This is a genomic window from Paenibacillus tyrphae (assembly GCF_000722545.1).
Classification (GTDB): Bacteria; Bacillota; Bacilli; order Paenibacillales; family NBRC-103111; genus Paenibacillus_G; species Paenibacillus_G tyrfis.
Genome location: NZ_JNVM01000003.1, coordinates 55426 through 170768, shown reverse-complemented (window position 1 = coordinate 170768; position 115343 = coordinate 55426). Strand labels below are relative to the sequence as shown.

The 115343-nt window shown below is 52.9% G+C and carries 114 protein-coding genes and 1 riboswitch (2 of these 115 only partly in view); of the genes, 111 read left to right on the top strand and 3 right to left on the bottom strand.

Translation table 11 applies throughout. The features are described from left to right. From ET33_RS03345 to ET33_RS02885, 94 genes are all read left to right on the top strand, one after another. A protein-coding gene (locus tag ET33_RS03345) for a flagellar hook-length control protein FliK (protein ID WP_051775082.1) crosses the window boundary here: on the top strand, positions 1-269 show its final stretch. It extends 1207 nt beyond the left edge of the window; the window shows 269 of its 1476 coding nt (coding positions 1208-1476); the start codon falls outside the window, past its left edge; the stop codon is at positions 267-269. 34 nt (positions 270-303) lie between these two features. Further along, a complete protein-coding gene (locus ET33_RS03340; RefSeq protein ID WP_036676443.1) occupies positions 304-753 on the top strand; it encodes a flagellar hook capping FlgD N-terminal domain-containing protein in 450 nt (149 codons plus the stop codon). Next, positions 750-1127: a TIGR02530 family flagellar biosynthesis protein gene (locus ET33_RS03335; RefSeq protein WP_010491298.1), complete on the top strand. Its 378-nt coding sequence runs from the start codon at positions 750-752 to the stop codon at positions 1125-1127. Before ET33_RS03340 ends, ET33_RS03335 begins: the two co-directional genes overlap by 4 nt. 162 nt (positions 1128-1289) lie before the next feature. After that, positions 1290-2114 carry a flagellar basal body rod protein FlgG gene (flgG, locus tag ET33_RS03330; RefSeq protein WP_036676440.1) on the top strand — a complete coding sequence of 275 codons (825 nt, stop codon included), beginning with the start codon at positions 1290-1292 and terminating at the stop codon, positions 2112-2114. Between the two features lie 54 nt (positions 2115-2168). Next, positions 2169-2390: a flagellar FlbD family protein gene (locus ET33_RS03325; RefSeq protein WP_010491294.1), complete on the top strand. Its 222-nt coding sequence runs from the start codon at positions 2169-2171 to the stop codon at positions 2388-2390. Between the two features lie 25 nt (positions 2391-2415). Then, positions 2416-2871, top strand: coding sequence for a flagellar basal body-associated FliL family protein (locus tag ET33_RS03320; protein WP_179223810.1), 456 nt, complete (start codon positions 2416-2418; stop codon positions 2869-2871). A gap of 41 nt (positions 2872-2912) precedes the next feature. After that, positions 2913-3914 carry a flagellar motor switch protein FliM gene (gene fliM / locus ET33_RS03315; protein ID WP_036676434.1) on the top strand — a complete coding sequence of 334 codons (1002 nt, stop codon included), beginning with the start codon at positions 2913-2915 and terminating at the stop codon, positions 3912-3914. Then, positions 3904-5154, top strand: coding sequence for a flagellar motor switch phosphatase FliY (gene fliY / locus ET33_RS03310; RefSeq protein ID WP_036676431.1), 1251 nt, complete (start codon positions 3904-3906; stop codon positions 5152-5154). Before fliM ends, fliY begins: the two co-directional genes overlap by 11 nt. 50 nt (positions 5155-5204) lie before the next feature. Further along, positions 5205-5567: a response regulator gene (locus ET33_RS03305; protein ID WP_010491286.1), complete on the top strand. Its 363-nt coding sequence runs from the start codon at positions 5205-5207 to the stop codon at positions 5565-5567. Between the two features lie 232 nt (positions 5568-5799). Then, a complete protein-coding gene (locus ET33_RS03300) occupies positions 5800-6273 on the top strand; it encodes a flagellar biosynthetic protein FliO (RefSeq protein WP_235206630.1) in 474 nt (157 codons plus the stop codon). After that, positions 6270-7034 (top strand): flagellar type III secretion system pore protein FliP, encoded by a 765-nt coding sequence (gene fliP / locus ET33_RS03295; RefSeq protein WP_036676427.1) that lies wholly within the window; start codon positions 6270-6272, stop codon positions 7032-7034. The genes ET33_RS03300 and fliP overlap by 4 nt, the downstream gene beginning before the upstream one ends. Before the next feature lie 25 nt (positions 7035-7059). Next, complete coding sequence (gene fliQ / locus ET33_RS03290) at positions 7060-7329, top strand: flagellar biosynthesis protein FliQ (protein WP_036676425.1); 270 nt, start codon at positions 7060-7062, stop codon at positions 7327-7329. A 12-nt stretch (positions 7330-7341) separates the two neighbouring features. Beyond that, complete coding sequence (fliR, locus tag ET33_RS03285; protein WP_036676423.1) at positions 7342-8124, top strand: flagellar biosynthetic protein FliR; 783 nt, start codon at positions 7342-7344, stop codon at positions 8122-8124. A gap of 18 nt (positions 8125-8142) precedes the next feature. Continuing rightward, positions 8143-9234: a flagellar biosynthesis protein FlhB gene (gene flhB / locus ET33_RS03280; protein ID WP_036676421.1), complete on the top strand. Its 1092-nt coding sequence runs from the start codon at positions 8143-8145 to the stop codon at positions 9232-9234. A gap of 24 nt (positions 9235-9258) precedes the next feature. Further along, positions 9259-11292 (top strand): flagellar biosynthesis protein FlhA, encoded by a 2034-nt coding sequence (gene flhA / locus ET33_RS03275; RefSeq protein ID WP_036676417.1) that lies wholly within the window; start codon positions 9259-9261, stop codon positions 11290-11292. Continuing rightward, complete coding sequence (gene flhF, locus ET33_RS03270; RefSeq protein WP_036676414.1) at positions 11289-12587, top strand: flagellar biosynthesis protein FlhF; 1299 nt, start codon at positions 11289-11291, stop codon at positions 12585-12587. The genes flhA and flhF overlap by 4 nt, the downstream gene beginning before the upstream one ends. Further along, positions 12580-13449 carry a MinD/ParA family protein gene (locus ET33_RS03265; protein WP_036676411.1) on the top strand — a complete coding sequence of 290 codons (870 nt, stop codon included), beginning with the start codon at positions 12580-12582 and terminating at the stop codon, positions 13447-13449. The genes flhF and ET33_RS03265 overlap by 8 nt, the downstream gene beginning before the upstream one ends. 54 nt (positions 13450-13503) lie before the next feature. Then, the gene (locus ET33_RS03260) at positions 13504-14619 is read left to right on the top strand and encodes a protein-glutamate methylesterase/protein-glutamine glutaminase (protein WP_036676408.1); all 1116 of its coding nucleotides are present in this window, start codon (positions 13504-13506) and stop codon (positions 14617-14619) included. A gap of 48 nt (positions 14620-14667) precedes the next feature. After that, positions 14668-16725, top strand: a complete 2058-nt coding sequence (locus tag ET33_RS03255) for a chemotaxis protein CheA (RefSeq protein WP_036676406.1) — start codon at positions 14668-14670, stop codon at positions 16723-16725. A 51-nt stretch (positions 16726-16776) separates the two neighbouring features. After that, positions 16777-17238, top strand: a complete 462-nt coding sequence (locus ET33_RS03250) for a chemotaxis protein CheW (RefSeq protein ID WP_036676403.1) — start codon at positions 16777-16779, stop codon at positions 17236-17238. Positions 17239-17243: 5 nt separating this feature from the next. Further along, positions 17244-17864, top strand: a complete 621-nt coding sequence (locus ET33_RS03245; protein ID WP_010491272.1) for a chemotaxis protein CheC — start codon at positions 17244-17246, stop codon at positions 17862-17864. After that, on the top strand, positions 17861-18355 hold the full coding sequence (locus ET33_RS03240) for a chemotaxis protein CheD (RefSeq protein WP_036676400.1): 495 nt from the start codon (positions 17861-17863) through the stop codon (positions 18353-18355). The genes ET33_RS03245 and ET33_RS03240 overlap by 4 nt, the downstream gene beginning before the upstream one ends. Before the next feature lie 4 nt (positions 18356-18359). Further along, positions 18360-18776: a hypothetical protein gene (locus tag ET33_RS03235; protein WP_036676397.1), complete on the top strand. Its 417-nt coding sequence runs from the start codon at positions 18360-18362 to the stop codon at positions 18774-18776. A gap of 18 nt (positions 18777-18794) precedes the next feature. Beyond that, the gene (locus ET33_RS03230; protein ID WP_036676395.1) at positions 18795-19577 is read left to right on the top strand and encodes a FliA/WhiG family RNA polymerase sigma factor; all 783 of its coding nucleotides are present in this window, start codon (positions 18795-18797) and stop codon (positions 19575-19577) included. Positions 19578-19600: 23 nt separating this feature from the next. Further along, entirely contained in the window at positions 19601-21010 is a 1410-nt protein-coding gene (locus ET33_RS03225; protein ID WP_036676392.1) for a DUF342 domain-containing protein, read from the top strand. 39 nt (positions 21011-21049) lie between these two features. Further along, the gene (locus ET33_RS03220; protein ID WP_036676388.1) at positions 21050-21382 is read left to right on the top strand and encodes a hypothetical protein; all 333 of its coding nucleotides are present in this window, start codon (positions 21050-21052) and stop codon (positions 21380-21382) included. 30 nt (positions 21383-21412) lie between these two features. Further along, entirely contained in the window at positions 21413-22006 is a 594-nt protein-coding gene (locus ET33_RS03215; RefSeq protein ID WP_051775081.1) for a hypothetical protein, read from the top strand. After that, on the top strand, positions 21999-22508 hold the full coding sequence (locus ET33_RS03210; protein WP_036676386.1) for a hypothetical protein: 510 nt from the start codon (positions 21999-22001) through the stop codon (positions 22506-22508). Before ET33_RS03215 ends, ET33_RS03210 begins: the two co-directional genes overlap by 8 nt. A 251-nt stretch (positions 22509-22759) precedes the next feature. Next, positions 22760-23458, top strand: coding sequence for a 30S ribosomal protein S2 (gene rpsB / locus ET33_RS03205; RefSeq protein ID WP_025850723.1), 699 nt, complete (start codon positions 22760-22762; stop codon positions 23456-23458). Positions 23459-23552: 94 nt separating this feature from the next. Further along, the gene (gene tsf, locus ET33_RS03200; protein WP_010491263.1) at positions 23553-24203 is read left to right on the top strand and encodes a translation elongation factor Ts; all 651 of its coding nucleotides are present in this window, start codon (positions 23553-23555) and stop codon (positions 24201-24203) included. A 97-nt stretch (positions 24204-24300) separates the two neighbouring features. Next, positions 24301-25026 (top strand): UMP kinase, encoded by a 726-nt coding sequence (gene pyrH, locus ET33_RS03195; protein ID WP_010491262.1) that lies wholly within the window; start codon positions 24301-24303, stop codon positions 25024-25026. Positions 25027-25029: 3 nt separating this feature from the next. Next, on the top strand, positions 25030-25584 hold the full coding sequence (gene frr, locus ET33_RS03190; protein WP_036676384.1) for a ribosome recycling factor: 555 nt from the start codon (positions 25030-25032) through the stop codon (positions 25582-25584). A gap of 59 nt (positions 25585-25643) precedes the next feature. Then, the gene (locus ET33_RS03185) at positions 25644-26411 is read left to right on the top strand and encodes an isoprenyl transferase (protein ID WP_036676381.1); all 768 of its coding nucleotides are present in this window, start codon (positions 25644-25646) and stop codon (positions 26409-26411) included. A 71-nt stretch (positions 26412-26482) separates the two neighbouring features. Next, positions 26483-27271: a phosphatidate cytidylyltransferase gene (locus ET33_RS03180; RefSeq protein WP_036676376.1), complete on the top strand. Its 789-nt coding sequence runs from the start codon at positions 26483-26485 to the stop codon at positions 27269-27271. A 23-nt stretch (positions 27272-27294) separates the two neighbouring features. Beyond that, on the top strand, positions 27295-28437 hold the full coding sequence (locus ET33_RS03175; protein ID WP_081890190.1) for a 1-deoxy-D-xylulose-5-phosphate reductoisomerase: 1143 nt from the start codon (positions 27295-27297) through the stop codon (positions 28435-28437). Between the two features lie 200 nt (positions 28438-28637). Beyond that, positions 28638-29897 carry an RIP metalloprotease RseP gene (rseP, locus tag ET33_RS03170; protein WP_036676369.1) on the top strand — a complete coding sequence of 420 codons (1260 nt, stop codon included), beginning with the start codon at positions 28638-28640 and terminating at the stop codon, positions 29895-29897. A 32-nt stretch (positions 29898-29929) separates the two neighbouring features. Beyond that, positions 29930-31387, top strand: a complete 1458-nt coding sequence (gene proS / locus ET33_RS03165) for a proline--tRNA ligase (protein ID WP_036676368.1) — start codon at positions 29930-29932, stop codon at positions 31385-31387. Positions 31388-31708: 321 nt separating this feature from the next. Further along, positions 31709-36022 carry a PolC-type DNA polymerase III gene (locus ET33_RS03160; protein WP_036676365.1) on the top strand — a complete coding sequence of 1438 codons (4314 nt, stop codon included), beginning with the start codon at positions 31709-31711 and terminating at the stop codon, positions 36020-36022. 314 nt (positions 36023-36336) lie between these two features. Beyond that, positions 36337-36795, top strand: coding sequence for a ribosome maturation factor RimP (gene rimP, locus ET33_RS03155; RefSeq protein ID WP_010491251.1), 459 nt, complete (start codon positions 36337-36339; stop codon positions 36793-36795). A gap of 59 nt (positions 36796-36854) precedes the next feature. Continuing rightward, positions 36855-37952, top strand: coding sequence for a transcription termination factor NusA (gene nusA / locus ET33_RS03150; RefSeq protein ID WP_036676363.1), 1098 nt, complete (start codon positions 36855-36857; stop codon positions 37950-37952). Between the two features lie 46 nt (positions 37953-37998). Then, positions 37999-38313 (top strand): RNase P modulator RnpM, encoded by a 315-nt coding sequence (gene rnpM, locus ET33_RS03145; RefSeq protein WP_036676360.1) that lies wholly within the window; start codon positions 37999-38001, stop codon positions 38311-38313. After that, positions 38300-38647, top strand: coding sequence for a YlxQ family RNA-binding protein (locus tag ET33_RS03140; RefSeq protein ID WP_025850713.1), 348 nt, complete (start codon positions 38300-38302; stop codon positions 38645-38647). Before rnpM ends, ET33_RS03140 begins: the two co-directional genes overlap by 14 nt. Next, positions 38625-41399: a translation initiation factor IF-2 gene (infB, locus tag ET33_RS03135; RefSeq protein WP_036676356.1), complete on the top strand. Its 2775-nt coding sequence runs from the start codon at positions 38625-38627 to the stop codon at positions 41397-41399. Before ET33_RS03140 ends, infB begins: the two co-directional genes overlap by 23 nt. 6 nt (positions 41400-41405) lie before the next feature. After that, positions 41406-41762 carry a 30S ribosome-binding factor RbfA gene (rbfA, locus tag ET33_RS03130; RefSeq protein ID WP_036676353.1) on the top strand — a complete coding sequence of 119 codons (357 nt, stop codon included), beginning with the start codon at positions 41406-41408 and terminating at the stop codon, positions 41760-41762. Beyond that, the gene (locus tag ET33_RS03125) at positions 41759-42745 is read left to right on the top strand and encodes a DHH family phosphoesterase (protein WP_036676350.1); all 987 of its coding nucleotides are present in this window, start codon (positions 41759-41761) and stop codon (positions 42743-42745) included. The genes rbfA and ET33_RS03125 overlap by 4 nt, the downstream gene beginning before the upstream one ends. Further along, entirely contained in the window at positions 42742-43683 is a 942-nt protein-coding gene (gene truB, locus ET33_RS03120; protein ID WP_036676347.1) for a tRNA pseudouridine(55) synthase TruB, read from the top strand. The genes ET33_RS03125 and truB overlap by 4 nt, the downstream gene beginning before the upstream one ends. A gap of 48 nt (positions 43684-43731) precedes the next feature. After that, complete coding sequence (locus ET33_RS03115; protein ID WP_036676345.1) at positions 43732-44691, top strand: bifunctional riboflavin kinase/FAD synthetase; 960 nt, start codon at positions 43732-43734, stop codon at positions 44689-44691. A 173-nt stretch (positions 44692-44864) separates the two neighbouring features. Beyond that, positions 44865-45134 (top strand): 30S ribosomal protein S15, encoded by a 270-nt coding sequence (gene rpsO / locus ET33_RS03110; RefSeq protein WP_036676342.1) that lies wholly within the window; start codon positions 44865-44867, stop codon positions 45132-45134. 385 nt (positions 45135-45519) lie between these two features. After that, complete coding sequence (pnp, locus tag ET33_RS03105) at positions 45520-47622, top strand: polyribonucleotide nucleotidyltransferase (protein WP_081890189.1); 2103 nt, start codon at positions 45520-45522, stop codon at positions 47620-47622. Positions 47623-47784: 162 nt separating this feature from the next. Next, positions 47785-48831 carry a polysaccharide deacetylase family protein gene (locus tag ET33_RS03100; RefSeq protein WP_179223809.1) on the top strand — a complete coding sequence of 349 codons (1047 nt, stop codon included), beginning with the start codon at positions 47785-47787 and terminating at the stop codon, positions 48829-48831. A 70-nt stretch (positions 48832-48901) separates the two neighbouring features. Next, positions 48902-50152 carry a M16 family metallopeptidase gene (locus tag ET33_RS03095; protein ID WP_036676331.1) on the top strand — a complete coding sequence of 417 codons (1251 nt, stop codon included), beginning with the start codon at positions 48902-48904 and terminating at the stop codon, positions 50150-50152. Next, on the top strand, positions 50145-50600 hold the full coding sequence (gene dut / locus ET33_RS03090; protein WP_010491233.1) for a dUTP diphosphatase: 456 nt from the start codon (positions 50145-50147) through the stop codon (positions 50598-50600). The genes ET33_RS03095 and dut overlap by 8 nt, the downstream gene beginning before the upstream one ends. 182 nt (positions 50601-50782) lie before the next feature. Further along, positions 50783-51682: a dipicolinate synthase subunit DpsA gene (gene dpsA / locus ET33_RS03085; protein WP_036676329.1), complete on the top strand. Its 900-nt coding sequence runs from the start codon at positions 50783-50785 to the stop codon at positions 51680-51682. After that, positions 51679-52272 carry a dipicolinate synthase subunit B gene (locus tag ET33_RS03080; RefSeq protein WP_036676319.1) on the top strand — a complete coding sequence of 198 codons (594 nt, stop codon included), beginning with the start codon at positions 51679-51681 and terminating at the stop codon, positions 52270-52272. The genes dpsA and ET33_RS03080 overlap by 4 nt, the downstream gene beginning before the upstream one ends. 43 nt (positions 52273-52315) lie before the next feature. Next, complete coding sequence (locus ET33_RS03075; protein WP_036676317.1) at positions 52316-53356, top strand: aspartate-semialdehyde dehydrogenase; 1041 nt, start codon at positions 52316-52318, stop codon at positions 53354-53356. Positions 53357-53440: 84 nt separating this feature from the next. Then, a complete protein-coding gene (dapG, locus tag ET33_RS03070) occupies positions 53441-54658 on the top strand; it encodes an aspartate kinase (RefSeq protein ID WP_036676315.1) in 1218 nt (405 codons plus the stop codon). A 28-nt stretch (positions 54659-54686) separates the two neighbouring features. After that, a complete protein-coding gene (dapA, locus tag ET33_RS03065; protein ID WP_036676313.1) occupies positions 54687-55562 on the top strand; it encodes a 4-hydroxy-tetrahydrodipicolinate synthase in 876 nt (291 codons plus the stop codon). Between the two features lie 208 nt (positions 55563-55770). Then, positions 55771-57447 carry a ribonuclease J gene (locus ET33_RS03060; protein WP_036676311.1) on the top strand — a complete coding sequence of 559 codons (1677 nt, stop codon included), beginning with the start codon at positions 55771-55773 and terminating at the stop codon, positions 57445-57447. Between the two features lie 201 nt (positions 57448-57648). Next, entirely contained in the window at positions 57649-58401 is a 753-nt protein-coding gene (locus ET33_RS03055; protein WP_036676309.1) for a ClpP family protease, read from the top strand. Further along, a complete protein-coding gene (locus ET33_RS03050) occupies positions 58398-58634 on the top strand; it encodes a YlzJ-like family protein (protein WP_036676306.1) in 237 nt (78 codons plus the stop codon). Before ET33_RS03055 ends, ET33_RS03050 begins: the two co-directional genes overlap by 4 nt. A 127-nt stretch (positions 58635-58761) precedes the next feature. Then, positions 58762-61335 (top strand): FtsK/SpoIIIE family DNA translocase, encoded by a 2574-nt coding sequence (locus tag ET33_RS03045; RefSeq protein ID WP_036676300.1) that lies wholly within the window; start codon positions 58762-58764, stop codon positions 61333-61335. Positions 61336-61462: 127 nt separating this feature from the next. After that, positions 61463-62269, top strand: a complete 807-nt coding sequence (gene sleB / locus ET33_RS03040) for a spore cortex-lytic enzyme (RefSeq protein WP_036676296.1) — start codon at positions 61463-61465, stop codon at positions 62267-62269. A 97-nt stretch (positions 62270-62366) separates the two neighbouring features. Beyond that, complete coding sequence (yfmF, locus tag ET33_RS03035) at positions 62367-63671, top strand: EF-P 5-aminopentanol modification-associated protein YfmF (RefSeq protein ID WP_036676552.1); 1305 nt, start codon at positions 62367-62369, stop codon at positions 63669-63671. After that, positions 63672-64964: an EF-P 5-aminopentanol modification-associated protein YfmH gene (gene yfmH / locus ET33_RS03030; RefSeq protein WP_036676293.1), complete on the top strand. Its 1293-nt coding sequence runs from the start codon at positions 63672-63674 to the stop codon at positions 64962-64964. Then, on the top strand, positions 64954-65715 hold the full coding sequence (gene ymfI, locus ET33_RS03025) for an elongation factor P 5-aminopentanone reductase (protein ID WP_036676290.1): 762 nt from the start codon (positions 64954-64956) through the stop codon (positions 65713-65715). The genes yfmH and ymfI overlap by 11 nt, the downstream gene beginning before the upstream one ends. A gap of 76 nt (positions 65716-65791) precedes the next feature. Continuing rightward, positions 65792-66046, top strand: a complete 255-nt coding sequence (locus tag ET33_RS03020) for a DUF3243 domain-containing protein (protein ID WP_036676287.1) — start codon at positions 65792-65794, stop codon at positions 66044-66046. Between the two features lie 140 nt (positions 66047-66186). Continuing rightward, positions 66187-67023, top strand: coding sequence for a hypothetical protein (locus tag ET33_RS03015; protein WP_051775079.1), 837 nt, complete (start codon positions 66187-66189; stop codon positions 67021-67023). A gap of 87 nt (positions 67024-67110) precedes the next feature. Next, positions 67111-67890, top strand: a complete 780-nt coding sequence (locus tag ET33_RS03010) for a DUF3388 domain-containing protein (RefSeq protein ID WP_036676285.1) — start codon at positions 67111-67113, stop codon at positions 67888-67890. Positions 67891-67930: 40 nt separating this feature from the next. Beyond that, positions 67931-68812 (top strand): helix-turn-helix domain-containing protein, encoded by an 882-nt coding sequence (locus ET33_RS03005; RefSeq protein ID WP_036676281.1) that lies wholly within the window; start codon positions 67931-67933, stop codon positions 68810-68812. A gap of 161 nt (positions 68813-68973) precedes the next feature. Then, positions 68974-69465: a YajQ family cyclic di-GMP-binding protein gene (locus tag ET33_RS03000; protein WP_036676279.1), complete on the top strand. Its 492-nt coding sequence runs from the start codon at positions 68974-68976 to the stop codon at positions 69463-69465. Positions 69466-69607: 142 nt separating this feature from the next. Further along, positions 69608-70936 carry a 30S ribosomal protein S12 methylthiotransferase RimO gene (gene rimO / locus ET33_RS02995; RefSeq protein ID WP_036676276.1) on the top strand — a complete coding sequence of 443 codons (1329 nt, stop codon included), beginning with the start codon at positions 69608-69610 and terminating at the stop codon, positions 70934-70936. Continuing rightward, positions 70933-71520 (top strand): CDP-diacylglycerol--glycerol-3-phosphate 3-phosphatidyltransferase, encoded by a 588-nt coding sequence (gene pgsA, locus ET33_RS02990; RefSeq protein WP_010491195.1) that lies wholly within the window; start codon positions 70933-70935, stop codon positions 71518-71520. Before rimO ends, pgsA begins: the two co-directional genes overlap by 4 nt. Positions 71521-71558: 38 nt before the next feature. Then, complete coding sequence (locus ET33_RS02985) at positions 71559-72806, top strand: competence/damage-inducible protein A (protein WP_036676274.1); 1248 nt, start codon at positions 71559-71561, stop codon at positions 72804-72806. Between the two features lie 184 nt (positions 72807-72990). Next, a complete protein-coding gene (recA, locus tag ET33_RS02980; protein WP_036676268.1) occupies positions 72991-74046 on the top strand; it encodes a recombinase RecA in 1056 nt (351 codons plus the stop codon). A gap of 66 nt (positions 74047-74112) precedes the next feature. Next, the gene (locus ET33_RS02975) at positions 74113-74820 is read left to right on the top strand and encodes a RecX family transcriptional regulator (RefSeq protein ID WP_036676265.1); all 708 of its coding nucleotides are present in this window, start codon (positions 74113-74115) and stop codon (positions 74818-74820) included. A gap of 251 nt (positions 74821-75071) precedes the next feature. Further along, positions 75072-76616, top strand: a complete 1545-nt coding sequence (rny, locus tag ET33_RS02970) for a ribonuclease Y (protein ID WP_036676263.1) — start codon at positions 75072-75074, stop codon at positions 76614-76616. Positions 76617-76714: 98 nt separating this feature from the next. After that, positions 76715-77509 carry a TIGR00282 family metallophosphoesterase gene (locus tag ET33_RS02965; protein ID WP_036676260.1) on the top strand — a complete coding sequence of 265 codons (795 nt, stop codon included), beginning with the start codon at positions 76715-76717 and terminating at the stop codon, positions 77507-77509. Positions 77510-77628: 119 nt separating this feature from the next. Beyond that, positions 77629-77889: a stage V sporulation protein S gene (locus ET33_RS02960; RefSeq protein ID WP_006286829.1), complete on the top strand. Its 261-nt coding sequence runs from the start codon at positions 77629-77631 to the stop codon at positions 77887-77889. A 117-nt stretch (positions 77890-78006) separates the two neighbouring features. After that, positions 78007-78951 carry a dipeptidase gene (locus ET33_RS02955; RefSeq protein WP_036676258.1) on the top strand — a complete coding sequence of 315 codons (945 nt, stop codon included), beginning with the start codon at positions 78007-78009 and terminating at the stop codon, positions 78949-78951. A 220-nt stretch (positions 78952-79171) separates the two neighbouring features. Next, positions 79172-80923 carry a 2-oxoacid:acceptor oxidoreductase subunit alpha gene (locus ET33_RS02950; RefSeq protein WP_081890188.1) on the top strand — a complete coding sequence of 584 codons (1752 nt, stop codon included), beginning with the start codon at positions 79172-79174 and terminating at the stop codon, positions 80921-80923. Next, positions 80911-81777, top strand: coding sequence for a 2-oxoacid:ferredoxin oxidoreductase subunit beta (locus tag ET33_RS02945; protein ID WP_010491176.1), 867 nt, complete (start codon positions 80911-80913; stop codon positions 81775-81777). Before ET33_RS02950 ends, ET33_RS02945 begins: the two co-directional genes overlap by 13 nt. A gap of 114 nt (positions 81778-81891) precedes the next feature. Continuing rightward, complete coding sequence (gene pduL / locus ET33_RS02940; protein WP_036676538.1) at positions 81892-82461, top strand: phosphate propanoyltransferase; 570 nt, start codon at positions 81892-81894, stop codon at positions 82459-82461. A gap of 311 nt (positions 82462-82772) precedes the next feature. Next, positions 82773-84248 carry a tRNA (N6-isopentenyl adenosine(37)-C2)-methylthiotransferase MiaB gene (gene miaB / locus ET33_RS02935; protein WP_036676252.1) on the top strand — a complete coding sequence of 492 codons (1476 nt, stop codon included), beginning with the start codon at positions 82773-82775 and terminating at the stop codon, positions 84246-84248. Positions 84249-84276: 28 nt separating this feature from the next. Continuing rightward, positions 84277-84720 carry a RicAFT regulatory complex protein RicA family protein gene (locus tag ET33_RS02930; protein ID WP_036676249.1) on the top strand — a complete coding sequence of 148 codons (444 nt, stop codon included), beginning with the start codon at positions 84277-84279 and terminating at the stop codon, positions 84718-84720. Between the two features lie 149 nt (positions 84721-84869). Beyond that, positions 84870-86219 carry a cytochrome P450 gene (locus tag ET33_RS02925; RefSeq protein WP_036676247.1) on the top strand — a complete coding sequence of 450 codons (1350 nt, stop codon included), beginning with the start codon at positions 84870-84872 and terminating at the stop codon, positions 86217-86219. 119 nt (positions 86220-86338) lie between these two features. Continuing rightward, complete coding sequence (locus ET33_RS39145; RefSeq protein ID WP_167336415.1) at positions 86339-86491, top strand: hypothetical protein; 153 nt, start codon at positions 86339-86341, stop codon at positions 86489-86491. 165 nt (positions 86492-86656) lie between these two features. Next, on the top strand, positions 86657-87121 hold the full coding sequence (gene nikR / locus ET33_RS02920) for a nickel-responsive transcriptional regulator NikR (protein WP_036676244.1): 465 nt from the start codon (positions 86657-86659) through the stop codon (positions 87119-87121). Between the two features lie 184 nt (positions 87122-87305). Then, the gene (locus ET33_RS02915; protein ID WP_036676242.1) at positions 87306-89006 is read left to right on the top strand and encodes a molecular chaperone HscC; all 1701 of its coding nucleotides are present in this window, start codon (positions 87306-87308) and stop codon (positions 89004-89006) included. Next, a complete protein-coding gene (locus tag ET33_RS02910; RefSeq protein WP_036676239.1) occupies positions 89006-90961 on the top strand; it encodes a J domain-containing protein in 1956 nt (651 codons plus the stop codon). The genes ET33_RS02915 and ET33_RS02910 overlap by 1 nt, the downstream gene beginning before the upstream one ends. A gap of 22 nt (positions 90962-90983) precedes the next feature. Next, positions 90984-91622 (top strand): DUF1266 domain-containing protein, encoded by a 639-nt coding sequence (locus ET33_RS36200; protein ID WP_051775078.1) that lies wholly within the window; start codon positions 90984-90986, stop codon positions 91620-91622. A 25-nt stretch (positions 91623-91647) separates the two neighbouring features. Further along, complete coding sequence (locus tag ET33_RS02900; RefSeq protein ID WP_051775077.1) at positions 91648-92973, top strand: J domain-containing protein; 1326 nt, start codon at positions 91648-91650, stop codon at positions 92971-92973. Between the two features lie 12 nt (positions 92974-92985). Then, positions 92986-93666, top strand: coding sequence for a DUF1266 domain-containing protein (locus ET33_RS02895; RefSeq protein WP_081890186.1), 681 nt, complete (start codon positions 92986-92988; stop codon positions 93664-93666). Between the two features lie 179 nt (positions 93667-93845). Next, a complete protein-coding gene (locus ET33_RS02890) occupies positions 93846-96068 on the top strand; it encodes a heavy metal translocating P-type ATPase (protein ID WP_036676235.1) in 2223 nt (740 codons plus the stop codon). 38 nt (positions 96069-96106) lie between these two features. Continuing rightward, a complete protein-coding gene (locus tag ET33_RS02885; RefSeq protein ID WP_036676232.1) occupies positions 96107-96793 on the top strand; it encodes a sulfite exporter TauE/SafE family protein in 687 nt (228 codons plus the stop codon). A 120-nt stretch (positions 96794-96913) separates the two neighbouring features. On the opposite strand, the gene ET33_RS02880 is transcribed toward ET33_RS02885, so the two are convergent. Then, positions 96914-97342: a FixH family protein gene (locus tag ET33_RS02880; protein WP_161783520.1), complete on the bottom strand. Its 429-nt coding sequence runs from the start codon at positions 97340-97342 to the stop codon at positions 96914-96916. A 92-nt stretch (positions 97343-97434) separates the two neighbouring features. Between ET33_RS02880 and ET33_RS02875 the strand changes: the two genes are divergently transcribed. The 7 genes from ET33_RS02875 (at position 97435) to hrpB (ending at position 103124) form a co-directional block, all read left to right on the top strand. Then, on the top strand, positions 97435-97782 hold the full coding sequence (locus ET33_RS02875) for a c-type cytochrome (RefSeq protein ID WP_036676230.1): 348 nt from the start codon (positions 97435-97437) through the stop codon (positions 97780-97782). Positions 97783-97983: 201 nt separating this feature from the next. Next, the gene (locus ET33_RS02870; RefSeq protein ID WP_036676228.1) at positions 97984-98172 is read left to right on the top strand and encodes a hypothetical protein; all 189 of its coding nucleotides are present in this window, start codon (positions 97984-97986) and stop codon (positions 98170-98172) included. Beyond that, on the top strand, positions 98169-98387 hold the full coding sequence (locus tag ET33_RS02865; RefSeq protein WP_036676226.1) for a YwbE family protein: 219 nt from the start codon (positions 98169-98171) through the stop codon (positions 98385-98387). Before ET33_RS02870 ends, ET33_RS02865 begins: the two co-directional genes overlap by 4 nt. Positions 98388-98456: 69 nt before the next feature. Continuing rightward, positions 98457-98855, top strand: coding sequence for a YmaF family protein (locus tag ET33_RS02860; RefSeq protein WP_036676224.1), 399 nt, complete (start codon positions 98457-98459; stop codon positions 98853-98855). Positions 98856-99118: 263 nt separating this feature from the next. After that, positions 99119-99769, top strand: a complete 651-nt coding sequence (locus tag ET33_RS02855; RefSeq protein ID WP_407668071.1) for a chromate transporter — start codon at positions 99119-99121, stop codon at positions 99767-99769. Between the two features lie 15 nt (positions 99770-99784). Next, the gene (locus ET33_RS02850; protein WP_036676219.1) at positions 99785-100321 is read left to right on the top strand and encodes a chromate transporter; all 537 of its coding nucleotides are present in this window, start codon (positions 99785-99787) and stop codon (positions 100319-100321) included. Between the two features lie 319 nt (positions 100322-100640). Continuing rightward, positions 100641-103124, top strand: a complete 2484-nt coding sequence (hrpB, locus tag ET33_RS02845; protein WP_036676217.1) for an ATP-dependent helicase HrpB — start codon at positions 100641-100643, stop codon at positions 103122-103124. Positions 103125-103225: 101 nt separating this feature from the next. Here the strand turns inward: hrpB and ET33_RS02840 are convergent, their stop codons facing one another. Continuing rightward, a complete protein-coding gene (locus tag ET33_RS02840; protein WP_036676215.1) occupies positions 103226-103552 on the bottom strand; it encodes a hypothetical protein in 327 nt (108 codons plus the stop codon). A gap of 263 nt (positions 103553-103815) precedes the next feature. On the opposite strand from ET33_RS02840, the gene ET33_RS02835 reads away from it, so the two are divergent. From ET33_RS02835 to ET33_RS02820, 4 genes are all read left to right on the top strand, one after another. Next, complete coding sequence (locus tag ET33_RS02835) at positions 103816-104967, top strand: nitric oxide synthase oxygenase (protein WP_051775075.1); 1152 nt, start codon at positions 103816-103818, stop codon at positions 104965-104967. An 11-nt stretch (positions 104968-104978) separates the two neighbouring features. Then, positions 104979-105695, top strand: a complete 717-nt coding sequence (locus tag ET33_RS02830) for a hypothetical protein (RefSeq protein WP_051775074.1) — start codon at positions 104979-104981, stop codon at positions 105693-105695. A gap of 95 nt (positions 105696-105790) precedes the next feature. Then, positions 105791-106345, top strand: coding sequence for a cysteine hydrolase family protein (locus ET33_RS02825; protein ID WP_036676208.1), 555 nt, complete (start codon positions 105791-105793; stop codon positions 106343-106345). Positions 106346-106366: 21 nt separating this feature from the next. Beyond that, a complete protein-coding gene (locus ET33_RS02820) occupies positions 106367-107809 on the top strand; it encodes a nicotinate phosphoribosyltransferase (RefSeq protein WP_036676207.1) in 1443 nt (480 codons plus the stop codon). 139 nt (positions 107810-107948) lie between these two features. On the opposite strand, the gene ET33_RS02815 is transcribed toward ET33_RS02820, so the two are convergent. Next, complete coding sequence (locus ET33_RS02815; RefSeq protein WP_036676205.1) at positions 107949-108665, bottom strand: hypothetical protein; 717 nt, start codon at positions 108663-108665, stop codon at positions 107949-107951. A gap of 690 nt (positions 108666-109355) precedes the next feature. Here ET33_RS02815 and ET33_RS02810 point away from each other — a divergent pair. The 6 genes from ET33_RS02810 to ET33_RS02780 form a co-directional block, all read left to right on the top strand. Next, entirely contained in the window at positions 109356-110774 is a 1419-nt protein-coding gene (locus tag ET33_RS02810) for an Ig-like domain-containing protein (protein ID WP_036676202.1), read from the top strand. Between the two features lie 354 nt (positions 110775-111128). After that, positions 111129-112715 carry a PucR family transcriptional regulator gene (locus tag ET33_RS02805; protein ID WP_036676201.1) on the top strand — a complete coding sequence of 529 codons (1587 nt, stop codon included), beginning with the start codon at positions 111129-111131 and terminating at the stop codon, positions 112713-112715. Positions 112716-112930: 215 nt separating this feature from the next. Then, positions 112931-113018: riboswitch (cyclic di-GMP riboswitch) on the top strand. A gap of 203 nt (positions 113019-113221) precedes the next feature. Next, complete coding sequence (locus tag ET33_RS02795) at positions 113222-113488, top strand: HPr family phosphocarrier protein (RefSeq protein ID WP_036676196.1); 267 nt, start codon at positions 113222-113224, stop codon at positions 113486-113488. After that, positions 113485-113952: an MEKHLA domain-containing protein gene (locus tag ET33_RS02790; protein ID WP_036676194.1), complete on the top strand. Its 468-nt coding sequence runs from the start codon at positions 113485-113487 to the stop codon at positions 113950-113952. Before ET33_RS02795 ends, ET33_RS02790 begins: the two co-directional genes overlap by 4 nt. A 133-nt stretch (positions 113953-114085) precedes the next feature. Beyond that, on the top strand, positions 114086-114760 hold the full coding sequence (locus ET33_RS02785; RefSeq protein WP_036676192.1) for a response regulator transcription factor: 675 nt from the start codon (positions 114086-114088) through the stop codon (positions 114758-114760). Between the two features lie 296 nt (positions 114761-115056). Beyond that, positions 115057-115343, top strand: partial view of a class I SAM-dependent methyltransferase gene (locus tag ET33_RS02780; protein ID WP_036676189.1) — the beginning only. It continues 445 nt past the right edge of the window; 287 of the gene's 732 nt are visible here — the first part of the coding sequence; it begins with the start codon at positions 115057-115059; its stop codon lies beyond the right edge, outside the window.

The window sequence follows — 115343 nt, the reverse complement described above, 5'->3', positions numbered from 1 at the left end:
AAATGCTGGAGAGTCAGTTGTCGCAGCTCAGAACAACATTGCAAAGTCAGGGCATCCAAGTAGAGAAGCTCGAAGTAAGCCAAAGCCAGAACTACCAGTCCGGCATGTTCCAGGAAGGACGCCAGCAGCAGCAGTCCGGACAATCCTCCAAGCAGCAGAAAGCCGCCAGCGGCCGAATTGCCGCGATGGAAGACGAGCTGAAGGAAGAAGCGAAGACTTCAAGCACCGCAGGCAGTCTGGGAACCGGATCGATTGACGTTACGGCCTAAGTAAGCTTACACCGATGGAGCAGGGGGTGAAACCGTGCCCGATTCAAATGTCAGCACCAGGAATATATGGCCGTATTACGCCAAAGGAAATATTCAGAACGCCGGCAAAGCCGAGGACAAAGGGAAATTGGGACAAGACGAATTCCTTAAAATTCTCATGACCCAATTGCAAAACCAGGATCCGACGCAGCCGATGCAGGATAAAGAATTCATCGCTCAGATGGCTCAATTTACATCCGTCGAGCAGCTTACCAAGATGAGCTCGGAAATGAAAATGCTTCGGCAGTCGCTAGGATTTGCTTCCAGTTTGATTGGTAAAAAGGTTACCTACACCTATGTTGATAAAAACAACAAATCTATCGTCAAAACCGGAACTGTAGAGTCCATCCTCATGAAGAAGGACGAGCAGTACGCAAAAATTAACGGCGACGAAGTGAAGATGGATCAGATCAGCCAGATTTCCAATCCGGAGGTAACTCCATGACGGATCGAATAACGGTTGGTCGCCTGTTTCCGAATGCCGTGGCGCCGCAGCCCGTACGACGAACGGATCCGGAACCTAGGGTTCAGACAACCTCGTTCGATGCGATGCTGCAAAATCAGCTCGTGCGTTTCAGTCATCACGCGGAAGAACGTTTGCGGCAACGGGGCATACAGCTTGGGCCCGAACAGCTTGTCAAGCTTAACACCGCGATTGACAAAGCCGCGAGCAAAGGGGCAAAGGATTCGTTGATGCTGATCAACGATACCGCTCTGATCGTCAACATCAAGAACCGCACGGTAGTTACAGCCATGGACGGAGCATCGATGAAGGACAACGTATTTACCCAGATCGACTCAGCCATGATTATTTCGTAGCGATAGGCCGGCCCGAATTTCGGAGGCCGAGGTTGTGGACCGACTGAAACAACCGAAGAACGAATGTGTTATAGAACTTGCTGTAGCTAACGTTAATTACATCATCATTGGCAACTGCTTCCATCCATCGATGCGCAGTTGCAATATGGGAGGATAACTACGATGTTAAGATCGCTTTATTCCGGCGTTTCGGGTATGAGAGGCTTTCAAACGAAGCTTGACGTCATCGGCAACAACATCGCAAACGTGAACACGTACGGCTTCAAAGCCGGGCGCGTAGCGTTCAAAGACATCATGAGCCAAAAGATTTCAGGCGTAACGGCCCCGACGGATACTGTGGGCGGCGTTAATGCCAAACAGATCGGACTTGGCGTGACGGTTGGCGCTATCGATACTCTCCACACACCCGGCAGCGCCCAAACGACGAATAAAATAACGGATTTGCGTATTGACGGGGACGGGTTCTTCCTTGTATCTCCGACTCCAGATGTAAACGGGCAGCCGCTCCTTACACGTGCCGGCAATTTTGATCTGGATGCCCAGCGTCGTCTCGTTACGGCGGACGGCATGTTCGTTCTGAATACTGCCGGTCAAGGTGTGCAGTTGGACGAAGCCGTTACCGCATTCTCGATTTCGCAGTCCGGCGAAATTATCGCCATCGGAGCTGACGGGGCTGCAACGCCGACCAATCAATTCATCGCTGTTGCCAAAGTAACGAATCCGGGCGGGTTGGAGAAAATTGGAGGAAACCTGTACCGGACGACGCCAAACTCGAATACGGAAGCAATCGACCCGAACGGGTCCACGGCAAACAACCCGACTACGGGAACAGGTGCTATCGTTTCCGGTCAGCTTGAAATGTCCAACGTAGATTTAACGTCCGAATTTACAGAAATGATCATCGCTCAGCGCGGTTTCCAGTCCAACTCGAGAATTATTACTACATCCGACGAAGTGCTTCAAGAAGTCGTCAGTCTGAAACGATAGTTTGCTTCAAGGGGGAGGAGCTCTCCCCCGACTTTATCCTTTCGGAGGTAACCGATGGTCCGCCTGACACGGCTTAATGGGAAAGCAATCGTTCTGAACGCGCTTTTGATCGAATCAATTGAAGAAACGCCGGACACGATGATCACGCTGGTGACCGGTAAAAAAATCATGGTGCTCGAGCCGGTGACGGAAGTAATGGACACCGTACACCGCTTTTTGCAAACCGTAGGTCTTGTCGGCGGTACGGTTAAGAGCCTGAATTCGGAGGGGTCGTAAGTTGTTTAAAAGCAGAATTTTCATAATGGTTGTTGCTATTCTTATTGCGATTACATTGATATTGACGGCTGCATTCGTCCTGTGGAACTATATGGATAAAGCTAATCAGAACCCTCAAGAGCAGGCGCAAAGTTCTGCCCGCGACGTAAAACAAGCCAAAAAGCTGACCCCGGATGAGGTCAAGCAAAATACAGTCATCATGAAAGACGTGCTTACCAATTTGGCCGGGGGCAATGGCAAATTCATTAAATTGAGCTTTGCCTTTGAACTGGAAAATAAGAAGGCCAAGGATGAGTTTGAGAAGCTGGACAGCCAAATGAAGGCCATTGTCATTCAAACGCTATCCGATATGACACCGGAGCAAGTATCGGGAAGCAAAGGCTTCGACAATCTCACTTCCGCCCTTATGAATAAAATGAACCCGCTTCTCCAATCGGGCAAAATGAATCAAATTTTGATTACGGATTTCGTACTCCAATAACTACATAAGCATGCTGCAGCAGTTCAAAGGAGGTGACGCTAATGGTTGATGTTCTTTCACAGAATGAGATTGACGCCCTGCTAGCGGCGCTTTCTTCAGGGGAAATGGATGCGGAGGAGCTTAAAAAGGAAGAAACGCAGAAAAAAATACGGGTTTACGATTTTAAACGAGCCGTGCGTTTCTCCAAGGATCATATCCGGAGCTTAACCCGAATTCATGAAAACTTTGCCCGGTATTTGACGACATATTTTTCCGCTCAGCTTAGAACCTTTGTCCAGATTAACGTAGTGCAGGTCGAACAGCTGCCTTATGACGAATTCATCCGGTCCATTCCGAAGATGACGATTCTGAACATTTTCGAAGCGGAGCCGCTGGAAGGCCGCATGGTGCTTGAGGTTCACCCGAACGTAGCCTTTGCGATGCTGGATCGGCTGTTAGGCGGATCGGGGACATCGCCAACGAAGATCAATGCATTGACCGAGATCGAGACCATTGTCATCGAACGGATTTTCAGCCGGGCCTTCGACAGTTTGCAGGAGGCTTGGAAGACGGTTATCGATTTATCTCCACGGCTGGAAGCGTTAGAAACGAATCCGCAGTTTATGCAAATCGTATCGCCTAACGAAACGATCGCGCTGATCTCGCTCAGCACCAAGATCGGCGACACGACCGGGATGATCAACCTGTGTATCCCGCATGTCGTCATCGAACCGATTATGCCGAGACTGTCGGTGCACCATTGGTTCGTTTCCCAGAAGAAAACAAGCGCGCCAGAGGAACTGACGGCTCTGCAGTCCAGACTGCATAAAGCGAAACTGCCGATTATCGCGGAACTGGGTTCTTCCCAAATTTCCGTAAGGGAGTTTTTGAACCTCAATGCCGGGGATGTCATTACGCTTGGCAAATCCGTGAATGAGCCGTTGGACATTCGCATAGGGGAAAAGTTGAAGTTTTACGGCAGTCCCGGAACGACGCGAGGCAAGCTGGCTGTCCAAATCAGCGAGATTGTCCAAGAAGAAGGAGTGGAAGAGAATGACGAATAACAAGGATTATTTGTCTCAAGAAGAGATCGATGCGCTATTGAAACAATCGGGCGATGGCGAATCCTCCGCTATTTCCGAGTTTGTTCCTCAAGTAGAAGATTATTTGTCTTCTTTGGAGCAAGATGCGCTTGGCGAAATCGGAAACATTACATTCGGTAGCGCGGCTACTGCACTTTCCACCCTGCTTGGCAAAAAGGTGGATATTACGACTCCGAAAGTATCCATCATCGCTCATTCTGAACTCGCCGACGAGTTTCCGAAGCCGCACGTGGCTGTCCATGTGAACTACGTCGACGGCTTTCACGGGATCAACCTTCTGGTGATCAAAACCCGGGATGCCCAGGTCATCGCCGATTTGATGATGGGCGGAGACGGAACGGGACAAACGGAAGAGCTCAGCGAAATTCATATCAGCGCGGTTCAGGAAGCGATGAACCAAATGATGGGCTCGTCCGCTACATCGATGTCGACGATCTTCAACCGGTTTGTCAATATCTCGCCACCGGGAATCGACATATTAAATTTAGCGTCAGGGGAAGGAACTGCCTCCCTGCCTCCAGAAGATGTATTTATCAAAATCTCTTTCCGACTGACGATCGGCGACCTGATTGATTCGACAATCATGCAGCTGCTGCCGGTCCCTTTCGCCAGAGAGATGGTGTCTACTTTAATGGGAGGTGGAGACGCAACAGAGGAACCTGCACTGGCGCCTGCACAATCCGCGCCCGTTTCCCAACCGACACCGGAGCAGCCAGCCTATGCCGCGCCAAGCGCCTACGGACAAGATCCTTATTCGCAGCCTCCGGCAGGGCATCAAGCACCGCCGCAGCACGGTTATCAGCAGCCGCCGATGGCTCCGCCTGCAGCACAAGCTTATCCACCGCAGCCGGCCAACTACGGTGTTCCGACGGCACGGGGAGTGAACGTCCAGCCGGCTCAATTCGCCAATTTCAGTCACCCGCAGCTGTCTCCTGCAGAAGATACGAACTTGAATCTGCTGCTCGATATCCCGCTTAAAGTGACGGTTGAACTGGGGCGTACGCATAAGGTCATAAAAGACATTCTCGAACTGTCTCAAGGATCGATCATCGAACTGGACAAGCTGGCCGGGGAACCTGTCGATATTTTAGTCAATAACAAATTGATCGCCAAAGGCGAAGTCGTCGTCATTGACGAAAACTTCGGTGTCCGCGTGACGGATATAGTGAATCAATGGGATCGGATTCAAAAATTACAATAAAAAACAACTAACAAGCTTACTTAAGCATCCTATAGGAGGAATGGTTACCCATGGCAAACCGTATTTTGATTGTAGACGACGCAGCATTTATGAGAATGATGATCCGCGATATTTTAACGAAAAACGGCTATGAAGTTGTCGGAGAAGCAAACGACGGCGCACAAGCGATTGAAAAATTTAAAGAGCTTCGCCCGGATCTGGTTACGATGGATATCACGATGCCGGAAATGGACGGTATCCATGCGCTTAAAGAAATTAAGAAGCTTGATGGAAATGCCAAGGTTATTATGTGCTCCGCTATGGGGCAGCAGGCTATGGTTATCGATGCGATCCAGGCAGGTGCCAAAGATTTCATTGTGAAGCCGTTCCAGGCGGACCGTGTTATTGAAGCTATTAAGAAAACCTTGGGATAATTTCAACCAAGGGTTAAACGATGGGTCTTGCGCAAATTGAAAGGAAAGTGAAATGTTGAGAAGACTCATAGCCAAGTTATTGTCCGGTGTAGCCATGGTTTGGATGCAAACAGCAGTATCGCCTGCTGCTGTTTGTTTCGCGGAATCGGAAAACCAGGCCCCTTCCGGGGCGGGAATGCTGGGAACACCGGACCGGCTTGTAACGGAAGGCAGTTCAGGGGGCACGTTCTGGATGATCTTCCAAGTCCTTTTTTTTCTTCTACTTATTATCGGAATTTTTCTGGTCATCGTGAAGATGATTTCGCAGAAAAATAAATTTTTATCCGGGCGGTCAATTCGATCCTTAGGCGGATTGCCGCTCGGACAAAATAAATCGATTCAAGTTGTCGAAATCGGCCGTTCGCTTTATATCGTTGGAGTAGGGGAGAACATTCAGCTGCTCGAAAAGATTGAGGACGAAACTGAGGTCGCTTTGATTACGGAACTGATGTCCTCCGGTCCGGCTTTTGCGGGCCCGGCTTTCGATTCTATCGGAGGCTGGCTCAAAAATCTTCGTAACAAGCCGGCAGTCGAAGAAGACATGGAAGTGACAGCTTCGTTCCAAGAGGTGTTTCACACGAAAATCCAGCATATGTCGGATCAGAAGAAACAAATGGAGCAGCTGCTCAAGCAAGACACTAATTCAGATCGGTTGAATGATAAATGATGAAATTCAATAAGAGGCTCATTTTCCTGCTGATTCTTCTTGTTCTGTGCGGTTCGTTCGCAAGCTCTGCCTATGCGGCCGATCCGATTCCCGGAATCAACATCGATATCGGGACATCCGACAACCCGCAGGGGGCTTCGAGCGCCGTTACTATCGTGCTGCTGATTACCATTCTCAGCATCGCTCCGGCCATTCTGATTCTGATGACCAGCTTTACCCGAATCGTCATCGTGCTTGGTTTTGTCCGGACGTCGCTCGGTACGCAGCAAATGCCGCCGAACCAAATGCTGATTGGTCTTGCGTTATTTCTGACCTTTTTCATCATGGCGCCAACGCTTGGGGACATCAATCAAACGGCTGTGCAGCCATATCTTAAGGGAGAGCTGACACAGACGGCAGCGTTGGAGAAAGCATCCGTTTCGATCAAGAAGTTCATGTTTCAGCATACCCGGGAGAAAGACTTGAAGCTGTTCTTGGACTACACCAAGGCGCCAAGGCCCAGCGGAGTGGAAGATACGCCGCTTACCTCACTTGTTCCCGCTTATGCGATTAGCGAGTTAAAGACGGCGTTTCAGATGGGCTTTATGATCTTTATTCCGTTTTTGGTCATTGATATGGTCATTGCCAGCACGCTGATGGCGATGGGGATGATGATGCTGCCGCCGGTAATGATTTCGTTGCCGTTCAAAATCTTGCTGTTCATTCTTGTGGACGGTTGGTATCTCGTCGTTCGTTCGCTTCTGCTCAGTTACAATACATAGACGGACCAGCCGGGAGGAGAGCGCATTGAGCTCGGAATTTGTAATCAGATTGGCCGGAGAAGCGGTATACACCACGCTTAAAGCCAGCGCCCCGATGATGGTGCTGGCGCTGACGGTCGGCTTGATCATCAGTGTGTTTCAAGCGACGACGCAAATCCAGGAGCAGACTCTTGCCTTTGTTCCGAAAATCGTCGTTGTGCTGCTTGCGATACTTATATTCGGTCCTTGGATACTGACGACGCTCGTTGATTTTACCTATAATCTGTTAAATAACCTGTATAAATACGTGGGATAGGTTGTGGGTGAAATGGAGTGGGTTTTGCAGGTTCTTCCCGGATTTTTGTTGTTTTTTTGTCGGATTTCTTCGTTTTTTGTCATCGCTCCCGTATTTGCGGCCCGTAATGTGCCGATGCAGTTGAAGGTGGGGCTATCGTTTTTCGTTGCTTTCATAACGTTCTTCAGCATCGGGCTGACGACGCCGGTGGCTATGGATTCGCTGTATATTCTTTCCGTTTTCCGGGAAGTGTTTGTGGGACTAAGCCTTGGTTTCATAGCGTATATGTTCTTTCAGGTCGTTCAGATTTCCGGTGCGTTCATCGACCTTCAAATGGGGTTCGGTATAGCGAACGTGATCGATCCACTGACAGGAGCGCAAAGTCCGATTCTGGGTAACCTGAAGTACATGATCGCCATGCTGTTATTTTTAAGCTTCAACGGTCATCATTACTTGCTTGAAGGAATTATGCGAAGCTATGAATGGATTCCTTTGAATAACGAGTTATTTGTTAAAAATTATAACGGTCAGCTTTCGGACTTTATGCTGAAGACGTTCTCTCAAGTATTCGCGATTAGCTTTCAAATGGCGGCGCCGCTTGTCGTCGCGATGTTTCTGACCGATGTCGGTCTTGGGCTTCTCGCTCGGGTAGCCCCGCAGTTCAACATTTTCGTCATCGGGATTCCGGTGAAGATTATCGTTGGTTTTATTCTGCTGCTTCTCTTGTTTCCAGGTTACGAATTGATCTACAAAGAGAAATTCTCGACTATGCTGGAAACGATGGCCAAGTTTTTCGGATTGTTCGCTGGCAGTTAGCGTGTGAGGAGGCAGGCCGTGGCTGCATTACGTTTAAAGCTGGATTTGCAATTGTTCTCGGGAGAGAAAACGGAAGCGGCGACGCCTAAGAAAAAACAAGAGGCCCGCAAAAAAGGGCAAGTGGCCAAAAGCATGGAAGTGCCGGCTGCCTTCATCTTGTTTTTCTCCTTCTTATCGTTTTTCTTGTTCGGAGGCTACATGAAAGAGCGACTCGTCGGTTTGTTTCGCTCGATCTTCATCGACTTTCTCAATATGAACGTCACCATGGATAACAGTATGGTGTTATTCGAAAAGATCGCTACACAGATGTTTTTAATTCTCGGTCCGATTTTTTTAATCTCGATGGTCATCGGCGTTGTCGGAAATTATGTGCAGATCGGCTTTTTGTTTACGGGCGAGCCGCTCATGATGAAGTTTAGCAAAATTAACCCTCTCGAAGGGGCAAAGCGGTTGTTCTCTATGCGGGCCGTCGTCGATTTTCTCAAATCGGTGCTCAAGATGACGGTCATCGGCGTTGTTGTGTATTCGACGCTAATGGCGGAAAAGGACAATATATTGCAGCTCGCGCGGCTTCCGCTGGAAGAAATCATCGCTTTCACGGCCTCCTTGACACTGCAGTTGGGGATAAAAATCGGATTGATTTTGATCGTCATGGCAATTTTGGATTACATATATCAGCGTTACGAGCATGAGAAGAGCTTGCGGATGTCCAAGCAGGATATTAAAGACGAATATAAGAAAACGGAAGGGGATCCGCTGATTAAAGGGAAAATCCGCGAGAAGCAGCGCCGTATGGCACTGCAGCGGATGATGCAGGACGTTCCTAAAGCGGACGTCGTCATCACGAACCCGACGCACTTTGCCGTCGCGCTTCAATACGATGCCTCCAAAATGCAGGCGCCTACTGTTATCGCCAAGGGGACCGATTACATCGCCTTGAAGATAAGGCAGATTGCCAAGGATAACGGCATCATAACGATGGAAAACAAACCGCTCGCCCGCGCTTTATACGCGCAGGTTGAGATCGGAGAATCGATACCGGCCGATATGTTTCAGGCCGTAGCCGAGGTGCTGGCATACGTATACAAAGTTAAAGGAAAAGCGAACTAATTCCGGAAGGGAGGACACCCTGCAATGAAAGCAAAAGACCTGGTCGTGCTGATCGGCGTGATCGGCATCGTTATGATGATGGTCGTCCCGCTGCCGATATGGTTGCTGGATGTCCTGCTGATTATTAACATATCGGCGGCTCTCATGATCATTTTGATCGGCATGAACACGCAGGACGCGCTTCAGTTCTCCATCTTTCCGTCGCTCCTGCTCATCACCACCTTGTTCCGGCTTGCGCTGAACGTATCGACAACCAGAAACATTTTGGCCCATGGGGATGCGGGCAACGTGGTCAGTACCTTCGGATCGTTCGTTGCCCAGGGCAACATTGTCGTCGGCTTTGTGGTCTTTATCATTTTGGTGCTGGTGCAGTTTATCGTCATTACCAAAGGCTCGGAGCGGGTTGCCGAGGTGGCCGCACGGTTTACGCTCGACGCGATGCCGGGGAAACAGATGAGTATCGACGCGGATTTGAACGCAGGGCTGATCAACGAACAGCAGGCCAGAGAACGACGCGAGAAAATTTCGCGTGAGGCCGACTTTTACGGCGCGATGGACGGTGCGAGCAAATTCGTCAAAGGCGATGCGATCGCCGGCATTATCATGCTGCTGATCAATATCATCGGCGGCTTGATTATCGGAATGGCGATGAAAGGGATGTCACTTAAGGACGCGGGATCGCTGTATTCGATCCTGACGATCGGGGACGGTCTTGTCAGCCAAATTCCGGCGCTGCTGATCTCTACCGCAGCGGGGATTATCGTGACAAGGGCGGCATCCGAAGGAAACTTGGCACACGACTTGACATCGCAAATCTTTTCTTATCCGAAGCTGCTTTATATTGTAGCGGGAACGATTACGGCGCTGGGCATTTTCACGCCGATCCATCTGATCACGACATTGCCGATCGCTGCCGTGCTGGCATTCGCGGCTTATAAGATGCAGCAGACAATGAACCGCAAGCAAGCCGCTGAAGTCCAGCTTGAGGAGGAACAGCAAATCGAAGAAGTACGAAGCCCCGAAAGTGTCATCGGCTTGCTGCAGGTCGATCCGATCGAATTCGAATTCGGTTACGGACTCATCCCGCTGGCCGATACGCAGCAGGGCGGCGACTTGCTCGATCGCGTTATTCTCATCCGCAGACAGTGTGCGCTTGAGCTCGGAATCGTCGTACCGGTGATCCGGATTCGAGATAACATTCAACTGCGCCCGAACGAATATGTCATTAAAATTAAAGGTAACACGGTCGCACGCGGCGATTTGCTACTTGGTCACTACTTGGCGATGAGTCCGGGAATCGACGACGATTCGATTACGGGGATCGATACGCTGGAGCCGGCCTTCGGGCTGCCGGCGCTATGGATTGACGAACCGACCAAAGAGCGGGCCGAGCTTTCCGGTTACACAGTGGTCGATCCGCCATCCGTCGTCGCGACACATTTGACGGAAATTATTAAGAAGCATGCTCACGAGCTGCTGGGCCGCCAGGAAACGAAGGCGCTTATCGAGAATGTCAAGGAGCATCACCCGGCGCTGGTCGACGATTTAATCCCGAACGTGCTGTCGATCGGCGACGTGCAAAAAGTGCTGGTCAAGCTGCTTCGTGAAAAAATATCCGTCCGCGATCTCGTCACCATTCTGGAGACGCTGGCCGATTACGGCACGTATACGAAGGACCCGGAAGTGCTGACGGAATATGTCCGGCAGGGGTTATCCAGACAAATTACGCAGCAGTACACGATCGGCGGCGAATCGCTGAAAGTCATTACCGTCGGGCCGACGCTCGAAAAAAAAATTGCGGAATCGGTACAGCAATCGGATCAGGGCAGTTATCTCGCGCTCGATCCGACGTCCAGCCAAGTGATATATCAAAAGGTCACCGATCAAGTAACCAAGCTGCTTCAAGCCGGGCAGCAGCCTATCGTTCTCACCTCGCCCACTATTCGGATGTACTTGAGGCAGCTGCTTGAACGTACGATGCAGGATATTCCGGTTTTATCTTACAGCGAGCTTGAACCGAGCGTTGAAATTCAGAGCATGGGGGTTGTCAATCTATGAGAGTGAAGCGGTATGTCGTAGACTCCATGCCGGATGCCCTGCAAAAAATTCGCACGGACCTCGGGAAAGACGCTGTCATCATCAATACGAAAGAAATTCGTTCCGGCGGATTTCTCGGCATGTTTTCGAAGAAAAAGATCGAAGTGATCGCTGCCACGGATTCCGCAGCCGGAAGCGGACAGCCGGCTTCTGGCAAGTCGGCGACCGCTACGTTAGCGAAGCCGGTCGCCCCGGCGGCGACTTCGCTTGTGAACAGTCCGGCTGCGGCTACCGCTTACGGGATGCAGCGAGACCGGGAGCGGGAAGCACAGCCGGCGTTGTCGTTTCCCGAAGTGCCGGACGTGCTCCCGCCAAGCCCGCCTATTCAGGTTGCACCTGCTGGGGCACAGCCGGCTTCCGTAAGCAGCAGAGCCAAGGAAGATACGCTTCTTGAAGAGATCAAGCAGATGAAAGAAATGATGCAGAAGCTTTCTTCACAGCGTATGCCGGAGGCAGCCCAAGATCCGGTCTTCATGGAACTGGAGCGCCGGCTGCTCGATCAGGAGATCGACTCGCAGATGGTTCAGGAGCTTTTGGCCCGGGTAGCGGAGGAAGCCGAAGCCGAAGGCGTTCCGGCCACGGAAGAATTCGCGGTCCGTTCTCTCCGGACGCAGCTCCAGACGCTGCTTCAGCCGCAGGGCGGCAAAGGGATCGCTTCCGATACCCGAATCGCTCATTTTGTCGGGCCTACGGGCGTCGGCAAAACGACGACGATCGCCAAGCTGGCTGCCGAACAAGTGCTGAAGCACCGCCGCAAGGTCGGGTTCATCACCTCGGATACGTACCGCATCGCCGCGGTGGAGCAGCTTAAGACGTACGCTACCATTTTGAACGTGCCGCTTGAGGTTGTCTTTTCTCCACTGGATTTGAACAAAGCACTCGAGAATTTGAAAGACTGCGATCTTATTTTTATGGATACGGCCGGTCGAAACTTCCGCAACGAGATGTACGTTTCGGAGTTGAATGCGCTGCTTCAATCCGGAGGAAAGAGCGAGACGTTCCTGGTACTCAGCTTAACGACTAAATATAAAGATATGAAGGCCATTACATACAACTTCAGCAAGTTCAAATTAGATAAAGTATTGTTTACGAAAAAGGACGAGACCAATTCGTATGGTGCCGTCGTTAACCTCATCCGCGATTTCGGATTGCAGACTTCTTATATCGCCAACGGGCAGAGCGTTCCCGACGATATCGAGGAGTTGAACGAGAGGCAGCTGATCGATTGGATTCTGGAGGATAACAACCATGAATGATCAGGCACAAGAGCTTCGGAATCTGATCAGGCATCGAGCCAACTCCGCAGAGAAGCCGACACGCATTCTCGCTGTTACAAGCGGTAAGGGCGGGGTCGGCAAATCGAACTTTACACTTAATTTTGCTCTTACGCTTCAAAAAAAAGGGTTTAAGGTACTTGTTTTCGACGCCGATATCGGTCTGGCCAATATCGACGTGCTCATGGGAATTACGCCGAAGTACAATTTGTATCATTTGTTGAAAAAAGAAAAGACGATTTGGGACATCATTCATAAGGGCTATAATGATTTGCAATTTATCGCAGGAGGCTCAGGTTTCAACGACCTGATCCGGCTGTCCGAGGAACAATTGGATTATTTTCAAGAGCAAATCGGCCAGCTGAACGGACATGCGGACTTTATCATTTTCGATACGGGGGCCGGGTTGTCCAAAGAAACGCTCAAGTTTATCGTTGCCGCACAAGAAACGATCGTGGTGACGACGCCGGAGCCGACCTCGATTACCGATGCGTATGCCATTATAAAAATGGTCAATTCGATGGATTACGACATTCGCTTCCGGCTGGTCGTCAATCGGGTGACCGATTGGCGGGAGGGCAGGCAAACTGCCGAGAAGATCAGTATGGTCGCCAAGCAATTTTTGAATCTGGACATTCCAACCATCGGCTACGTGCTTGATGATGCTGCGGTGTCCAAAGCCGTAAAAAAGCAGGTGCCTTTTACCGTAGCTTTTCCGTCGAGCGGCGCATCCAAATCGATCTATGATCTGACCGATGATTTTATTGCGAACCAAAAGCCGGCGGACATGAGCTCGGGGGCGGTCAAAGGCTTCTTGAACCGAATGATTAAGCTGCTTAAATAAAAGAGAACATCCTCCGACCTTCAGAATCAGACACAACGCAGAGGAGTGAAACGTATGCAGCCTTACGATGTGCTCGTGGTGGATGATTCGGTTTTTATGAGAAAAATCATCACCGACCTTATATCGGGGGACCCGGCGCTGCGGGTAGTAGGAACCGCAAAAAACGGCAAGGAAGCCGTCGAGCTGGTCAAAAAGTTGAACCCCCATGCTGTCACTATGGATATTGAGATGCCGGAAATGAACGGATTGGATGCGCTTCGCGCGATCATGAATGAGCACCCTGTTCCGGTCATCATGTTAAGCAGTCTGACCCAAGAAGGCGCGGCGGAGACTATCAAAGCGCTCGAATGGGGGGCTGTCGATTTCGTCGGAAAACCGTCGGGTTCGATTTCACTCGATTTGCATAAAGTCAAGCATCTGCTGCTCGAAAAACTGCACATCGCGGTAAAAACGAACATGCGCAAGCTGTCGCGTTCCGCGTTGAGCAAACCGTCGCCTAAAGCGCCGGAGGTGCCGAAAGATCCTCGGCCGTTCTCGGAACCGGCCTCAAGAATGGAACGGCGCCCCGCTACAGGTGCGGCTGGATTCGAACATATCGTCGCCATCGGCACCTCGACCGGAGGGCCTCGGGCGCTGCATCAGGTGTTGTCCGATTTCCCGGAGTACTTTCCCGCTCCCGTCGTTATCGTCCAGCATATGCCTCCTAACTTTACCAAGTCGCTGGCGCAGCGGCTCGATTCCGTTTCGAGGCTGCGGGTGGTTGAGGCGGAAGCCGGCATGATTCTGGAGAGCGGCACCGCTTATGTGGCCCCTGGCGGCTATCATATGACCGTAGCCCGCAATGGGAACCATTCTTACAAGATCCATCTGACAAAAGAAGATCCGCGCGGTGGACACCGGCCGTCGGTGGACGTGCTTTTCGAATCGCTGCTGCCGATGAGGGAGCTTAAACGCCACATCGTGCTCATGACCGGTATGGGCTCCGACGGAGCCAAAGGGATGCTGGCGCTGAAGCAATCCGGAGCCGTAACGACGATCGCCGAATCGGAGGACACCTGCATCGTTTACGGGATGCCCCGCGCGGCGGTGGAGCTGAATTGCGTAACGCATGTGCTCCCCCAGCAGGAAATTACCGCGAAGCTGGTACAAGCCGTCGCCCGCGAGCCCTGACTTCCGGGTAAGCCTTGATAGAGCAACTACCATGATGGAGGTGTAGATATGGAAATGAATCAATACCTCTCGATGTTTATCGATGAGTCGAGAGATCACTTGCAAGCGATGAACGAACAGATCCTCAGTCTGGAGAGCAGCCCGGAAGACATCACGATCGTGCAAAATATTTTTCGGTCGGCGCATACGTTGAAAGGGATGTCGGCGACGATGGGATTCGAGGATCTGGCGTCACTGACTCACGAGATGGAGAATGTGCTGGACCTCGTCCGCAACCATAAGCTGAAGATGGATTCGTTTATTTTCGACTGCCTGTTCAAAAGTCTGGATTCCTTGGAATCCATGGTGGAGGACATCATTCAAGGCGGTACAGGTCAAGCAGACGTAACCGAAATCGTCGCCGCGCTGAAGTCCATCGTTTCGGGCGATTACACCAAGGGTGGCGCAGCCAGAGGCGCGACGGCCAAAGCGGCGGAGACAACTTTCGCCGGGGGAGAGCTTGACGAATTTCAATATTCGATTCTTCAGCAGTCCATCGAAGCGGGCATTCCTGTGCTCCGCCTCGAAGTAACCGTTCGTCAAGATTGCGTGTTGAAAGCGGCGCGCGCTTATATGGTATTCAACGTGCTTGAGCAGAACGGGGAGGTCATCAAATCCAACCCTTCTGTGGAAGATATCGAGCAGGAGCGATTTGATCAATCGTTTGTCGTTTATTACATATCTCAAATCGATACCGATGAGCTGCAAAAGCAAGTCGCGAGCGTATCCGAAATCGATAAAGTGGACGTTATCGTTTTGGATCAGGCTAAACTGACGGAGCTTATGACTCCGCCTTCCGGGTCCAACGCTGCAACTGCACAGGCACAGGCTCAAGCTGAGACTGCCGCCGCATCGACGCAGGAAGCGCCGAAGCAGGAAGCCAAAAAAGCGCCTGCCGCCGGCGGTGCCCCTGTAGCCGGGCGTACGATCCGCGTCGACATCGAGCGGCTCGATACGCTGATGAACCTGTTCAGCGAGCTGCTGATCGATCGGGTACGGTTGGAGCAGCTTGCGAGTGAAATTCGCCGCAGCGAATTGACGGAAACCGTCGAGCATATGTCCCGGGTCAGCAGCGATTTGCAGAATATCGTACTGAAGCTGCGCATGGTGCCGATCGATACCGTCTTCAACCGTTTCCCTCGCATGATCCGGGATGTCGCGAAGAATCTGGACAAAAAGGTAGATCTGATCATCACCGGCGCCGATACCGAATTGGACCGGACGGTCATCGACGAAATCGGCGATCCGTTGGTGCATTTGCTTCGGAATGCCGTCGACCATGGCGTGGAGCCGGCTGCCGAGCGCGTTTCCCTCGGAAAGCCCGAGACCGGAACGATTCATCTGCGCGCGTATCATAGCGGAAACCATGTGTTTATCGAGATCGAGGAAGACGGACGCGGCATTAACCGGGACAAAGTGCTGAAAAAAGCGCTGGAAAACAACGTTTTGACCAAGGAACAAGCCGCGCGCATTACGGATGACGAGGTCAATCAGTTGATTTTTGCCTCCGGCTTCAGCACGGCGGATAAAATATCGGACATCTCCGGCCGCGGGGTCGGACTTGATGTCGTGAAAACGAAGATTCAAAGTCTCGGCGGACAAGTCCAACTCGATTCGGCGTGGGGGAAAGGCTCTAAATTTTCCGTTCAGCTGCCGCTGACGCTGTCGATTATCTCGGCGATGCTGATCCGGCTCAATAACGAGAAGTACGCTATTCCGCTTTCTTCCATTGTGGAAACGATGGCTGTCCGTCAAGAACAGATTCGCTCGGTTCACGGCAATCGCATGGTCGAGTACCGTACCGGGGTCATCCCGCTCGTATCCTTGGCCGATCTGTTCGATGTGCCGGGAGGAACGAATATTTCCGAGAACGAAACGCAAGTGGTCATCATACGCAAAGGCGACAAAATGGCCGCGCTCGTCGTCGACGAATTTATTGGCCAGCAGGAGATCGTGCTGAAGACGTTAGGCAAATATTTGACCAAGCTGTTTGCGGTTTCCGGCGCAACCATTCTGGGAGACGGACAAGTCGCGTTAATTATCGATACGAATGCCTTGATTAAATAGCGGGACGCAAAGACGGCTACATTCACGCGATAACTTAAGGAGGCTGCGAGTATGGGAGAAGAATTGAAAGTCATCGTGTTTACTTTAGGAAAGGAAGAATACGGGGTAGAGGTCGAGAAGGTTCGCACCATTGAACGGATGCAGCCGATGACCCGTGTTCCGAAAACGCCTGAATTCGTCAAAGGCGTCATCAATTTGCGCGGCGTTGTGACCCCCGTCATCGATTTGCGCGGCCGCTTCGGTTTTCCGGAAACCGAGTATACCGACAACTCGCGGATCATTATCGTTGCGGTCGGCGACATCGAAGTCGGCCTGATCGTCGATTCGGCCAACGACGTCATCGATGTGGATTCGGATCATATCGACGATCCGCCGGAAATCGTAGGCGGTATTAAGGCCAAGTACCTTCACGGGATTGCCAAGGTAGGTGAAAGCCGGCTGCTTGTGCTGCTGAACCTGAAGGAAGTATTGACCAAGAGCGAGATCGTTCAACTGGAGAATGTAGAGGAGTAGGCCTAGTGGAAGCATTTAATTCTTTTGCCGATTTTCAAATGGACGTGCTGAAGGAAGTCGGAAATATCGGTGCCGGACATGCGGCTACTGCACTCTCGCAGCTGCTCGATAAGCCTGTAGATATGCTTGTGCCCAAAGTGCGAATGGTTCCTTTTGAGGAAATCGCGGACAGCGTAGGCGGAGCCGAACAAGCTGTTATCGCTATATTTCTGAGAGTCGAAGGGGAAACGCCGGGAAACTTATTCTTTATCCTGAAGTTCGAGCCGGCTAAGAAGCTTCTTCGCAACTTGGTCGGAATGGACGCGGTGGAGGGCGAAGAGTACTCCGAAATGGAGTTGTCTGCGCTTAACGAGATCGGGAACATTTTGGCAGGCTCGTACTTATCGTCGCTGGCGGATTTCACACAGCTGAACATGCAGCCTACCGTTCCTTCGCTTGCGATTGATATGGCGGGAGCGATTCTGAGCTACGGCCTGCTCCAGTTCGGTCAAATGGGAGATCAGGCGCTCTTGATCGACACGAAGTTTCTCGACGGAAGCGACGAGGTGGAAGGGCATTTCTTCCTCATCCCAGACCCAGAGTCCTTCGAACGTATTTTCGTTGCTTTGGGAGTGCATACTCCATGATCCAAGACAATCTGATTAAAGTAGGAATGGCTGACCTGAACGTCGCTCACTTGACCGGTGTGCTCAAAACGACGGGGCTCGGTTCCTGCGTGGGCGTTACCTTGTTCGATGCCAAGGCCAAAGTAGCCGGAATGGCCCACGTCATGCTGCCGACCTCGGATATTGCCAGAGAAGGAAAGCTGAACATCGCGAAATATGCCGATACGGCGATCCCCGAAATGATTCGCCAGATGGAGGATCTAGGGGCTCAAGTGAAGCACATGGTTGCCAAAATGGCCGGAGGCGCACAAATGTTCTCGTTCGGCTCCCAATCGGACACGATGCGGATCGGACCGCGGAATGTCGAGTCCTGCAAGGAAATGCTCGGACGTTTCAAGATCCCGATTATTGCCGAAGATACCGGCGGCAATTACGGGCGAACCATCGAATTCGACTGCGAATCCGGTATGCTTATGATTCGCAGCGTACAACACGGAGTGAAGGAACTGTAAACCTATGATCGGATCGATACGTTGGAACTTTATTGTAGGAGCCGCAGCATTCGTCATTACCTTTGCATTGTCGATAACCGACAATATTTGGCTGACTACCTTGATTCGCAGCTTCTACAGCTTTGTCCTGATGTTTGTAATCGTATTTTTGTTCCGCTGGTTGCTTGGCACGGTTGCCGGATTCGCGGGCGCTCCGATTCCTGAGCATTTGGAAGAAGAGGATGAGCTTAAAGGGACGGCGGTCGATGTTGTAACGCCCGATCAGGATGCGGAGCTGCATCAGATGTTGAAACCGTCGCCGGGTCCGAAGGAAACTGCTGATACCGATTTTTCCCCGCTGAATCCGCCGAAGCTGTCAACGAAGATACAAGGGATTCCTGACGAATTGGCACAGGCGGTTCGCCGAATGTCTGAAGAATAAGGATGGTGACTATCTGTCATGATCGCGCAAAAATCCCATTTGGCGAATATCGATGTTTGGAAGCAATGGAGAGAAGACAGACAGTTGAAAGCGAAGCAGGCGCTCATCGAAACGTATTTGCCGTTGGTCGATTACGTTTCGGGTCGTCTTTCCATCGGTCTGCCTAAAAACGTTTCGAAAGAAGACTTATCCAGCTGCGGTATTATGGGCTTGATCGATGCCATCGAAAAGTTCGACTACGAGCGGGGACTGCAATTTGAAACGTATGCCTCCTGGCGCATTCGCGGGGCGATGATCGACGGGCTCCGTCAAGGCGACTGGGTTCCTCGTTCCGTGAGGGAGAAGGCCAAGAAGATCGAGGACGCTTATCAAAAGCTCGAACAGCAATATTTGCGTTCCGTAACCGATAGCGAAATGAGCTCTTATCTGGATGTCAGCGAGCAGGAGTTTCAACAGATGGTCCAGGAAATCGCAGTGACGACCGTCTGTTCGATCGATGATCCTATCCGGGAGGAAGATTCGGAGACGCGGCTTTCTTTGTTGATTGACGAAAAGGCGAAAAGTCCAGAATCCAAAGTAAATGAAGTATATTTAAAGGAAACGTTAGCTAAAGCTATCGAACGGTTGACGGAAAAAGAGCGGACTGTCGTATCCCTCTTTTACTACGAAGAATTGTCTTTAAGCGAGATCGCCGAAGTCATGAATCTTTCCCCATCCAGAATATCACAGCTGCACTCAAAAGCGATTCTGCGGTTAAAAGGTTCTTTGAGCCGTCATAAGTCGCAGCTATTTTATGACTAAGGGGTCGGAAAGTGGGGAGAATGATGGCCGATCTGGCGATGCCGCTCAGCTATTATATGGATATTTCGTTGTCCGACGACAAGCTGTTCGCTTACCTCAAGTTTGCGAATTGCGAGGATTCGTTCCGCGTCTCCAAAGGACAGCTTATGGAATTGATTGCCTCGTATCACATCGTATACGGGATAGATGAGGAGAAAATCGCCGCAATCGTAGACGATCCGAAGGCTTTCTTCTTCTCCCAGACAGTAATCGCAAAAGGCGATGCGCCGAAGAACGGTCAGGACGGGCGTGTCCAGTTGATGTACGATTTGGACGACAAATCCAAGCGCCCGGCTGAGCTGGAGGACGGCAAGGTCGATTACAAAGAAGTGACTACGATTCATAACGTGAAAAAGGGGCAATTGATCGCCCAAAAAATTCCGGCTGCCTTAGGCGTCCCGGGACGCGCGGTAACCGGGGAAACGCTTTTTGCGAAGGACGGGAAGGATGCGCGTTTGAAGCTCGGCAAAAATGTTGTGACCGACCCGGAGCAGACGGCCATTTACGCTGCCATTGACGGAATGGTTACCAAGACGGACCGGGATAAAATCAATGTTTTTCCGATCTTCGAAGTGAACGGGGATGTCGACTATAATGTCGGAAATATTGATTTTGTCGGGTCCGTCGTCATCCGCGGCAACGTTCTGCCGGGCTTTCGCATCAAAGCGGCGGGAGATATCCGCATTACGGGCAGCGTGGACGCCGCAGACTTGGAGGCGGAGGGCTCCATCGAGATCAGCGCGGGAATCCTTGGGCATAACAAAGGAACGATCCGTGCCGGAAAACGGGTAAAAAGCTCTTTCATCCAGGATGCCAACATCTATGCGGGTGAGGAAGTGCTGGTCAGCCAGAGCATTATGCACTCTCAGGTGCGCGCCGGTAAACAAGTTGTATGCAAAGGCACCAAGGGACTGATTGTCGGAGGAATGATTCAAGCGGGCGACGTGGTTATTGCCCGAACGATCGGCAACTCCATGTCGACGGCCACGGTCATCGAAGTCGGCGTCATTCCGGAGCTCCGCAATGAGCTTCAGCAGCTTCGCATTCAACAAAGAGCCTTGAGCGAGAACCTGGACAAAACGGATAAAGCGCTCGTGCTTCTCGACCAATTGGCAGCCACGGGACAGCTTGGGCCGGACAAAGTGGCGATGCGGGTTAAGCTGAACCACACCAAGAAACAGGTTACGGAAGAAATTACGAGCTCCAGGGAGCGAATGCTGGAAATTGAAAAATCGCTTGAAGACTCGGAAAAAGCAAAGGTCGAAGTCATTTCCAACGCCTACAGCGGAACGAAAATCGTGATTGGCCGATATACCAAATTCATTAAAGATACTTCTCCCCGCGTTAGGTTTCAATTGATCGACGGAGATATCGCGATGCTTCCTATCGTATAAAGGCTGACGTACGCGTACAGCTCGAAGGAGGGGATGCCGGTGAGCATGAAACCGGTTGAAATGCAGTTTGCGCTTCATAAGAACGACGAAGCCGGTCTGAAGCAGCATCAAATGGTGCAAAAGCGAGTGGAAGACCAGGCCATGCTGAACAGCTCCAACGAGAAGTCGATGATAAAAGACCGTCAGGTCAGTGCCAAGACGGAGGAGACCAGTCAAGCTTCGATCAAAGACGATCAGTCGGGCCGTTCGGGCGAACGGGACCCCCGAGGCGGCGGTGGGGCGAATAAGTCGGCCGAGGAAGCCAAACAGGCGCAGGGCAGCACCGGACCGGAGCATCCGTACAAGGGACATCATATCGACTTGACCTTATAACTATTTTGCTGTGAAACTAGGTGAATGCAATTGGACCAACCTTGGATATACATCGTGCTGGTCGGGCTTCTAATCGTGGTCTATGCAAAGATTATCCCGCGAAAATCCGAAGGGGCGGCCAAGCCTGACGGCGCCATCGTAAAAGAGATGGAGCAGGCGATGGATCACTTGGCTATGGAGCTTGAGGAGCAGAACAAAGCGCTGATCGAGCTGTTCTCCGGGACGAAACAAACGTACGAGGAGCATACGGCTAAACTGACCTCGCGTGTGGAAACGCTGGAAAAGCAATGTCAGGAGTTACGGCACGAACTGGGCCGCCTGACGTTCTCGGAGGAGCAGCGGCGCCTGTCCCTTCAAGCGAACGTGTCGAAGCAGGGGGAGGCGTTGGGAGCTAGCGCTGGGGCTGCGGTATCGCAGGCCGATACGGAGTCCGCCGTACCCGACACGCAGCCGGAAGCAGCGAACAAAGCTGCGATGAATATGAAGGAGCGCTACGCCGAGCTGTTCGGACTGTACGAGTCCGGCAAATCGACGGACTATATCGCCAAGAAGCTGGGCATGAACAAAGGGGAAATCAGTCTGATCCTGCAGCTTGCCAAACAGGAGGAACGGTCGAATGCTTAAGAACAAATCGCTTCTGTACGGGCTCGGCACCGGTTTGATTTTGGGTGCCGTTCTGCTTCAGCTGATGAATGCGGTTGCTCCGTCCAGTAGCGCCGCTTCCAAGCAGCCCGCGGCAGGACAGGCGCCCGAGGAGATGGACCGCGTCCGGCTTAAGGAAGTTGCTTCTACCTATTTTAATGTGTATGACAAAAGTCAAAAGCTGTACGACCAGCCGCAGGTCGATGCCATGATCGCGCAGAAGCTGAAAGAAGAGAGAGACAAGCAAGCCGCACAGCCGCAGTCTGCCGCGTCAGATAAGGAAACATACATTTATGTCTCCAAAGGCATGACTGCGGCCCAGGTTGCCGATTTGCTGCAGCAGAGCGGCGTTATTGCCGACAGGACCGCCTTTGTAGATGCGATGAAACAAAAGCAGATGAACGATAAGATCATCTCCGGCTTGCATATATTCAAGGGGGCTCAAGAGCTGCCGCAAGTTATCGCCAATTTAACGACACCCTAAAACGATCAGACTCGGGCGGGCGGGGTCTGACTTTGTCTTTTTCCGTCGAACTGCCGCGGGTGTTGCATACGGTTGTCAGTTATGGTATAGTAATTCTCGGTGTTAAAAACCACACGTCGGTTAATTCCGGTAATGGTGCTCCCACTGGCTTCAACAGATGCTTTCTTAAGCGTCTTGGTCAAGGAGTTTTACCGGGAGATGCGATCGACGGAGGAAACCACAAAAAACCAATTTAGAGGAGGTGCGTGAGGATGGCAGTTATCTCCATGAAACAGCTGCTCGAAGCTGGGGTACACTTCGGTCACCAAACCCGTCGTTGGAACCCGAAAATGGATCGATACATCTTCACCGAAAGAAACGGAATTTACATCATCGACCTGCAAAAAACGGTCAAAAAAGTTGAGGAAGCTTATAACTTCGTCAAGTCCGTAGCCGCAGAGAACGGCACGATCTTGTTCGTAGGTACGAAAAAGCAAGCTCAAGATTCGGTTAAAGAAGAAGCTGAGCGCTGCGGAATGTACTACATCAACCAACGTTGGCTCGGCGGTACGCTGACTAACTTCCAAACGATCCAAAAGCGGATCAACCGTTTGCACGAGCTGGAAAAATGGGAACAAGACGGCACGTTCGAAGTGCTGCCGAAAAAAGAAGTTATCATTCTTCGCAAAGAAAAAGATCGTCTTGAGAAGTTCTTGGGCGGTATCTCCCATATGAAAGGTCTGCCAAGCGCACTGTTCGTCATCGACCCGCGCAAAGAGCGCATTGCCGTTGCGGAAGCACGCAAGCTTGGTATTCCGATCGTCGGTATCGTAGACACGAACTGCGATCCGGACGAAATCGACTACGTGATCCCGGGTAACGACGACGCAATCCGTGCCGTGAAACTGTTGACGGCTAAAATTGCCGACGCGGTTATCGAAGCTCACCAAGGCGAAGAGACTTCAGCTTAATGCATTGAATACGAGAAAGGGTGGTTTAAAGGTGCAAAATCCTTTCACCGCCCTTTTTTTGGGAATACATATCACATTCCAAGGAGGCCAAATCATGGCAGTAAGTGCAGCAGCAGTAAAAGAATTGCGTGACAAAACAGGAGCAGGCATGCTCGATTGTAAAAAAGCATTGGAAGAAGCGAACGGCGACTTGACAAAAGCTGCCGAAATTTTGCGTGAAAAAGGTCTTTCCGCGGCAGCCAACAAAGCAGGCCGGATCGCAACGGAAGGTATGATCGAGTCCTACATTCACGCCGGTGGCAAAATCGGCGTATTGGTTGAAGTAAACAGCGAAACCGACTTCGTTGCGAAAAACGAGCAGTTCAGAACGTTCGTTCGCGACGTTGCTTTGCACATCGCAGCTTCCAACCCGAAATTCCTTCGCCGTGATGAAGTTCCGCAAGAAGCGCTGGACAAAGAGCGCGAAATCTTGACGAACCAAGCGCTGAACGAAGGCAAGCCGGAAAAAATCGTCGAGAAAATCGTCGAAGGCCGTCTGGCAAAATACTACGAGGAATACTGCTTGCTTGAGCAGCCTTTCGTAAAAGACCCGGACAAAACCGTAGAAGAAGTGCTGAAAGAAAACATCGCAACGATCGGCGAAAACTTGTCGATCCGCCGCTTCGTGCGTTTCGAGCTCGGAGAAGGCCTGGAGAAGAAACAAGAAAACTTCGCTGAAGAAGTTATGTCCCAAGTTAAACTGTAATTCAACATGATAAATGCAAGGTAACGAGGAACACGCTGTGTTCCTTGTTTTTTAAAAGAAAGCTTTAGCGGTCTGATCGAAATGGAGGGGTTGGAGCTTGGAACGTCCGATTTATAAAAGAGTCATTTTGAAATTAAGCGGAGAAGCGTTAGCCGGACAGCAAGGTTACGGCATCGACTCCGAGATGATTTCGTCCATCGCCCAGCAGGTGAAGGAAGTAGTGGATCTTCAGGTGGAGGTCGCCATCGTCGTTGGCGGCGGCAACATCTGGCGCGGCATTGCCGGAAGTGCAAAAGGTATTGACCGGGCAACCGCAGACTACATGGGTATGCTGGCTACGGTGATGAACTCGCTGGCGCTGCAGGATGCGCTGGAAACGATCGGCGTACCGACACGAGTACAAACGTCCATCACGATGCAGCAGGTTGCAGAACCGTACATCCGCAGAAGAGCGATCCGGCACTTGGAAAAGGGCAGGGTTGTCATTTTTGCGGCAGGAACGGGCAATCCGTATTTCTCGACGGATACGACCGCGGCGCTTAGAGCAGCCGAAATCGAAGCGGAAGTGATCTTGATGGCGAAAAACAAAGTGGACGGCGTCTACACGGCCGATCCATTCAAGGACGCTACCGCGCAAAAATTCGAAACGCTGACCTACCTCGAAGTGCTTAACAAAAACCTTGGCGTTATGGACTCGACCGCATCCTCCTTATGCATGGACAACAATATTCCGCTGGTCGTCTTCTCTATTACGGAAAGCGGCAATATCAAGCGCGTCGTAGTTGGGGAGAAGATCGGCACGATCGTAAAAGGGAGTGTGTAATCTATGCCGCAATCCATTAAAAAAAGTGCGGAAGAACGCATGGAGAAAGCGATCGGCGCGCTGAAGAAGGAGCTGGCTTCGCTTCGTGCGGGGCGGGCGACCCCTGCTCTGCTGGATCGCGTTCAAGTCGAATATTACGGCTCTATGACACCGGTAAACCAGCTGGCGAACATCAATACGCCGGATTCCCGTACGCTGATGATTCAGCCGTGGGACAAAAGCTCGGTTGCCGCTATCGAAAAAGCAATTATGAAATCCGATCTCGGATTGACGCCTTCCAACGATGGCAGCGCGATCCGTATCGTCATTCCGGCATTGACGGAAGAACGCCGAGCCGAGCTCGTCAAAATGACGCGCAAGTTCGGTGAAGAAGCGAAAGTGGCGATCCGTAACATCCGCCGCGACGCGAACGACGATATCAAAAAACTGGAGAAAACGGGCATATCGGAAGACGAGTCCCGCCGTCACCAGGACGACATCCAGAAGTTTACGGACAAGCATATCGCGGAAGTCGACAAAGTATTGGCTGCCAAAGAAAAAGAAATCATGGAAGTGTAACCGGTAAAGACCCCCTTATTCGAGGGGGCTTTTAGTCTTTCCTGATGGGGGATTCAGACATGATGTCATTCAGAAAATGGTTTGGAAGCAAACCGGAAGGAGAGCAAGCCGCTCTCAAGCTGGATGCGGACAACATTCCGAACCATGTGGCCGTCATCATGGACGGTAATGGCCGATGGGCACAAAAGCGGGGACTGCCGCGGGTGGCAGGCCACCATTCAGGTATGAAAAACGTAAAAAAAATTACGATGGCCGCAAACAGCATCGGTGTGAAGGTGCTGACGATGTACGCTTTTTCCACGGAAAATTGGAAAAGACCGAAGGAAGAAGTCGACTACTTGATGAAGCTGCCGATGGAATTTTTTCCGAAAGAAATCGGCGAACTGATTGCGAATAACGTCCAGATCCGTATGACGGGCTGGCCGGAAGGACTGCCTGATTACACGCTGAAAGCGGTTCAGGACGCGATCGATCAAACGAAACATAATACCGGCCTTATTTTGAACTTTGCGCTGAATTACGGAAGCCGCAAAGAAATGCTCAAGGGCATTCAGCGGCTCGCACAGGATATGAAAGAAAATAAAGTGGCCGCGGACGAAGTGGACGAGGCGCTTTTCTCCAAATATTTGTTAACCGATCCGCTCCCGGACCCCGATCTTCTGATACGCACCAGCGGAGAGCTTCGGATTAGCAACTTCATGCTTTGGCAGCTAGCCTATTCGGAACTTTATTTTACAGATCTGGCCTGGCCTGAGTTTACAGAGCCGCATTTCTATGACGCTATTGGGGAATACCAGCGCCGCGCCAGAAGATACGGCGGTTTATAGCGGCCGTTGACAACAGGTAGTGGCAGTTCGGCTTATGTCCGTCTGCCAGCATAAACGATGGAGGAATCGATTTGAAGCAGCGAATTGTCACAGGAGTCGTGGCAGGGCTCGCCTTTTTCATCCTGTTGTATTTGGGAGGCTATTGGTTTGCCGGGTTAATTCTGGTCTTGTCGCTGATCGGATACGACGAGTTTTTACGGATGAACGGTCTTAACAAGAACAAAACGATCTCGCTTTTAGGCTCTTTAGGAGTGATTGGCCTTGTCGTGCCGTGGCAGGAGGCAGGGATTTCGATAGAGCGCTTGATTTGGTTGTTTATGTTTGTTTTATTGGCCGTTACCGTTATTTCGAAGAACAAGATTACGATCGATCATGTGACTACGGCATTTTTGGGCATGGTGTACGTCGGTATCGGCTTTCATTACATGGTGGAGACGCGCTGGTTGGCCGAGAACGGGCTTTATTGGACACTGCTCGTATTTCTGTGTATTTGGTCAACGGATTCCGGGGCGTATTTTACTGGATCGATGATTGGAAAAACACCGCTCTGGCCTACCATTAGTCCAAAGAAGTCCGTCGAGGGAGCTATCGGCGGCACGGCGTTGTCCGTTGTCGTTGCACTCGGCTTTGCCTGGTACCGTCCGGACCTGCTTAGCTTTGCGCAAGCGATTTGGATCGGACTCGTCATTGCGATTGTCGGCCAGATGGGCGACTTGATCCAATCCGCTTATAAGCGGGTGAAGGGCATTAAGGATACGGGAACGATCCTGCCGGGACATGGCGGCGTGCTTGATCGGACCGATAGCTGGCTGATCGTGTTTCCGTTCCTTCATTTAGCGGCTTTGCTCCCGCACGTATAACTATTGCCCCGAGGTGAACGTTGGTGAAAAAAGTCAGTATTCTGGGGTCGACCGGTTCCGTTGGAGCCCAGACCTTGGATGTCATATCGCATTACCCGGAACGTTTCGAGGTGGAAGGGCTCGCCGGCGGTTATAATATCCCGCTCCTGCTGGAGCAAATCGAGCGCTTTCGTCCCCGCAAAGTATCCGTTGCGACGAAGGAAGCGGCGGAGCAGCTGCGTTCGGCAGCGAAATCGGACGTTCAGGTGCTATACGGTGAAGAGGGGCTGCACGAAATAGCGGCAGGCACCGATGCCGAGCTAGTCGTCACCGCTATTGTGGGCAGCCAAGGACTTAAGCCGACGCTGGCGGCGATCGACGCGGGCAAGCACATTGGTCTTGCCAACAAGGAGACGTTGGTGAGCGCAGGCCATCTCGTGACGGAATTGGCGCAGCGCCGCGGCGTCGCTTTGCTTCCGGTCGATAGCGAGCATTCCGCGATATTCCAATGCTTAAACGGAGAATCACGGGACCGAATACATAAAATTACGCTAACCGCTTCCGGGGGATCGTTTCGCGACCGCACCCGGGAAGAGCTTACTGACGTAACGGTTGAAGATGCGCTCAAGCATCCGAATTGGTCGATGGGCGCGAAAATCACGATCGACTCGGCGACGATGGCGAACAAAGGGCTGGAAGTAATCGAAGCCCACTGGCTGTTCGGTTTGCCGTACGACCAGATTGAAGTGCTGATTCATCCCGAAAGCATTATTCATTCATTCGTCGAGTACGTCGACTACAGCATCATCGCCCAGTTGGGGATGCCGGATATGCGGGTGCCGATTCAGTACGCTCTGACTTATCCAGACCGGATGGCGACGCCTTCCGAACGTTTGCGTTTATCCGATGTCGGGAAGCTGCAGTTTCGCGAGATGGATTTCGACCGGTATCCGTGTCTGCGGATGGCGTACGAAAGCGGACGGACGGGCGGCTCCATGCCTACCGTGTACAATGCGGCCAACGAAGTTGCCGTCGACCGGTTCTTGAAAGGGAAAATTTCATTCCTGGCTATCGAAGAGGTGATTGCCAAGGTAATGGACAAGCATTCCCCAGTCCCGGCCCCGGATTTGTCCGCCATCCTGGAGATCGATCGGTGGGCCCGGGAAGAGGCGCAAAACTTGGACTAAAATGGGCCGTTTGAAGATGCGATGCCAGGGCATCTTTCGGCGTAGCCGCTCATATGTTCATATCATGAGTCCTGGCTTGTATTCCCTTTGGGATTAATGTTAATCTTAAAGGAAGGCTTCGGACGATTTTACATGCAGCCAATAACATTTGCCCATAACTTGGATATGAACATTTGCGACTTAAGGAGGCCGTACACCCATTGGCTAACATCCAGAACGTATTTCAAATTGTTCTTTTGTTTTTTGTTCTAGTCACGATTCACGAGTGGGGACATTTTTACTTTGCCAAGCGAGCAGGCATTCTCGTTCGCGAATTCGCGATCGGCTTCGGTCCCAAGCTGCTCTCCTTCAAGCGCGGAGAAACCCGGTATACGCTCAGACTTCTTCCGATCGGCGGCTTCGTCCGAATGGCCGGAGAAGATCCGGAAATCGTTCAGATCAACCAGGGCCAACGGATCGCCGTGCAGTTGGAGGACAATCAGGTTACGCATATTTACTTGAACGAGTTCGAAAGCCGTCGGGATGCGATTGAAGGCGTCGTCGAGCAGATCGATCTTGAAAAAGATTTGTTCGTCCGCCTGGATGTCGACGGGGAAGTGGAACGCTATTCGATTCATCCTCAAGCCATGATGGTGTCCAAGGAAAAGGAAACCCAGATTGCCCCGTGGGACCGCCAGTTCGGAAGTAAGACGGTAGGACAGCGGGCGATGGCTATCTTTGCCGGACCGCTGATGAATTTTATTCTTGCGTTGGCGCTTTTTGTAACCTTCATATTCGTCGCAGGAGTGCCCAATCGGGTGAAAATTCAGGAAACCGTTCCGGCATCCGCTGCGGAGAAAGCGGGACTGCAGTCCGGCGATATTATCCTTCAGGTGGATCATGTGCAAATCGGCTCCGACCGCAGCAAGCTGACGAACTTAATTCAACAATCTCCGAATAAACCGATGATCTGGATTGTTGAGCGCAACAAGGAGCAGATCCGTAAAGAAGTGACTCCGCTCATGGACAAGGACGGCGTAATTCGCGTCGGCGTCTCGCTTCTGACCGAAACCCGGCCTGCTACAGTTCTGGAAGGATTTACGGGAGGCTGGAAAAGTCTTGTATCCGCAACGACCATCATCATGGACGGCTTTGGCAAGCTGGCGACGCTTCAGGTGAAAATGGACGATTTGGGCGGTCCGGTGAGGATCGTCGAATTTACAAGCGAGCAGGCTAGCGCAGGGTTTGCCCAATACATCTCGTGGATGGCTATTATGAGTCTTTATTTGGGGCTGTTCAATCTGCTGCCGATCCCGGCGCTGGACGGAAGCCGGTTGGTGTTTTTGCTGCTGGAGGCACTCCGCGGCAAGCCGGTTGATCCGAGCCGGGAAAGCATGGTGCATTTTGTCGGCTTTGCGATGCTGATGCTGCTTATGATAGCTGTCACTTATAACGATATATTACGTTTGATTAAAGGATAACGAATTGCCGTCCGTAGGGGGAAAACAGAACGATGTCGAACCAAAAGCAAGACAAACAGTTTGTGAAAGAGATTACGCCGCAGGGCGAGGATTTCTCCCGCTGGTATATTGATGTCATTAAAAAGGCCGATCTCATGAGCTACTCGCCGGTCCGGGGATGCATCGTATTTAAACCGGACGGGTACGAGCTTTGGGAAAATATTCAGCGGGAGCTGGACCGCCGGTTTAAGGAAACGGGACACCGCAACGCTTATTTCCCGCTGTTCATTCCCGAGAGCTTTTTCCAAAAAGAAAAAGAGCACGTGGAAGGGTTCAACCCGGAGCTGCCGTGGGTAACGGAAGCAGGGGGCGAGAAGCTCGAAGAGCGGCTGGCGATTCGCCCGACGTCCGAGACGATGATCGGCCATATGTACGCGGAGTGGATTAATTCCTACCGCGACCTGCCGCTCTTGATCAACCAGTGGGCCAACGTAGTCCGTTGGGAAAAGCGGACGCTGCCGTTCTTGCGCACGAGCGAATTTTTATGGCAGGAAGGCCATACGGCTCATGAGGACGAAGCCGATGCACGCAAAGAAACGATGCAGATGCTGGAAATTTATCGTTCTTTCGCTGAAGATTTCTTAGCGGTTCCGGTCATTATGGGCCAGAAAACGCCTTCCGAGAAGTTCGCGGGCGCTGTCGATACGTATTCCATCGAAGCGATGATGAAGGACGGCAAAGCGGTGCAAGCGGGGACTTCGCACTATTTGGGCACGAACTTCGCCGTGGCGTTTGATATTAAATATTTGGACCGCGAGAACCAGCATCAATTCTGCCATACGACCTCTTGGGGCGTAAGTACCCGTCTTATCGGAGCTTTGATCATGGTCCATGGCGACGACCGCGGTTTGGCTTTGCCACCGAAGATCGCGCCGACTCAGGTCATCATGATTCCGATCGGTCCTCCGAAGACAAGAGAGCAGGTTGTCGGCCGCGTGGACGAGCTGTATGCCCAGTTGAAGCAAGCTGGCGTACGTGCGAAAGTGGACGATCGTCCGGATCAAAGTCCGGGCTGGAAATTTAACGAATACGAAATGCGCGGCGTACCGGTCCGCGTCGAGCTGGGACCGCGGGACATGGAAAACGGGCAAGTGGTCTTGGTCTCCCGGATTACCGGAGAGAAGCGTGTCGTCCAGCAGGACCAATTTGTGGAAGAAGTGCAAAAATTGTTGACGGAAACGCAGCAGGAAATGTATGATCGAGCCAAGCGGTTCCGCGACGAAAGCATGACTGAAGCGGATACAGTGGACGAGCTGAAATCGTTCCTCGAGCAAAAACGCGGTTTCGCGTTATCAGGTTGGTGTGGCTCCGCAGCCTGCGAAGCGCAGGTCAAAGAAGAGGCCGGCGCAACGAGCCGCAACATTCCGTTCGAGCCTGGCGTATCCAAGCCGAAGTGCCTCGTCTGCGGCGAAGACGCCAAGCACACCGTCGTTTTCGGCAAATCTTACTAACACTATTTTTTACTAACGCCATATAATTAGGAGTTTGTTTTTAGAATTGGTTTAAGTTGCTTATTTCTTCGAAGGGCTTCAGGAAAAGTATTGCCACGGAGAGTGAAACGGCCGCCTTTGAAATCAAGTTGCTTCCTTGTAGGTTTTTATAAAATACGGCAACTTGATTTCAAGAGCGGTGGAGTGGTAATACTTTTCCGCTCGGCCGGTAGAAACAAACTTTTCCACTCAGCTGAACAAACGCCTAACCTTTTACATAAGGGGCAACGGGAAAGCAACACTCCTTTTGCCCCTTTCATCGTTTTACGGGGGAGGAGCACCATGAGCAATGACAGTACGGCGCTGAAACGGGACCGCTTTGAAATGCTGATGCAGCAGGCCAGTGTACCGGCGGACGTGGTTCGGTCTTTTTTTTCGGACGGGTATATCGATAAAGTGGAAACGAGCCGCAAAAACAGGGAATGGACGTTTCATATCGTCAAAACTCAAGTGGTGCCGCAAGATATTTACCGTTCCTTCTGCAAAATGATCCGGGACAAATTCTCGCACATCGCTGCCATTCGTTTCGTGCTCCAATACACGCCGGATGTGAAGCCGGAAGAAGTGGCACACGAATACTGGAGCATGTTTCTCGAGTGGGTGCAGCGGGAAGCGGCATCGATTAACGGCTGGATGACCAAGGCCAAAATTGAAACGAACGGGAACGTGCTTACGCTTTATTTGTTGGATACGATCGGTTTGGAATTGGCTAAGAAAAAAAATATCGGCGGACTGATTCAACGATATTTCAGCGGATTTTTCGGTGTCGATTTTCATGTAAAGTATGCGGTCAGCGATTCCCGGGAAGAAGAGCTGGAGAGGTTCTCGAAGCAGATCGAGCAGGAAGAGAAAGAAGTAACGATCAATATCTTGACGGCTGTTGAGGCGGAGAACGAAGCGGATGCGCAGCAGGATGCGGAGCTGAAGCTGATGGTCGGTTATGACATTAAAGATCCGGCCGTTCCGCTGCAGGACCTCAGGGACGAAGAGAAGAAAGTTACGGTACAAGGTACGGTTTTCGGTTTGGACACGAAAGAGCTTAAGAATGGCAGTACGCTGTTCATGTTCAACGTTACCGACTTTTCCGATTCGATCATGGTCAAGGCTTTTGCCAAAACGAAAGAAGACGTTAAAATTTATAGCCTGATCACGAACGGCAAGTGGCTGAAGCTGCGAGGCCGGGTCGAGTACGACCGGTTTATGCAAATCCCCGAGCTCGTGATGATTCCATCCGACGTCAATGAAATCGTGGCCCCGCCGGACCGGAAGGACGATGCGGAAGAGAAGCGGGTGGAGTTTCACCTTCATACTGCAATGTCTACTATGGACGGGATCACACCGGTCGACCAATACATTAAAACCGCTGCCAAATGGGGCCATAAAGCAATTGCGGTAACCGATCACAGCGGTATCCAATGCTTCCCGGAGGCGTATAAAGCAGCGAAGAAAAACGGGATCAAGGTCATCTACGGTTTGGAAGCCAACGTCGTGGACGACTCTGTACAGGTCGTTATGAATGCGACGGAGATTGACCTCGCCGATGCGGAATATGTTATTTTCGACATCGAGACTACAGGGTTGTCTGTCACCAGCAACAAAATTATCGAGCTTGCCGGCGTCCGTATGAAGGAAGGTAAAGAAATCGATCGTTTTGCCACATTCATCGATCCGCATGAGCGGATTCCCTATAACATTCAGCAGCTCACCAACATTACGGACGACATGGTCAAAGGTGCACCCGAGCTTGAGGAGATGCTGCCTAAGTTTATCGAGTTCGTAGGAGATAGCGTTCTGGTTGCGCACAATGCGCGATTCGATATCGGGTTCATTCAAGCGAACTGCAAGCGGCTCGGTTTGCCCGCAGTGACCAATCCCGCGCTGGATACGCTTGAGCTTGCTCGGCTGCTGTTCCCGACGCTTAAAAACCACCGGCTGAACACGCTCTCCGATAAGTTCAAGGTCAGCTTGGACAACCATCACCGGGCGATCGACGATTCGATTGCGCTCGGACATGTGCTTTTTCACCTGTTGAAAGAAGCAGGGGACCGCGGTTATAAGCAGCTGTCGCGTTTGAACGACGAGGTCGGCAAAAACCTCAAAACGCAGCGGCCGTTCCATTGCTGCATTTACGCCAAAGATATGGTCGGCAAAAAAAATCTGTTCAGCCTTGTATCTCTTTCGCATACGGAGTATTTTCATCGGGTGGCCTGCATTCCGAAGAGCAAGCTGAAGGAAATGCGAGAAGGCCTGATCATCGCTTCGGGCTGCGAAAAGGGCGAGTTTTACGAAACGGTGCTGAACAAATCGGTCGAAGAAGCGGAAATGGTCGCCGAATTTTACGACGTGCTTGAAATTCAGCCGATTGGCGTAAACATGCACTTGGTGGACAAAGGCTTGGTAGGCAGCCCGGCACTGCTGGAGAATGCCAATCGCAAAATTGTCGAAATCGGCCGCAAACTCGGCAAGCCTATTATTGCGACGGGCAACGTGCATTATTTGCATCCGCGGGAAAAAATATACCGTGACATCACCATTCACGGGATTACCGGCTTCAGCCCGCTTAAGGATATCCGTAAACCGGATGTGCACCTTCGCACAACAAAAGAAATGCTTGCAGAGTTTGAATATTTAGGGAAAGAAACGGCTTACGAGGTCGTCGTGAAAAATACGTCGGAGCTTGCCGAGCGGTTCGAGGAATTGGAGTTGTTCCCGACCAAGCTGTTCACGCCGATTATCGAAGGAGCGGACGATGAAATCCGCAATACCTGCTACGATACGGCGAAGCAGATTTACGGAGACCCGCTGCCTGAGGTTATTATAGCGCGGCTAGAGAAGGAGCTTGTGCCGATTATCAAGTACGGTTTCTCGGCCAACTATCTCATCTCCGAGCGGCTCGTAAAGAAATCGAACGCCGACGGCTATCTCGTCGGTTCGCGGGGCTCGGTCGGTTCCTCGGTCGTAGCGACGTTCCTCGGCATTTCCGAGGTTAATCCGCTGCCGCCACATTACATTTGCAAATCGTGCAAGCACAGCGAATGGATTCTCGACGGATCGATCCCCAGCGGCTTCGACCTGCCGGACAAAAACTGCCCGAACTGCGGGGAGAAGCTGAAGGGGGAAGGCCAGGACATTCCGTTCGAAACGTTCCTCGGCTTTAAGGGCGACAAGGTTCCCGATATCGACTTGAACTTTTCCGGCGAATACCAGCCGCACGCGCACAACTACACCAAAGTGCTGTTTGGCGAGAAAAGCGTCTTCCGGGCGGGCACGATCGGCACGGTCGCGGAGAAAACGGCGTTCGGCTTCGTAAAAAAATACGAAGAAACTCAGGGCCAAAAGTGGCGCGGCGCGGAACTGAACCGGCTTGCTTCCGGCTGCACGGGCGTGAAGCGAAGCACAGGCCAGCATCCCGGCGGGATCGTAGTCGTACCGGATTACATCGACGTCGACGATATCACGCCGGTGCAATATCCGGCCGATGATACGAGCGCCGATTGGAAAACGACGCATTTTGATTATCACGCCTTCGACGCCAACCTGCTGAAACTCGATATTCTGGGACACGATGATCCGACGATGATGCGGATGCTGCAGGATTTGACCAGCGTCGACCCGACGACCATTCCAATGAACGATCCGAAAGTTATGAGCATGTTCAACTCCGTGGACTCGCTTGGCGTAACGCCGGAGAAGATCCGGACGCCGGTGGCGACCTACGGGGTGCCGGAGATGGGGACGAAGTTTGTGCGTCAGATGCTTGAGGAAGCGAAGCCGTCCAGCTTTGCGGACTTGCTGCAAATTTCGGGTCTATCCCACGGAACCGGCGTTTGGCTAGGCAATGCGCAGGAGCTAATCCGGAAAGGCATCTGCACGATTAAGACGGTGATTGGGTGCCGCGACGATATCATGCTGTATTTGATCTATAAAGCGGGCATGGACGCGGGACTGGCGTTTAAAATCACCGAGAGCGTGCGGAAGGGGAAAGGGCTCACCGACGAGTGGAAAGAAGATATGAAGAAGCATAACGTTCCCCTCTGGTACATCGATTCGTGCGAAAAGATCGAGTACATGTTCCCGAAGGCGCATGCTTCCGCTTACGTTATTTCCGCGGTGCGCACCGCTTACTTTAAGCTTTATTATCCTATTGCTTACTATGCGACCTATTTTTCCGTCCGCGCTCAGGATTTCGAGATCGAGCTGCTGTGCCAAGGCTACGACGCGATTTTGCGCAAGCTGATCGAAATTGAGGAAAAAGGGTTTCAGGCGACGCCAAAAGAGAAGAGCATGATCTCCATTCTCGAAATGGCGCTGGAGATGACGGCCCGCGGCTTTTCGTTCAAGCCGATCGATTTGTACAAATCGGACGCGACAAAGTTTCTTATTGAGGACGACTCGCTTATTCCGCCGTTTTCCGCCATTGCGGGGATCGGGGAGAACGCGGCGAAGAACATCGCGGCTGCTAAAAACGACGGACCGTTCTTATCGATTGAGGACTTTCAGACCCGAAGCAAGGCGTCGAAGACGATCGTCGAAATTCTTAACGGCATGGGCTGTTTCCGCGGCCTTCCGGAGACGAATCAGCTTTCGCTGTTTTAGAACTTCCGAAGAAGTCTTCCTTGCTTCCTCAGGCGCCTTTTTACGCCTTATTGCATGATCTCTGCACTTATGGTATAATCTTCTTCGGTAGCAACGTAATATCTCGTGACCAAAGAGTGGGGAAACCCACTCTTTACATTTTGTATAAGGCCCCAAAGCGAGTGAAGCGTTGGTTTGGCGCAAATATGCGCTATGCGGTCAGCCGTTACGATTTCCCGGCAGCCCGCACCAAATGAGCTTTAACGTCTAAAGCTTTATAACGTCCAACCAACTACTGTCAATCGCTTTTTACCAGATTAAGGAGGAACGCACGTTTGAGCACAAACATCAAATCCACTGTGGAAGAGCTGGTTCGCCCCTTTTTGGACGAAAACGGATTTGAGCTGGTCGACATCGAATATGTGAAAGAAGGCGGCAACTGGTTTTTGCGGGTGTATGTGGATAAAGAAGGCGGCATCGATATCGATGACTGCGGCCGCATCAGCGAATATCTTAGCGCCAAGCTGGACGAGAAGGACCCCATCGAATCGGCTTACTTCCTGGAAGTGTCGTCGCCTGGGGCGGAGCGCCCGCTCAAGAAGCCTCAGGATTACCGTAAAGCGATTGGCGAGCACGTCTTCGTGACGACGTACGAACCGGTAAACGGTTTGAAGGAATTCGAGGGCACGCTCGTATCGTACGACGAACAAACGGTTGTCGTCGAGATCGGCAAGAAAAAGCACGAAATCCCGGTTGACAAAGTGGCCGGCGCCAGGCTCGCCATCAAATTCTAGGCTCGGTCTGCCAAAGCGTCGGGCGGTTCGCATTTTATGAGAGGGGGAACTCCATTCAAATGAACATGGATTTTATCGAAGCGCTAAACGAAATCGAAAAGGAGAAAGGCATCGCCAAAGACGTGCTGATCGACGCGATTGAGGCAGCGCTGATTTCGAGCTATAAGCGCAATTTCAATACCGCGCAAAACGTGCGCGTCGACATTAACCGCCATACGGGTCTCATTAAAGTATACGCCCGCAAAACGGTTGTCGATGATGTGCTTGATCCGCGGCTGGAAATTTCGCTCTTCGCTGCAAGAGAAATGAACCAAAATTATCAGTTGAACGACATCGTCGAGCTTGAGGTTACTCCTCGCGATTTCGGCCGGATTGCGGCTCAGACGGCGAAGCAGGTCGTCACGCAGCGGATCCGCGAAGCGGAGCGCGGGCTGATCTACAATGCCTACGTCGATAAAGAGGAAGACATCGTTAACGGCATCGTGCAGCGTCAAGACACGCGCAACCTATATATCGATTTGGGCAAAATCGAAGCGGTCATGCCGCTGAACGAGCTGATGCCCACCGACAAATTCAAGCACGGGGACCGCATTAAAGCGTATATCACCAAGGTCGAAAATACGACCAAGGGGCCGCAGATCATTTTGTCCCGTACGCACCCGGGGCTGTTGAAACGATTGTTCGAGCTGGAAGTTCCGGAAATTTTCCAAGGGGTCGTCGAAATTCGTTCCGTCGCCCGCGAAGCCGGTTTCCGTTCCAAGATTGCCGTATACTCCCGCAATTCGGAAGTCGATCCGGTCGGTTCTTGCGTCGGACCGAAGGGCATGCGTGTGCAAACGATAGTCGGCGAGCTGAAGGGCGAGAAAATCGACATCGTCCGTTGGATGGAAAGTGTCGAGGAGTATGTCGCCAACGCGCTCAGCCCGTCCAAGGTGCTGGAGGTGCAAGTGTTCGAAGCCGAGAAAATGGCCCGGGTTATCGTGCCGGACTATCAGCTGTCGCTTGCCATCGGCATTAAAGGGCAAAATGCGCGGCTGGCCGCCAAACTGACCGGCTGGAAGATCGACATTAAGAGCGAGACGCAAGCCGAGCAGGAATACGGCCGACCGAAGACATATGCTGAAGAAATGCACCAGGATTCCGTCAGTATCGATTAATTCGCAGACATCGGTCTGACGGCCATGCGGGAGGGGGATGGATCCAATGAAACAAAGAAAAATACCTCTGCGTAAATGCGTAGCCTGCCAGCAGATGATGCCTAAGAAAGAACTAATCCGCGTGGTGAAAACGCCGAATGATGAACTGCTCATCGATTTGACGGGAAAAAAAGCCGGACGCGGCGCCTATTTGTGCGGTAAACTATCCTGCTTCAAGCTGGCCAAGAAATCTCGTGCGCTGGATCGCGCACTGAAATCGTCGGTCAGTCCGGATATTTACGATGCTCTCGAGCAGGATTTTATTAAAGTGGAAGACGAATTTATTGCCGGAAAAGACGCGGTGGATAATGAACAAGAATAGTGACAAATTTTTCTCGAATCTGGGGCTCGCCATGCGGGCGGGGAAGCTGGTTACCGGTGAAGACATGGTGATCGAATCGGTCCGAAGCGGCGAAACGAAGCTTGTGATCGTGGCCGAGGACGCTTCCGCAGGCACCTTCAAGAAAGTGAACGATAAGTGCATTTATTATCAAGTTCCTATCCATCAGTACGGCCGTCGGGATCAGCTTGGAGCCAGTATCGGTAAAGAAGCGCGAGTCGTCATCGGGGTAAACGATGCGGGATTTGCGCGGATGTTGTTGAAGCAGTTAGATCGTACGGAGGTGGACGGTATTGACCAAACAAGACAACAATAAAGACAAACTCAGAGTGTACGAATATGCCAAATCTTTAAGTATGAGCAGTAAAGAGATCATCACAATTTTAAAAAGACTGGATATTCCGGTCAACAATCATATGAGCGTAATGGAGAATGATGCGGTGTCGAGTGTAGAGAAATTTTTCAGAGATGTTAAAGCCAATGCAGCAGCAAAACGGGGCGAAGGCGGAGCCAAAACAGGGGATAAGCCATCCAATCGTCCGGAGTCCAAACAAGAAACCGTAGCGTCGCAGCCGAAACCGGAACAGCGCCCACAAACGGCGCAAGTACAATCGGCTGCACCTAAACAAAACAGCGATCAGGGACAAAACAGCGATCAGGGACAAAACAGACCGCAAGGTCAGGGTGGCGAAGGCCGTCAAGGCCAAGGCCAGTCCCGCCAAGGACAAGATCGCAATCGCGGCGGCCAAGGAGGCCAAGGTGGCGGCAATCGTGGAGGTCAAGGCGGCTATCGTGGCGGTCAAGGCCAAGGAGGTCAAGGCGGCGGCTATCGCGGCGGTCAAGGCCAGGGTCAAGGAGGCCAAGGCGGCGGCTATCGCGGCGGTCAAGGCCAGGGTCAAGGAGGCCAAGGCGGCGGCTATCGCGGCGGTCAAGGCCAGGGCCAAGGAGGCCAAGGAGGCGGCAATCGCGGTGGTCAAGGCCAGGGCCAAGGAGGCCAGGGCGGCGGCAATCGTGGAGGCCAAGGCGGAGGTCAGCAAGGCCAGCGGCCGGATCAACGCAGAGGCGGCGGCTTCGAGCAGCGCAATAACGATCGCGATCGTGGCGGCAACCGCCAGACGGCCATTCCTCCGAAACCGACGGCAGCCACCATCGGTCTGGATGTAGACGATTCGGCAGCTAACAGAGGCGCGAAGAAATCAAAACCGAATAACAATAAACGCTTTGAAGATAACCGGGGCAAGGGACCGCAAAACCGCGGCAGAGCCCAAGGCCGTGGCGGTAGGAATCAGGAGCCTCCGAAACCGAAGATCGATAATACGCCGAAGAAAATTATCGTGCGTGGAACGATGACTGTAGGCGAGATGGCCAAAGCGCTGCATAAGGACGCTTCCGAAGTCATTAAGAAGCTACTGTTCCTCGGCGTCATGGCAACCATCAATCAGGAGCTTGATTTGGATGCGATCCAACTGCTTGCATCCGATTACGGTGTGGAAGTCGAATTGAAAATTCCGGTCGAGGAAGACAAATTCGAACAATTCGAAGAGCAGGACGAAGAAGCAGATCTGATGGAGCGTCCTCCGGTGGTGACCATCATGGGTCACGTTGACCACGGAAAAACGACGCTGTTGGATGCGATTCGTAAAACGAGCGTAACCGAAGGCGAAGCGGGCGGTATCACGCAGCATATCGGCGCTTACCAGGTAGAAACCCACAACAAAAAGATTACGTTCCTCGATACGCCGGGTCACGAAGCGTTTACGTCCATGCGTGCCCGCGGCGCACAGGTGACGGATATTACCATTATCGTGGTTGCTGCCGATGACGGTGTCATGCCGCAAACGGTAGAGGCGATCAGTCACGCCAAAGCGGCGAAAGTGCCGATTATCGTTGCGGTAAACAAAATCGATAAGCCGGATGCGAACCCGGACCGGGTTAAGCAAGAGTTGACCGAATACGAGCTTGTTCCTGAAGAGTGGGGTGGCGATACGATTTTCTGCAACATTTCCGCGAAGCAAGGGATCGGGCTGGAAAATCTGCTCGATATGATTTTGCTTGTAGCCGAAGTGCAGGAGCTTAAAGCTAATCCGAACAAGCGTGCCAGAGGAACGGTCATCGAAGCTGAGCTGGACAAAGGCAAAGGGCCGGTGGCGCGCGTCTTGATCCAACACGGTACGCTTAAAGTGGGCGACAGCTTCGTAGCAGGCGTCTGCTTCGGACGTGTACGGGCCATGATGAACGACAAAGGACGCAAGCTGAAAGAAGCTGGGCCTTCGACGCCGGTGGAAATTACCGGGTTGACCGAAGTGCCTCAAGCCGGCGATCCGTTCCTTGCCTTCGAGGACGAGCGCAAAGCGAGAGCCATTGCTGAGAAGCGTGCCATCACGCTGCGTCAATCCGAGATGGGAGCAAACGCCCGCGTTACGCTGGACGATCTGTACAAACAGATTAAAGAAGGCGAAGTTAAGGATCTTAACGTCATCATTAAAGCGGACGTTCAAGGTTCTGCCGAGGCGCTCAAAGGCTCCTTGGAGAAAATCGACGTTGAAGGCGCGCGCGTTAAAATTTTGCATAGCGGCGTAGGAGCTATCACCGAGTCCGACGTTATTCTGGCATCGGCTTCCAATGCGATCGTCATCGGCTTTAACGTCCGTCCGGAGCCGCAAGCGAAAAATACCGCCGAGCAGGAAAAAGTCGATATTCGTCTGCACAGCATCATTTACAAAGTCATGGAAGAAATCGAGCAAGCGATGAAGGGGCTTCTCGATCCGGAATATAAAGAAGTCGTTATCGGGCATGCTGAAGTCCGCAACATCTTTAAAGTATCCAAGGTCGGCACGATTGCGGGCTGCATGGTGACGGACGGCAAAATTGTCCGCTCCGCCGAAGTACGGATTGTCCGCAGCGGAATCGTCGTATTCGAAGGCAAGATCGACTCGCTGAAACGATACAAGGATGATGCAAAAGAAGTGGCGCAAGGCTACGAATGCGGTATATCTTTGGAGCGTTTTAATGATCTTAAAGAGGGAGACACGATTGAAGCCTTCGTTATGGAAACTGTAGAGAGGTGATCCGCTATGGCAAAAATTCGAGTGGGCAGAGTCGGGGAACAAATCAAGAAGGAACTCAGCCAGATCATTCAATCTGAACTGAAGGACCCGCGCATCGGTTTCATTACCGTGACCGGCGTCGACGTGACGAATGATTTTTCCCAGGCCAAAGTATACTTGAGCGTGCTTGGCAGCGACGAACAGAAGGAAGAAACGCTGAAGGCACTCGCCCGCGGTACCGGCTTTATCCGCTCCGAGCTCGGCAAACGAATTCGGATGCGTAAAATTCCGGAACTGCTGTTTAAGTTCGATGCCTCGATCGATTACGGCAGTAAGATCGAAACGCTCATTCACCAAATTAACGACGGGAATGCGGAAGCATGACTGCAGCGGAATATGCCGTTCAGCTTCAAGCGGCGGCCGGGTTTATCCGCGAACAGGATGATTTTCTGGTTGTAGCCCACGTGCAGCCCGACGGCGATGCCGCCGGGTCCACGTTTGCGGTCGCTTGGATGTTGCAGTCGTTAAACAAACGGTTCACATTGATCAACGAAGGCCGGATTCCGGATAAGTTCATGTATATGGCAGGCCCTCATACGGTCATCGAATACGTGAAAGATCCGCCCGAACGCAAGTTCGCGGCGGTGATCTCGGTCGATTGCGCGGATTTCGGACGAATCGGCTTGGTAAGCGAATGCTTCGAACCGGAGAGGAAGCTCCTTAACATCGATCATCATGCCACCAATGACGGTTTCGGAACCGTGAATCTTGTGCGTTCCGATGCCGCGGCTACCGTGGAAGTTCTGTACGATCTGGCGTTGGAGCTGAACCTGGAGTTCACGCCCGAGCTGAACGATTGTATTTACACCGGTTTGCTGACCGATACGGGTGGCTTCCGTTATTCCAATACGACGCCCAAAGTGATGCAGATTGCGGCAGATATGCTGGCGCGGGGTGTGAAAGGGTACGAGCTTGCCGAAAGGCTGCTCGAAACGATGACGCTCGGCCAGGTATCCTTGCTGAAGCGAAGCCTCAATACATTGTCCTTTGCCCATAACAACAAGGTTGCCTGGCTGTCCGTCACTTTGGACGATTTGTCCGCTACCGATGCATCCAGCGAAGATATGGACGGACTCGTCAACTATGCCCGCAATGTCGAAGGCGTCGAAGTCGGCATGCTGTTTAAGGAAAAAGAGCCCGGCATCGTTAAAGTCAGCTTCCGTTCCGGAGGCTTGGCCGATGTCGCGGCACTTGCCCAAAAATTCGGCGGCGGCGGACATGTCAAAGCGGCCGGTTGTACGATTCGCGGTTCGATGTCCGAAGCGGTTGAACGAGTCGTTCGGGAAGTAGGGATGGCGCTCGCATGACAACGGAATTGGAAGGCATTTTGCCCGTGTGGAAGCCGAAAGGCTTTACTTCCCATGATGTGGTGGCTAAAGTGCGCCGCATTGTTAGAATAAAGCGGATCGGCCATACGGGAACGCTCGATCCCCAAGTAACAGGCGTCCTGCCGCTTTGCATCGGCAGGGCGACCCGGCTTGTCGAGTACATCCAAGAGCTGCCGAAAGCATACGAAGCGACTCTGCTTTTGGGACTTGCTACCGATACGGAAGATTTGTCAGGGGAAGTGCTGGAGCGGGTAGAGCGTCTTGGCGAACGGTTGACGCCTGAGCAAGTGACTGCGGCGGTTTTACGCTTTATCGGCGACATCGAACAGGTGCCGCCGATGTATTCTGCTGTCAAGGTGGACGGCAAACGATTGTATGAGCTGGCGCGGCAGGGCGTTCAAGTGGAGCGGAAGTCCCGGAAGGTCACCATTTACGGCATCGATGTGCTGGAGACGGACTGGTCTGGAGATTATCCGCAAGTCAAATTTCGCGTCAATTGCTCTAAGGGAACGTATATTCGCACGCTGTGTGCGGATATCGGACAAGCTCTGGGCGTTCCTGCCGTTATGGCGGAGCTGGTGCGAATCTCAACCGGACATATCGGGCCGGAACGATGCTTGACGCTTGAGCAGATCGAAGCTCTTCACAAAAACGGAGAGCTTGCCGGGCGGTTGATTCCGATGGAGCAGGCAGTTGCCCATTTGCCGTCCGTCCGGCTTTCTTCCGTTCAAGCACAGAAGGCGCTGCAGGGGCAGAAGATTCGTGTCAGCGAAGGGCAGAAGGCTGCATTAAACGCCTTTTCGTCCACCGGCGAGCGGGCGGTTGCCTGCTTCACGGAAGAAACGGATGCGTTAATCGGGCTTTTTGAATGGGATTCGGAGCTGGGAATGCTGCTGCCGGTCAAAATATTTTCTTGAGCTTGAACGGTCAAACGCACCAAAGAAATGTAGGTGAAGGACACATCCATGGAAACGGTACAGCTATCGTATCCGCTGCCGCAGGCCGTTCGTCCGGACGATTCCGCCAAGGTGCTGGCGATCGGAGATTTCGACGGCGTTCACCTCGGTCACCGGGAAGTGATTCGGAAGGCGGTCGAACGCGGGGCCGAGCTTCAACTGCCGGCTGCCATCATGACGTTTCATCCGCATCCCAGACAAGTGCTCGGGATGGACAAATACACCAAGCTGCTTACGCCGCTCGCGGCCAAGCAGGAATTGCTGCGGCAGCTTCAGGTCGACACGACCTATGTCGTGGATTTCAGTGAATCGTTTATGCGCGTAACGCCCGAACAGTTTGTCGAGCATATGCTTGTGCCGATGAAGGTCAGTACGGTTTTCGTCGGATTTGACTTCACCTTCGGCTACAAGGGTGCAGGAACGCCGGATACGCTTTGCGATTTGGCCAAAGGGAGATTTGCGGTCGAGGTGGTTCGTCCGTTTCACAGGAACGGCGAGAAAGTCAGCAGCACGTTGATTCGCGAATGCTTGCTGCGCGGCGATATTGCCGAAGCGAATGCACTGCTTGCCCGGCCTTACCGGCTGGAAGGGACGGTCGTGCACGGAGACGGGCGGGGCCGTACTATCGGTTTCCCGACCGCGAATCTTGAGGTGAGCCAGCCTTACGTTATTCCGGCCAATGGCGTCTATGCCGTACAGGTCACTGTCGGGGGCCGCAAAGTAGGCGGGGTTATGAATGTCGGAGTGAAGCCTACCTTCGTCACCGGTCTGACGCAGCCCGCGCTGGAGGCGCATTTGTTCGATTTCCACGAAACGATCTACGGAGAGGACGTACAGGTGGAACTGCTCGCGTTTATTCGCGAAGAACGGAGATTCGCATCGGTTCAAGAGCTGATTTCCCAGATTGGTCAAGATGCGGATCAAGCGCGTTCGATCCTTGCGGCTCGAAAAACGATTCAAAACTCGTAATTTTATTTTACTTTTATAAACAAACTATGGTATACTATGAAACGTTGTCGATTCAACATGCTATCGCATGAGGAATTCAGGACATCGCATGAACCTTGGCATGGAGAATCGAGTACTCCATCGGTCTCTGGGCCACAGGGGATATACTTATTATTTTCGGAGGTGACTCAATCATGGCTATGACACAAGAACGCAAGCAGGAACTGATCCAAACGCATAAGACGCATGAAAGCGACACAGGATCTCCTGAAGTGCAAGTTGCAATTCTTACGGAAAACATCGTGAACCTGACCAGCCACTTGAAGACGCACAAGAAAGATCATCATTCTCGTCGCGGTCTGCTCAAAATGGTCGGCCAACGCCGTAAGCTTCTGACGTACTTGAAAAACAAGGACGTCAAACGCTACAGCGCTCTGATCGAAAAACTCGGTCTGCGCCGTTAATTCAGCCTTACAACTAAAGCAACCACGTTTGTCCTTTGTGCACGCCGGAACGCCTGGCGTACGGATGCACGGGCTGCGGGGTTGCTTTTTTAAAATATCCGGGATAGCCCTTAGCTCGGCAATGTGTTCGGAAGAACTGTCGTTGCCGATCATCCACAAGCTGCACTTTTAAGTTACTATTTTCATAAAAAGCAGGAAATACTGACTAATATGCAGAATGGTTAAGGAAGACCGGCGTTTTGGCGATCCGGAGGCAAGTTTGCCCTGATCGGTAGCCAGGCAATGGCGGTAGTACGGGGACCCCGGCTTCGAGCGACTAATTGTACATAACGAAATCCGGGTATGAAATTTCAAAAGCTTTGAATGAAAATTGAGGAGGTTGAATATGGAGAAGCAAGTGCAGATGGATCTCGGCGGGCGTCCGTTGATTCTGGAAACCGGACGTCTGGCGAAGCAGGCGAACGGCGCTGTCGTTGCGCGTTATGGCGAAACCGTCGTGCTTTGTACGGTAACGGCTTCCGCTGAGCCGAAAGATTTGGATTTTTTTCCTCTAACCGTGAACTACGAGGAGCGTCTTTATTCGGTAGGTAAAATTCCCGGAGGCTTTATTAAAAGGGAAGGACGTCCCAGTGAGAAAGCGATTTTGTCCAGCCGTTTGACAGACCGTCCGATTCGTCCGTTGTTTCCGGAAGGATTCCGCAATGACGTGCAGATCGTTGCGATCGTCATGAGTGTGGATCAGGAATGCGCGCCGGAAATTGCGGCCATGATCGGAACCTCCGCAGCGCTCAGCATCTCGGATGTACCGTTTAACGGTCCGGTGGGCGGAGTCATTGTCGGACGGGTGGACGGACAGTTCGTCATTAACCCGACCCTCGAGCAATCGGAAAAAAGCGATATTCACCTCGTCGTGGCAGGTACGAAGGATGCCATCATGATGGTTGAAGCCGGTGCGGAAGAAGTGCCGGAGGAAGTGATGCTGGAAGCGATCATGTTCGGTCATGACGAAATCCGCAAAATCGTTGCCGTTCAGGAACAATTCGTGCAGGAAGTCGGCAAGCCAAAAATGGAAGTCAAGCTTCACAGTGTCGATAGCGATGTGAACCAAACGGTTCGCGAGTTCGCTCAAGCCCGTCTGGTGGAAGCGGTCAAAATTCCGGAGAAGCATGCAAGACAAGATGCGATCGATGCGATCAACAACGAAGCGAAGGAGCATTTTGCCGCGGTTTACGCCGAAACGCCGGAGAACATGGCCGACGTCAAAGAAACGCTGTACGATATCGTAAAAGAAGAAGTGCGCCGCTTGATTACGCACGATAAAGTTCGTCCGGACGGACGCGGACTTGATGAAATCAGACCGATCGAATGCGATATTAACCTGCTGCCGCGTACGCACGGTTCCGGTTTGTTTACCCGCGGCCAAACGCAGGCACTCAGCGTATGTACGCTCGGAGCGCTTGGCGACGTGCAAATTCTCGACGGTCTCGACCTGGAAGAATCGAAGCGGTTTATGCATCATTACAATTTCCCGCCGTTCAGCGTAGGCGAAGCCCGACCGCTGCGTGCGCCGGGACGGCGCGAAATCGGACACGGGGCGCTCGGCGAACGTGCGCTGGAGCCGGTTATTCCTTCCGAAGTCGACTTCCCGTATACGATCCGCCTGGTTTCCGAGGTATTGGAATCCAACGGCTCGACTTCGCAGGCGAGCATTTGCGCGAGCACGCTGGCGATGATGGATGCAGGCGTTCCGATCAAAGCTCCGGTAGCGGGCGTAGCTATGGGTCTGATCAAAGACGGAGAGCATTACTCGATCTTGACGGACATCCAAGGGATGGAAGACCATCTCGGCGATATGGACTTTAAAGTAGCCGGTACCGCCAAAGGAGTTACCGCGCTGCAGATGGATATCAAAATCGACGGCATCGACCGGGCCATTTTGACGGATGCGTTGGAACAGGCGAAAAAAGGCCGCATGCACATTTTGAACAAAATGCTGGATCGCATTTCGCAGCCGAAATCGGACCTGTCGCCTTATGCACCGAAAATCGTCACAATGCAGATCAACCCGGACAAAATCCGCGATGTTATCGGAGCAGGTGGCAAAATCATCAACAAGATCATCGAAGAAACCGGCGTGAAAATCGACATCGAGCAGGATGGCCGCGTCTTCATCGCTTCGTCCAACAGCGAGATGAACGAAAAAGCGCGTCAAATCATCGAAGGTATCGTCCGCGAAGTCATCGTCGGGGAAACGTATCTCGGCACCGTGAAGCGGATCGAAAAGTTCGGCGCCTTCGTCGAAATTTTACCGGGCAAAGAAGGCTTGGTGCACATTTCCCAGTTGTCGACCGAGCGGGTAGGCAAGGTGGAAGATGTCGTCAAGATTGGCGATACGATTACCGTGAAAGTAACGGAGATCGACAACCAAGGCCGTGTCAATTTGTCGCGTAAAGCGGTATTGACGGCGCAAGTTCCAGCCCAAACCTAATTTAACGCTTGAGTTTTCAAGCGAGCATGCAGAAAGAGCCAGAGTAGTCTGTCTCTTTTTTGTTTGCCCGAAAATCCGGATTTCAGCCGCGGCACTCTCTATATGTTGGTCTAAACCTGTCCCGCATGGCATAAGATGGGGACAAACAGGTTGGACAGGAGAATGGGCATGAAACGCAAACGATGGTTAGCTGCGTCATTATGCTTTGGAGCGCTGCTGCTCGTTCTGCAGTTCTCTCCGGCGATCGACCGATTCGTACAGCATGCCAGAGAGAAGAACGGTACCGAATGGGCTGCAAACGATGCACGGACGCTATCTTCTCTGCTGTCGCTTAGGGCATGGGGTGACGAAGGGGGGGAGCGGAGGGGCAAAATGCTTGAGAGAATCAAGGCCGAGGCAGCGAAGCGCAATATCCCGCCGGTGGACGCCAAGATCGACCGCGTCTGGAAAGCCATACCGGGATACAACGGGCTGGAGGTCGATGTCGAGAAGTCGTTGGAGCTGGCGGAGCGGCAGTCGTTTCCGGAAACGCCGCAGCTCGTATTCCGCGAAGTACCGCCTCAAGTCGATCTGGATCAACTCGGACCGAATCCGATCTACAAGGGCAACCCGGCGAAGCCGATGGCAGCGCTCATGATCAACGTGGCATGGGGCGACGAGTATTTGCCGGGAATGCTGGACGTTCTCCGTAAAGAGCAGGTGCGTGCGACCTTTTTTTTCGACGGGACGTGGCTGAAAAAAAATATTCCGACCGCCCGCAAAATTATGGAGGAAGGCCACGAGGTTTCCAATCATGCCTACTCTCACCGGGACATGAGCAAGCTCAGCCGGACGCAAACCGCTGCTGAAATCAGCAAGACCGAGACGATGCTGAAGCAGGAGTTGGGCGTGCAGAACCGTCTGTTTGCCCCGCCCTCGGGCGATTACAATCAAATGACCGTAGACGTCGCACACGAGATGAACCTGCGCACCATTTTGTGGACGATCGATACGGTAGATTGGAAAAAGCCGGAGCCGTCTTCCATCGTGCATAAAATAGCTACACGGATCGAGCCCGGCTCGCTCATCCTGATGCATCCTACGTCTTCGAGCAGTGCCGCGCTGCAGGGTATGATTCGCGCAATCCGGGCCAAGCGGCTGTCTTTGGGCACCGTCAGCGAGGTCATTTCGCCCGCGCGGGTTCCGAAGGTTGAGTCCGCCGGACAATAATGGTAATATCAGAATGTTATACCTATGCAGGGGAATCAAGACTTCGCCGTACCGAGGAGGCTTAAAGCGTTTGGACAAATACACACTTACCAACGGACTGCGGCTCGTCATCGAGAAAATTCCGACGTGCCGCTCCGTTGCTTTCGGCATCTGGGTTAAAACCGGATCGCGCAGCGAAAACGAGACGAACAACGGCATTTCGCATTTTATCGAGCATATGCTCTTCAAGGGCACGGAAAAATACTCCGCCAAAGATATCGCCGAAATTTTCGACGGCATCGGAGGCAACGTGAACGCCTTCACTTCCAAGGAGTACACATGCTATTATTGCAAGGTGCTGGACGAGCATCTGCCGCTTGCGGTGGAAGTGCTCTCCGATATGTTTTTCGGTTCGGTATTCGATGGGACGGAATTGGAAAAAGAAAAAAATGTCATTTATGAAGAAATAGCGATGTATGAAGATACCCCGGACGATATGGTGCATGATCTGATTGCCCGGGCCGCTTTCGGCGGGCATTCGCTCGGACGTACCATCATCGGCACGCAAAGCAATCTAGCGGCGATGACGTCCGATACGCTCAAGGAGTACATGAAGTCGCACTATACGATTGCCAATACGGTTATCAGCATCGCCGGCAACATTAACGACGATGTCGTCGGGTTGATCGAGAAGCATTTCGGCAGCTTCGCGAATGTAGGCTCGCAGGCACCGCTTGAGCCTTTGACGTTCCGGAGCGATTCCGAGTACCACCAGAAGAAAACCGAGCAAAACCATATCTGTTTATCGCTGCCTGGGCTGGCTGCGAAGGACGACCGGCTGTATGCGATGATCCTGCTGAACAATGCGATCGGCGGCGGTATGAGCTCCCGGTTATTCCAGGAAATCCGCGAGAAACGCGGGCTGGCCTACTCGGTATATTCCTATCATTCTTCCTATCAGGACGGGGGGCTTTTTACCGTCTATACCGGTACGGCTCCTAAGCAGACCGAAGAAGTGCTTAAGGTGACGCTTGAGCTGCTGGCCGACATTAAGGAGAAGGGATTGACCCCGACCGAGCTGAAGAAGGGCAAGGAACAGATGAAAGGCAGCTTAATTTTGAGCCTGGAGAGCACCAGCAGCCGGATGAACCGGATCGGGAAGAATGAGTTGATGCTGGGCCGACATTACAATCTGGATGAAATGATACAGCGTATTGAAAGCGTGGAGATGGAGCATGTTCAAGCACTGACGGCGGAGCTGCTGTCCGTGCCGTTCGCATTGGCTATGGTCGGGCAGACGAATGAGGCCATCGCTGGATTTAGGAGGGATCAGCTTGTCTGAACGAATCGAAGTATTCATTAAACGGCTGCCGGGGAACGAAGATATCGCGCTGCCGCAAAAAATGTCCGAGCTGGCCAGCGGCTTCGACCTGTATGCGGCCGTAAGCGAGCCGGTCGATCTCGGGCCGGGCGAACGGGCGCTCATTCCGACCGGATTTGCGCTTGCTATGCCGGCAGGGCTGGAAGCCCAAATTCGTCCGCGAAGCGGGCTTGCTTTCAAACACGGGATCACATCCTTGAACACGCCGGGTACGATCGATGCCGATTACCGCGGCGAAGTCAAGGTGCTGCTGATCAATCACGGCAAAGAAACGTTCACCATCAACCGTAACGAGCGTATCGCGCAAATGGTGTTCCAAACGGTGCCTCTCATTACGCTGACCGAGGTAAGCGAGCTGGACGAGACGGAACGCGGAGCGGGTGGCTTCGGACACACGGGAACAAAATAAGGAAGACGGACGATCTAAGCGCTTTTCCGCAGACCGGCAATTCAGCCCGGCGGAAGAGCGCTTTTTTGTTGGTTGCCTAACGATACTGCCGCCGTCGTTTGGGGCTTGATCTGCTGGAACCCATCTCTGGGCTGTCGCATAAGATGATTTATCGAGAGCGACATGGAAAGAGGTGAGAATGAATGCTGACCGGGATTCAAGTAGCGTTGATCGGCGGCGATGCCAGGCAGCTCGAGGTGATTCAAAAATGCTCCGAACTTGACGCATCCGTCGTTTTGTTCGGCTTTGATAATTTGCAGAACGGTTCAAGCGGGATTACCAGGGCAGAATTGACGCCCGACGCGCTTGTGGCTTTGGATGCCGTCATTTTGCCTGCTGTTGGGACGGACGATCAAGGAAATGTGGACAGTCTGTTTTCATCCAAAGAATTGCGACTCAACCATGAACATATAGCTGCTCTGCCGAAACATGCCATCGTCTTTACGGGCATGGCCAAACCTTACTTACGCGAATTGTGCTCGAACGAAGGCATCGCACTGATCGAATTGTTCGACCGCGACGATGTGGCGATTTACAATTCCATTCCGACAGCCGAAGGCGCGGTGATGATGGCGATTCAGAACACGGATATCACCATTCACGGCTCGGAGTCGATGGTGCTTGGGTTCGGCAGAACGGGAGCAACGCTTGCCCGTACGCTGCAAGGCATGGGTGCAAAGGTCAAGGTGGGAGTCAACAAGCCGGAATATTACGCCCGGGCGATCGAGATGGGAATGAACCCTTTTTATACGCAAGAGCTGATTTCCCACGTTTCCCAAGTAGATTTGCTGTTCAATACCATTCCGGCCATGGTGGTCACCGCCCAAGTCATCGCCAATATCCCGCATCGCGCCATTATTATCGATCTTGCATCCAAGCCGGGCGGAACCGATTTCCGCTATGCCGAAAAACGTGGCGTGAAGGCGATGCTCGCGCCGGGGCTGCCCGGGATCGTTGCCCCGAAGACGGCCGGACGCATCATAGCCGACACGCTGACCCGCATCATCATGGAGGACGCAAGACGAAGGAGGAACGGGGAATGAATTGGGATCAATTGACGGTGGGCTTCGCTTTGACCGGCTCTCACTGCACGTTTGAAGAAACGATGCCGCAAATCCGGCGTTTTGTCCACGCTGGAGCCAACGTCGTGCCCATCGTATCCAATACAATTATGACCACGGATACGCGTTTCGGCACATCGGCAAATTGGCAAAAAGAGTTGAAAGAGATCACAGGAAATGATATTATTTCTTCAATTGTAGATGCAGAACCGCTCGGTCCTTCGAAACTCCTCGACATAATGGTAATTGCTCCCTGTACCGGGAATACGACCAGCAAGCTTGCAAACGCCATGACGGAAAGTCCCGTGCTGATGGCGGCCAAAGCGCAGATGCGCAACGGGAGACCGCTCGTGCTGGCGATTTCGACAAATGACGGATTGGGACTAAATGCCACGAATATCGGTAAGCTTCTGATTACCAAAAACATTTATTTCGTCCCGTTCGGCCAGGATGCGCCGACGGTCAAGCCGAATTCGCTCGTGGCCCGCATGGATTTGATCATGGAAGCTTGCGAGGCGGCCCTTCAGGGTAAGCAGCTGCAGCCGATGCTGATTGAACGGTTTAATTACTGATCCTGCATTTTTCATCATTCATCTTTAGGGGAGAGGACAATACATGTCGAATCAAAAGTTGTTTAACGTCGCAGTAGTAGGCGCGACAGGTGCCGTAGGAGAACAAATCCTCCGTTTGCTGGCTGAACGGAATTTCCCCATTCAAGAGCTGAAGCTCCTGTCCTCGGCCCGGTCCGCAGGCAAGAAGCTCCAGTTCAAAGGTCGTGAACTAACGATCGAGGAAGCAACACCGGACAGCTTCAAAGGCGTGGACATTGCTCTGTTCAGCGCAGGAGGCGACGTCAGCCGGGCACTGGTTCCGGAAGCGATCAAGCATGGAACCATATGTATCGACAATACCAGCGCGTTCCGGATGGATCCGGAAACGCCGCTTGTTGTGCCTGAAGTAAATATCGACAAAGTCAGCGACCACAAAGGCGTCATTGCCAACCCGAACTGCTCCACGATTCAAATGGTGCAGACATTGAAGCCGCTTTACGACCGTTACGGCATTTCCCGCATTATCGTTTCCACTTACCAAGCGGTATCCGGCGCAGGCGCCAGTGCGATTAACGAAATGCTTCGCCAGTCTCGCGAAGTGCTGGAAGGAAACGTCGTGGAGCCGCAAATTTTGCCGGTAGGCTCTTTGCCGGTCAAGCATCAAATCGCATTCAACGCTATTCCGCAAATCGACAAATTTGTGGACAATGGCTTTACTTACGAAGAAATGAAAATGATTAACGAAACGAAAAAAATCATGGGTGACGAAACGCTGGAAGTCACCACGACTTGCGTGCGCATTCCGGTCGTTTACGGCCATTCCGAATCGGTATATGTCGAGCTTAAGCAAGATTTCGATATCGAAGAGGTGAAACGTCTGCTGGCTGATGCACCGGGGATTGTGGTGCAGGATAACGCTGCCGAGCAGCTGTATCCGCTGGCTACGGAAGCGACAGGTAAGCTGGAAACGTTCGTCGGCCGTATTCGCCGCGATCTTAGCAACCCGAGAGCCCTCAATCTGTGGATCGTATCCGACAACCTGCTTAAGGGAGCGGCTTGGAACGCCGTTCAAATTGCCGAATACATCGCGATCGAGCAGCAATAAATAAACCGAAACTGGCTTTCTGAGACACTCAGGAAGCCAGAGTTTTGCTATTAACTATGGCACATGGATAAGGGGAGAGATCACATGAGGATCTTGGTGCAAAAATTTGGAGGCACGTCTCTTTCCACAGCCGAGGCTAGAACACACGTTATTGAACACATCCAAGACGCATTAAACCAAGAATACAAAACGGTTGTTGTTGTTTCGGCTATGGGTCGCAGAGGAGAGCCTTACGCAACGGACACGCTACTGGATTGGGTTGGTCAAAATGGAAACAATTTGCCTGCGCGCGAAAGGGATATGCTGCTATGCTGCGGCGAATTCATCTCGGCCGCTACGCTGTGCAGTTTACTAAATGCTGAAGGGATTCCTGCCGTTGCTTTAACCGGCGCGCAAGCGGGAATTTTAACGAATGATGAATTTGGCAATGCCCAAATCGTCTCAATTCGGCCGGGGCGGATGCTGGAGCTGCTGGAGCAGGGCAACGTCGTCATCGTCGCCGGGTTTCAAGGCGAGACGGCCACGGGCGATTTCACGACACTCGGCCGGGGCGGCAGCGACACGTCGGCTACCGCGCTTGGAGCGGCCTTAAATGCGGAGCTCGTTGAAATCTTTACGGATGTGAGCGGTATTTTGACGGCAGATCCGAGGATCGTGGAAGACGCAAAACCGCTTTCGGTCGTCTCTTATATGGAAATCTGCAACATGGCGCATTTAGGTGCCAAGGTCATTCATCCCAGAGCGGTGGAAGTCGCTATGAATGCCGGAATTCCGGTAAGGGTGCGCTCCACGTTTTCCAAAGATAAAGGAACGCTTGTTACGCATGCCGACGCGCTTCGGAGCGAATCCGGCGACGTACAGGACCGGTTTGTGACGGGCATCGCCCACGTGGCGCATATCTCGCAAATTCGGGTAGCGCCTCAGGAAGGCAGCTACGATCTTCAGCTTAACGTGTTTAAAGCGATGGCACGGCAGCGAATCAGTGTCGATTTTATTAACGTCAACCCGTCCGGCGTTGTGTACACGGTCTTTGATCATGAAGCGGAGCGGGCAGCCGAAACGCTTCAGGGACTCGGCTATACGCCGCACATCACGCCGAACTGCGCGAAAGTATCGATCATCGGGGCCGGAATGAACGGAGTACCCGGCATCATGGCCCACATTGTCGAAGCGCTTACGGAAGAGGACATCCAAATTCTGCAATCTGCCGACTCAAATACGACCATCTGGGTGTTGGTGCAAGGCGACGACATGGTCAAAGCCGTCCGTGCGCTGCACCGCAAATTCGAGCTCCATAGATAACGCATAATGTTTTAGGAGGAGACAACACGTGGATTTTGGCACAATGATAACCGCTATGGTTACGCCGTTCGATGACAAGCTTAACATCGACTGGGCGCAATTTGAGAACGTGATGGACTACTTGATCGAGGAGCAGCAAAGCGACAGTCTCGTTATCTGCGGCACAACCGGCGAATCTCCTACGCTAACTGAAGAAGAGAAGCTCGAAAGTTTTCAAAGGGCCGTAAAGTACGCACGCGGCCGCTGCAAAATTATTGCAGGGACCGGCAGCTACGATACCGCTCATTCCATTCATTTGTCGCAAGCGGCCGAAAAGCTAGGTGTCGATGCGCTGCTTCTGGTGGCGCCGTACTACAATCGGCCTTCGCAAGAAGGATTGTATCAGCATTACAAAGCCATTGCCGAGTCGGTTAACATACCGATCATCCTTTATAACGTGCCCGGGCGGACCGGGGTCAATATCGAGCCGGAAACGACGATTCGTTTGTCGCACATTCCGAACATCGTAGCGACGAAGGATTGCACGGATACGGACCAGTTGACGCAGATCATCACCGGAGCCGCCCCGGGCTTTCTTGTCTACAGCGGCGACGATAGCGCCACGCTCCCTGCTTTGGCGGTCGGAGCGCGGGGAATCGTCAGCGTTGCGAGCCATGTGATCGGCAAAGAAATGAGAACGATGATCGACTGCTATTTGCAGGGCGAAGTAAAAGAGGCGGCAAGGCTTCATGGTCAACTGCTTCCGGTATTCCGCGGGCTGTTCTTATGCCCTCATCGCGTACCGAGCCCGGCTCCGGTCAAGCATGCGCTTAACCTGAGAGGACTGCATGTGGGTGGGGTACGCCTGCCGCTTGTGAACGTCACGGAACAAGAAAAACAATTTATCGCTTCGCTTTTTGCATAGCTTTACGACAACCGGTGCCCTGTGGCATCGGTTTTCTTGTTTTGGGAATAATACGCTTTACGCAAGGTGGATAGCCGAGTTGACCGGCTCACTTGTAAAGAGTCATTTTTTTCATGTATAATGATGTCAAGTGACTGGTGCGGTTAAAATTTGGTTTTGAATAATCATATGGAAATCGTCGTCAATTACATTGAGGAGGTTTAGTTACTTGTCCAAGAAAAATATAGACAAATTAACGATTTTTGCCCTGGGCGGCGTGGGTGAAATCGGGAAGAACATGTATGTCGTTCAATATGCGAACGATATTGTAGTCGTAGACTGCGGATTGAAATTTCCGGAGGAAGATATGCTCGGGATCGATATCGTCATTCCCGATATTTCTTACTTGACGGAAAATCGCGATAAAGTGCGCGGAATCGTCATTACACACGGCCATGAGGATCATATCGGCGGCTTGCCTTACGTTCTTAAGCACCTGAACGTTCCGGTGTATGGAACAAGGCTGACCATGGGTCTGATCGAAATGAAGCTGAAGGAAGCGAATCTGCTCGGTGAAACGAAACGGATCGTCATTACGGCCGATTCGGAATTGACGCTCGGCTGCATGACCGCGACGTTCTTTAAGACGAACCATAGTATTCCTGACTCGGTAGGGGTATGCTTAGAGACGCCGGAAGGCAACGTGGTTCATACCGGCGACTTCAAGTTCGATCAGACGCCGGTCAACGAGCAGTACGCAGATCTTCACCAGATGGCAGCGATTGGCCGCAGAGGCGTTATTGCACTGTTATCGGATAGCACGAATGCGGAGCGTCCGGGATATACCGGTTCGGAGCGCAGCGTAGGCGCGGAAATCGAAGACGTATTCCGCAAAGCGAAGCAGCGTGTCGTTATCGCGACCTTCGCCTCCAACATTCACCGGATTCAGCAGGTCATTGACGCGTGCGAATCGACCCGCCGCAAGCTGACCGTAATCGGGCGGAGCATGGTGAATGTAGTAGGTATCGCCAGCGAATTGGGCTACTTGCGTGTTCCGGATGGAATGCTGATCGAACCGGAGGAAGTGAACAAACTCGCGGCCGATCGCGTAGCCATTCTATCTACAGGGTCCCAGGGCGAGCCGATGTCGGCACTGACCCGGATGGCCCGCTCTACGCATCGCAAGATGGACATTTTGCCCGGCGACACCGTCATCATCGCCGCTACGCCGATTCCCGGAAATGAGCGGTACGTAGGGCGGACGGTGGACGAACTGATGCGCATTGGCGCGCATGTCATTTACGGGCCAGGCTCGATCACCGGGGTACACGTATCCGGACACGGCAGCCAAGAAGAATTAAAGCTGATGCTGAATATTATGCGTCCGAAATATTTTATCCCGATTCACGGGGAGTACCGGATGCTTCGCCAGCACGGGATGCTTGCCGAATCGGTCGGCATCGCGCGCGAAGATATTTTTATCGTGGATAACGGCGATACGGTGGAAATTCAGGACGGCGTTGCCCGCAAAGGGTCCAAAGTGCCGGCAGGCAACGTTCTCATCGACGGCCTCGGGGTCGGCGATGTCGGCAACATCGTGCTGCGCGACCGCAAGCTGTTGTCCCAAGACGGCATTCTGGTCGTCGTCGTAACGCTCAGCAAGCAGGATGGGACGATCCTGTCCGGTCCGGACATCATCTCCCGCGGCTTCGTATACGTACGGGAGTCGGAAGGATTGCTGGAAGAAGCGAACCGGATCGTGACGAGCACGCTCCATCGCTTAATGAACGAAAATGTCAATGAATGGGCTTCGCTCAAAACCCATGTCAAAGACGCTCTCGGCCGATTTTTATATGAGCAAACCCGAAGAAGACCGATGATTCTGCCAATCATCATGGAAGTGTAAAACTTCCCACCAGTCATACGAACTCACTTTAGGGTAAAGTGTATAAAAGCAGCTTTCGTGCAAAGACCACGTAAACCGTGGGGAAAATTCCCTTGGTTTACGCGGTCTTTTTTTCGTGCATCCATACCCGGTACCCCGCATAGTTTTGCTCGACTGCACCATACTAACAAGGACATTTCAGCTAACGGAGGGATGTTCTTCATGCAATCCAACGATAAACAAGAGCAGCAGCCGGTGCAGCCGCCGCAAGCGCCGACAACGGAAGAAGGACGCAAAAACGCAACGGTCGACGCGATTCAACAGCTGGGGCAGACAGGCGCGCCTACTACCGAATCCAACATTTTTTGCATGACCATTATCGGGCAGGTGGAGGGTCATATCGTTCTGCCGCCGCAAAACAAAACGACCAAATACGAGCATTTGATTCCGCAGCTTGTGGCCGCGGAGCAGAACGCGAAAATTGAAGGCGTGCTTATTATTTTGAATACGGTAGGCGGAGACGTGGAAGCCGGGCTGGCGATCGCCGAAATGATCGCGACGTTGTCCAAGCCGACGGTAACGCTTGTACTCGGCGGCGGACACAGCATCGGTGTTCCGATTGCCGTCTCGGCCAACCATTCGATCATCGCCGAAACCGCTACGATGACGATTCATCCGATCCGTCTGAACGGTCTGGTGATCGGCGTTCCCCAAACCTTCGAATATTTGGACAAAATGCAGGAAAGGGTCATCCGGTTCGTCACCCGGCATTCCCGGGTAGACGAGAGCAAATTTAAAGAACTAATGTTCAAAACGGGCGAGCTCACACGCGACATCGGAACGACAGTCATCGGGACGGATGCCGTCCGCTACGGACTTATCGACTCGCTGGGCGGCATTGGAGAAGCCATTCGGAAGCTCAACGCTCTGATTGACGAGCGGCGCGCCAGTAATGCAGGAGGTATGATCCAATGATTCATTATTCGATACTGCCGTTGGAAACCGTCTACGAAGGAATCGAAGAGATGAAATCGTCCACCGTCGATATTGTGATGAACGGAGTCAGGATGCAGGTTGAGCCGATCAACGCGCAGCAAGCGAAGATCGTCCGGCTGATTAGCTGCAACCCGCAGGATTTTTTGAATCCCCAATACGCTCCAGGGCGAATGATCGAATTTCAGCCGATGTTTCGGGAATCCGGCGAATAAAGGAGAACTGCGCAGTTGATCGGTGCTTCTCCCCGTTCTTCATATCCTGGAGGGGAATATATTTTCGCATTCTTCGTTTAGCTTCGCCCCAGCTTATGGTATAATGAAGGCTCGGGGGTGAGCGGCCTTGGCCAGGAAAAGGAAAAAGGGCAAGGGAATCAAAACAAATCTCAAATTTGAACTGTACGGCATCGTTACTTTGATTTTTTCGATCATCGCTTTATCCCGTGAAGGATCGGTAGCCCGTTCGTTGACCTATCTGTTTCGATTTGTGATCGGAACTTGGGATTTTCTCATTCCGCTCGTGTTTATATACGCCGGATTGTACGCGATGATGAAAAGGGAATGGCCGGTTTGGCGGACGCACCGCAAGCTCGGGGTGCTTCTGATCATCCTGTCGCTGCTGCTGATGAGCCATATCAGCCTGTTCTCGCAGCTTTACCCGAAAGGGAATTTCACGGAAGGCCAAGTGCTGTCCCAGACTTGGGCGAGCATGGTAGACGGATTGGATCCGACGGAAAAAGGAATGGCGATCCTGACCGACGGCGTCGGCGGGGGAATGATCGGGGCGGTGCTCTACTCGGTGCTGCACTTTTTGTTCAGCAACTTGGGCGCCCGACTGATTCAATACACGCTGTTCGCCGTAGGATTCATTCTTATTACGGGATTGTCGATCGGCGATATCATGAACAAAATCAGCGGGCGCAAGCCGTTTGCCGAGACACTGCTTGGCCAATACATAAAGCGTAAGCTGCTGGAGAGAAGCCGTGCGAAGACGGCGGCAGCGAGCGCGCAGCGTAAGAAGAAGCCGTCGGTCGCAGCGGTCTATGTGCCGCCGCCGGAGGATGAGTTCGACGAAGAGACATTGAAGCCGGAGCGCAAGGAACGGAAGCCGGGAAAGATGCGTACCCTGTTCTTCGAGCTGCTTAATCCGTCTGAAGCGCCGGAGAAGAACAAGACGGAAGGCCAAGCGAAAAAAGGGCAGGTGCAACCAGAAGAGGAAGATGAAAAGGTCACGGTTTATTCCGCGGCCCAGGATTCGTACGACAACGATTCCGGCTTCCCGGAGCAGAATATCCCTTACAAAGAAGAACACGAACCGGCAATCCCGGTAATCCGCGATTTTCAAGAGCAGGTTCATCAGGAAGCGGCACGAACTTCCGATAGTCCCGCTTCTGCTGAGAATGCCGCAGACCGCAAACCCGATCCGGTGGCAAATGAGCAAGAAGGTGCGGCAGGTGCGGACGATTTTGACATCAAAAATAAACCGCTCGCGGTCCCGTATGAGCTGCCTTCCTTGCAGCTGCTGGCCAAGCCCGCTTCGGGTAAAGGAAGCGACTCGCTGGATTACAAGGCGGTTGCCCGCAAGCTGGAAGCGACACTCGAAAGCTTCGGCGTACGCGCTAAGGTGCTGGAGGTCGTCCGCGGCCCTGCGGTTACCCGGTACGAAATTCAGCCGGATGTCGGGGTGAAGGTAAGTCGCATCGTCAGCTTGACGGATGATATTGCCCTCGCTCTGGCTGCGAAGGATATCCGTATGGAAGCGCCGATTCCGGGCAAGTCCGCCATCGGGATCGAGGTGCCGAATACCGAGGTATCCGTCGTTACGATGCGCGAAGTGATGGAAAGCCCTGCCTTTCAGGACGCGGCGTCCAAACTGTCGATTACGCTGGGACGCGATATTTCCGGGCAGCCGATCGTCGGCAATCTCGCACGAATGCCGCACATGCTCGTCGCAGGGGCGACCGGCTCGGGGAAATCCGTTTGTATTAACGGGATCATCACAAGCGTTCTTTATAAAGCCAAGCCCGACGAAGTCAAATTTCTGATGATCGACCCGAAGATGGTCGAGCTGAACGTTTACAACGGAATTCCGCACCTGCTGGCACCGGTTGTTACCGATCCGAAACGGGCGTCGCTTGCGCTCAAAAAAGTCGTCGTAGAAATGGAGAAGCGGTACGAGCTTTTCTCCAAAAGCGGCACGCGCAATATCGAAGGCTACAACTCGATGCTGGTAGAAACGCAAACGGGAGCACCACTGCCTTACATCGTCGTCATCGTGGACGAGTTGGCTGACCTGATGATGGTTGCGGCCAACGACGTGGAGGATGCGATCTGCCGCCTCGCCCAAATGGCGCGCGCGGCAGGCATTCACCTCATCATCGCTACGCAGCGGCCGTCGGTCGATGTCATTACCGGCGTCATCAAAGCGAACATTCCTTCGAGGATCGCTTTCGGCGTCTCCTCGCAGGTAGACTCGCGCACCATCCTTGATTCTGCAGGCGCGGAGAAGCTGCTTGGCCGCGGAGATATGCTTTACTTGCCGATGGGCGCTTCGAAGCCTGTCCGGGTCCAGGGAGCCTTCCTATCCGATCATGAGGTGGAAGCGGTCGTCGGCTTCGTCCGGACGCAGGGGCAGGCGGAATACGTGGAAGACATGGTTCCACATGTCGAAGATAAGCAAGAAGAGACGGAAACGTTTGAGGACGAATTGTACGATCAGGCGGTCCAAATTATTCTTGAAGCGAAGCAAGCGTCCGTATCCCTGCTTCAGCGCCGTATGCGCGTCGGTTATACGCGTGCCGCCCGTTTGATCGATACGATGGAAGCGCGCGGCATCGTAGGTCCGTACGAGGGCAGCAAGCCGCGTGAGGTATTGATGTCGCTTGAGCAGTATCAAATGAACCGAATGAGCTCCTGAGCGGCTTTCGGATGCGTTATCCGGGCCCAGCGATTCCCAGTTTAGGCTGAATAGAAGCTGACTCCCTTTCTCATAATAACCTTAAAAAGGTTGCCGCAACGAAGGCGGGAAAGGTGAGGTTACCAGAATGAATAAACGATTGATCATGATCACGCTTTGCCTGGTGTTTATTCTGTTCGCGGGATTTCAGCTCAAGCAGCATCTGAAGGTACAGCAGACGTTCAGCAAGAACGAAATCCGCTATGGAGCGTCCGGCACGGCCGACGTATACGAGCTCCAAGGTCGTTTGAAGCATCTCGGGTTTTATTACGGCAAGGTGGATGGCGATTTCGGCTATCAAACCTTAAAGTCGCTTAAATGGTTCCAATCCGAATTCGGATTGAATGTAGACGGCATCGCCGGGGACAAAACGAAGCTAAAGCTGTGGGAAGCAACGAAAGCATGGAAGGCTAAAGCCGAAGAGCTGCCTCCTTGGGTAACCGGCGCCGGACAAGGGCAAGCCGCCCCAGGCGGACCCGCGCCCGAGAGCACTGCGCCGCCGGCGAACGCAGGCATCCCGCGTTCCAACCGGCTCGGTCTTTCCGAGCAGGACCTGACCCTAATGGCCAATGCAGTACACGGCGAAGCACGCGGGGAGCCGTATATCGGCCAAGTCGCCGTTGCTGCGGTTATTCTCAATCGCGTCAAATCGCCAAGCTTTCCGAATACGGTCTCGGGCGTCATTTTCCAGCCTGGAGCGTTTACGGCCGTAGCGGACGGACAAATATGGCTGACACCGAACGAAACGTCCCGCAAGGCGGTTCAAGAGGCGCTGGCCGGGTCGGACCCTTCCGGCGGCTGCATTTATTATTTCAATCCGGTGACGGCCACGTCCAAGTGGATCTGGTCCCGTCCGCAAGTCAAGCAAATTGGCAAACATATTTTCTGCAAATAATGCATGTAGTAGAAGTAACCATCTTCACGGTTGCTTCTTCTGTTTATAGAGGAATATAATGGAATATACCCGGGAAGACGGAAGTGAAGCCATGATGATGAGAGGAGTTGTTTCGTCTTTGAAGCAAATACAATTCGAGCGGGGAACGGTGCAGGGCGTGCGTGTGCATGTGCTGCCGACGGAGCAGTTCAAAACTTATGCATTATCGGTCTATGTGGGCAGTCCGCTTCAAGAGGATACGGTTACGCCTAACGCGCTTATTCCTTTTGTGCTGCGGCGCGGCAGCAAGGCCTACCCGGAAACGAAGCAGTTCCGCGAGAAGCTGGACGATTTGTACGGGGCCGGATTCGGGTTCGACGTGTACAAGCGCGGGGATTACCAGATGCTTCAATTCCGTATGGATGTCATTCAGGACGATTTCGTTTCCAGTCCTCAGCCGCTGCTTGATCAAGCCATTCGATTTTTAGGCGAGGCGATTACGCAGCCAGCGATGGAAGGCGGAACCTTGATCCGCAAATATATCGACTCCGAGAAAACGACGCTGCAGAAACGGTTGGAATCCATCGTTAACGACAAAATCCGCTACGCTGCGGAACGGTGCATCGCCGAAATGTGCAGCAGCGAACCTTACCGGCTCCATCCGCTCGGTTCCATTGACCGCATCCCTTCGATCGAAGCGGAGGCTTTGACCGAACGGTACGAAGCCTTGCTGCGGCAGTCGCCGATTGATATTTATGTGGTAGGCAATACGAATCTGGAGCAGGTGCAGCCGTTGATCGAGCGCTATTTTGCTGCCAGGGGCGAGCGTACTCCGGATTATTCGCTCAGAGCTGAGCATCGCAGCGTCGGTCAAGTGAAGGAAGTCGTCGAGCGTCTGGATGTTAATCAAGGTAAGCTCAATATGGGGCTTCGCGTGCGTACCTCGTATGCGGACGATTCGTACCCGTCGGCGCTGCTATATAACGGAATCTTGGGCGGATATCCGCATTCCAAGTTGTTCACCAACGTCCGCGAAAAGGCGAGCTTGGCCTATTACGCCTCTTCCCGCTTGGACGGGCACAAAGGCATTCTGACGATCCAATCAGGTATTGAAATCGCAAATTACGAGAAAGCCGTCTCGATTATTAAGGAACAGCTGAAAGCGATGGAAGAAGGGCAGATCAACGACACGGAGCTGCAGCAGACGAAAGCGATGATTACGGGACATTTGCGCGAGTTGCAGGACTCGGCCTTCGAATTGATCGCTTTCGATTTCAACAACCGTCTGTCTGGCGCCGACCGTACGGTTCCGGCGCTAATTGAAGCGGTGGAGCAAACGGATAAAGAGGAGATCCGCCGTATGGCCCGCCAGGTGCATCTGGATACGATTTATTTTTTACGCGACAACAAAGGGGGGCAATAAATGCGTACGATCCCTTATCCGCATGTGAAGGAAACGCTGTACGCCGAAGAGCTTCCGAACGGTCTGAGTGTCTTTATCTTGCCGAAGGAAGGCTTCCAGAAAACGTATGCCACCTTTACGACAAAATACGGTTCGATCGATAACGATTTTCAGGTCGAAGGCGAAGCGCGGCGCAAAGTGCCCGACGGCATCGCGCATTTTTTAGAGCACAAAATGTTCGAGGAGCCGACAGGGGACATCTTTTCCGTGTTCGCTGCCCAAGGGGCTTCCGCCAATGCGTTCACAAGCTTCGACCGTACAGCTTATTTATTTTCCGCGACCGAACACATCGAGGACAACTTATCGACGCTGCTTAACTTTGTGCAAAATCCGTATTTTACGGATGCAAACGTCGAGAAGGAGAAGGGCATCATCGGCCAGGAGATCAACATGTACCGGGACAATGCGGACTGGCGGGCGTATTTCGGACTGATCGAAACGATGTACCATAAGCATCCGGTTCATATCGATATCGCCGGAACGATCGAATCCATCGGTGAAATTACGAAAGAAATGCTGTACGAGTGCTACCATACGTTTTATCATCCGAGCAATATGAGCTTGTTTGTCGTAGGCGGGGTCAATCCGCAGAAAATTATGGAACTCGTCAAACGGAACCAAGCGGGGAAAACGTTCAAGCCGCAGGGAACGATCAACCGTTATTTTGAAGCCGAGCCGCACCAGGTGAGGGATGCGCGCAAAGTGACCGTGCTGCCGGTCTCGCTGCCCAAGTGCTTGTTCGGCTGCAAGGAGCCGGGCCAGCCTTTGCGGGGGCGCGAGCTGCTGAAGCGGGAGCTGACCATGAAGGTGCTGCTTGACGTGCTGGTAAGCCCCAGCTCGGCCATTTACCAAAAGCTGTACGACGAGCAGCTGATTTCTGACAGCTTCGGCTCCGAGTACAATATTGCCGAAAATTATGCGTTCACCGTGATCGGCGGAGATACGAAGGACCCCGAGCGTTTGATCGGCCGCGTGCAGGAAGAAATCGACCGGGTTAAAGCGGCCGGCATTGCCTCAGCCGATTTCGAGCGCAGCAAGAAGAAAAAAATCGGCGCTTTCCTGCGCCAGCTCAATTCGCCTGAAGCGATCGCCAATGAGTTTACGAAGTACCGGTTTAAGGGCATCGATTTATTCGATATTCTGCCGGTGTATGAAGAGCTGACTCTGGAGGATGTCAACGAGCGGCTGCGCGCGCATTTCGATTGGAGCCGTCTGGCGGCCTCCATTGTGACAAGTGAAGCGAATGGAACCTAGTCATTGCAAGCCGTTTCCGGAGCAAACGGTGCTCGTTACGGGGGCGAGCCGCGGGATTGGCGCCGCGATCGCCTGCCGTTTCGCTTCGGTGGGCATGAATGTGATCATTCATTATTTGAATTCGCACGAAGGGGCGAATGAAACGGCCCGCAGCTGCATGAAGCTGGGGAGCCGCGTGTTAACGGTAACGGCAGACCTGCGGTCGAGGGAGCAGATCGAGCGAATGCAGGAGAAGCTGACGCAGCACGACCTTGTTCCGGATATTTTGGTCAACAATGCGGGCATTTCGCATTACGGCCTGTTCTCCGATCTGGAGGAGACCCAGTGGGACGAAATCATGGATATTAACTTGAAGGGCGCGTTTCTGATGACGCGTCAATTTATGCCAGCGATGATCCGTCAGAAGTACGGCAGAATCATCAATGTGTCCTCGATTTGGGGCATCTCCGGCGCTTCCTGCGAGGTCGCCTATTCGACCGCCAAGGGCGGGATCAATGCTTTTACGAAGGCGTTGGCGAAGGAGCTTGCACCGTCCGGGGTCACCGTGAATGCTGTCGCTCCCGGCGCGGTCGATACGTTGATGATGGCAGGCTTTGACGAGCGGGAGAAAGAGATGATCGAGAACGATATTCCCGTCGGCCGCTTCGGTAAACCTGATGAGATCGCGTCGCTCGTTTATTTCCTTGCACTTCCTGAATCCGGCTACATCACAGGTCAAATCATCAGTCCCAACGGGGGCTGGCTGACCTGACGGCCCGTATAAATCCTTACCGAAATGCAAACATTAACGTCGTAACGACATTCATTTCGATAAGGAGGATGCATACATGGCTACGATGCTTAAAGTGTTCGATCGTTGGAAAGAATTTCTGGGAGAGCGTGTGGAGCAAGCGGAACGGGCAGGAATGACGGAAGAGACCATCTCGCAGCTCGCTTTTCAGATCGGTGAATTTTTGTCTGATAAAATCGATCCGGAAAATAAAGAAGAACGCGTACTGAAGGACCTGTGGGACGTATGCGACGAAGAGGAGCGCAAGGTCATGGCACGGGCCATGGTTAAATTGGCTAAAGCACATCATTAATTATCCGGCATTGTACACGAGCCTCCTGTTCAGGGAGGCTTTTCTCTTGTTTCCGGCAGCGACCATTTGCCGAATTGGCTTCGCAGCCGGTTTTCTTATATACTGGTATAGACGAACGGGAGAAAGAGGTTGAACTGCAAGTGAAGAAGCTGAAACGTTTGTTTGTAGGAATAGGCATTCTAGGTTTGCTTAGCGGCTGCGGCAAAAACATCCCGGCAATCGATCCTGTCTTGCTTCAAGGAAAATCGTCGATTCTCGTCGTAACGGGACAGGAAATGCCGGACAATGTAAAAGCCGCCCTGCAAACGACACTCGTCAATTGGCGCGATAAAAAGCAGACGGCCTTCGAGTGGATGGACAACACGACCGCGCTGACGGAAGAACAACTGAGCAAAATTAAAACCAGATCTTATGACTATATCCTTGTAGCCGGACATAATTTAGTACAAAACACACTTCCTGCCGCAGCGAACATCCCGGAACGCAAATGGGTGATGCTGGACGACCAATTGGCGCGGCAATCCCCTGTTGTAAGCGGCAGCAACATTATGGTGAAGCTGGTCCCGGAGGACTGGTTTCGGCAGGAGTGGAACGAATGGGTAGGACAGCAGCTTGATAACGGCCGGGCGATCGAATGGGTAACGACTTCGGCTTACCCGATTCCGTCCGAATGGGCGCCTTCCGAAGAAGCGGATTATATCAATCTGGCCGACGCCGACGGCTGGTATACGCAGTTTCAATTCCAGGTACGCAGTCACGGGCCGGCGTGGATCGCCGTATTCGCTCCGCTGGAAGCGGCGCAATTGCAAAGACTGAAGAACATGCAGGTTCCGGTGATCAACATGGCTTCCACCGGCATTGAGCTTCAGTGGGGAGGCATACTTGCATCCATCGAAGACATGATGGCTAAGAAAGCATGGACGCCGGGGATTCAGACATATTCCAACACCGAAGCGAAGATCAATAAAAATTTGTGACTTTATGCCCTGAAACGGGGAGGATTTTATCGAATATTGTAGAATTCTTTTGTAAACCATCACAAATCTAGGATCGGAGAACGAAGGATGATAGCGGAAACAACCGAAATCAAGCAATGGTACATGGAATACCGAATCCATAAAAACCGTCCGGGGCTTCTCGGGGACATCGCCTCCCTGATGGGGATGCTCGATATCAATATCGTCACCATCAACGGGGTGGATAATCGTACCCGCGGCATGCTTTTGCAGACGAACGATGAAGAAAAAGTTGAATTAATGGGTAAAATGTTGAAAAAAGTAGATAATATAACTATAACGGCATTGCGTCCGCCCAAGCTGGTCGATATTCTTGCCGTTCGCCACGGCCGCTATATCGAGCGGGACTCCGACGACCGGAAAACGTTCCGCTTCACTAGGGACGAACTGGGACTTTTGGTCGATTTTCTGGGCGAGCTGTTCAAACGTGACGGCAATCATGTCGTCGGGTTGCGCGGGATGCCGCGCGTCGGCAAGACGGAGTCGATTATCGCCGGAAGCGTCTGCTCCAACAAGCGGTGGACGTTCGTCTCCTCGACTTTGCTTCGGCAGACCGTGCGCAGCCAGCTTTCCGAGGATGAAATGAATCCGAACAACGTATTTATTATCGACGGGATCGTCTCGACGCTCCGTTCCAACGAGAAGCATCATATGCTGCTGCAGGAAATTATGACGATGCCTTCCACCAAGGTGATTGAGCATCCGGATATTTTCATCCGGGAATCGCAGTATTCCTACGATCAATTTGACTGCATCGTGGAGCTTAGAAATACACCGGACGAAGAAATTACATACGAGACGTTCACGGCCGGATTTGACGAATATTAATGCCCTGTCCAGGTTCTGAGCGTCGGAAAGGGGTGACCACGTGTCCGATCTGGGTCAATTGCTAAGAAAAGCCAGAGTCGAAAAGAAAATATCTCTCGATGATCTGCAGGAAACAACCAAAATTCGCAAACGGTATCTGGAAGCGATTGAGGACGGCAACTATAAAGTGCTGCCCGGGAACTTTTACGTCCGAGCTTTTATAAAGAGCTATGCCGAAGCGGTCGGGCTGGACCCGAACGAAGTGCTGAACATGTATCAAAATGTCATCCCGCAACCGGAGCCGGAGCAAATCGAACCGATCCGCACCAAGCGGACGACCCGCAATACGGAACGGCTTGGAAAGTGGGCGTCCAATGTGATGGTCATTTCCTTCGTCGTGCTTATTCTTGGGGTCATCTACTACTATATGAGCCAAAACTATACCGGCAACACAGATGATGCGACCAAAGATTTGCCGAAGAAAATTACCGAAAAGGTCGAGCCCGCCACGCAGACGCCTAATCCCGGAAATGCCGGAGCGAATGGAGCTAACGGAACGAATGGAGCGCTTGCGGATAACAAGCCGGTACAGGTGCCTACGCCGCCCCCGACACCGCCTCCGGCAACGGAGGTCAAGCTGGTCAAAAGCGAGCGGGGAACCGATTATTACGCGGTTAAGGGTACGGATAAACTGAAAATCGAAATGAAAGTGACAGGGGATTCCTGCTGGATCGAAGTCGATTCGCCGCCTGGCGGAAACAAAAAGGTAATCGACTCTATGACATTCAATAACGGGGAAACGAAAACGTGGGAATTGACCGATACGGCTTTCTTGATTTTCGGAAAAGCCAATGCGGTCGAGTTGAGCGTTAACGGCTCGCCGGTTGTCGTAGGCGATCAGCCGAACGTGAAAAAAATTCAAGTTGACATTCAAAAGTCATAGATTAAAACGCCGGCAAAACGGAAATACTTGGCATCGTATGCATCAGTTTCAGGCGCATTTGAACAATACGGCTTCAAGACACGCGAAAGCTTTGTGCTGAGGGTGTCTTTTTTGTTACAATAGAGGGCGTGGAATTTAGAAATGAAAGGGGAGCGGATTTTGTGAGCAGTGAAAACTCGTTTGATATCGTATCGAAGCTGGATCTCCAAGAGATGAACAATGCCATTAATCAGGCGGAAAAGGAGATCGCGACACGCTTTGATTTCAAAGGAAGCAAGAGCAGCATCTCGTTGGAGAAAGAAGAGCTGGTAGTCGTCTCCGACGACGATTTCAAGCTTCAAAACGTGTTGGACATTTTGCAGTCCAAGATGGCGAAGCGCGGCATATCGCTTAAAAATTTGGAATACGGCAAAGTCGAGCCTGCTGCGGGCAGTACGGTGCGTCAGCGGATTAAAGTCAAGCAGGGGATCGATCAAGACAACGCCAAAAAAATCAATGTGCTGATCCGCGATTCCAAGCTGAAGGTGAAGAGCCAGATTCAAGGGGATCAAATTCGCGTAACCGGAAAAAGCAAAGACGACCTGCAGCAGGTTATGGCGCTGCTTCGGAAGGCGGATATTTCGCTCGATCTTCAGTTTATCAATTTCAGGTAAGGCCAAAGAATGGTCGGCCGCCTTACGGAAACGGGTCCGTAAGGTATTTTTGCTGCTTTTGACACCTTTTCATGCGGTATATTATACTTGAACCAAACCGTTCAGTAATAAAAGGTACTAACCATGGTGGAGGATTTTAGACATGACAGAGAAAGTGAAAGTGGTTACCTTAGGATGTGAGAAAAACCTGGTCGACTCGGAGATCATGTCCGGGCTTGTGCATGAGCGCGGGTATTCCCTGGTTAACGATAAAGAAGAAGCGACCATCGTTATTGTGAATACATGCGGATTTATCGATGCGGCCAAAGAGGAATCGATCAATACGATTCTCGATTTGGCAGAGCTGAAGCAGACGGCCAATCTCAAGGCGCTGATCGTATCGGGCTGCCTGACCCAACGCTATAAGGAAGAATTGATGAAGGAGATGCCGGAGATCGACGGAATCGTCGGCACCGGGGATTTCCATAATATCAACGACATTATCGACCAGGCGCTGGTCGGCCGTAAGCCTGTGATGGTCGGCAACCCGGTGTTCAACTACGAGCAGAAGCTGCCGAGACGAATGGCGACTCCGCGCTATACGGCTTATGTGAAAATTGCGGAGGGCTGCGACAATGCCTGTACGTTCTGCAGTATTCCGATCATGCGGGGCAAGTTCCGCAGCCGTTCCGTCGAATCGATTCTGGACGAAGTGGCCCAACTGGCATCACAGGGAGTCCGGGAGATCAGCCTGATCGCGCAGGATTCGACCAACTACGGGACGGATCTGTACGATACGTTCATGCTGCCGGAGCTGATGAACCGGGTAAGCGCCGTGCCGGGCATCGAATGGGTGCGGCTGCATTATGCGTATCCCGGCTTCTTTACGGATGAACTGATCGACGTGATCGCGAACAACCCTAAAGTGTGCAAATACGTTGATATGCCATTGCAGCATAGCGAAGATAGCATTTTGAAGCGGATGCGGCGTCCGGGACGTCAGCAGGACGCACGGGAACTGATCCGCAAAATCCGCGATCGGATTCCGGGCGTATCGCTTCGCACGTCGATTATTGTCGGTTTCCCGGGGGAAACGGAAGAAGATTTCGAGAATCTAAAATCGTTTATCGGCGAAGTGAAATTCGACCGTCTAGGCGTGTTTACTTATTCCAAGGAGGAAGATACGCCGGCTTCCCGTCTGCCAGACCAAGTGCCGGACGAAGTCAAAGAATACCGCTCGAACGTACTCATGGAGCTGCAGCGCGAGATTGCAAATGAGCGCAACGGCGAGCGGATCGGTCAAGTGATCGATGTTTTGATCGAAAAATACGACGGGCGCAATGACGTATATGTCGGCCGTTCGCAGTACGATGCTCCTGAGATCGACGGGGAAGTGTTTGTCGGCGGCGGGCAGCTCAAAATCGGCGAAATTGCCAAGGTTCGCATCACCCACTCCTTCGAGTTTGACTTATCCGGGGAGGTCGTGGCATGAATCTGGCCAACCGGATCACTCTGGCGAGAATATTTCTGGTTCCGATCATCATGTTATTTCTGCTCGTCAACGTTAAGTTTCCGCACATTCGCATCGAGCAGTTCAGCATTACGTACAACCAGATTATCGCGGCGCTGATCTTTATCATAGCCGCCAGCACCGACAGTTTGGACGGATATATCGCCAGAAAACGGAAGCTTGTCACCAATCTTGGCAAGCTTCTCGATCCGCTGGCCGACAAGCTTTTGGTGTCTGCCGTATTGATCTCGCTCGTTGAAATGAACAAGGTTGACGCTTGGATCGTGATTGTGATCATCAGCCGCGAGTTCGCCGTCACCGGTTTGCGGCAAATCGCTTTGCTCGAAGGGTCCGTCATAGCGGCCAGCAAATGGGGGAAATGGAAGACGGCGGCGCAGATTACGGCAATTATCGCACTGCTTATCAACAATTTTCCGTTTGCATTCATCAACTTCCGCTTCGACATCGTGGCCAGTTGGATTGCCGCTATCATCACGATTTATTCGGGCTTCGACTATTTTATCAAAAACAAGCATGTCATTAATTTTAGCGATCAAAAACAGTAGGGACAGCCTATTGTTTTTGTGCTGTTTGGAGGCGTACCGTGAGAGCTGAGATCATAGCCGTCGGCACCGAGCTGCTGATGGGACAAATCGTAAATACGAATGCGCAGTACTTAGCCAAAGGCCTTGCGGATATCGGCGTGGGCGTTTATTTCCAGACGGTCGTCGGCGACAACGTCTCGCGGATCAAAGAGTCGCTGCATATCGCCAAAGGCCGTGCGGATCTCATTATTTGCACGGGCGGACTCGGACCGACGCAGGACGATTTGACGAAGGACGTGCTGGGCGAGGTGCTCGGGCAAAAGCTTGTCATTCATGAGCCTTCGATGAATAAAATGGTCGAGATGTTCCAGCGGCGGGGCATCCCGATGGTGGAAAGCAATGCGCGGCAGGCGCTGATGCTGGAGCAAAGCGATCCGCTGCCGAACGATACGGGGCTTGCGGTAGGCGTAGCGGTGACGCATGAGGGTACGCATTACATTTTGCTTCCCGGCCCGCCCAAAGAAATGAAGCCGATGTTCGACCGGTATGCCAAGCCTTGGATTGAATCCAAGTTGGACCATGTGCAGCCGCTATACTCGATCATGCTGAAGTTCGCGGGGATCGGAGAGTCGGCGCTGGAGCATGCCTTGATCGATTTGATCGAAGCCCAGACGGACCCGACCATCGCCCCTTATGCCAAGGAGGGCGAGGTGGCGATCCGGCTTACGACACGTGCCTCCTCGGCCGACGAGGCGATGACCAGACTGCGTCCGCTGGAAGCGGAAATCCGGGGCCGATTGGAGGAGCATATTTACGCGGCAGAGGACATCACCCTGGAGCAGCAGGTGCTGCGTATGCTTGCAGAGAGCGGGCAGAAGCTTGCCGTAGCCGAGAGCTGCACGGGGGGGCTGCTCAGCGATCTGCTGACAGCCGTTCCAGGAAGCTCACAATCGTTTCTGGGCGGTGTCATTTGTTACTCCACGGCGTTAAAGCATAAGCTGCTCGGCGTGCCGATGGAGCTGCTAGAAGGACCGGACGCGCCCGGCGCCGTCAGCGAGGAGACCGCGGTGGAGCTTGCGCGCAATACGCTTCGTCTGCTGGAAGCGGACGTTGCCGTATCAATTACCGGCGTCGCAGGGCCCGGTGAGACGGAGGGCAAGCCGGTAGGTTTGGTCTACGCAGGTCTCGCGCACCGGAACGGTCAAGCCTTCGCCGTCAAGCTCCAGCTGTCCGGCAACCGCGAAACGATCAAGCTGCGGGCAGCAAAAAGCGCACTCTATCATTTGTGGAAAACGATAAAATCGTAGTTGCCAGAATACCCAAAATAAAGTATAATAGATGTTAGCGGAAGAACCGTAACATTTTGAACCAAACGTGTTACGGTTTTTCTTTTGCCAAGCAAGCGAATGTATGTTCGGAAAAATGCTTGTCAGCCGATTCAAAACACGGTAATATGGTATCAGCAGATAAATCAAAAAGGACGTGATTCTTTTGTCAGATCGGCGCGCAGCCTTGGAAAATGCCCTTCGTCAAATTGAAAAGCAATTCGGGAAAGGTTCGATCATGAAATTGGGCGAATCGACCCATATGCAGGTAGAGACGATCCCAAGCGGATCGCTGGCCTTGGATATTGCCCTAGGCATCGGCGGATTTCCGCGAGGTAGAATTATAGAGGTATACGGACCGGAATCGTCCGGTAAAACGACAGTAGCACTTCACGCCATCGCCGAGGTTCAGAAAGCCGGCGGTACCGCGGCGTTCATCGATGCGGAGCACGCGCTGGATCCGTTGTATGCGAGCAAGCTCGGCATCAACATCGACGAGCTGCTGCTCTCCCAGCCCGATACGGGTGAGCAGGCGCTTGAAATTGCGGAAGCGCTGGTACGCAGCGGCGCGGTCGACATCATCGTCATCGACTCGGTTGCGGCTCTCGTACCGAAAGCCGAGATCGAGGGCGAGATGGGGGACTCCCACGTCGGCTTGCAAGCCCGCCTTATGTCGCAGGCGCTGCGGAAGCTGTCCGGGGCGATCAACAAGTCGAAAACGATCGCTATCTTTATCAACCAATTGCGCGAGAAGGTCGGCGTCATGTTCGGCAACCCGGAAACGACTCCAGGGGGCCGCGCGCTCAAGTTTTATTCGTCCGTTCGGCTTGACGTACGCCGCGTAGAGACGATCAAGCAAGGCAATGATATGGTCGGTAACCGGACCCGGATCAAAGTCGTCAAGAACAAAGTAGCGCCTCCGTTCAAGCAAGCGGATATCGATATTATGTACGGCGAAGGTATTTCCAGGGAAGGCAGTATCGTCGATATCGCCACCGAGATGGATGTCATCCAAAAGAGCGGCGCATGGTATTCTTACAATAACGATCGCCTCGGCCAAGGACGTGAAAATGCGAAGCAGTTCCTGAAGGAAAACCCGCATATCGCCGACGTCATCGAGAAGAAAATTCGCGAGAACAGCAACCTGATTCCGGTAGTAGGGCCGAATACGGACGACGAAGAAGAAGACGAAGAATTGGCGCTGTTTGAAGAGAAAGAATAAACGTTCCGGCACCTTTAATCCAGATTAAAGGTGCCTTTGCCATTTTCAAGGGAGGTACTTGGATTCATGACCGAGCAGGAAAGGCCGCAGCTTCAATCGGGGCTGATTACAAAGGTGGAACGGCAGCGCAGGGGACCACACCGTTATAACATTTATATCGACGAGACCTTTGCGTTCTCGGTCCATGAGGACTTGATGATCAAGCACAGGCTACTCAAAGGCGAAGCCGTCGAAGCGGCGCAGCTTGAGCAGATTTTGGCCGAGGACGAAGCGCATAAAGCTTATTTGGATGCGATCCGCCTGTTGTCCAGTCGGCTCCGGTCCGAACACGAGATGAAGGCCCGGCTGAAGCAAAAAGGGTACACGCCGGAAATCACGGCATCGACGGTCGAGCGTCTGGCGAAGGAAGGCTACTTGAACGACGAGCAATTTGCCGAGCAGCTGGCCAAACAACGTCTCGAATCGCAAAAAAAAGGACGGCATTGGATCAAGCAGGAACTGCAGCAAAAGGGGATTCGCAAAGATCATATTCAAGCGGCGATGGAGCAGGTGGACGAAGAAACGGAATTTGCTATGGCGTACAGTCTTGCCTCGAAACGGTATCGTTCGGAGCTGGAGAAAGATCCGGTGAAGGCAAGGCGGAAAATTGCCGGCTTCCTGCAGCGCCGGGGTTATCCGGGGACGGTCGTTAGCAAGGTGCTGGCACGTTTGCCTCGAAAAGGACCGGGAGGGGATTGGGATGAAGAGATGTTCCCGGAGGACGAACAATTCTAGAATATGGAAAACGCAATCGTGCGGCATACGGAATATCGATTCATTCGGACCCAACACCTTGACAAGCTTCTTTGTCAAAAGATAAAATAATCATGTAAACGCGATACACAGAATCTTCCTGAACAGCCTGGGGGAGATTCGAACAAAGTAAAATCGCCAATTTTTACTTTTTACTTGCGCTTGTAGAATGGATTAAACAACCTGATTATCCCAAGCTTACCCCTTGGAGAAACAACGAGGAGGTGAACTGGATGCCTACGACAGTCATCTGGATCATAGTCGTTCTCGTTGTTGGTGCTCTATGCTTCGGGATCGGTTATTTTATCCGCAAGTCCCTTGCAGAGGCGAAGATTTCCAGTGCTGAACATGCTGCCGAGCAGATCAAGGAAAATGCCCGTAAAGAGGCAGAAGCACTGAAGAAAGAAGCGGTTCTGGAGGCGAAAGACGAGATTCACAAGCTCAGAACCGAAGCTGAAAAAGACATTCGTGACCGTCGAAATGAAACTCAACGACAAGAGAGACGATTGTTGCAAAAAGAGGAATCGCTGGATAAAAAATTAGAATCTCTTGAGAAAAAAGAGGAGCAGGTCGCCAACAAGGAGAAACGAATCGAAGAAACCCAAACGCAAATTGATCAGATTTATAAAGATCAAGTTGCCGAGCTGGAGCGAATTTCTGCGTTGACGATGGACGATGCCAAACAAATTATTTTGACCAACGTAGAGCAGGAAGTTCGCCATGAAACCGCTCAATTGATCAAGGAAATCGAACACCAAGCCAAAGAAGAAGGCGACAAAAAGGCCAGAGAAATCATCACTCTTGCTATTCAACGCTGTGCGGCTGACCATGTGGCCGAAACGACCGTATCGGTCGTAGCGCTTCCGAATGAAGAGATGAAAGGCCGGATTATCGGCCGCGAAGGCCGCAATATCCGGGCGCTGGAGACGCTCACCGGCATCGATTTGATCATCGACGATACGCCGGAAGCCGTCATTTTGTCCGGGTTTGATCCGATTCGTCGGGAAATCGCTCGAACTTCCCTTGAGAAGCTTGTAGCGGACGGACGAATCCATCCGGCCCGCATTGAAGAAATGGTCGAGAAGTCCCGCAAGGAAGTCGACGAGCGGATCCGCGAATACGGAGAGCAAGCAACGTTCGAAACCGGCGTACACGGCCTTCACCCTGACTTGATCAAAATTTTGGGCCGACTCAAATTCCGTACAAGCTACGGTCAAAACGTGCTCAAGCATTCCATGGAAGTGGCTTACCTCGCTGGACTGATGGCAGGAGAACTCGGAGAAGACGTGACATTGGCGAAACGTGCCGGTCTCCTTCATGACATCGGGAAAGCATTGGATCACGAAGTGGAAGGCTCTCACGTCGAGATCGGCGTTGAGATCGCCAAGAAGTACAAGGAGCATCCGGTGGTCATTAACAGTATCGCTTCGCATCACGGCGACTGTGAAGCCACTTCGGTCATCGCTATGCTGGTCGGCGCGGCTGATGCGCTGTCTGCAGCAAGACCGGGCGCGCGCCGGGAAACGCTCGAAACGTACATCAAAAGGCTCGAGAAGCTCGAAGAGATCTCCGAATCGTTCGAAGGCGTCGAGAAATCGTATGCGATCCAAGCCGGACGCGAAGTGCGCGTAATGGTTCAACCTGAAAAGGTGGACGATACCGAGGCATTCCGACTGGCAAGAGACATTACGAAAAAAATCGAAAGCGAGCTCGATTATCCGGGCCATATCAAGGTCACGGTCATTCGGGAAACGCGTGCTGTAGAATACGCCAAATAATTGCATACACTACAGGGGGAAGTGGCGATTTTGCCACTTCCCTCTCTAATTCAGCGGAAAGTTGCAGTAAATTTAAAGAGAGGTAGGGGGAGAGTCCGATGAAAATACTGTTCATTGGCGATATTGTCGGTTCGGTGGGCCGCAAAGCGTTGAAAACGTGCTTACCGACCCTCAAAAATAAATATAACCCGCATTGGATCATTGCGAACGGAGAGAACGCGGCGGCAGGGCGGGGCATCACGGCCGCTATAGCCAAAGACTTCTTCGAGCTTGGCGTGCATGGGATCACGATGGGCAATCATACGTGGGACCAGAAAGAAATTTTCGATTTCATCGACAAGGAAGACCGGATGGTCCGGCCGGCCAATTTCCCGCAGGGAACGCCCGGAAAAGGGATGACGTTTATCAAAGTAAAAGACATCGAGCTAGCCCTCATCAATTTGCAGGGACGCACTTTTCTGCCTCCGCTCGACTGTCCGTTTGAGAAAGCGAATGAGTTAGTGGAGCAGGCTAAAAAGAGAACGAAGTACGTCTTCGTGGATTTTCACGCCGAGGCGACTTCAGAAAAGCTGGCGATGGGCTGGCATCTGGACGGTAAAGTATCCGCCGTTGTCGGGACGCATACGCACGTGCAGACGAACGACGAACGGCTGCTGCCTCAAGGTACGGCTTATGTGACGGATGTAGGCATGGTCGGCCCGCGGGACGGTATTCTCGGAATGGAGCGGAACGCCGTGCTGCAAAAATTTAAAACTCAGCTTCCCGTCCGCTTTGTCGTGGACGAAGGCAAATGGCATTTTCATGCCGTCAGCATTGAGCTGGACCCGGCGACAGGGCTTGGAAAAAAGATTCAATTGATTCGCATGGATGAAGACACGATTTTGTTCGAATAAATTGACGAACAATTCAAATATTTTAGAAAATACCATCTTCGGGTAGAAGGAATTAACCGCAAATTCCTAGAATATGATTAGTACTGGAAGCAATCATCATTCCCGAGGAGGTACTTTTCATGGAAGTATTAAAAGTGTCAGCAAAATCCAACCCAAATTCCGTCGCAGGCGCGTTGGCTGGAGTATTGCGTGAACGCGGGGCTGCTGAGCTCCAGGCCATCGGGGCAGGGGCCCTCAACCAAGCGATCAAAGCCGTAGCCATCGCGCGAGGATTTGTGGCTCCCAGCGGGGTTGATTTGATCTGCATACCAGCATTTACCGATATTGTCATCGACGGCGAAGACCGGACAGCCATTAAGCTGATTGTAGAACCAAGATAATGGCTTTGCAGCTTATAACCGAACGACCAAAACGCCTGTTTACTTCTGTAGACAGGTTTTTTTTGGTTTTATTTCATTTTGCCCCAGTCAAGCCTGCTCCCGAGGAGGGGATAGCCGATGTATGTGATCGACGGGCACTGTGATGCTTTGCTCAAAATGGTTGAGAACCCGGCCATTGATTTTTTCGATCCTCATGCGAGCGCATTGGACGTATCTTATGCGAAAATGGCGCAAGGGGGCGTAAAACTGCAATTTTTTGCGATTTACTTGCCTGAACGTATAACTCAGCCGCAATTTGACCATTACTTGGAATATATAAATATTTTTTATCAGAAAGTGATGTGTGATCCGCGTATGCGGCAGGTTAAAAACCGCGCCGACTTGGAAGCGGTCCTGACGGGCAATCAGACCGGAGCGATGCTCACGCTTGAAGGCGCGGATGCGCTGCAAGGGAACCCTTTATACCTTCGGACGTTATACCATCTGGGCGTCCGAATGATCGGAACGACATGGAATTACGGCAATTGGGCGGCCGATGGGGTGCTTGAACCAAGGCAGGGCGGATTTACGCGGCGCGGCAAAACGTTTATTAAAGACTGCAACGATTTGGGTATGCTATTGGATGCGTCCCATTTGTCCGAAGCGGCGTTCTGGGATTTGGCGGCGGCCTCGGCCAAGCCTTTCGTGGCGACACATTCCAATGCAAGAGCCGTGTGCGGACATCCGAGAAACTTGAACAACGGGCAAATCCGCGAAATTGTCCGGCAGGACGGACGCATCGGTGTAACGTTCGTTCCCTGGTTCGTGCAGCAAGGCTGTCAAGCGTCCATCGACGGCGTCCTGCAGCATGTCGAGCACATTTGCTCGCTCGGGGGCGGCGGCCAGCTTGTGTTCGGATCGGATTTTGACGGGATCGATCAATGGATCCCTGGACTGGAGCATGCGGGGAAGATCCCGTGCCTGACGGAAGCTTTGCTTAGACGGTTTCCGGAGGAGCTGGTGAAAGGGTTCATGTACCGCAACTGGTTTACATTCCTGCATCGTCACTTGCCGATTCATTAAAAATTAACATCTGATTTGTAGATATAAGACAACTAAATTATTCTCTAATCGATATGGATTTGATCTAAAAAAGCTATCTATGCATTTTGTCGAAAACCCTTGCTTTTTACGTGTATTAGTCATAGAATTTGATGAGACAACTGAAAGATTTTTTTTATATGAAATCTTTACAGTTCATGGTTTAGCTGCATGTCAGCGAATTTAAAAGGAGTGGACAACGTTGATTAGCCAATTATCTTGGAAGGTCGGAGGACAACAGGGGGAAGGCGTGGAAAGTACCGACAAAATCTTTTCCACGGCATTGACCAGACTGGGGTACTACTTGTACGGGTACCGTCATTTTTCCTCGCGGATCAAAGGCGGCCACACAAACAATAAGATCAGAATCAGCACGAAGCCGATTCGTTCCATTTCCGACGATTTGGACATTCTCGTGGCCTTTGACCAAGAAACGATTGATGTGAATGCGCACGAGCTGCGCGAGAACGGCGTGATCATCGCCGACGCAAAGGTTAATCCGGTCGTTCCGGAAGGCGTGAAAGCAAGACTGTTCGCAGTGCCGATTACGGCGATTGCGGAAGAGCTTGGCACTTCCTTGTTTAAGAATATGGCTGCTTCCGGCGCATCTTGGGCTTTGCTTGGTTTGCCGCTTGAAGTGTTTAATAAAGCAGTAGAAGAAGAGTTCGGCCGCAAAGGCGCTGCCGTGGTGGAGAAAAACGTGGAAGCGGTTCGCAAAGCTGCCGAGTTCGTTCTCGAATTGACAGGCGGTCCGCTGCCGGAATTCCAGTTGGAACCTGCCGACGGCAAGCAAAAGCTGTTCATGATCGGTAACGACGCTATCGCTCTTGGCGCAGTTGCCGCAGGCTGCCGCTTCATGCCTGCCTACCCGATCACGCCGGCTTCCGAAGTTATGGAATACCTGATCAAGACGCTGCCGAAATTCGGCGGAACGGTTATCCAAACCGAAGACGAGATCGCAGCATGTACGATGGCCATTGGGGCCAACTACGGCGGCGTTCGCGCCCTGACGGCTTCCGCAGGCCCTGGTCTTTCCTTGATGATGGAAGCGATCGGCTTGGCCGGTATGACGGAAACGCCTGTCGTTATCGTCGATACGCAGCGCGGTGGTCCAAGTACGGGACTTCCGACGAAGCAGGAGCAATCCGACGTGCTTGCCATGATTCACGGGACGCACGGTGAAATTCCGAAAATCGTTCTGTCGCCTTCGACCATCGAAGAGTGCTTCTACGATTCGATCGAAGCGTTCAACTTGGCGGAAGAATATCAAGTTCCGGTTATTTTGCTGACGGACCTGCAGCTTTCCTTGGGTAAACAAACAAGCGAATTGCTCGATTACAATAAAATCCAGATCAAACGCGGCGAGCTGCAAACCGGCGAACTGCCTGCTCTGGCCGAGCACCAAATGTTTAAACGCTACGAATTCACCGAGAACGGCGTTTCCAAGCGTTCGGTGCCGGGTCAAAAATACGGCATCCACCATGTAACCGGGGTTGAACACGCCGAAGACGGACGTCCGTCGGAAAGCCCGATCAACCGTAAGAAAATGATGGACAAACGTTTGGGCAAAATGAAGCACATGAAAGTAACCAATCCGATTCTGGTCGACGCTCCTCATGAAGAGCCGGATCTGCTCATCATCGGTATGGGCTCCACGGGCGGCACGATTGATGAAGCAAGACGCCGTCTGGCTGACAAAGGTATGAAAACGAACCACATTACCGTTCGTTTGCTGCATCCGTTCCCAGTGGAAGAGATCAAGCCGTACCTGGAAAAAGCGAAAACGGTTGTTGTTCTTGAAAACAATGCTACCGGTCAGCTTGCTTCCTTGATTAAGCTGAACGTTGGCTACGCTGATAAAATTAAGAGCATGTTGAAATATGACGGTAATCCGTTCTTGCCTGCTGAAATCACTAAATACTGTCAGGAGTTGAACCTTGTATGGCAACGTTAAAAGATTTCCGTAACAATATCAAACCGAACTGGTGCCCAGGTTGCGGCGATTTCTCCGTGCAAGCAGCTATCCAAAGAGCGGCTGCCAATGTCGGTCTGGAACCGGAGCAGCTTGCGGTTGTCTCGGGGATCGGCTGTTCCGGCCGGATTTCCGGTTACATCAACGCTTACGGATTCCACGGTGTTCACGGACGTTCGTTGCCAATCGCGCAAGGTCTCAAAATGGCTAACCGCGAGCTGACCGTCATTGCCGCAGGCGGCGACGGCGACGGCTTCGCGATCGGGATGGGCCATACGGTTCATGCGATCCGCCGGAACATCAACATCACCTATATTGTTATGGATAACCAAATCTACGGCTTGACCAAAGGCCAAACGTCGCCCCGCAGCGCTGAGGGCTTCAAGACGAAATCGACACCGTCCGGCTCCATCGAGTCCGCATTGTCGCCGCTTGAAGTAGCGCTGGCTGCAGGAGCTACGTTTATCGGTCAATCGTTCTCCAGCAACTTGAAACAGCTGACTTCCTTGATCGAAGAAGGCATGAAGCATGAAGGCTTCTCCTTCATCAACGTATTCAGCCCGTGCGTCACGTTCAACAAAGTGAACACGTACGAGTGGTTTAAAGAGCATATCGTTGATCTGGAAGAAACGCCGGACTACGATGCTTCCAACCGTGTGGCAGCCATGACGAAAATCATGGAAACCAACAGCCTCGTGACGGGACTTATCTATCAAGACAAGAGCAGAAAAAGCTACGAGGATATGGTTGCAGGCTTCAAGCCGGAAGGTCTTGCGAAGCAAAATATTCAAATCACCGAGCAAGAATTTGAAAAATTGGTGGCGGAATTTAAATAATTTTCCGAAATTTCATAAGCATGCGGCCTAAGGCCGTATGCTTTTTTTATGCCGTGCGGGTATAATAGACTTGAGCTTCATGGAATCTTTTGCATAAGAGAGGGGCACATGGACATGAAACAAGTACCGATCGGCGTTTCCGCCAGACATATTCATTTGTCGAAAGAACATATTGCTTTGCTTTTTGGCGCAGGGTATGAATTAAAGGAGATGAAGCCGTTGTCGCAGCCGGGGCAGTACGCCGCTGAGGAAACGGTTGCGGTCGTCGGACCGAAAGGCCGCTTCGATAAGGTTCGCATTTTGGGACCGGCCCGCAGCAAATCCCAGCTTGAAGTATCCCGTACCGATGCGTTCGCTCTCGGGGTGAATCCGCCCGTACGCGAGTCCGGCCATACCGAGGGAACGCCTGGCATTAAAGTGATTGGACCGGCCGGAGAAGTGGAGCTAGTAGAGGGCGTGATCGTAGCGGCGCGTCATATTCATTTTCATACGGACGATGCGGTCAAGTGGGGCATTGCGGATAAGCAGGAGCTTACCGTGCGCTTCGAAGGAGAACGCGGCGTAACGTTTGAGCATGTGATTGCCCGGGTATCCGATCAATTCGCGTTGGACATGCATATAGATACGGATGAAGCGAATGCGGCCGGAATTAAAACCGGTGATATCGGCGTTATACTAATTTAGGAGTCTGTTCGATGGATTTTTCATAAATTGTTAAAGGTATAACCAAAGGAAGGGATTGCAGCGGAAAGTTTACGGCCGCCTTTGAAATGAAGTTGTAACCGCAAGGTACAAATAATGACAACTTCAATTTCAAGAGCGGTGGAGCGGCAATCCATTCCTGACGGATACAACGTTTTAATTAAGATTTTCCTTTCATCGGAGAGACTTCTAATACCCACCCATGAATTTCTTTGAAATGCAGGCTGCAAGCATGATATAATGAAAGGTATGATCTTTGCAGCATACTGCAAGCTTCAGGAGGAATTCATTTCATGACGACAAAAAATAAATCCGAGAAAGATTACTCGATATATTTCCAGCCGCCGTCTCTCAGCGATGCGAAGAAGCGGGGGAAAGAAGACATTCAAGTGCATTACGATTTCGACATTCCGGAAGAGATGCGCGAGATCGGCAAGGACAAGTATTACTTGATTCAAACATACGGCTGTCAAATGAACGAGCACGACACCGAAACGATCAAAGGGCTGCTGGAGCAGATGGGCTACCAGTCCACCGATGACCGCAAGCAAGCGGACATCATTCTGCTCAACACCTGTGCGGTACGGGAAAATGCCGAAGATAAAGTATTCGGCGAGCTTGGCCATCTCAAGCATCTGAAGATCGAGAAGCCGTCGCTCATTCTAGGCGTGTGCGGCTGTATGTCGCAGGAAGAATCGGTCGTGAACCGGATTTTGAAGAAGCATCCGTTCGTCGATCTGATCTTCGGCACACATAACATCCATCGTCTTCCGTTCCTGTTGAAGGAAGCGATGTTCAGCAAGGAAATGGTGATCGAGGTATGGTCCAAGGAAGGCGATATCATCGAAAACCTGCCGAAGAAGCGCGAAGGCATCAAAGCGTGGGTCAACATTATGTACGGCTGCGACAAGTTCTGCACGTACTGTATCGTGCCGTATACGCGGGGCAAGGAGCGCAGCCGCCTTCCGCAGGACGTGATTGCCGAAGTACGCGACTTGGCGCGTCAAGGCTTCAAAGAAATTATGCTGCTCGGCCAGAACGTAAACGCCTACGGCAAAGATTTCGACGATATGAAATACGGGCTCGGCGATTTGATGGAGGAAGTGCGCAAGATCGACATTCCGCGTGTTCGCTTCACGACGTCGCACCCGCGTGATTTTGACGATCGCTTGATCGAGGTGCTGGCCGAAAAAGGCAACCTGGTGGAGCATATCCATCTGCCGGTGCAGTCGGGCAGCAACGAGATTTTGAAGCGGATGAGCCGCAAATATACGCGAGAGCATTACTTGGAGCTGGTTGCCAAAATCAAAAAGGCGATTCCGGATGTCGTGCTGACGACGGATATCATCGTAGGTTTTCCGGGTGAGACCGACGAGCAGTTCGAGGAAACGATCTCGCTCGTGCAGGAAGTCGGCTACGACAGCGCCTATACGTTCATCTATTCCCCGCGGGAAGGTACGCCGGCAGCGGGCATGGAGGATAACGTGCCTTATGAGGTGAAGCGGGACCGCCTCATTCGTTTGAACGACGTGCTTAATGTCTATGCCAAGCAGAGCAATGAACGGTTAAAAGGACAGACGCTGGAAGTGCTGGTCGAGGGCGAAAGCAAGAACAATGCCGCTGTATTGGCCGGTCGGACTCGCACGAACAAGCTCGTCCATTTCGAAGGGCCGAAGGAATTGGTAGGCCGGTTTGTCCAAGTGAAAATAACGGAAACCCCGACATTCTACATCAAAGGCGAATTGGTCGGAGAAGCCGTGGCTCAATAAATCGAATGCAGGGGCGTGACGAATTCTAATGGCAGAGCAAAAATTTACGAATTGCGGCATGGAGCTGTATACGAATACGGAAATGATCGTGCGCGAGGACATTTTGGATAAAGCCAAGGAGCTGGCGGGGCTGCTGGCTACCTCGAACGAGGTGCAGTTTTTCCAGCAGGCGGAGCACCAAATTGCCGGAAACGATCACATTCAGACGCTAATTAGCGCGATCAAAAAGAAGCAGAAGGAAATCGTCGCTTTCGAGTCGTTCGAGAATAAGAAGATGGTCGAAAAAATCGAGACGGAAATCGACGAGCTGCAGGATCAGCTCGATTCGATCCCGATCGTCAGCCAGTTCAAACAGTCGCAGGAAGATATCAATTACTTGCTTCAGCTTGTCATGAGCGTCATTCGAGACACCATCTCCGATACGATTACGGTAGAGCAAGGAACCGTAGCCCGTTCGGGTTGCAGCGAGTAAGCAACATTATACAGATATGGAGTTAGCTTGAAGACCGGTGTGCAGCCCCAGATGGGGAGGCAGGCCGGTTTTTTTGTCGGTTTCGGCTGGTATAATGTGGGGGGAATCACCGGATAATAAGTCGAAAAACTCCAAGGAGGCACAGCACGATGTCATCGACAGCTCACATTCCCGGCCCGAAAGGCCTGCCCCTTTCCGGTAACTTGCTTGCATTCCGCAAAGATCCGTTAAGGTTTCTCATGAAGGCGCGACAGCAGTACGGAGACGTGGCGCATATTCGCTTCGGCCCGTCCCGGCACGTCTACTTGATCAGCGATCCGGAGCAAATTAAAGAGGTGCTGCTAACGAAGCAAAGCGCTTTCCGCAAGGCAAAAGGTTTGCAGACGGCCAAAGCGGTCGTAGGCGAAGGCATCCTGACAAGCGAGGGCGAGAAGCATATGCGGCAGCGCCGCTTGATGCAGCCATCGTTCCGCAAGGATAGGATCGGCAGCTACGCCGAGGCGATGATCGATTACGGTGAAAAAATGCTGGCGTCTTGGAAATCCGGAGAAGCCCGGGTCATTTCGGACGATATGATGCAGCTGACGCTGGATATTATTACGCATACGATGTTTGGGACAAGCATTACGAATGGCGTGGACGATATCAGCCATGCGATTGACGTGGGGATGAAATACGTCACGCATAAAGCGACTTCCATGATCGACATTCCGGAAAGCTTTCCGACGAAGAGCAATCTCGAATTCAAGCAGTCGGCCGCGACGCTGGACAAGGTGATCTTCGGGATTATTGAAGAACGCCGGAAAAATCCGGACGCGAGCCGCGGCGATCTCCTATCCATGCTTCTTGCGGCCCGGGATGAGGAAGATGGCTCGGGGATGAGCGACCAGCAAGTACGAGATGAAGTGATGACGATTTTTCTCGCGGGTCATGAAACGACGGCCAACACGCTCTCTTGGACGTGGTATTTGCTGTCTCAAAACCCGGAGGCGGAGAAGGCGTTTCATGAGGAGCTGGACCGGGTCTTAGACGGCCGTAGACCGACCTACAGCGACTTGGAGAAGCTTCCCTATACGCAGCATGTCGTCTCGGAATCGATGCGGCTGTACCCGGCGGCATGGGCGATCAACCGGGAGGTTCAGCAGGAGGTCGAGATCGGCGGAAATACATACATGCCGGGAGATATGCTCATGATGAGCCAATATGTCATGCACCGCAGACCAGACTATTACGAGGAGCCTGAACGATTCAAGCCCGAACGTTTTGCGGGCGATCTGCTCAAAAAAATTCCGGCATTTGCCTATTTCCCGTTCGGCGGCGGTCCGCGGGTATGCATCGGTAACAACTTCGCACTGATGGAGGCAGCCCTGCTGCTCGCGAAAATCGGTAGCCGTTATACGCTTAGGCTGACGCCTGATCATCCTCCGGTAGAGCCTGAACCGCTCGTTACGCTGCGGCCGAAGGGCGGCTTGCAGATGGTCGTGACGGCAAGAAGGTAGAAATGGGCTATGACCGGCAGCCGTCGGCTCCCGACATTGGCTCTGGGGCGGGATAGACTGCGCCGGTTCCGGGGAAGCTTTTGGATATCGGTAACGTTGGCGAAAAGGAGGAGCGGAGTATGGATATCGTGAAATTTACTTTTGATCCGTGCAATGAGGAAGAGCGTGAAGCGCTATTGAAGGAGATTCACGAACACGGCGCTTTGTCGGAAGCGGAGAAGCAGCAACTGACGGAAGAACTGAAAGAGCTGGAGCCCGAAGCTGCGCCCTGAGGCGATTTGACGATCTTATGCATACGAAACAGCAAACGATGACTGCCAAGAAGCCTCTTTCGCCGATTGCCGGTGGAGGGGCTATTTCATTTGCGGCTGAATTCAGTTTGGGCGGCGGGTATGCTACAATAATCGGAAGAGTGTGCGGATTGAGGTGAACCATAGTTGGAGAAAGACGTATTGACCCGGTTTGGCGTGTCCATGCCGGAGGAACTGGTCAAGCAGTTTGATCAATATATTGCGGAGCAGGGCTACACGAACCGCTCGGAAGCGATCCGGGATCTTGTACGTAAAGTGCTATTGGAGCCGGGCGGCTTGAAGGCCGATCAGCTCGTAGCGGGGACGATCGTCATGGTGTACGATCACCATGCGGCCGATCTTCCTCTGCAGCTTATCGAGCTGCAGCATCATTACCATCACGACATTATTTCGACGATGCATGTGCATCTGAATCATGATCAATGTCTCGAAATCATTGTCGTTCGCGGCTTGCTGTCCAGGCTTCGGGAGCTGCAGCACAAGATTCAGGTACAGAAGGGCGTGCTTTACGCCGAGCTTTCCGTCACGTATTTGGACGAGCAGGGGGCCGGACAGGATCACGCCGATGCCGCGGAGCATCATCATAATTAGCCATTTTCAAGCGGTGGCCTATCTTTGTTCGCAAAGAAGTGGCCGCCGTTTTTATTGGCGCGACTTCGTTTGAAAATCTTCAATATCGATTTAAAAAAAGAGAACGAGCGACCGATAAACTAATGGTATGGAAAAGAAAGGTGTTTTTCTAAGCCATTAACACATGGAAAAGAGGTAACCGGGAATGACGATGATTGGCATTGATCTGGGGACGACGAACAGTCTGGTTGCTTATTGGACGGAAGACGGTCCTGCGATCATTCCGAATGTGCTCGGGGAGCGTTTGACCCCTTCGATAGTAAGTGTGGACGAAAACGGCGAGATACTGGTCGGTCAAATCGCAAAAGAACGATTAATTACTCATCCGGATCTTACGGCAGCTACCTTCAAGCGCTATATGGGAACGGAGAAGACATATCGTCTGGGACCCTATACTTTTTCTCCGGAAGAGCTGTCTTCGTTTGTCATCAAATCGCTTAAGGCGGATGCGGAGGCCTTTTTCGGCCATCCTGTGACGGAGGCCGTGATCAGCGTTCCGGCTTATTTCAATGATACTCAGCGTAAGGCGACGAAGCGTGCGGCTGAATTCGCCGGCTTGAAGGTGGAGCGGCTGATCAGCGAACCAACGGCCGCGGCGATCTCCTACGGTCTTCATCAGCAGCAGGACAATACCAAGTTTCTCGTCTTCGATTTGGGCGGCGGCACGTTCGACGTTTCCATCCTGGAGTTTTTCGAGAGCGTGATGGAAGTGCAGTCGATAGCCGGTGACAATTACTTGGGCGGAGAGGATTTTACCCAACTGCTTGTATCTTACTTTATCGAAACCCATGGGATTGATTTCCAAGAGCTGGATTATAAAGCTCGTTCCGCGCTGTTCAAGCAGGCTGAAATATGCAAAAGGCTTTTAGGCTCGGACAACGAAGGGAAAATGAGCTTCACGCTGGAAGATCGTACGTACGAGACGACTTTGAACCGCAACGATTTTGAGAAAATCGCCGGGCAGCTTATGCTGCGGCTGCGTCATCCGATCGAGCGCGCGCTGCGGGACGCTTCCTTGTCCCCGGACGATCTGGATGCGGTTATTTTGATCGGAGGGGCGACCCGGATGCCGATCATCAAATCGGTGGTTAGCAAAATGTTCGGCCGGCTGCCATTTACTCAAATCAATCCCGATGAGGCCGTTGCCTTGGGAGCCGCCATTCAAGTTGCTTTGAAGGAAAGAAACGAAGCGTTGAAAGAGGTTGTTCTGACGGACGTATGTCCTTATACGCTTGGTATTGAAACCACGAAGCGGATGGGGAACGATAAATTTGACGACGGTCATTTCTGCCCGATTATCGAGCGGAACTCCCCGATTCCTGTCAGTAAAGTAGAGTCGTTTCAGACGCTTCACGATAATCAGTCAAGCATACGCGTGATCGTTTATCAAGGGGAAAGCCGGCGGGTGGAAAATAACTTGAAGCTGGGCGAGCTGCTTGTCGAGGTGCCTCCCGACAAAGCCGGTGAGCAATCCATCGACGTCCGGTTTACGTATGATATTAACGGCATTCTGGAGGTCGAAGTCACTACGGTCAGTACGGGCGTGAAAAAGAAGACGATTATTCAGAAAAATCCGGGCAAGCTGTCGGAGCTGGAAATTGAGGAAAGATTGAACCAACTGAAAGACATCAAAATCCATCCCCGCGAAAGAACGGAGAACCGGCTGCTGCTTGCCAAGGGCGAACGATTGTACGAGGAAGCGCTCGGGGAGAAGCGGTCGGAGATTGCGTTTTTGCTGGAGCAGTTCGAACGGGTTCTCGCCTCTCAAAATGAGTACGAAATCAAAAAAGCTTCCGCGGTTCTCCGGAAGCAGCTGGAGCATTTGGAGAGGTGGCGTGACTATTAATGCGGATGTGGGAAATACTGGGGATCGACCCGACGCATGAGGTATCGGCGATTAAGAAAGCTTATGCCGCTAAGCTGAAAATCCATCATCCTGAGGACGATCCGGCCGGTTATCAGCAGTTAAGGGAAGCGTATGATCAGGCGATCAAGCTGGCGAAGCGGCAGCAGAAACAGACGAGTCGATCGAATGAAGAGCCGGAAGTATTCGAGACATTAGACGTTAGGCAGGAAGACGGGAGCGAAGCGGAAGACATCGCAGAGCATGAGGAAGACGAGTTGTATGATGAAGACGACGGGCCGCTGCGCATTCCCCGTATGGTCGTTTGGCAGGAACAGGACAAGGAAAGAGACGACCCCGAAAGCCGAGCGGAGCATTTTATGGAGAGGGTAGAGGATCTTTACGGCAAATTTCCGTCGCGAATCGATCCGAACCAATGGGCCGAGCTGTTGAATTCCGACGTCGTATGGAACATCAACCTGCAAAGCGGCATTTCCAGCAGGCTGCTTGATTTTTTGGAAGAACATTATTTTTTGCCTAAAGAGGTTTGGAAGCTTCTGGACAGCGCGTTTCATTGGAATGGGCTGGTTGCGGAAGACAAGGAAAGCTTCTTGGAACAATACCCGAAAGTACATCGTTACGCTTTTGCGGAGTCGTACGAAGCGGCAAACATGGGGTATTCCCTTCTGCTGGGTGCGGGGGAGATCGACCATGAAGCCTATCTTCATTATCGCGAGGATGCCTGGTTGGCTGTGATGAATAACGACATGCCGGCCGCAAATTATTGGCTGCAGAAAGCGGGTGAGCTTTTCGATGCAGATCCGGACGTGATCCGTTTGGAGGCGGAATACGGCTGGCGCAGTGGAGAGTCGGAGAGGACGCTTGCCATGAGCAATCGTCTGATTCAGTTGTGTCCCGACCAGGTAGACGGCTATTTATACCGTTCGCGCATAATGATGCAGTACGGAAAGCTGCCTGAGGCGGTTCAAGACCTGCAGCGCATCCTTGCACAATTTCCGGATCACATGCTCGCGCTATCGCTGGCCGGGACCTGTTATAAAAGACTGGATGACCTGGAAAAGGCCACAGAGATGTTTCAACGAATCCTTGCTTTGGATGCGAACGATATCGAAGCGGTTTTGGCCTTGGCGGAAATCAATGCGCTGACCATAAAAGACTTGAGAGCACGGCGTGTAAAAGGCAGTGGAAGGGCCATCAGGCAGCTTAACCGGGAATTAGGAAAAACACCTTTTCTTGGGCAATTGAAGAAAGCGGCTTATTTTTTGGTTTCCTATAAATGGTTCAGCTTGATTTGCATTGTGGCGCTGCATTTTTGGATATCGAGTTCGTTTGTGAAGCATACGGGGGAAACGCCATCGGCCTATTGGAGCGAACTCGTGAGGCCGTTGAAGATCATGAACGTATCTTCCGCGTCCGAATGGGAGCTTCTTCCTCCGGAAGCGACCGCAGTGCGGGTCAAGCTTGCCGATGCGTCTTATATGGCTATTCAAGAAGTAAAGGCTAAAGACGACAGCGGTCAGGAAACGACGAAGTACCTTTCCTTGGACGAGGCCAAGAAGCAGGGGCTCCAATCGAACATTACAGGTCATATTTGTATGGGCTATCTCGATGGAAAAGTGATCCTTGTAGTCGGCAATTACAAGCAGGCCAAAGAAATATACGATTCTCGAAGGATAGAACTCGAAGGTACCGTTCGCCCCATGCCTGACGAGCTTAAGACGGAAATTGAAAATTGGAAAAACCGAAGCTCGAAGAGCGGGATTTCGAAGCCGCTTCCCATGTCCGACAAATATATTTATGCTGTAACGAAGCCGAGCAAGAAGGCTCTACCAAGCCTGCCATTGCGGAGTTATTTTTATTTGTTCATCTTAGGGTTGTTTTATATTTCGGTGCTGCGGGAGCTGCGGAGAGTTAGCAGGTTCTTCGGCTATAACTGATAAGCGGGGAGAGAACATGCCTATGACCGACACGGCGGCGCAGAAGGCCTTGAATGATTATGTTGAGGCGATGACTTCGTTATGTATCGTCGGGAAATTCGGTGACTATTTTTTGCACAATCCCGAGATGATCTTCGAGCGGCGAAGCGTTATACGCGGTCTGTTCAATTTTTGGAGCATCACGGATACGCAGGGGCTTAAACAAAATCTGGAGTGGACGATAGCGGAAGGAGCCAGAAAGGAATTTGCGGAGCTGTACAGTAGGCTAACATCCGTTTCGGAGGCCGAACGAGCTTCGATCGGACACAATACCGACGATCCTACACACAAACATAGGCTGTCCGTTGTCAGGCAATATTTGTGGCGTATGCCAACCGTCGGCATAGCGGCGCACGATTATTCCATGGCGGTATACAGAGCCTGTGCCGGACGGAAGTTGGGTTATTTAACGGAACAGGAGAAGTGGGCGTATATCGAAGAGGTTATCCCGATGGTCAAGAAGGATTTTTCCAGTTGGAAGGACTACCTATATAGCTTTCACGTGGGCGCCGTCTTTACATCACATCTTTTGAATGCGGATTATATCAACGAAAACAGCGTATTGCTGACAAAGCTGTTATTCTCGCGAAACGATTCCTTTCGGAGGGCCAGCTTGAGCTAGTGCCTTCAAGGGAGCGTGCTATCCTATGCGAATGTGGGAAATATTGGATATTAAACTGACGAATGATTTATCCATCATCAAAAAGGCTTATGCAAGGAAATTAAAGCAGCATCATCCCGAAGACGATCCGGAAGGTTACCAGCGGCTCCGGGAAGCCTACGATCAAGCGGTTCGCGCGGCAAAACGAAATCTTAAGCTCGATTCAAGTCATGATTTGACGGAGGAGGACACCGTCGAGAGAATAGAGAGCGGGCAGAGCGATACCGGGCAAGATGAACAAGAGGGGGATGACAATCCGGTTGTCGTCCCTTCCCGAAAGCTGTTCGCGGATCCGGCTCCTATGATACGCACCGCCGAACAGCGGATAAGCGAGTTCATGGAAAAAGTAACCGTCGTATATCGCGACATCGCGCAAAGGATCGTCATCGACTCGTGGCTGAAGCTGCTCAATGACGATATGATGTGGGATGTCAAGCTTCAACGAGAGGTCTACAAACGAATGACCGTGTTTTTGGATCGGCACCCCTATTTGCCGAGGGACGTCTGGCAATTGCTCGAAAGCAGCTTCTGCTGGAAGGAAAGGGCGCAGGATGATCGCGAATCGTTTTCCCGGCAGTTTCCCAACGTGTTTCTTCACGTGTTTGCCGAACCTTATTACGCCACGAGCTTGCGCTTTTCTTTCCTTACCAAGGCGGGTGACATCGATTGCGAGGCTTTTTTGGCGTATCGGCTAGGTGCGCTGCTGGCCTTGAAACATCATCACATGGAGCGAGCGGAAGAGATGCTAACCCGGGCATATGAGCTGTTTCCCGACGATCCGGACCTACTGCGGCTGCAAGCAGAATATTTTCTCCGGCTTGGCAGCTTGAGTCGTGCGGTGACTGCCATCGACCGTTGTATCGCATTGACTCCCGACGATCCGGAGCTGTATTGGTATCGTACCCGAATTTATGTTAAAAGCAACCGGCTGACCGAGGCGATTCATGATGTGACATACTTTCTTTCGCACAATCCGGGTCATCTCGGCGCGTTGTCTCTTGCGGCAAAATGCTATACAAAGCTGGGAGATCCGGCATCCGCACGCGACATGTACCTTCGTCTGCTGGAGCAGCAGCCTAACGATATTGAAGCGCTTGTATGTCTCGCCGAAGGCAGCCATCCGGAGACCGGAACGACGAGCCCGCCAGCGTCTCCGGCGGCATCAGTCGATCATTTGCCGGCTCAAGATACGGAGCGTGCCGCTTCACGCCTCTCGGAACAGCGCAGAGGGGCAAAGTTCCGGTCTTTATTTATAAAAATCCTGCTTGTCCTATGGGTATTGGGCTGGTTCATCTATTCCGTGATTCGCTAGGACGTTCCCAGTATGAGAAAAGAAAGGAGGCCCGTTCGCTTCGTCATGGATTATTACGATCCCGAAGTTCGCGCTCAATTGGCGCTGTATGGTCACGCCATGTCTTCCTTATGCATGAAAGGGCAAATGGCTTTCTCGCTGGCCAAAAATATGCAGACAGTGTTCGAAAACAAGCGGCGTCTTCAAAGCGCGTTAGAGCTGTGGGATGTTGAAGATTCCGCCGCATTGAAAACCGAGCTTCAGTGGCTGTTCGAAACCGGGGTGCGGAAAGAGTTCGAAGATTGCCGAATGCTGTTAGCGGGGCTTGCCGACACGGAACAAAGCGGCTATTTGAAGTCGCTCCCTTCAGGTGAAGCCCATACGGGCAAGCTGCACGTCGCGGCCTATTATTTAACGCGTTTGCCCGCAAAGGGGATTGCGGCATTCGACTATTCTTGGTGCGTCTATTTGTGCTGTGCCGGTCATCGTCGCGGCTATTTGTCCGAAGAGGACCAATGGAGAATCGTCGCTATGTGCGTCAGACATGCCCGTATCGCTTATGCAAGCTGGAAGGACTATATCATTGGTTTTGCGGCAGGCGCCGACTTTCATCAAGCTTCCTCTTCCTTAGACCATGTGAAAAGATACAAGGATTTTTTCGTGAAGCTGCTTTCGGCACCGGAAAGTCCTTTGAGTCAGGTCAACTTGAGGTAGGTGCTCGACCTAAGGATAAAGATCGATTTATAAGGTTCAAAAACGATTCAGCGCGGCTGCTCTCCGTTTCTTTTCATTGGGGAGCAGCCGCGTTTCTTTGTCATGAAAATCGCCGCTCGTCCATATAGTTTAACGATGACCGGCTGCTGGAGCCCCGATCGGAATGGAGTGAGACGCGAATGAGTGGACAAGCGGATTTGAGCCGGATTACGCTGCATGTTACCGGTATGACGTGTGCAGCTTGCGCCGCGCGCATCGAGAAGGCGGTCGGCAAAATGGAAGGCGTGGCGGAGGTCAGCGTCAATGTTGCTTTGGAGCGTGCGGTCGTCTTGCTGGATGCGAAGCGGGTGCGGACAGAGCAGATCGAAGCCCGGATCGCGCAGCTTGGATATGGCGTCCGTCCGCTGAATTCGGACGATGGGAAATCAACCGCCAATAGCGGTGAGGAAATTCGTCGCAGCCGGGCAATGTTCCTGCTTTCGCTTGCTTTTACGCTGCCTTTCTTCTGGGCGATGATCCCGCATCATGCGGCCTCTTCCTCGCCCTGGGTGCCTGAGCTGCTGGCGAACCCATGGTTTCAGCTTGCGCTTGCCGTTCCGGTGCAGTTCGGTTTCGGTCTCCCTTTTTACATTCGGGCCTACGAAGCTTTGAAAAACGGAAGCGCGAATATGGATGTGCTGATTGTTCTGGGCACGTCAACCGCCTTTTTTTATAGTCATTATATGTTGTTTCATCCTGGGCAGGTCATGATGGGGAACGGGCACCATAGCCCGTTCTATTTTGATACGAGCACCATGATTATTACGATCGTATGGCTTGGCCGATGGATCGAAGCGTCCGCCCGGAAGCGCACGGCGGATAGTCTCTCGCAGCTTTATGCGATGCAGACGGACACGGCCTGTAGGCTGACCCCGGATGGCGAACGCCGGGTCCCGGTGGACACGCTGAAGGAGGGCGACCTGCTCCGCGTCCGTCCCGGCGAGCGGGTGCCTCTCGACGGCATCGTCGCGCAAGGGATATCCGCGGTGGACGAATCGCTAATCACCGGGGAAAGCATGCCGGTTAAGAAGCGAAAAGGAGACCGCGTCATCGGCGGAACCTTGAACAGCTCCGGCGTGCTGGAAATCCGTGTCCTGCGCACGACCGGTCAAAGCACGATAGCCCGGATGATTCGGATGGTGGAGGAAGCGCAGAATGCGAAAGCGCCGATTCAGCGCGTCGCCGACAAAATTGCTGCGGTGTTTGTTCCGGTCATTGCCGCTACGGCTGTGTGTACCTTTTTGTACTGGTACGGATTAGGCGAGCCGGGTGTTGCAGGCGGGGCTTTGGAGAAGGCGATTGCCGTGCTGCTGATTGCTTGTCCATGCGCCTTGGGACTGGCGACGCCGGTATCCATTCTGGTCGCATCGGGCCGTGCGGCTCAGAAGGGCATCGTTTACATGGAAGGAGCCGCACTGGAGCGGCTTCATCAAACGGACATTCTTCTGTTCGATAAAACGGGGACGGTGACGTTCGGGACACCCAAGGTGACCGATGTGATTGCCGCTGAAGGCGAAACGCAGGCCACGCTGCTAAGCAAGCTTGCGGGCGCGGAACAGCTCTCCGAGCATCCGCTCTCACGCGCGGTTGTCGATGAGGCCGAGAGGCGGGGATTGCGGGTGCCCGACTGCGGCAGCTTCTTGGCCGTTCCCGGTTGCGGGGTTCGGGCGGAGGTGCACGGACGCGGGATCGTCGCAGGGACTCGGCGTTGGCTGGAGGAGCAGGGCGTCCCTTTTTCGGAAACGGAAAAGGCTGCCGGCCCGCTGCGCAGCCAGGGGAAGCAGTTGATCTATGTGGCGGTGGACGGCCTTCCGGCCGGGGTCGTCGCTCTCGCCGATACGGTTCGGCCGACGGCGGCACCGGCGCTGCGGCAGCTCAAAAAGCAGGGAATGGACATCCGGCTGGTGACCGGAGATCATGATGCAGCGGCTAAAGCGGTTGCGGAACGGCTTGGGAATGTTCGGTATTATGCGGATATGCTTCCGGACCAGAAGCTCGGGCTCGTCCGACGGCTGCAGAGCCAAGGGAAGCGGGTAACCATGGTCGGCGACGGCGTAAACGATGCGCCGGCGCTCGCAGCCGCAGATATCGGCGTAGCCGTCGGTAACGGAACGGATGTGGCCAAGGCAGCCGCCGATGTGCACTTGTTAAAAAGCGACTTGAAAGCTATGGCCGACGCCGTGAGGATCAGTCGAAAGACGATGGCAAATATTTACCAAAATATGGCGTTATCTTTTTGCTATAATGCTTTGGCGATCCCTGCTGCCTTAAGCGGCCACTTGGCGCCGTGGATGGCCTGTACGGCTATGGCTTTAAGCTCTTTGACGGTCATTATTAACGCACTTCGGCTGAAACGGGTGTAATTCCCTTCATTCCAAGCGAAGAAGGCGGGGAAGAGAAGATGGCGATCGGCGTTCATGATCTCACGCTGGCTTGGCTTGCCGGATTGCTTGGCGCGCCGCACTGCATTGGGATGTGCGGCGCGACCGTCTCCGGCTTTGCGCTGCAAGCGAAGGCGAGTCCGCTGCGCTCGGTTCTGGCTTACAATGCCGGCCGGGTTGTTACTTACGCCGCGCTCGGGGCGTTTATGGGCGCGATCGGCTCGTTCGTTGATGGCGCGGGGAAGCTGGCGAATGTGCAGGGGACAGCGAGCTTATTGGGCGGCTGTCTTATTTTGCTGTGGGCTTTGCGGCGTACCGCCCTCCCGCTGCATAGGCTGGACCCGCATCGGCTGCCGCTTGTCCGGCGGCTCACGGCGCGGTACCGGACGGCTGAGGAGGCCGGAGCCGCGGTCGTAAGCGGTCTGCTGCTCGGATTCCTTCCCTGTGGATTGACCTATGCGATGGAAATGAATGCGGCGGCGAGCGCAAGTCCGCTGCATGGCTTGCTGCTTATGCTGCTGTTCGGTCTGGGCACTGTGCCTGCGCTGGTTTCCGTCGGGCTGTTTGCGGGCAAATTGAACAAACGGCTGCGGAGCAAGGCCGCCATGGCCGGCCAATTCGTAGCCGTCTGGATCGGAGTGCTGTCCGTACTGCGGGGCTTGGCTGCGGCCGGATGGATTCCCAGTGTTCATCCCTGGCTTTGGTGATAAATTGTAAGGGATTGTCCTCAAAACCGTCATAAATGAAGTGAAAAATAGCCCGGGGGAGTCATAGGCAGGCGCCGGACGATCCGATACAGTGAAAGCAGGCAAGGGAAAAACCGGAAATTAGCGGACGGCGGCAAAAGGAAACCGGACCCGGAGCGATTTGTCTCCGGCTGTCATTGACACGTCGGCAACGGACGAGCCCGCCATGAGCGGAATGCCTTCGCCAACGTACCGGCCTGCCTCCGTTTCCGTCAGGGTAAAGGGGCTCGCGCCGCATAGCATTTGCGGCATCGAGATGGTGGCGGCCCCGGTCGCGCCGCTCACCGGCCGGCCCGCCGCGTCGCGAAGCGTGACGGTAAACGTGGCGGGCTTCAGCGCTGTGGCCGGGCTTGGGTGAAGCGACACTTGAATGCGGTAGCCTTCTACCATAAAATCCGAGACCGGCGGGAACTGCGGGGAGGTGGCGGCGAATTGCCGGAAGCCGAACCAAGTCCCCAGGACGATCATGGCGCCGAGGCCGAAGAGGCGAAGCCAAGCGGTGTTGGGCATAGCGGCCGTATCCCTGCCTTTCCGGGTCATATCGTTTCATATGTATCCCGGGTCAAGCTCCAATATTCCTCAAAACAAAGGTGGTAATGGTCATGAAGCGAGCCTGGATCCCATTGGCGGTCGGATTGCTGTTGTTAGCCGGACTTACAACGGCTTGCGGCGGGGGCAAAAGCGGTGCGCCGGCGAACGCCCCCTCCAAATCGGCAGCCGGCGAAGCGTCTAACGCGGAGGCGATTTACAAGGCGAACTGTGTCTCCTGTCACGGGGCCGACCTCTCGGGCAAAGTCGGGCCCAATCTTCAAAAGACGGGGGTCAAGCTGAGCCAAGAACAAATTACGGCCAAGATTCAGAACGGAGGCGGAGGAATGCCTTCCTACAAAAGCACGTTGAAGGAGCCTGAGATTCAGGCATTGACAGAATGGTTGTCCGCCAAAAAATAAACGAAGAGAGGCGTCCCGCCGAGCGGGCGTCTCTCTTTTTCTGGCTAGCCTGGAGGAGAGTAGGCGGTATAGCAGCGGCCGTTTCATGAAATTGTCAAGGTTATCGCAGCAGCGGAGTGTTTTTCCGTTGGAAATTGTGGTATTTTGGTAAGCAAACGGTTAAACTATACTGTTGGTTCGAAAGGGGTTTGAACAGAAGCTATGGCAACTATCATTTTGATCGTTTGCTTGCTTGTAATGGGCACGTTTTTCAGCTTGGCTTTCGTGTGGCTGTTTCAGAAAAAAAAGGGACTTGCCATCAGCTTTACGATTCTGGGCCTCGTAAGCGCATTCGTCTTCTATTACGCTATTTTTCAGGGCTGGCTTGAGCTGCCGGAGCAGTACGGATGAGCGACGGACGCAAGCGAGCGAACGTTCTTCCGGGTGCCGAGGTGCTCATCGTCCTGAAGCAGGATCAGCGGACGGGAAAGCTGACGCGCGGCATCGTGAAGGATCTGCTGACGAATTCGGCGACGCATCCGCACGGCATCAAGGTGCGTTTGACGGACGGACAAGTCGGCCGGGTCAAGGAAATCGTCACTCCGGCAACCGCAAAGCCGGAATAGAAATAATCGTGCCTCTCCCTGCGTATCCTGTAGCGTCTGCGATAAAAAAGCGAAGGGGAGAGCGCTTTTATGTCTGTTTGTCCGCTTCCGCCGGTACCGTACGTTCCACAGCCGCCGGCGCATGCCCACGCGTTCATTGGCTGGACCTCCGTGGCGCTGGGGCATTTCCATGGAGTCGAGATGTTCGTCTATGCCGTGAACGGAGACGGAACGGACGGGCACGTGCACAGATATCAGGGGCATACGAAACTGGCTATGGGCCACTTTCACCGTCTCATCGGGATGACAGGACCGCCGATTACGCTGCCGGACGGCTCCCATTATCATGAGATCGACGGGCTGACGAACGACGAGCCGTTCGAGTTTAAGCAAAACTATTACAAGACCGTGCTATCGATCAAAAGGCACACGCACAAGTTTGCCGGACGAACGGGAACGGGGATCGGTTACGAGCCTCCGGGCTGGTGAGTTATTTTTCTGACGCGGATCGGGACGATCCGGGTCTTTTTTTGTTGGTCTTGTTTGCTCAGAAATTCAATGTATTCGGATCGACATTATAAACATAATTCCATTGTGATTGAAACTGAGGGATTTTCGGTAAAGTCCGGCCCATTCAATAGGTCTCTTTCATTTACTTTGTGGATTGATGAGGAATATGGATGAAAACATTATTTCAAAATGAATTAAAGTGAGGTATACTTAAAAGGACAACGGGGAACGGGGGGAGCAAGATGAAATCATGGCTGAGGAAATTGAGGCCGTTGGGGTCGATCTTTTGGACTTTCTGCAAAATCAGTCCGGTCACGTTCGGCGGCGGCTACGCGATGATCCCCGTAATGGAACGGGAAGTCGTCGGCAAACGGCGCTGGATCGAACCTGACGAGATGAGCGGCGTCTTGTCGATAGCCGGATCGGCTCCGGGCGGTGTAGGCGTCAATGCGGCGGCGTTCATCGGTTACCGGCTGGCTGGGGTGCCGGGAGCCGCGGTGGCGGTCGGCGGAATGACGCTGCCGGCTTTTTTGATCGTATTTTTGCTAAGTCTTGTGTTTCGAGAGATCTATGACCTGCCGAAAGTGGCTGCGGCCTTTCAAGGCATTCAAGCGGCGATCGCCGCCTTGATCATCATTTCGGCGTATAACATGGGGAAAAGCTCCGTTGTGGACCGTACGACGCTGGCTACGGCGGCTTTTACGGTCGTGCTCCTGCTTGTTTTTCATGTGCATCCAATGCTTGTTATTTTGATCGGACTCGTGATCGGGCATTTGCTCGTCCGCATGAAGCGAAAACTCGGCTATCGCGCGTTCGAACCTAAGGACGAGGAAGCTCCGGCGGCCGGAAATGGCTATAAATATGCGGATTACTTTATTGCAGACGGGATTTAGAACGGGGTGACGGTGATGCTATGGAGCTTGTTTGCGGTATTTCTTAAAATCGGTCTTGTCTCGTTCGGCGGAGGATATGCGATGATTCCGCTGATTCGGCATGAAGTGCTGCTCCACGGCTGGATGGAGGAGCGGCGGTTTACGGATACCGTCGCGTTGGCGGGGATGGCTCCGGGACCGATTGCGACGAACAGCGCCACCTTGATCGGCTACGAAGCCGCCGGCGTTCCCGGAGCGATCCTGTCGACGCTTGGCATGGTACTGCCGTCGCTGGCGATTATTGTGCTCATCGCCGCATTCTTTTTCCGGATGCAGCAGCGGCCGTGGGTCAAAGCGACGTTCTACGGGCTGAAGCCGGTGGTGACCGGGATGATCGTCTATGCGGCGATTCACTTCAGCTTGCCGGGAAGCGGAGCCGATTGGATGAGCTGGCATACGGTCGGGATGATGATTATTTTGGCGGTATGTCTCGGCGCACTGATCAAATACCGCCTGCATCCGCTTGCGGTGATCGTCCTCTCGGGCGTTCTGGGGATTGCTTTCTTTCAATAAATCCAGAATCGTACAGGCTCAGCCCCGTTATGGGGCTCAGAGTGTTGATTGACCGGAATAGAGAAACATACGGAGGTGGGGTATCTACTGGAGGAGCGATAGCGTTCGCCTTTGTCTGCGGGAAATATCCGCTTCTAAGCAGATTCCAATGAAAATTTCCTGCAGACAAGAGTGACCGGAAGTAGATACCCCACTTCCTCGTAACCTCTATTACCTCAATCGACTACTTTCTCAACACTCTCAGCCCCGTTATGGGGCTTTCTTTGTGCGGTTGTGGTACAATAAAAACCGAATTTGCCGTAAGTTGGAGTGAACGAACATGGGAGAACTGCCGATAGATCGCGTTTTAACGCAGTTGAAGGAGAAGTTGGACAAGCATACGAATGCCGTGCTGGTAGCGCCGCCCGGCGCGGGCAAGACGACCCGCGTACCGCTTGCGCTGCTGGAAGAGCCGTGGGTGGCCGGACGCAAAATTATTATGCTGGAGCCGCGCCGACTGGCTGCGAGAGCCGCTGCCCGGTACATGGCGTCCCGGCTCGGAGAACAGGTCGGCGAAACGGTGGGTTACCGGGTCCGGTTGGATACGAAGGTCGGACCGAAAACGCGCATCGAAGTCATCACGGAAGGCGTGCTTACACGCCTGCTGCAGGCCGATCCTGCGCTTGAGGACGTGGCCGTTGTTATTTTTGACGAATTCCATGAACGAAGCTTGCACGCGGATCTGGGCTTGGCGTTTGCGCTGGAGTCGCAAACGGTGCTGCGGGACGACCTGCGTATCCTGGTCATGTCGGCTACACTGGACGCGGCTCCGGTCGCCGCGCTGATGAGCGATGCACCGGTTGTGGTCAGCGAGGGCCGCAGCTATCCCGTGGAGACGCGGTATCTAAGCAAGCCTGTGGAAGGGAAGCTGGAACCGGCGGTGGCTGCGTGCATCCGTCAGGCGCTGGCAGCCGAAGAAGGGGATCTGTTGGCTTTTTTGCCCGGGGCAGGAGAAATTCGGCGCGTGGAACGGCTGCTGCTTGAAGCAGGACTCGGTCCGCAGGTGCGGATCGCTCCGCTGTACGGGCAGCTTGCTCAAGGGGAGCAGGACGCGGCCATTGCACCGAGCTTGCCGGGGCAGCGCAAGGTGGTGCTCGCCACCTCTATCGCCGAATCGAGCTTAACCGTAGAAGGGGTGCGCATCGTCGTCGACGGCGGCCGGATGCGCGTGCCGCGGTTCTCGCCCCGGACAGGCATGACGCGGCTGGAGACGGTTATCGTCTCGCGGGATTCGGCGGACCAGCGCCGCGGGCGTGCCGGACGTACGGCTCCCGGTGTGTGCTACCGGCTCTGGACGGCGCAGGAGGACCGCCGGCTGGCGCCTCACCGGGTGCCCGAGATCATGGAAGCGGATCTGGCCGCTCTGGCGCTTGAGCTTGCCGCTTGGGGCGTCGCCGATCCAGCGCGGCTCGCTTGGCTGACGCCGCCGCCTGCAGCCGCCTATGGTCAGGCGGTCGTGCTTCTGAAGCAGCTCGGCGCACTGGGAGACGACGGAGCGATTACCCCGCACGGCCGGCGCATGGCCGAGCTCGGCGTATCGCCCCGGCTCGCGCACATGATGCTGCGGGCGGTGCCGCTCGGGCTTGGCGGGCTGGCCTGCGAGCTGGCTGCGCTGCTAAGTGACCGGGACCTGCTGCGTTCCCGGCCGGACTCGCCCAATGCGGACCTGCGGCTGCGCGTGGAGGCGCTTCGTGGAGCGGGCGCCGCGCAGGCGGCAGATCCTGCGGCCCGCCGCCGAATCGGGGCGGAGGCCGAGCAGGGGAAGCGCACGCTGGGTGTGCCGCTTGAGCAAAGAGACGAAGTGAACGCCTGCGGAATGCTGCTTGCTTTCGCCTATCCCGACCGGATCGCGCAAAATAAAGGAAGCGGGCGCTTCCTGCTGAGCGGAGGCAGAGGAGGTTCGTTTTCGGGTCCTCAGCCGCTCTACGGCGAGAAATATTTGGTCGTAGCGGAGTTGGATGATCAAGGGGCGGACGGCCGTATCGATCTGGCGGCTCCGATCTCAGAGGAGCAGCTGTACCAGGTGTTTGCGGACGACATCGAAACGGAAACCGCAGTCGCGTGGGACCGGGCGGCTCAAGCGGTTCGTACCCGCAAGCGGGAGAAGCTCGGCGCGCTTACCTTGCGGGAGGCGCCGGTGGGAGCCCCGGACCCGGAGCAGGTGCTAAACGCGCTGCTTGAGGGCATCGCAGCCGAAGGCTTGTCCATTCTGCCGTGGACCAAGGCGGCAAAGCAGCTGCGCGAGCGCATCGGCTTTATGCACCGGGTGGACCCGGCTTGGCCCGATGTTTCCGACGAGGCGCTGCTCGCGGGGCTGGAGGATTGGCTCGGCCCGCATCTGTACGGACTCAAAAGCCGGGATGACCTGCAGCGGCTCTCGATGGCCGCGATTCTGGACGGCATGCTTCCGTGGCCGCAGCGCCAGCAGCTCGACGACTTCGTGCCGACGCACATTACGGTGCCGAGCGGCTCGCGCATCCCGGTCGATTACAGCGATCCGGCGTCGCCGGTGCTGGCCGTGAGGCTCCAGGAGCTGTTCGGCCTGCGGGAAACGCCACGCATCGGGGGCGGCAAGGTGCCGCTGCTGCTGCATTTGCTTTCCCCGGCACATCGGCCGGTACAGGTCACGCGCGATTTGGCGAGCTTTTGGCAGGATGCCTATTTTGAAGTGAAGAAGGATTTGAAGGGTCGCTATCCGAAGCACGTATGGCCGGACGATCCGCTCACGGCTTTGCCGACGAACCGTGCCAAGCCGCGAGTATAATTCGCTTTAGAAGGACAAAACAAAAGAGGCAGTACCATGTCCGCCCCATCCGGCTATCCTGCCGGGCGGGAAGGGAGACATGGGCCGCCTCTTTCGCCGTTTTATTTCCAATTCCGATATCCTTGGGACTGGCCGATTCTCACAAGAATCCAGCCGAAATAGATGATGGCTCCGGCCAAGATTAGGCTGATGAACTTCGGCAGCCAGAAGATAATAAGTGCCGCGCCCGCGAGCATGACCAAGCCGCTGCACACGCGCTTGAGCGTCGTGTCCGCCGTTCTCCACAGCCAGTAGCCGAAGGCGATCATCGCTAGAGCAAAAATATATCCGAATAATCCGCTGATGCCGCCCCAACCGATCAATCCGATAATGCCGATCCCCATCAGGACGAAGCCGCCTATCGTCTGTATGTTCCATTTCAAGTTCATCGTCGTCACCCGTCTTTCGTTCGTTTAGATCTTGTCTCTATTGTATACGAATTGGATGTCCGGTAAAACAGACCGAAGGCGGTACGGAAGCTGGACTTTAGTCGGGGAGACCGGGCGGATGGGAGCAATCCGGCTTTTGCCACAGATTCGACACGGAATGACACGCAAAACCGGAAAAATGGCGGCTTGGGCAGGCGGGCGGCGAGCTTTTTTCAAAGGGCTGGGTTATAATGAGGGAAAAAATGCAGCGGAAGAGGATAGACATGGTGACGAATCAAGCGATACTAGAAGAAGCGGTGGCGTTTGTAACGGCGTGCTATGAAGAGTTGGGCAAAAACGGCGAGGAAACGCATCGGCGGCTTGCGGAGGTTCGGGAAGAGCTTTCCCGGCGCGGAACTTACGAGCTTACCTATGAGGAGCTTGCGCATGGCGCGAGAATGGCTTGGCGAAACAGCAACCGCTGCATCGGCAGGTTATTTTGGCCGTCGCTAAACGTGTTTGACGAGAGAGGGCTGGAGCGGGAAGACGACATCGCGCAAGCGATATTCCGCCATATCGCCTATGGGACCAACAGCGGCATGATCAGGCCGTCGATCACGGTGTTTGCCGCAGAAACGGACGAGCGGCGTATCCGCATCTGGAACCATCAGTTGATCCGCTATGCCGGGTATGAAACCGGGAGCGGGATCGTCGGCGATCCGGCCTCCGTCCGGTTCACGAAGGCTTGCATGAGCTTGGGCTGGAGGGGAGCGGGCACACCGTTTGACGTGCTGCCGCTGGTTATCCAAGTGAACGGGCGGCAGCCCCGGTGGTATCCGATTCCTGAACATTTGGTGCTTGAGGTACCCATTCAACACCCGGAATACGATTCGTTCGCCGGGCTGGGGCTCAAATGGTATGCCGTTCCGTTTATTTCCGACATGATGTTGGATATTGGCGGCATCCGGTATACGGCGGCGCCGTTCAATGGCTGGTACATGGGAACGGAAATTGGCGCGCGCAATTTGGCCGATCCGGACCGTTATCATATGCTGCCGAAGGTGGCCGAGCTGCTGAAGCTGGATACGTCGACCAACGTGTCCCTGTGGAAGGACAGAGCGCTGGTCGAGCTGAATACGGCGGTTCTTCATTCCTTTAAGGCGGCAGGGGTCAGCATCATAGATCATCATACGGCGGCGGAGCAGTTCCGGCGGTTCGAGCAGCAGGAAGAACGAAGCGGCCGCCCGTTAACCGGAGATTGGACTTGGCTGATTCCTCCGGTGTCGCCGGCGGCGACGCATATTTTCCACCGGTCCTACGACGATCGCATCGTCAAGCCGAATTATTTCCGTCAAGCTTGCCCGTACGACATCATAGACGCCGATGAAGCCGGGGCACAGGCAGACCCATCGGCCGACTTGCTGGCCAGAGGCTGAGGAGCGGTTTTATGTCCATTACTTACAGACCGCGGCTTTTCTTATTGTCCGGAATGGCGACGGCGCCGAATTTTATGGACACGTTCGGAGAGCAGCTGTGCCGGAGGCTGGAGGCAAAGGGATTCCGGCCGGAATACCGGCTGCTGTTCCCTTACGGCGACTGGAGCCGGAGAACTGCGGCCCAGATGCTGGAAATCTACCGGGATCTGCGGCTAAGACCGCAGGCGGCCGCGCGCTCGATCGGAGGCCGCAGAGCGGCGGAAGCGATCCGCGGCGTCTGCGGAGACGGCTTGCCCGTCCTAATCGGGCACAGCGGAGGCGGAGTGGCGGGCGTGCAGGCGGCCGAGCTGCTGCGCCCGGCGCTTTCTCTGCCGGGTATCCTGACGGTGCAGATCGGCTCGCCGAAATGCCCGGTAAGCTCCGCAGGCCGGGAACGAGCACTTTACATACGCGGCATCGGCGTGAAGGGGGGCGATCCGATTGCACGGCTCGGTTCGTGGGCCGGCTGGGTAACGGGAGGCTCCGGGCTTCGTGACCGGTTACGGTACGACCGCTTCAAGCATGCGCCAGCGTATCGGATCAACCTGGCACTGATGGGCGGGCATCCGGATTATTTTCGCGGCCATGAGCCGTTCGTGAATCCGGACGGACGAACCAATCTGCAGATCGTCGCCGATTATACGACGGCTTGGCTGCTGGAGCGATGGGGCTCGGAAAATGGGGCTTGACATTTATTTTAAATATGTCATAATGACATTATCAAAAAGATAGAGTTGCCAGTCTACATTAATACAGACGACGTATGGAAAGGGAAGGTGCCCTTATGAAAGCTCTCGTTGTGATCGATTATACGGTCGATTTCGTTACCGGCAAGCTGCCGTGCGGGCAGCCGGCGATCGATTTGGAGCAAAGAATCGCCGAATTGACGGAACGGTTTGTCGAAGGGGGCGATCTGGTCGTCATGGCCGTCGACCTTCATGAGGAAAATGACGCGTATCATCCGGAACATAAGCTGTTTCCGCCGCATAACATTCGCGGTACGGAAGGCCGCAAGCTGTACGGCCGGCTTCACGACGTCTATTCGGCGCGTCAGGACCGCATTTATTGGATGGACAAAACGAGATACAGCGCCTTCTGCGGGACGGATCTGGAGCTGCGGCTGCGGGCCCGCGGCATCGACGAGGTGCACCTGATCGGCGTCTGTACGGACATTTGCGTGCTGCATACCGCCGTGGATGCCTATAATAAGGGGTATAAAATCGTTGTTCATGAGGACGCGGTCGCGAGCTTCAATCCGGCCGGACACGAATGGGCACTGACTCATTTTCAGAATGTACTGGGCGCCGAAGTCGTCCGTGCTGTAGATAAAAACGTCTAACGAAGCGAGAGGGGAACTACGATGAGCTGCGACAATTTGACACTTCATACGGATAAATATCAAATTAACATGATGTACGCCCACTGGTTCAACGGCTCGATGGACCGCAAGGCGGTGTTCGAGGCTTACTTCCGCAAGCTGCCGTTCGGCAACGGATATGCCGTGTTTGCCGGCCTGCAGCGCATCGTCGAGTATATTCAGCACTTACAATTCGACGAAGCGTCGATCCGCTACTTGGCGGAGCAGGAGGAGAATTACGACCCGGCCTTTCTGGAAAAACTGCGCCAGTTCCGGTTTACCGGTTCGTTATGGTCGGTGGAGGAAGGATCGCTGGTATTTCCGAATGAGCCGCTGATCCGGGTCGAAGCGAGCGTCTTTGAAGCGCAACTGCTGGAAACGGCGATCTTGAACTTCATGAACTACCAGACGCTGATCGCGACCAAAGCGTCGCGCATCCGGCAGGTCGCCCCGGACGATGTGCTGATGGAATTCGGCACGCGGCGGGCACAAGAGGCGGATGCGGCGGTATGGGGCGCGCGGGCGACTTATATCGCCGGCTTCGACGCCACGTCGAATATGAGAGCGGGCATGATGTTCGGCATTCCGACGAAGGGCACGCACGCGCACGCTTGGGTGCAGGACCATGATTCGGAAGAAGAGGCGTTTCAGAAATTCTCGGCCGCGCTACCCGACCAGGTTACGCTGCTGGTTGACACATACGATACGATCAAAAGCGGCGTGCCGCATGCGATCGAAACGGCCAAATGGCTGCAAAGCCAGGGCAAACGGATGAACGCGATCCGGCTCGACAGCGGGGACTTGGCTTATCTGTCAAAAAAGGCGCGCGCGATGCTGGACGAAGCGGGGCTGCAGGATGTCAAGATCGTCGCTTCGAACGATTTGGACGAGAACATTATTTTCAACCTGAAAGCCCAAGGGGCGAGAATCGACAGCTGGGGAGTCGGCACGAAGCTGATTACGGCAGCTGACCAGCCCGCGCTGGGCGGCGTGTACAAGCTGGTGGCCCGCGAGCGAGAGGACGGTTTCGTACCGGTCATCAAAATTTCGGGCAATCCGGAAAAAGTGACGACGCCGGGCATTAAGGACGTCTACCGTATCGTCAATCGCGAGACCAACAAGGCGATGGCGGACTATATCGCGCTGACGGACGAAGACGATGTGCAGCTGGGCCAGCCGCTGAAGCTGTTCGACCCGGTGCACCCGTATATTTCGAAAACGGTGGAGCAATACGAAGCGCAGTCGATGCTTCGTCCGATTTTTGCGGACGGCGAGCAGGTGTACGAGCTGCCCACGCTGGACATCATCCGCGAGCATCACCGGAATCAGCTGACCTTGTTCTGGCCGGAATATTTGCGCAAGCTGAATCCGGAAGTGTATCCCGTTGACCTGAGCCCTAAAGCTTGGGACCAGAAGATGGAGCTGATCCGCCAACATAAAGGATAGGACGGCGAGCACGCAGTCGTTTTTTCATCGGAGCCTGAAAATATCAGGCTTCTTTTTTTATGCCTGATTCATCCCGAAAGAGCAGAGGGAGCGAGACATAAGTAAAGAGCGCTAAAAAGTTAGCGCTCGTTGTTTCTTACTAACGGTTTACATCAACAGAGTAGGTTACGATTTTTGGCAATTGAATGGTTAAATAATGAGTCAGATTAGCGTCGTCGTGAAACTCATTGTGTTCAATTTTTTTGTCTACCCATACACCGAGAATCGGGACAAAATATTGAAGCGACATGAACCAAAAATAGGTTAGCGTTATATCCAATTTATATTCATCATAACCGACCGCAGTGTAGTATTCCCTTGGGTTGTAAGGTGATGAAGGATCAGGACCATCGTATTCTTTGGAAGTATCGTAAGTTTCACTAATCGTATCGGAATTTTTCCCGGTTAGGATGGAGTAGATGGACGCAAGCTCAAAAGCCGAAGTCACGTTTGGTTCAATCGAGGTTATTTTTTTGGACTGCGTAAAAGGTTGGGCTAGCTTCTGTTTTTGACCTTTCGCTACGCTAATTAACTTATGTTGATCGGTTAGAGGAAGGGAATCGTATTTTTCAATTTTTTTGTTGAGGGTTTTCCAAACCCAGGGGCCCACGCATGATTTGATTCGGTCTCCACTCGAAAGAGGCTCATACCTGCAAACTTCTTGACTGGGATCGCTAGACATCGTCGCTTGATTCTTCGTAATAGCGGCGGGGCTTACATTTGGATCCATTGGAATGCTTGATGGTTCCGCATATGCTGAGGGGACAAGTAAGGACATCAACAACAAAGAGACGGATACGAGCTTCAGTTTTCTCACACAATTGGCCTCCTAATGACGAAAATTTGTCCGATGATTACGAGAACCCGACAGAATAAGAAATAGTAGAGGTTTAAGCCGAGTCGAGTCATTAATGATTTTATTAAGAACTAAACAACTCCTTTTATTGTAATTATTTACCTGTACATGTATTTTAGTATAAATTACTTAATTTGTAAAATGATTTTTTGCTAGTTTTAAAGCTAGGTTGATAATTTCGAATGGAATTGACGTAGAGATGAAGCGGTGGCTGACAGGTGCATGTTGGGGAGCTGACGTGGTATCGACGCCTTCCACATACTAACGAACAAAAATGTGGAACAAAACTAGGATTGAACAAATCGGCAGCCAAGCCGGAGGCAGATCGGGATTTGGCCGAAGATTGCAGAATGGAAATCATTCGCTCAGGGCCGGTGAGCGGTTAACGCTTACGGCGGAAACGATAGGGAAAGGGATCAGTGATGAGGGTTCATTTCATCGTTCAGCCGGCGCCGTAAATCACCGGTCTGTGCAGAGAGAAGTGGCTGGAGGGAGTTCATTATGGAGTTGAGAAATTGGAGCCTGAAACATGTCAGGCTCCTTTTTGCATTCCGTAAAAAAACGATGGTTCGTTTCGTAATATTATAGTATTATTATCCATATAAGTTTTATTATGTATGATTCGCGCTAAAATTCGGGAGGTAGCGAACGATGCTGTTGAGAGCACAACATCGGCAAATTATCGTCATGATTATATTAGGCTTGCTAATCAGCACGAATTTTCCCTTCTCGGCCTCGGCCGGTGTCGAAAAAACAAAAACACCGACCATAGACGGCGATCTCTATGATAATAGCCCCTATTTAAGAGGCTGGTCCGAACCGGATGCTACAGTAACGTTCGAACGGTCGGACGGGACCTACAAGTGGGATACCGCCAAATGGGACGGCGAGTACATGATCTATCACGCCACCTATAGGGGGGCATGGAAACTCAAAGCCGGGGAGCAATTGGCCCTTTCGGCACAGGCTCCGGGAAAAACGGTTAGCGATACCGTGTATATCCCCGTACTGCCGTCGGTGCAGACGTCTAAGCCGACCGTCATGGGGAATGTCTACGCTAACGGCGGGTGGCTTAGCGGCACAACGGAACCCGGTAAGCTCGTATATATTACACTGAGAAATAATTCCAGATCCGTGGTAGGGAGCGCTTCAACGGAAACCGGCTTTTATACGATGCAAGTCAAGCCGTCCTATCCCATAACCGCCGGGGAAAAGCTGCAATTGGTAGCGGAAGCAGTGGGCCCTGGGATAAGGGAAAGCGACCCGGTCACGGTTACGGTCTTGCCGCTAAAAGGAAAAACGGCGGCTCCTACCGTAGCGGGAGGCGTCTATGAGCGCTCGTTAAAGGGTCGCTCCGAGCCCGGGTCCGTCGTAACGATCCAACGAGCCAGCGGCTTGGAGTCTCAAGTGACGTCATCTCGGGAAGACGGAGCGTTTTCCGTAGACCTGAACATCGATTCTTACACATTGGGAGAAAAGCTGAAATTAACGGCGGTAACCTATGGTAAAACGGTTAGTGATCCGGTTTACGCCATTGTTCAACCCTCTCCCAAAAGCTCGGTACCGACCGTGTCGGGAAATGTTTATTCGAATGGCCCGTGGATTAACGGCAGTACGGAACCGAATACGCGCGTTTTCGTACAATTGAAAAAAGCAGACGGAACTCTTATCGTGGGGGATTGGACAACTAACGGTTCGTATTCTATTAAAAGTCTGCGGACCGTCCCTATGGAAAAGCTGCATGTAACGGCCATGGCCGATGGGAAAAAGGAGAGTGACCCGATTCCGGTAACCGTCATCCCGACCGTGGGGAAAACGGAGGCGCCTGTGGTAATCGGTCGTGTAGACGCAGTAAACGGGATTCTCAACGGGAAAGCCGAACCCGGATCGGAAATAACAATAAAACGACCGGACGATACGCTTCATAGCCAGATCTCCGATACGGACGGTTACTTTTCCATAGATCTACATTGGTATCAGCTCGTCGTCGGCGAGCAGTTAACGGTTACAGCGGAAACGGTTGGGAAAGGGATCAGCGATGAGGTTCCTATTATCGTTCAGGCACCGTAGATCACCGGATCGGTTTAGGTAGACGAGCGTTTAAATGGAATGCCTGTCCCCTCATGCGGCGAACGAGTTTTAAATGATGGACTTGCGAGATTGGAGCCTGAAAAAAGATCAGGCTCCTTTTTTAATGCTTGTCCCTCAAGTTCCAGCATCCGTAGGCGAGGTGGATGTAAACCTCCGTACGTCCATTGACTTTGCTCCTGGCCACTTTGCCCTGATGCTGTGATTCATATAATAGCTACACTTAAAAAACACATTTATCATGTAACATAATCTTGATACAGCTTGTTGCATTGGATTACGTCCGATTCGAGTCAGATTCGCCCAAAAGACTATTCCAGGAGGTGAAGAAACGAAATGAACATCACCGTCGAACAAGTGCTGTCCATTTATCCGTTGTCCGAAGGAAAGCTTGTTGCCGGACAAAGCGGTGCGTCACGCCTCGTGAAGTCGGTTAAAGTCATGGATACGCCGGATATTGCCGATTGGATCAAGGAAGGCGAGATGGTATTCACGACCGCTTATTTGATGAAAGACGCTCCGGATGATGCTATTCCTCTGCTTCGCAAGTTGAACCAGCGCCGCTCGGCCGGACTCGGTATTAAGATTGGCCGTTTTTGGGACGAAGTGCCCGAGCTGATCCTTGAAGAAGCCAACCGTCTCGATTTCCCTCTGATCAGATTACCTTATGAATGTTCTTTTTCCGACAATTTGAACGGACTGTTTCATGTCGAAATGCAATATCATACGCAAATTCTTCACACCGTGCTCGACAAACAAAAGAGACTGATGCAATTCGCACTTAGGCCGGATCGAATAAACCATTTTTTTCAGAAGCTTTTGAGTATCTTAGGGTATCCGATCGCCGTTATCGGTTCCCGGGGACAACTCGTATTCAATGCGACGTCTTTCGGAGCTTCGCAGCTGCTGCATGGCTGGCCGTGGGAGAAAGAAGCGCAATGGTCGTTTGTGGAAGAGAGCCGATGTTTTCGTGTACCGCTTACGGAGCACGAGGAGTGTATCGGCTATATGATCATTTTCCCGGAGAATCCCCTGCCGGTAAAGGTGGAGGAAGAGTTGTTTCTGCAAACGGCGGAGATCATATCGTATCATATGGGAGTGATCTTCAATGAATATCGAAACCACGCGGCGCAAAACGATCTAGGGGTGCTGCTGAGCCGGTATTTGCGGGGGAGCGGTACGATTGAAGCGCTGACGGAAGAAGCGGCCCGGCGGGGGATTCCGCTGTTTCAAGGCGCGTATCGCGGACTGCTTGCCCTCGTGTCGCCGGAAGCCGGCTGCGGGGAGAAGGAGAGGCTGCTGCGGAATATCCGCGAGGAACTGCAGTATCACCCGGAGCTCAAGGAGATGGCGGTTATTCATTTTAACATCCAAGAGGGCTTGTTCTCCATCTTTCTGGTTGATGCCCCGGGGGCCGACGGGAAGCTGACCGACTTGCTGCGTACGTGTCTGCGCGGAGTGCTGCAAGAGGACTGCGGCGCTCCGCTTCGGATCTGTGTCAGCAATAAGAAGGGCAGGCCGGGCCAACTGCGGGATGCGTATAAAGAATGCTTGGAAACGTCCCGGCTTGCTGACCGGCTCGACATACGGGACGCCGTGGTGCAGTTCGGGTCGGTCGAGCTCGCGTACTTGTTTCAGCATGTCCCTAGGGAGCATATGCAGACCTATGTCAACGAGGTGCTGGAGATGCTCTTGAAGAAGGACCCGGAATATTCGCAGGAAATGCTGCGTACGCTGGAAACGTTCATCGAGAACGACGGGCAAGTCAACGAGACGGCCAAGCAGCTGCTGATTCACCGCAACACAGCGGCTTACCGGCTGGAAAAGATCGGCGAACTGCTGGAAGTCGACTACAAAAAAATTAACGATCTGCTTCGCTTGAAGCTGGCGTTTACTTTTAAGCAAATGCTGAAGCCAATGTAAACCTTCTCGCCATTTCGTTGATAGAAAGCGATAGGAAAGCTGCCCGACCGGCTCAATCAAACGCCCGGCTGGATCCGATTCCGGCTGGGCCGCTGCTGCAAATGTTAGAAACGGAATTCTAGAGCGGTGTGAAGGAATTGCTTGACATATTTTAGTGAGAAGGCTTACAATTTTATCAAGCGCCGCTTGCAGGGCAAGGACGCAGAAGACATCTTCACTGATAAAGGCAAACCTGTTGAAAAGCGGGGACGCAAAGCTCCGGGTCTAAGGCATAAGTTATGCGATGACGGCCGAGCCGCCAAAGAGGGATGCAGCTTAAACGTACGCTCCGTTCCGTTTAAGATTGCGGGGCTATTTGTCATGCACCGCAAGAACAAACGAGAAACACGCGTATTTTCCCGATTAAGGAAAAAATAGGCATGCAAACGTTTTCCCCTCCTTGGAATTGCAGTATAATACAGTCAACTTTATATACTCTTTCCATTATAAAGTACCGGAGGCGTATCATGCGAGTTCACGAAATTGTTATTGCCGATGATCTGCGGCCCGAATATTTGCAGCAAATCGTTCAGTATGCCAACCAATACCGTTCCGACATCAAAATCCGTTTCGAAGCGGAGTGTATGCAGCTCGATGCCAAGAGCATCCTCGGGATGATGCTCATTCCGATCCGGCGCGGGACAAGATTGACGATCCAGACGAAAGGCGCCGACGAAGAGGAAGCGATCGAGATGATGAGCTCTATGCTGGAGAAAAAGGAGCATCAAGTATGATCTTGCCGAATGGAGGCGTCGGGGTCGGCCCCGACCATGCGGAGCGGCTTATCCACAGCTACCGCCGGTTGACGGGAAACGAGCTGCTTCCGGGACCGGAAAGCTCCGGAAGCTTGACCGAGCGGTTGTTCCTGTCGCCGATAGTCGTGCTGTCCCATGGGACCGAGGACGACCCGGTGTTGAACTACGGCAACCAAGCGGCGCTGAATTTGTGGGAAATGGATTGGGAGACGTTCACCCGTACCCCGTCAAGGTATACGGCGGAAGAGATGGAGCGCACGCAGCGCGTGCAGTTGTTGAAGAAGGTGCAGGAGCAAGGATATGCCGACGATTATACCGGAATCCGCATCTCCCGCAGCGGACGAAGATTTTATATTAAGAAGGCTACGGTTTGGAATATCACGGATGAGGATGGCCGCTATGCTGGGCAAGCCGCCTGCTTCTCCGAATTCGAATATTGTTGATGCATCCCCGTCCTTCCGGCGGGGATTTCTTATGTATGGAACCCGTTGTCGTTCATATCCAGTTTATATTTCTGTTGTATTGTAAGTCCTAGTTGAAGGAAGTTGAACATCAGAAGGGCGGTAGACGAAGCAGATGAGCAGAATCATGGTTGTCGACGACGATCCGCATATCCGCGAGCTGGTTAAAGTATGCTTGCGTCAGGAAGGCTTTACGGTACATGAAGCCGCCCACGGGCAGGAGGCGCTCGACAGGCTGGAATCGTTCAAGGCGGATTTGGTCATTCTCGATATAATGATGCCGCATATGGACGGCTGGGAGCTGTGCCGTCAGCTTCGGCAGCTTTACGATTTGCCGCTGCTCATGCTGACGGCCATCGGCGAGACGAAGCAGAAAGTCAAGGGCTTCGAGCTCGGCACCGACGATTATCTCGTGAAACCGTTCGAGCCGGAAGAGTTGATCGTCCGCGTGAAGGCGTTGTTGAAACGGTACCGGATCGCTTCGTCGCAGACGCTGCAGGTCGGCGAACTAACGATGAACCGTCTTACATATGAGCTTTCTGTAGGGCAGGGGAATATCACGCTTCCTCTCAAGGAATTCGAGCTGTTGTTTAAGCTGGCCAGCTATCCCGGCAAAACGTTCTCGCGCGATCAGCTGATTGAAGACATCTGGGGCTACGACTATGACGGAGGCGAGCGGACCGTCGACGTTCATGTGAACCGCCTTCGCGAACGGTTTCCTGAGGACCGGCATTCGTTCAAGATCAGCACGATCCGGGGGCTCGGCTACAGGCTGGAGTTGCGGGCATAGAGGAGAGGGCCGAGGTAAAAAAGTCAGAGAGCAGAATGGCGGAGCGTAGCTCCGAAATTCTGCTCTTTGCTTTTTATGAAGGCTAGTTCACGCCGCACCGGGAAAACAGCTGTCAAATTAGCTCGCGGCGGCTTTTGACGCCGGTTCTATTCTTGAAATGACAAGCTAACAATCCCATATTTGTGGGATGGCGCTTTCGCTCCGCGTCCTTATAATTGAGAATGATTCTTACTTATTAGTTTACAGGACACGGAAGGGATTGAAAAGAACTTCCCCTGTAAGAAGGAGCGATGAGGATGAAAGACAACGACGTCCCGATGAGCTGGGAGCACCCGGCGGTGTACCGGTATGAAGAGACCATTGCCTTGAAAATTCCGAGCTATGCTCATATGTACGAGATGACGGACCGCCTGATCGCGGCACACTTGAAACCAACGCAGTCGAACGAGGCGGGCCGCGCTACGGAGCTTCTTATTGTTGGCGCAGGAGGCGGTCAAGAGCTTGTAACGTTCGGAAGCCGGCACCAGGATTGGTTGTTTACGGGGATCGATCCTTCCGCCCGCATGTTGGAAATCGCGAAGGC

What these genes read in the sequence shown, in the direction of transcription:
- ET33_RS03335 (WP_010491298.1), top strand. Translation starts at nt 750, where the DNA reads ATGACGGATCGAATAACGGTTGGTCGCCTGTTTCCGAATGCCGTGGCG.
- flgG (WP_036676440.1), top strand. Translation starts at nt 1,290, where the DNA reads ATGTTAAGATCGCTTTATTCCGGCGTTTCGGGTATGAGAGGCTTTCAA.
- ET33_RS03325 (WP_010491294.1), top strand. Translation starts at nt 2,169, where the DNA reads ATGGTCCGCCTGACACGGCTTAATGGGAAAGCAATCGTTCTGAACGCG.
- ET33_RS03320 (WP_179223810.1), top strand. Translation starts at nt 2,416, where the DNA reads ATGGTTGTTGCTATTCTTATTGCGATTACATTGATATTGACGGCTGCA.
- fliM (WP_036676434.1), top strand. Translation starts at nt 2,913, where the DNA reads ATGGTTGATGTTCTTTCACAGAATGAGATTGACGCCCTGCTAGCGGCG.
- fliY (WP_036676431.1), top strand. Translation starts at nt 3,904, where the DNA reads ATGACGAATAACAAGGATTATTTGTCTCAAGAAGAGATCGATGCGCTA.
- ET33_RS03305 (WP_010491286.1), top strand. Translation starts at nt 5,205, where the DNA reads ATGGCAAACCGTATTTTGATTGTAGACGACGCAGCATTTATGAGAATG.
- ET33_RS03300 (WP_235206630.1), top strand. Translation starts at nt 5,800, where the DNA reads ATGATCTTCCAAGTCCTTTTTTTTCTTCTACTTATTATCGGAATTTTT.
- fliP (WP_036676427.1), top strand. Translation starts at nt 6,270, where the DNA reads ATGATGAAATTCAATAAGAGGCTCATTTTCCTGCTGATTCTTCTTGTT.
- fliR (WP_036676423.1), top strand. Translation starts at nt 7,342, where the DNA reads ATGGAGTGGGTTTTGCAGGTTCTTCCCGGATTTTTGTTGTTTTTTTGT.
- flhA (WP_036676417.1), top strand. Translation starts at nt 9,259, where the DNA reads ATGAAAGCAAAAGACCTGGTCGTGCTGATCGGCGTGATCGGCATCGTT.
- flhF (WP_036676414.1), top strand. Translation starts at nt 11,289, where the DNA reads ATGAGAGTGAAGCGGTATGTCGTAGACTCCATGCCGGATGCCCTGCAA.
- ET33_RS03265 (WP_036676411.1), top strand. Translation starts at nt 12,580, where the DNA reads ATGAATGATCAGGCACAAGAGCTTCGGAATCTGATCAGGCATCGAGCC.
- ET33_RS03260 (WP_036676408.1), top strand. Translation starts at nt 13,504, where the DNA reads ATGCAGCCTTACGATGTGCTCGTGGTGGATGATTCGGTTTTTATGAGA.
- ET33_RS03255 (WP_036676406.1), top strand. Translation starts at nt 14,668, where the DNA reads ATGGAAATGAATCAATACCTCTCGATGTTTATCGATGAGTCGAGAGAT.
- ET33_RS03250 (WP_036676403.1), top strand. Translation starts at nt 16,777, where the DNA reads ATGGGAGAAGAATTGAAAGTCATCGTGTTTACTTTAGGAAAGGAAGAA.
- ET33_RS03240 (WP_036676400.1), top strand. Translation starts at nt 17,861, where the DNA reads ATGATCCAAGACAATCTGATTAAAGTAGGAATGGCTGACCTGAACGTC.
- ET33_RS03235 (WP_036676397.1), top strand. Translation starts at nt 18,360, where the DNA reads ATGATCGGATCGATACGTTGGAACTTTATTGTAGGAGCCGCAGCATTC.
- ET33_RS03230 (WP_036676395.1), top strand. Translation starts at nt 18,795, where the DNA reads ATGATCGCGCAAAAATCCCATTTGGCGAATATCGATGTTTGGAAGCAA.
- ET33_RS03225 (WP_036676392.1), top strand. Translation starts at nt 19,601, where the DNA reads ATGGCCGATCTGGCGATGCCGCTCAGCTATTATATGGATATTTCGTTG.
- ET33_RS03210 (WP_036676386.1), top strand. Translation starts at nt 21,999, where the DNA reads ATGCTTAAGAACAAATCGCTTCTGTACGGGCTCGGCACCGGTTTGATT.
- rpsB (WP_025850723.1), top strand. Translation starts at nt 22,760, where the DNA reads ATGGCAGTTATCTCCATGAAACAGCTGCTCGAAGCTGGGGTACACTTC.
- tsf (WP_010491263.1), top strand. Translation starts at nt 23,553, where the DNA reads ATGGCAGTAAGTGCAGCAGCAGTAAAAGAATTGCGTGACAAAACAGGA.
- frr (WP_036676384.1), top strand. Translation starts at nt 25,030, where the DNA reads ATGCCGCAATCCATTAAAAAAAGTGCGGAAGAACGCATGGAGAAAGCG.
- ET33_RS03185 (WP_036676381.1), top strand. Translation starts at nt 25,644, where the DNA reads ATGATGTCATTCAGAAAATGGTTTGGAAGCAAACCGGAAGGAGAGCAA.
- proS (WP_036676368.1), top strand. Translation starts at nt 29,930, where the DNA reads ATGTCGAACCAAAAGCAAGACAAACAGTTTGTGAAAGAGATTACGCCG.
- ET33_RS03160 (WP_036676365.1), top strand. Translation starts at nt 31,709, where the DNA reads ATGAGCAATGACAGTACGGCGCTGAAACGGGACCGCTTTGAAATGCTG.
- nusA (WP_036676363.1), top strand. Translation starts at nt 36,855, where the DNA reads ATGAACATGGATTTTATCGAAGCGCTAAACGAAATCGAAAAGGAGAAA.
- rnpM (WP_036676360.1), top strand. Translation starts at nt 37,999, where the DNA reads ATGAAACAAAGAAAAATACCTCTGCGTAAATGCGTAGCCTGCCAGCAG.
- ET33_RS03140 (WP_025850713.1), top strand. Translation starts at nt 38,300, where the DNA reads ATGAACAAGAATAGTGACAAATTTTTCTCGAATCTGGGGCTCGCCATG.
- rbfA (WP_036676353.1), top strand. Translation starts at nt 41,406, where the DNA reads ATGGCAAAAATTCGAGTGGGCAGAGTCGGGGAACAAATCAAGAAGGAA.
- ET33_RS03125 (WP_036676350.1), top strand. Translation starts at nt 41,759, where the DNA reads ATGACTGCAGCGGAATATGCCGTTCAGCTTCAAGCGGCGGCCGGGTTT.
- truB (WP_036676347.1), top strand. Translation starts at nt 42,742, where the DNA reads ATGACAACGGAATTGGAAGGCATTTTGCCCGTGTGGAAGCCGAAAGGC.
- ET33_RS03115 (WP_036676345.1), top strand. Translation starts at nt 43,732, where the DNA reads ATGGAAACGGTACAGCTATCGTATCCGCTGCCGCAGGCCGTTCGTCCG.
- rpsO (WP_036676342.1), top strand. Translation starts at nt 44,865, where the DNA reads ATGGCTATGACACAAGAACGCAAGCAGGAACTGATCCAAACGCATAAG.
- pnp (WP_081890189.1), top strand. Translation starts at nt 45,520, where the DNA reads ATGGAGAAGCAAGTGCAGATGGATCTCGGCGGGCGTCCGTTGATTCTG.
- ET33_RS03100 (WP_179223809.1), top strand. Translation starts at nt 47,785, where the DNA reads ATGGGCATGAAACGCAAACGATGGTTAGCTGCGTCATTATGCTTTGGA.
- dpsA (WP_036676329.1), top strand. Translation starts at nt 50,783, where the DNA reads ATGCTGACCGGGATTCAAGTAGCGTTGATCGGCGGCGATGCCAGGCAG.
- ET33_RS03080 (WP_036676319.1), top strand. Translation starts at nt 51,679, where the DNA reads ATGAATTGGGATCAATTGACGGTGGGCTTCGCTTTGACCGGCTCTCAC.
- ET33_RS03075 (WP_036676317.1), top strand. Translation starts at nt 52,316, where the DNA reads ATGTCGAATCAAAAGTTGTTTAACGTCGCAGTAGTAGGCGCGACAGGT.
- dapG (WP_036676315.1), top strand. Translation starts at nt 53,441, where the DNA reads ATGAGGATCTTGGTGCAAAAATTTGGAGGCACGTCTCTTTCCACAGCC.
- ET33_RS03055 (WP_036676309.1), top strand. Translation starts at nt 57,649, where the DNA reads ATGCAATCCAACGATAAACAAGAGCAGCAGCCGGTGCAGCCGCCGCAA.
- ET33_RS03050 (WP_036676306.1), top strand. Translation starts at nt 58,398, where the DNA reads ATGATTCATTATTCGATACTGCCGTTGGAAACCGTCTACGAAGGAATC.
- sleB (WP_036676296.1), top strand. Translation starts at nt 61,463, where the DNA reads ATGAATAAACGATTGATCATGATCACGCTTTGCCTGGTGTTTATTCTG.
- yfmF (WP_036676552.1), top strand. Translation starts at nt 62,367, where the DNA reads ATGAGAGGAGTTGTTTCGTCTTTGAAGCAAATACAATTCGAGCGGGGA.
- yfmH (WP_036676293.1), top strand. Translation starts at nt 63,672, where the DNA reads ATGCGTACGATCCCTTATCCGCATGTGAAGGAAACGCTGTACGCCGAA.
- ymfI (WP_036676290.1), top strand. Translation starts at nt 64,954, where the DNA reads ATGGAACCTAGTCATTGCAAGCCGTTTCCGGAGCAAACGGTGCTCGTT.
- ET33_RS03020 (WP_036676287.1), top strand. Translation starts at nt 65,792, where the DNA reads ATGGCTACGATGCTTAAAGTGTTCGATCGTTGGAAAGAATTTCTGGGA.
- ET33_RS03010 (WP_036676285.1), top strand. Translation starts at nt 67,111, where the DNA reads ATGATAGCGGAAACAACCGAAATCAAGCAATGGTACATGGAATACCGA.
- rimO (WP_036676276.1), top strand. Translation starts at nt 69,608, where the DNA reads ATGACAGAGAAAGTGAAAGTGGTTACCTTAGGATGTGAGAAAAACCTG.
- pgsA (WP_010491195.1), top strand. Translation starts at nt 70,933, where the DNA reads ATGAATCTGGCCAACCGGATCACTCTGGCGAGAATATTTCTGGTTCCG.
- ET33_RS02975 (WP_036676265.1), top strand. Translation starts at nt 74,113, where the DNA reads ATGACCGAGCAGGAAAGGCCGCAGCTTCAATCGGGGCTGATTACAAAG.
- rny (WP_036676263.1), top strand. Translation starts at nt 75,072, where the DNA reads ATGCCTACGACAGTCATCTGGATCATAGTCGTTCTCGTTGTTGGTGCT.
- ET33_RS02965 (WP_036676260.1), top strand. Translation starts at nt 76,715, where the DNA reads ATGAAAATACTGTTCATTGGCGATATTGTCGGTTCGGTGGGCCGCAAA.
- ET33_RS02960 (WP_006286829.1), top strand. Translation starts at nt 77,629, where the DNA reads ATGGAAGTATTAAAAGTGTCAGCAAAATCCAACCCAAATTCCGTCGCA.
- ET33_RS02955 (WP_036676258.1), top strand. Translation starts at nt 78,007, where the DNA reads ATGTATGTGATCGACGGGCACTGTGATGCTTTGCTCAAAATGGTTGAG.
- ET33_RS02945 (WP_010491176.1), top strand. Translation starts at nt 80,911, where the DNA reads ATGGCAACGTTAAAAGATTTCCGTAACAATATCAAACCGAACTGGTGC.
- pduL (WP_036676538.1), top strand. Translation starts at nt 81,892, where the DNA reads ATGAAACAAGTACCGATCGGCGTTTCCGCCAGACATATTCATTTGTCG.
- miaB (WP_036676252.1), top strand. Translation starts at nt 82,773, where the DNA reads ATGACGACAAAAAATAAATCCGAGAAAGATTACTCGATATATTTCCAG.
- ET33_RS02930 (WP_036676249.1), top strand. Translation starts at nt 84,277, where the DNA reads ATGGCAGAGCAAAAATTTACGAATTGCGGCATGGAGCTGTATACGAAT.
- ET33_RS02925 (WP_036676247.1), top strand. Translation starts at nt 84,870, where the DNA reads ATGTCATCGACAGCTCACATTCCCGGCCCGAAAGGCCTGCCCCTTTCC.
- ET33_RS39145 (WP_167336415.1), top strand. Translation starts at nt 86,339, where the DNA reads ATGGATATCGTGAAATTTACTTTTGATCCGTGCAATGAGGAAGAGCGT.
- ET33_RS02915 (WP_036676242.1), top strand. Translation starts at nt 87,306, where the DNA reads ATGACGATGATTGGCATTGATCTGGGGACGACGAACAGTCTGGTTGCT.
- ET33_RS02910 (WP_036676239.1), top strand. Translation starts at nt 89,006, where the DNA reads ATGCGGATGTGGGAAATACTGGGGATCGACCCGACGCATGAGGTATCG.
- ET33_RS36200 (WP_051775078.1), top strand. Translation starts at nt 90,984, where the DNA reads ATGACCGACACGGCGGCGCAGAAGGCCTTGAATGATTATGTTGAGGCG.
- ET33_RS02900 (WP_051775077.1), top strand. Translation starts at nt 91,648, where the DNA reads ATGCGAATGTGGGAAATATTGGATATTAAACTGACGAATGATTTATCC.
- ET33_RS02895 (WP_081890186.1), top strand. Translation starts at nt 92,986, where the DNA reads ATGAGAAAAGAAAGGAGGCCCGTTCGCTTCGTCATGGATTATTACGAT.
- ET33_RS02890 (WP_036676235.1), top strand. Translation starts at nt 93,846, where the DNA reads ATGAGTGGACAAGCGGATTTGAGCCGGATTACGCTGCATGTTACCGGT.
- ET33_RS02885 (WP_036676232.1), top strand. Translation starts at nt 96,107, where the DNA reads ATGGCGATCGGCGTTCATGATCTCACGCTGGCTTGGCTTGCCGGATTG.
- ET33_RS02880 (WP_161783520.1), bottom strand. Translation starts at nt 97,342, where the DNA reads ATGCCCAACACCGCTTGGCTTCGCCTCTTCGGCCTCGGCGCCATGATC.
- ET33_RS02875 (WP_036676230.1), top strand. Translation starts at nt 97,435, where the DNA reads ATGAAGCGAGCCTGGATCCCATTGGCGGTCGGATTGCTGTTGTTAGCC.
- ET33_RS02870 (WP_036676228.1), top strand. Translation starts at nt 97,984, where the DNA reads ATGGCAACTATCATTTTGATCGTTTGCTTGCTTGTAATGGGCACGTTT.
- ET33_RS02865 (WP_036676226.1), top strand. Translation starts at nt 98,169, where the DNA reads ATGAGCGACGGACGCAAGCGAGCGAACGTTCTTCCGGGTGCCGAGGTG.
- ET33_RS02860 (WP_036676224.1), top strand. Translation starts at nt 98,457, where the DNA reads ATGTCTGTTTGTCCGCTTCCGCCGGTACCGTACGTTCCACAGCCGCCG.
- ET33_RS02855 (WP_407668071.1), top strand. Translation starts at nt 99,119, where the DNA reads ATGAAATCATGGCTGAGGAAATTGAGGCCGTTGGGGTCGATCTTTTGG.
- ET33_RS02850 (WP_036676219.1), top strand. Translation starts at nt 99,785, where the DNA reads ATGCTATGGAGCTTGTTTGCGGTATTTCTTAAAATCGGTCTTGTCTCG.
- hrpB (WP_036676217.1), top strand. Translation starts at nt 100,641, where the DNA reads ATGGGAGAACTGCCGATAGATCGCGTTTTAACGCAGTTGAAGGAGAAG.
- ET33_RS02840 (WP_036676215.1), bottom strand. Translation starts at nt 103,552, where the DNA reads ATGAACTTGAAATGGAACATACAGACGATAGGCGGCTTCGTCCTGATG.
- ET33_RS02835 (WP_051775075.1), top strand. Translation starts at nt 103,816, where the DNA reads ATGGTGACGAATCAAGCGATACTAGAAGAAGCGGTGGCGTTTGTAACG.
- ET33_RS02830 (WP_051775074.1), top strand. Translation starts at nt 104,979, where the DNA reads ATGTCCATTACTTACAGACCGCGGCTTTTCTTATTGTCCGGAATGGCG.
- ET33_RS02825 (WP_036676208.1), top strand. Translation starts at nt 105,791, where the DNA reads ATGAAAGCTCTCGTTGTGATCGATTATACGGTCGATTTCGTTACCGGC.
- ET33_RS02820 (WP_036676207.1), top strand. Translation starts at nt 106,367, where the DNA reads ATGAGCTGCGACAATTTGACACTTCATACGGATAAATATCAAATTAAC.
- ET33_RS02810 (WP_036676202.1), top strand. Translation starts at nt 109,356, where the DNA reads ATGCTGTTGAGAGCACAACATCGGCAAATTATCGTCATGATTATATTA.
- ET33_RS02805 (WP_036676201.1), top strand. Translation starts at nt 111,129, where the DNA reads ATGAACATCACCGTCGAACAAGTGCTGTCCATTTATCCGTTGTCCGAA.
- ET33_RS02795 (WP_036676196.1), top strand. Translation starts at nt 113,222, where the DNA reads ATGCGAGTTCACGAAATTGTTATTGCCGATGATCTGCGGCCCGAATAT.
- ET33_RS02790 (WP_036676194.1), top strand. Translation starts at nt 113,485, where the DNA reads ATGATCTTGCCGAATGGAGGCGTCGGGGTCGGCCCCGACCATGCGGAG.
- ET33_RS02785 (WP_036676192.1), top strand. Translation starts at nt 114,086, where the DNA reads ATGAGCAGAATCATGGTTGTCGACGACGATCCGCATATCCGCGAGCTG.